This is a genomic window from Marinobacter sp. H13 (assembly GCF_059072335.1).
Genome location: NZ_JCACRU010000001.1, coordinates 2335988 through 2451330, shown reverse-complemented (window position 1 = coordinate 2451330; position 115343 = coordinate 2335988). Strand labels below are relative to the sequence as shown.

At 59.5% G+C, this 115343-nt stretch carries 103 protein-coding genes and 1 riboswitch (2 of these 104 running past the window's edge); of the genes, 46 read left to right on the top strand and 57 right to left on the bottom strand.

Going from position 1 to position 115343, the window contains the following annotated elements; genetic code table 11:
- The 9 genes from AC5JQH_RS11275 to AC5JQH_RS11235 all read left to right on the top strand — a co-directional run.
- Nucleotides 1-1179, top strand: the 3' portion of a protein-coding gene (locus AC5JQH_RS11275) for a DASH family cryptochrome (RefSeq protein WP_008177161.1). Its footprint begins 144 nt before the window's first position; 1179 of the gene's 1323 nt are visible here — the last part of the coding sequence; the start codon falls outside the window, past its left edge; it ends in the stop codon at nucleotides 1177-1179.
- A 16-nt stretch (nucleotides 1180-1195) separates the two neighbouring features.
- A complete protein-coding gene (locus AC5JQH_RS11270; protein ID WP_493805599.1) occupies nucleotides 1196-1702 on the top strand; it encodes a DUF6231 family protein in 507 nt (168 codons plus the stop codon).
- On the top strand, nucleotides 1693-3354 hold the full coding sequence (locus AC5JQH_RS11265; protein ID WP_493805598.1) for a phytoene desaturase family protein: 1662 nt from the start codon (nucleotides 1693-1695) through the stop codon (nucleotides 3352-3354). The genes AC5JQH_RS11270 and AC5JQH_RS11265 overlap by 10 nt, the downstream gene beginning before the upstream one ends.
- Before the next feature lie 6 nt (nucleotides 3355-3360).
- Entirely contained in the window at nucleotides 3361-3954 is a 594-nt protein-coding gene (locus AC5JQH_RS11260) for a tRNA-uridine aminocarboxypropyltransferase (protein ID WP_493805597.1), read from the top strand.
- A 70-nt stretch (nucleotides 3955-4024) separates the two neighbouring features.
- Nucleotides 4025-4282 (top strand): TIGR03643 family protein, encoded by a 258-nt coding sequence (locus AC5JQH_RS11255; protein WP_008177157.1) that lies wholly within the window; start codon nucleotides 4025-4027, stop codon nucleotides 4280-4282.
- A 78-nt stretch (nucleotides 4283-4360) separates the two neighbouring features.
- Nucleotides 4361-4783, top strand: coding sequence for a YkvA family protein (locus AC5JQH_RS11250; protein ID WP_008177156.1), 423 nt, complete (start codon nucleotides 4361-4363; stop codon nucleotides 4781-4783).
- A gap of 65 nt (nucleotides 4784-4848) precedes the next feature.
- The gene (gene pomA / locus AC5JQH_RS11245) at nucleotides 4849-5619 is read left to right on the top strand and encodes a flagellar motor protein PomA (RefSeq protein ID WP_008177154.1); all 771 of its coding nucleotides are present in this window, start codon (nucleotides 4849-4851) and stop codon (nucleotides 5617-5619) included.
- A gap of 2 nt (nucleotides 5620-5621) precedes the next feature.
- Nucleotides 5622-6545: a flagellar motor protein MotB gene (locus AC5JQH_RS11240; protein WP_008177152.1), complete on the top strand. Its 924-nt coding sequence runs from the start codon at nucleotides 5622-5624 to the stop codon at nucleotides 6543-6545.
- 222 nt (nucleotides 6546-6767) lie between these two features.
- Nucleotides 6768-7976, top strand: a complete 1209-nt coding sequence (locus AC5JQH_RS11235; protein ID WP_008177148.1) for an ammonium transporter — start codon at nucleotides 6768-6770, stop codon at nucleotides 7974-7976.
- A gap of 18 nt (nucleotides 7977-7994) precedes the next feature.
- Here the strand turns inward: AC5JQH_RS11235 and AC5JQH_RS11230 are convergent, their stop codons facing one another.
- Genes AC5JQH_RS11230 through AC5JQH_RS11210 form a run of 5 tightly spaced genes read right to left on the bottom strand, consistent with a single transcriptional unit; the run spans nucleotide 7995 to nucleotide 16439 of the window.
- Nucleotides 7995-9074, bottom strand: coding sequence for a lipocalin-like domain-containing protein (locus tag AC5JQH_RS11230; RefSeq protein WP_493805596.1), 1080 nt, complete (start codon nucleotides 9072-9074; stop codon nucleotides 7995-7997).
- Nucleotides 9071-11341 carry an FtsX-like permease family protein gene (locus AC5JQH_RS11225; RefSeq protein ID WP_493805595.1) on the bottom strand — a complete coding sequence of 757 codons (2271 nt, stop codon included), beginning with the start codon at nucleotides 11339-11341 and terminating at the stop codon, nucleotides 9071-9073. The genes AC5JQH_RS11230 and AC5JQH_RS11225 overlap by 4 nt, the downstream gene beginning before the upstream one ends.
- A gap of 7 nt (nucleotides 11342-11348) precedes the next feature.
- A complete protein-coding gene (locus AC5JQH_RS11220; protein ID WP_493805594.1) occupies nucleotides 11349-12032 on the bottom strand; it encodes an ABC transporter ATP-binding protein in 684 nt (227 codons plus the stop codon).
- Between the two features lie 10 nt (nucleotides 12033-12042).
- On the bottom strand, nucleotides 12043-15204 hold the full coding sequence (locus AC5JQH_RS11215) for an efflux RND transporter permease subunit (RefSeq protein WP_092031247.1): 3162 nt from the start codon (nucleotides 15202-15204) through the stop codon (nucleotides 12043-12045).
- The gene (locus tag AC5JQH_RS11210; RefSeq protein ID WP_493805593.1) at nucleotides 15201-16439 is read right to left on the bottom strand and encodes an efflux RND transporter periplasmic adaptor subunit; all 1239 of its coding nucleotides are present in this window, start codon (nucleotides 16437-16439) and stop codon (nucleotides 15201-15203) included. Before AC5JQH_RS11210 ends, AC5JQH_RS11215 begins: the two co-directional genes overlap by 4 nt.
- 154 nt (nucleotides 16440-16593) lie before the next feature.
- Between AC5JQH_RS11210 and AC5JQH_RS11205 the strand changes: the two genes are divergently transcribed.
- Together AC5JQH_RS11205 and AC5JQH_RS11200 are read left to right on the top strand one after the other, a co-directional pair.
- A complete protein-coding gene (locus AC5JQH_RS11205; RefSeq protein ID WP_104270473.1) occupies nucleotides 16594-17043 on the top strand; it encodes a potassium channel family protein in 450 nt (149 codons plus the stop codon).
- Nucleotides 17044-17162: 119 nt separating this feature from the next.
- Entirely contained in the window at nucleotides 17163-18218 is a 1056-nt protein-coding gene (locus AC5JQH_RS11200; protein ID WP_092031250.1) for a GGDEF domain-containing protein, read from the top strand.
- A gap of 10 nt (nucleotides 18219-18228) precedes the next feature.
- On the opposite strand, the gene AC5JQH_RS11195 is transcribed toward AC5JQH_RS11200, so the two are convergent.
- The 7 genes from AC5JQH_RS11195 to AC5JQH_RS11165 form a co-directional block, all read right to left on the bottom strand.
- Nucleotides 18229-21459, bottom strand: a complete 3231-nt coding sequence (locus AC5JQH_RS11195; protein WP_493805592.1) for an efflux RND transporter permease subunit — start codon at nucleotides 21457-21459, stop codon at nucleotides 18229-18231.
- Nucleotides 21456-22529 carry an efflux RND transporter periplasmic adaptor subunit gene (locus AC5JQH_RS11190; protein ID WP_082220559.1) on the bottom strand — a complete coding sequence of 358 codons (1074 nt, stop codon included), beginning with the start codon at nucleotides 22527-22529 and terminating at the stop codon, nucleotides 21456-21458. Before AC5JQH_RS11190 ends, AC5JQH_RS11195 begins: the two co-directional genes overlap by 4 nt.
- A gap of 82 nt (nucleotides 22530-22611) precedes the next feature.
- Nucleotides 22612-23520 carry a carbamate kinase gene (arcC, locus tag AC5JQH_RS11185; protein WP_493805591.1) on the bottom strand — a complete coding sequence of 303 codons (909 nt, stop codon included), beginning with the start codon at nucleotides 23518-23520 and terminating at the stop codon, nucleotides 22612-22614.
- 1 nt (nucleotide 23521) lies between these two features.
- Entirely contained in the window at nucleotides 23522-24523 is a 1002-nt protein-coding gene (locus AC5JQH_RS11180) for an ornithine carbamoyltransferase (protein WP_008177136.1), read from the bottom strand.
- Nucleotides 24524-24541: 18 nt separating this feature from the next.
- Nucleotides 24542-25771: an arginine deiminase gene (locus AC5JQH_RS11175; protein WP_493805590.1), complete on the bottom strand. Its 1230-nt coding sequence runs from the start codon at nucleotides 25769-25771 to the stop codon at nucleotides 24542-24544.
- A gap of 36 nt (nucleotides 25772-25807) precedes the next feature.
- Nucleotides 25808-27256 (bottom strand): YfcC family protein, encoded by a 1449-nt coding sequence (locus AC5JQH_RS11170; protein WP_008177132.1) that lies wholly within the window; start codon nucleotides 27254-27256, stop codon nucleotides 25808-25810.
- Nucleotides 27257-27515: 259 nt separating this feature from the next.
- On the bottom strand, nucleotides 27516-29525 hold the full coding sequence (locus AC5JQH_RS11165) for a TonB-dependent receptor domain-containing protein (protein WP_421867047.1): 2010 nt from the start codon (nucleotides 29523-29525) through the stop codon (nucleotides 27516-27518).
- 138 nt (nucleotides 29526-29663) lie between these two features.
- Between AC5JQH_RS11165 and AC5JQH_RS11160 the strand changes: the two genes are divergently transcribed.
- The 3 genes from AC5JQH_RS11160 (at nucleotide 29664) to AC5JQH_RS11150 (ending at nucleotide 33761) form a co-directional block, all read left to right on the top strand.
- Nucleotides 29664-30935, top strand: coding sequence for a sensor histidine kinase (locus tag AC5JQH_RS11160; RefSeq protein WP_108018085.1), 1272 nt, complete (start codon nucleotides 29664-29666; stop codon nucleotides 30933-30935).
- Entirely contained in the window at nucleotides 30932-31462 is a 531-nt protein-coding gene (locus tag AC5JQH_RS11155; protein WP_014579097.1) for a response regulator transcription factor, read from the top strand. Before AC5JQH_RS11160 ends, AC5JQH_RS11155 begins: the two co-directional genes overlap by 4 nt.
- A 166-nt stretch (nucleotides 31463-31628) precedes the next feature.
- A complete protein-coding gene (locus tag AC5JQH_RS11150; RefSeq protein WP_493805589.1) occupies nucleotides 31629-33761 on the top strand; it encodes a putative bifunctional diguanylate cyclase/phosphodiesterase in 2133 nt (710 codons plus the stop codon).
- An 11-nt stretch (nucleotides 33762-33772) separates the two neighbouring features.
- On the opposite strand, the gene AC5JQH_RS11145 is transcribed toward AC5JQH_RS11150, so the two are convergent.
- From AC5JQH_RS11145 to AC5JQH_RS11110, 8 genes are all read right to left on the bottom strand, one after another.
- Nucleotides 33773-34432: an energy-coupling factor ABC transporter permease gene (locus AC5JQH_RS11145; RefSeq protein ID WP_008177124.1), complete on the bottom strand. Its 660-nt coding sequence runs from the start codon at nucleotides 34430-34432 to the stop codon at nucleotides 33773-33775.
- A gap of 81 nt (nucleotides 34433-34513) precedes the next feature.
- Nucleotides 34514-36247 carry a SulP family inorganic anion transporter gene (locus AC5JQH_RS11140; protein ID WP_493805588.1) on the bottom strand — a complete coding sequence of 578 codons (1734 nt, stop codon included), beginning with the start codon at nucleotides 36245-36247 and terminating at the stop codon, nucleotides 34514-34516.
- A gap of 8 nt (nucleotides 36248-36255) precedes the next feature.
- Nucleotides 36256-37122, bottom strand: a complete 867-nt coding sequence (locus AC5JQH_RS11135) for an MBL fold metallo-hydrolase (RefSeq protein ID WP_008177122.1) — start codon at nucleotides 37120-37122, stop codon at nucleotides 36256-36258.
- A gap of 82 nt (nucleotides 37123-37204) precedes the next feature.
- On the bottom strand, nucleotides 37205-38572 hold the full coding sequence (locus AC5JQH_RS11130) for a sensor domain-containing diguanylate cyclase (RefSeq protein ID WP_493791237.1): 1368 nt from the start codon (nucleotides 38570-38572) through the stop codon (nucleotides 37205-37207).
- A 77-nt stretch (nucleotides 38573-38649) separates the two neighbouring features.
- Complete coding sequence (locus AC5JQH_RS11125; RefSeq protein ID WP_493791238.1) at nucleotides 38650-39270, bottom strand: tetratricopeptide repeat protein; 621 nt, start codon at nucleotides 39268-39270, stop codon at nucleotides 38650-38652.
- Entirely contained in the window at nucleotides 39267-40049 is a 783-nt protein-coding gene (locus AC5JQH_RS11120) for an SDR family oxidoreductase (protein WP_493791239.1), read from the bottom strand. The genes AC5JQH_RS11125 and AC5JQH_RS11120 overlap by 4 nt, the downstream gene beginning before the upstream one ends.
- A complete protein-coding gene (locus tag AC5JQH_RS11115; protein ID WP_493805587.1) occupies nucleotides 40036-42222 on the bottom strand; it encodes an AMP-binding protein in 2187 nt (728 codons plus the stop codon). The genes AC5JQH_RS11120 and AC5JQH_RS11115 overlap by 14 nt, the downstream gene beginning before the upstream one ends.
- Entirely contained in the window at nucleotides 42206-42916 is a 711-nt protein-coding gene (locus AC5JQH_RS11110; protein ID WP_493805586.1) for a thermostable hemolysin, read from the bottom strand. The genes AC5JQH_RS11115 and AC5JQH_RS11110 overlap by 17 nt, the downstream gene beginning before the upstream one ends.
- A gap of 138 nt (nucleotides 42917-43054) precedes the next feature.
- Here AC5JQH_RS11110 and AC5JQH_RS11105 point away from each other — a divergent pair, with 138 nt between their 5' ends.
- On the top strand, nucleotides 43055-43741 hold the full coding sequence (locus AC5JQH_RS11105) for a response regulator (protein ID WP_008177104.1): 687 nt from the start codon (nucleotides 43055-43057) through the stop codon (nucleotides 43739-43741).
- Complete coding sequence (locus AC5JQH_RS11100; RefSeq protein WP_493791241.1) at nucleotides 43732-45153, top strand: ATP-binding protein; 1422 nt, start codon at nucleotides 43732-43734, stop codon at nucleotides 45151-45153. Before AC5JQH_RS11105 ends, AC5JQH_RS11100 begins: the two co-directional genes overlap by 10 nt.
- Nucleotides 45154-45160: 7 nt before the next feature.
- Here AC5JQH_RS11100 and AC5JQH_RS11095 read toward each other — a convergent pair whose 3' ends face one another.
- Nucleotides 45161-46573, bottom strand: coding sequence for a sensor histidine kinase (locus AC5JQH_RS11095; RefSeq protein ID WP_493791242.1), 1413 nt, complete (start codon nucleotides 46571-46573; stop codon nucleotides 45161-45163).
- Nucleotides 46570-47295, bottom strand: a complete 726-nt coding sequence (locus AC5JQH_RS11090) for a response regulator (RefSeq protein WP_008177094.1) — start codon at nucleotides 47293-47295, stop codon at nucleotides 46570-46572. Before AC5JQH_RS11090 ends, AC5JQH_RS11095 begins: the two co-directional genes overlap by 4 nt.
- A gap of 218 nt (nucleotides 47296-47513) precedes the next feature.
- Here AC5JQH_RS11090 and AC5JQH_RS11085 point away from each other — a divergent pair, with 218 nt between their 5' ends.
- Together AC5JQH_RS11085 and AC5JQH_RS11080 are read left to right on the top strand one after the other, a co-directional pair.
- Nucleotides 47514-47867, top strand: a complete 354-nt coding sequence (locus AC5JQH_RS11085) for a hypothetical protein (protein ID WP_008177093.1) — start codon at nucleotides 47514-47516, stop codon at nucleotides 47865-47867.
- Nucleotides 47868-47930: 63 nt separating this feature from the next.
- Nucleotides 47931-48455 carry a cytochrome b gene (locus tag AC5JQH_RS11080; RefSeq protein ID WP_008177091.1) on the top strand — a complete coding sequence of 175 codons (525 nt, stop codon included), beginning with the start codon at nucleotides 47931-47933 and terminating at the stop codon, nucleotides 48453-48455.
- Between the two features lie 28 nt (nucleotides 48456-48483).
- Here AC5JQH_RS11080 and AC5JQH_RS11075 read toward each other — a convergent pair whose 3' ends face one another.
- The 6 genes from AC5JQH_RS11075 to AC5JQH_RS11050 form a co-directional block, all read right to left on the bottom strand.
- Complete coding sequence (locus tag AC5JQH_RS11075; protein WP_008177089.1) at nucleotides 48484-49332, bottom strand: sulfurtransferase; 849 nt, start codon at nucleotides 49330-49332, stop codon at nucleotides 48484-48486.
- A 76-nt stretch (nucleotides 49333-49408) separates the two neighbouring features.
- The gene (locus tag AC5JQH_RS11070) at nucleotides 49409-49759 is read right to left on the bottom strand and encodes a RidA family protein (protein ID WP_008177087.1); all 351 of its coding nucleotides are present in this window, start codon (nucleotides 49757-49759) and stop codon (nucleotides 49409-49411) included.
- 70 nt (nucleotides 49760-49829) lie between these two features.
- Nucleotides 49830-50594 carry an ABC transporter ATP-binding protein gene (locus AC5JQH_RS11065; RefSeq protein ID WP_493791243.1) on the bottom strand — a complete coding sequence of 255 codons (765 nt, stop codon included), beginning with the start codon at nucleotides 50592-50594 and terminating at the stop codon, nucleotides 49830-49832.
- Nucleotides 50594-51568 (bottom strand): FecCD family ABC transporter permease, encoded by a 975-nt coding sequence (locus AC5JQH_RS11060; RefSeq protein WP_092031308.1) that lies wholly within the window; start codon nucleotides 51566-51568, stop codon nucleotides 50594-50596. The genes AC5JQH_RS11065 and AC5JQH_RS11060 overlap by 1 nt, the downstream gene beginning before the upstream one ends.
- On the bottom strand, nucleotides 51555-52439 hold the full coding sequence (locus AC5JQH_RS11055) for a cobalamin-binding protein (RefSeq protein ID WP_288367871.1): 885 nt from the start codon (nucleotides 52437-52439) through the stop codon (nucleotides 51555-51557). Before AC5JQH_RS11055 ends, AC5JQH_RS11060 begins: the two co-directional genes overlap by 14 nt.
- Nucleotides 52440-52469: 30 nt before the next feature.
- Nucleotides 52470-54308: a TonB-dependent receptor plug domain-containing protein gene (locus AC5JQH_RS11050; RefSeq protein WP_053113671.1), complete on the bottom strand. Its 1839-nt coding sequence runs from the start codon at nucleotides 54306-54308 to the stop codon at nucleotides 52470-52472.
- Between the two features lie 135 nt (nucleotides 54309-54443).
- Nucleotides 54444-54666: riboswitch (cobalamin riboswitch) on the bottom strand.
- A 122-nt stretch (nucleotides 54667-54788) separates the two neighbouring features.
- On the opposite strand from AC5JQH_RS11050, the gene AC5JQH_RS11045 reads away from it, so the two are divergent.
- Together AC5JQH_RS11045 and AC5JQH_RS11040 are read left to right on the top strand one after the other, a co-directional pair.
- Nucleotides 54789-56663, top strand: a complete 1875-nt coding sequence (locus AC5JQH_RS11045) for a putative nucleotidyltransferase substrate binding domain-containing protein (RefSeq protein WP_493805975.1) — start codon at nucleotides 54789-54791, stop codon at nucleotides 56661-56663.
- Nucleotides 56656-57384 carry a 3'-5' exonuclease gene (locus tag AC5JQH_RS11040; protein ID WP_008177073.1) on the top strand — a complete coding sequence of 243 codons (729 nt, stop codon included), beginning with the start codon at nucleotides 56656-56658 and terminating at the stop codon, nucleotides 57382-57384. The genes AC5JQH_RS11045 and AC5JQH_RS11040 overlap by 8 nt, the downstream gene beginning before the upstream one ends.
- 1 nt (nucleotide 57385) lies before the next feature.
- Here the strand turns inward: AC5JQH_RS11040 and msrB are convergent, their stop codons facing one another.
- From msrB to AC5JQH_RS11025, 3 genes are all read right to left on the bottom strand, one after another.
- Entirely contained in the window at nucleotides 57386-58609 is a 1224-nt protein-coding gene (gene msrB / locus AC5JQH_RS11035; RefSeq protein WP_008177071.1) for a peptide-methionine (R)-S-oxide reductase MsrB, read from the bottom strand.
- A gap of 79 nt (nucleotides 58610-58688) precedes the next feature.
- On the bottom strand, nucleotides 58689-60188 hold the full coding sequence (locus AC5JQH_RS11030; RefSeq protein WP_092031316.1) for a sensor histidine kinase: 1500 nt from the start codon (nucleotides 60186-60188) through the stop codon (nucleotides 58689-58691).
- Nucleotides 60189-60190: 2 nt separating this feature from the next.
- The gene (locus tag AC5JQH_RS11025) at nucleotides 60191-60892 is read right to left on the bottom strand and encodes a response regulator transcription factor (protein ID WP_092031318.1); all 702 of its coding nucleotides are present in this window, start codon (nucleotides 60890-60892) and stop codon (nucleotides 60191-60193) included.
- A gap of 160 nt (nucleotides 60893-61052) precedes the next feature.
- Here AC5JQH_RS11025 and AC5JQH_RS11020 point away from each other — a divergent pair, with 160 nt between their 5' ends.
- The gene (locus AC5JQH_RS11020; protein ID WP_014579065.1) at nucleotides 61053-61634 is read left to right on the top strand and encodes a QsdR family transcriptional regulator; all 582 of its coding nucleotides are present in this window, start codon (nucleotides 61053-61055) and stop codon (nucleotides 61632-61634) included.
- Nucleotides 61635-61796: 162 nt separating this feature from the next.
- On the opposite strand, the gene AC5JQH_RS11015 is transcribed toward AC5JQH_RS11020, so the two are convergent.
- The 5 genes from AC5JQH_RS11015 to AC5JQH_RS10995 all read right to left on the bottom strand — a co-directional run bounded on the left by AC5JQH_RS11015 (nucleotide 61797) and on the right by AC5JQH_RS10995 (nucleotide 68956).
- Nucleotides 61797-63212 (bottom strand): aldehyde dehydrogenase family protein, encoded by a 1416-nt coding sequence (locus AC5JQH_RS11015; protein ID WP_008177061.1) that lies wholly within the window; start codon nucleotides 63210-63212, stop codon nucleotides 61797-61799.
- Between the two features lie 10 nt (nucleotides 63213-63222).
- Nucleotides 63223-64329, bottom strand: coding sequence for a zinc-binding dehydrogenase (locus AC5JQH_RS11010; protein ID WP_008177059.1), 1107 nt, complete (start codon nucleotides 64327-64329; stop codon nucleotides 63223-63225).
- A gap of 72 nt (nucleotides 64330-64401) precedes the next feature.
- On the bottom strand, nucleotides 64402-65586 hold the full coding sequence (locus tag AC5JQH_RS11005; protein ID WP_008177056.1) for an acetyl-CoA C-acyltransferase: 1185 nt from the start codon (nucleotides 65584-65586) through the stop codon (nucleotides 64402-64404).
- Nucleotides 65587-65750: 164 nt separating this feature from the next.
- Nucleotides 65751-67844 (bottom strand): 3-hydroxyacyl-CoA dehydrogenase NAD-binding domain-containing protein, encoded by a 2094-nt coding sequence (locus tag AC5JQH_RS11000; protein WP_493805585.1) that lies wholly within the window; start codon nucleotides 67842-67844, stop codon nucleotides 65751-65753.
- A 287-nt stretch (nucleotides 67845-68131) separates the two neighbouring features.
- Nucleotides 68132-68956, bottom strand: a complete 825-nt coding sequence (locus AC5JQH_RS10995; protein ID WP_053113655.1) for an IclR family transcriptional regulator — start codon at nucleotides 68954-68956, stop codon at nucleotides 68132-68134.
- 263 nt (nucleotides 68957-69219) lie between these two features.
- Here AC5JQH_RS10995 and AC5JQH_RS10990 point away from each other — a divergent pair, with 263 nt between their 5' ends.
- Complete coding sequence (locus tag AC5JQH_RS10990) at nucleotides 69220-70149, top strand: 2-hydroxyacid dehydrogenase (protein ID WP_493805584.1); 930 nt, start codon at nucleotides 69220-69222, stop codon at nucleotides 70147-70149.
- Here the strand turns inward: AC5JQH_RS10990 and AC5JQH_RS10985 are convergent.
- Nucleotides 70146-71492, bottom strand: coding sequence for a hypothetical protein (locus AC5JQH_RS10985; protein WP_459421361.1), 1347 nt, complete (start codon nucleotides 71490-71492; stop codon nucleotides 70146-70148). The two genes, AC5JQH_RS10990 and AC5JQH_RS10985, sit on opposite strands and share 4 nt — an antisense overlap.
- A gap of 192 nt (nucleotides 71493-71684) precedes the next feature.
- Between AC5JQH_RS10985 and AC5JQH_RS10980 the strand changes: the two genes are divergently transcribed.
- The 4 genes from AC5JQH_RS10980 (at nucleotide 71685) to AC5JQH_RS10965 (ending at nucleotide 76070) form a co-directional block, all read left to right on the top strand.
- Nucleotides 71685-72854: an acyl-CoA dehydrogenase gene (locus AC5JQH_RS10980; RefSeq protein ID WP_493805583.1), complete on the top strand. Its 1170-nt coding sequence runs from the start codon at nucleotides 71685-71687 to the stop codon at nucleotides 72852-72854.
- A gap of 31 nt (nucleotides 72855-72885) precedes the next feature.
- Nucleotides 72886-74082, top strand: coding sequence for an acyl-CoA dehydrogenase family protein (locus tag AC5JQH_RS10975; protein ID WP_008177045.1), 1197 nt, complete (start codon nucleotides 72886-72888; stop codon nucleotides 74080-74082).
- A 10-nt stretch (nucleotides 74083-74092) separates the two neighbouring features.
- Nucleotides 74093-75229, top strand: a complete 1137-nt coding sequence (locus AC5JQH_RS10970; protein WP_485526499.1) for an acyl-CoA dehydrogenase family protein — start codon at nucleotides 74093-74095, stop codon at nucleotides 75227-75229.
- Nucleotides 75230-75587: 358 nt separating this feature from the next.
- Nucleotides 75588-76070: a helix-turn-helix domain-containing protein gene (locus AC5JQH_RS10965; RefSeq protein ID WP_491713262.1), complete on the top strand. Its 483-nt coding sequence runs from the start codon at nucleotides 75588-75590 to the stop codon at nucleotides 76068-76070.
- 20 nt (nucleotides 76071-76090) lie between these two features.
- Here AC5JQH_RS10965 and AC5JQH_RS10960 read toward each other — a convergent pair whose 3' ends face one another.
- From AC5JQH_RS10960 to AC5JQH_RS10940, 5 genes are all read right to left on the bottom strand, one after another.
- Complete coding sequence (locus AC5JQH_RS10960; protein ID WP_459421356.1) at nucleotides 76091-77755, bottom strand: long-chain fatty acid--CoA ligase; 1665 nt, start codon at nucleotides 77753-77755, stop codon at nucleotides 76091-76093.
- A gap of 30 nt (nucleotides 77756-77785) precedes the next feature.
- Entirely contained in the window at nucleotides 77786-78850 is a 1065-nt protein-coding gene (locus tag AC5JQH_RS10955; protein ID WP_485526497.1) for a phosphotransferase, read from the bottom strand.
- A 117-nt stretch (nucleotides 78851-78967) separates the two neighbouring features.
- Nucleotides 78968-79735, bottom strand: a complete 768-nt coding sequence (locus AC5JQH_RS10950) for an SDR family NAD(P)-dependent oxidoreductase (protein WP_288944523.1) — start codon at nucleotides 79733-79735, stop codon at nucleotides 78968-78970.
- 37 nt (nucleotides 79736-79772) lie between these two features.
- Entirely contained in the window at nucleotides 79773-80975 is a 1203-nt protein-coding gene (locus AC5JQH_RS10945) for an acyl-CoA dehydrogenase family protein (RefSeq protein ID WP_288944525.1), read from the bottom strand.
- Between the two features lie 71 nt (nucleotides 80976-81046).
- A complete protein-coding gene (locus AC5JQH_RS10940; RefSeq protein WP_288944526.1) occupies nucleotides 81047-81487 on the bottom strand; it encodes a PaaI family thioesterase in 441 nt (146 codons plus the stop codon).
- Nucleotides 81488-81922: 435 nt separating this feature from the next.
- Here AC5JQH_RS10940 and dctP point away from each other — a divergent pair, with 435 nt between their 5' ends.
- The 4 genes from dctP to AC5JQH_RS10920 all read left to right on the top strand — a co-directional run bounded on the left by dctP (nucleotide 81923) and on the right by AC5JQH_RS10920 (nucleotide 85596).
- Nucleotides 81923-82969, top strand: coding sequence for a TRAP transporter substrate-binding protein DctP (gene dctP / locus AC5JQH_RS10935; RefSeq protein ID WP_491713260.1), 1047 nt, complete (start codon nucleotides 81923-81925; stop codon nucleotides 82967-82969).
- 85 nt (nucleotides 82970-83054) lie between these two features.
- The gene (locus AC5JQH_RS10930; RefSeq protein WP_491713259.1) at nucleotides 83055-83603 is read left to right on the top strand and encodes a TRAP transporter small permease subunit; all 549 of its coding nucleotides are present in this window, start codon (nucleotides 83055-83057) and stop codon (nucleotides 83601-83603) included.
- Complete coding sequence (locus AC5JQH_RS10925) at nucleotides 83600-84910, top strand: TRAP transporter large permease (protein ID WP_008177017.1); 1311 nt, start codon at nucleotides 83600-83602, stop codon at nucleotides 84908-84910. Before AC5JQH_RS10930 ends, AC5JQH_RS10925 begins: the two co-directional genes overlap by 4 nt.
- Nucleotides 84911-85011: 101 nt before the next feature.
- Nucleotides 85012-85596, top strand: coding sequence for a hypothetical protein (locus AC5JQH_RS10920; protein WP_491713258.1), 585 nt, complete (start codon nucleotides 85012-85014; stop codon nucleotides 85594-85596).
- A 90-nt stretch (nucleotides 85597-85686) separates the two neighbouring features.
- Here the strand turns inward: AC5JQH_RS10920 and AC5JQH_RS10915 are convergent, their stop codons facing one another.
- From AC5JQH_RS10915 to AC5JQH_RS10905, 3 genes are all read right to left on the bottom strand, one after another.
- A complete protein-coding gene (locus tag AC5JQH_RS10915) occupies nucleotides 85687-87084 on the bottom strand; it encodes a sodium-dependent transporter (RefSeq protein WP_273069125.1) in 1398 nt (465 codons plus the stop codon).
- Between the two features lie 166 nt (nucleotides 87085-87250).
- Nucleotides 87251-88825, bottom strand: coding sequence for a methyl-accepting chemotaxis protein (locus AC5JQH_RS10910; RefSeq protein ID WP_273069126.1), 1575 nt, complete (start codon nucleotides 88823-88825; stop codon nucleotides 87251-87253).
- 152 nt (nucleotides 88826-88977) lie between these two features.
- Nucleotides 88978-89850 (bottom strand): carboxylate/amino acid/amine transporter, encoded by an 873-nt coding sequence (locus AC5JQH_RS10905; RefSeq protein WP_273084605.1) that lies wholly within the window; start codon nucleotides 89848-89850, stop codon nucleotides 88978-88980.
- 85 nt (nucleotides 89851-89935) lie between these two features.
- Between AC5JQH_RS10905 and AC5JQH_RS10900 the strand changes: the two genes are divergently transcribed.
- A complete protein-coding gene (locus AC5JQH_RS10900; protein WP_493805582.1) occupies nucleotides 89936-91357 on the top strand; it encodes an MATE family efflux transporter in 1422 nt (473 codons plus the stop codon).
- On the opposite strand, the gene AC5JQH_RS10895 is transcribed toward AC5JQH_RS10900, so the two are convergent.
- Nucleotides 91321-92331: a GGDEF domain-containing protein gene (locus tag AC5JQH_RS10895; protein WP_493805581.1), complete on the bottom strand. Its 1011-nt coding sequence runs from the start codon at nucleotides 92329-92331 to the stop codon at nucleotides 91321-91323. The two genes, AC5JQH_RS10900 and AC5JQH_RS10895, sit on opposite strands and share 37 nt — an antisense overlap.
- A gap of 277 nt (nucleotides 92332-92608) precedes the next feature.
- Between AC5JQH_RS10895 and AC5JQH_RS10890 the strand changes: the two genes are divergently transcribed.
- On the top strand, nucleotides 92609-93733 hold the full coding sequence (locus AC5JQH_RS10890; protein WP_092033022.1) for an HD-GYP domain-containing protein: 1125 nt from the start codon (nucleotides 92609-92611) through the stop codon (nucleotides 93731-93733).
- A 14-nt stretch (nucleotides 93734-93747) separates the two neighbouring features.
- On the opposite strand, the gene fghA is transcribed toward AC5JQH_RS10890, so the two are convergent.
- Nucleotides 93748-94590, bottom strand: coding sequence for an S-formylglutathione hydrolase (fghA, locus tag AC5JQH_RS10885; RefSeq protein WP_008177000.1), 843 nt, complete (start codon nucleotides 94588-94590; stop codon nucleotides 93748-93750).
- 30 nt (nucleotides 94591-94620) lie between these two features.
- A complete protein-coding gene (locus AC5JQH_RS10880) occupies nucleotides 94621-95052 on the bottom strand; it encodes a CBS domain-containing protein (RefSeq protein WP_008176998.1) in 432 nt (143 codons plus the stop codon).
- 182 nt (nucleotides 95053-95234) lie between these two features.
- Here AC5JQH_RS10880 and AC5JQH_RS10875 point away from each other — a divergent pair, with 182 nt between their 5' ends.
- Complete coding sequence (locus AC5JQH_RS10875) at nucleotides 95235-96596, top strand: sodium:alanine symporter family protein (RefSeq protein ID WP_273045691.1); 1362 nt, start codon at nucleotides 95235-95237, stop codon at nucleotides 96594-96596.
- Nucleotides 96597-96718: 122 nt separating this feature from the next.
- Nucleotides 96719-97372, top strand: a complete 654-nt coding sequence (locus tag AC5JQH_RS10870; protein WP_062783364.1) for a peroxiredoxin — start codon at nucleotides 96719-96721, stop codon at nucleotides 97370-97372.
- A 78-nt stretch (nucleotides 97373-97450) separates the two neighbouring features.
- Here AC5JQH_RS10870 and AC5JQH_RS10865 read toward each other — a convergent pair whose 3' ends face one another.
- The 3 genes from AC5JQH_RS10865 to AC5JQH_RS10855 all read right to left on the bottom strand — a co-directional run bounded on the left by AC5JQH_RS10865 (nucleotide 97451) and on the right by AC5JQH_RS10855 (nucleotide 100090).
- The gene (locus AC5JQH_RS10865; RefSeq protein WP_491713255.1) at nucleotides 97451-98233 is read right to left on the bottom strand and encodes a MetQ/NlpA family ABC transporter substrate-binding protein; all 783 of its coding nucleotides are present in this window, start codon (nucleotides 98231-98233) and stop codon (nucleotides 97451-97453) included.
- Between the two features lie 184 nt (nucleotides 98234-98417).
- Nucleotides 98418-99083, bottom strand: coding sequence for a methionine ABC transporter permease (locus AC5JQH_RS10860; RefSeq protein WP_008176989.1), 666 nt, complete (start codon nucleotides 99081-99083; stop codon nucleotides 98418-98420).
- Entirely contained in the window at nucleotides 99083-100090 is a 1008-nt protein-coding gene (locus AC5JQH_RS10855) for a methionine ABC transporter ATP-binding protein (RefSeq protein ID WP_493805580.1), read from the bottom strand. The genes AC5JQH_RS10860 and AC5JQH_RS10855 overlap by 1 nt, the downstream gene beginning before the upstream one ends.
- Before the next feature lie 215 nt (nucleotides 100091-100305).
- Between AC5JQH_RS10855 and AC5JQH_RS10850 the strand changes: the two genes are divergently transcribed.
- Nucleotides 100306-101727 carry an HDOD domain-containing protein gene (locus AC5JQH_RS10850; protein WP_491713253.1) on the top strand — a complete coding sequence of 474 codons (1422 nt, stop codon included), beginning with the start codon at nucleotides 100306-100308 and terminating at the stop codon, nucleotides 101725-101727.
- Nucleotides 101728-101734: 7 nt separating this feature from the next.
- Here the strand turns inward: AC5JQH_RS10850 and AC5JQH_RS10845 are convergent, their stop codons facing one another.
- A complete protein-coding gene (locus AC5JQH_RS10845; protein ID WP_092033032.1) occupies nucleotides 101735-102436 on the bottom strand; it encodes an anti-sigma factor in 702 nt (233 codons plus the stop codon).
- On the bottom strand, nucleotides 102433-102990 hold the full coding sequence (locus AC5JQH_RS10840; protein ID WP_092033033.1) for a sigma-70 family RNA polymerase sigma factor: 558 nt from the start codon (nucleotides 102988-102990) through the stop codon (nucleotides 102433-102435). The genes AC5JQH_RS10845 and AC5JQH_RS10840 overlap by 4 nt, the downstream gene beginning before the upstream one ends.
- A gap of 156 nt (nucleotides 102991-103146) precedes the next feature.
- Between AC5JQH_RS10840 and AC5JQH_RS10835 the strand changes: the two genes are divergently transcribed.
- From AC5JQH_RS10835 to AC5JQH_RS10820, 4 genes are read left to right on the top strand one after another with little or no spacing between them, the layout of a single operon-like run.
- Entirely contained in the window at nucleotides 103147-104631 is a 1485-nt protein-coding gene (locus AC5JQH_RS10835) for a DUF4331 domain-containing protein (protein ID WP_493805579.1), read from the top strand.
- Nucleotides 104632-104644: 13 nt separating this feature from the next.
- Nucleotides 104645-104881 (top strand): hypothetical protein, encoded by a 237-nt coding sequence (locus tag AC5JQH_RS10830; RefSeq protein WP_338354776.1) that lies wholly within the window; start codon nucleotides 104645-104647, stop codon nucleotides 104879-104881.
- On the top strand, nucleotides 104838-106076 hold the full coding sequence (locus AC5JQH_RS10825) for a tetratricopeptide repeat protein (protein ID WP_493805578.1): 1239 nt from the start codon (nucleotides 104838-104840) through the stop codon (nucleotides 106074-106076). The genes AC5JQH_RS10830 and AC5JQH_RS10825 overlap by 44 nt, the downstream gene beginning before the upstream one ends.
- A complete protein-coding gene (locus AC5JQH_RS10820; protein ID WP_491713250.1) occupies nucleotides 106073-107203 on the top strand; it encodes a HupE/UreJ family protein in 1131 nt (376 codons plus the stop codon). The genes AC5JQH_RS10825 and AC5JQH_RS10820 overlap by 4 nt, the downstream gene beginning before the upstream one ends.
- Nucleotides 107204-107220: 17 nt before the next feature.
- Here the strand turns inward: AC5JQH_RS10820 and AC5JQH_RS10815 are convergent, their stop codons facing one another.
- On the bottom strand, nucleotides 107221-107838 hold the full coding sequence (locus AC5JQH_RS10815; RefSeq protein ID WP_493805577.1) for a hypothetical protein: 618 nt from the start codon (nucleotides 107836-107838) through the stop codon (nucleotides 107221-107223).
- Between the two features lie 130 nt (nucleotides 107839-107968).
- Entirely contained in the window at nucleotides 107969-109456 is a 1488-nt protein-coding gene (locus AC5JQH_RS10810) for an amidase (RefSeq protein WP_493805576.1), read from the bottom strand.
- A gap of 52 nt (nucleotides 109457-109508) precedes the next feature.
- On the opposite strand from AC5JQH_RS10810, the gene AC5JQH_RS10805 reads away from it, so the two are divergent.
- The gene (locus AC5JQH_RS10805) at nucleotides 109509-110648 is read left to right on the top strand and encodes a lysozyme family protein (RefSeq protein ID WP_493805575.1); all 1140 of its coding nucleotides are present in this window, start codon (nucleotides 109509-109511) and stop codon (nucleotides 110646-110648) included.
- Nucleotides 110627-111397 (top strand): sulfite exporter TauE/SafE family protein, encoded by a 771-nt coding sequence (locus AC5JQH_RS10800; protein ID WP_493805574.1) that lies wholly within the window; start codon nucleotides 110627-110629, stop codon nucleotides 111395-111397. The genes AC5JQH_RS10805 and AC5JQH_RS10800 overlap by 22 nt, the downstream gene beginning before the upstream one ends.
- On the opposite strand, the gene AC5JQH_RS10795 is transcribed toward AC5JQH_RS10800, so the two are convergent.
- On the bottom strand, nucleotides 111380-112243 hold the full coding sequence (locus tag AC5JQH_RS10795) for a GGDEF domain-containing protein (RefSeq protein WP_491713694.1): 864 nt from the start codon (nucleotides 112241-112243) through the stop codon (nucleotides 111380-111382). The two genes, AC5JQH_RS10800 and AC5JQH_RS10795, sit on opposite strands and share 18 nt — an antisense overlap.
- A 96-nt stretch (nucleotides 112244-112339) precedes the next feature.
- Nucleotides 112340-112462 (bottom strand): hypothetical protein, encoded by a 123-nt coding sequence (locus tag AC5JQH_RS10790; RefSeq protein WP_273086028.1) that lies wholly within the window; start codon nucleotides 112460-112462, stop codon nucleotides 112340-112342.
- A 184-nt stretch (nucleotides 112463-112646) separates the two neighbouring features.
- On the opposite strand from AC5JQH_RS10790, the gene AC5JQH_RS10785 reads away from it, so the two are divergent.
- The 5 genes from AC5JQH_RS10785 to AC5JQH_RS10765 form a co-directional block, all read left to right on the top strand.
- On the top strand, nucleotides 112647-113435 hold the full coding sequence (locus AC5JQH_RS10785) for a MotA/TolQ/ExbB proton channel family protein (RefSeq protein WP_273086026.1): 789 nt from the start codon (nucleotides 112647-112649) through the stop codon (nucleotides 113433-113435).
- Nucleotides 113422-113817, top strand: a complete 396-nt coding sequence (locus tag AC5JQH_RS10780) for a biopolymer transporter ExbD (RefSeq protein ID WP_273086024.1) — start codon at nucleotides 113422-113424, stop codon at nucleotides 113815-113817. The genes AC5JQH_RS10785 and AC5JQH_RS10780 overlap by 14 nt, the downstream gene beginning before the upstream one ends.
- Entirely contained in the window at nucleotides 113814-114224 is a 411-nt protein-coding gene (locus AC5JQH_RS10775) for a biopolymer transporter ExbD (protein ID WP_273086023.1), read from the top strand. Before AC5JQH_RS10780 ends, AC5JQH_RS10775 begins: the two co-directional genes overlap by 4 nt.
- Nucleotides 114221-114979 carry an energy transducer TonB gene (locus tag AC5JQH_RS10770; RefSeq protein WP_493805573.1) on the top strand — a complete coding sequence of 253 codons (759 nt, stop codon included), beginning with the start codon at nucleotides 114221-114223 and terminating at the stop codon, nucleotides 114977-114979. Before AC5JQH_RS10775 ends, AC5JQH_RS10770 begins: the two co-directional genes overlap by 4 nt.
- Before the next feature lie 81 nt (nucleotides 114980-115060).
- On the top strand, nucleotides 115061-115343 hold the 5' end (the start) of the coding sequence (locus AC5JQH_RS10765; RefSeq protein WP_493805572.1) for a formate/nitrite transporter family protein. The gene runs 611 nt beyond the window's last position; only the first 283 of its 894 coding nucleotides appear in the window; the start codon lies at nucleotides 115061-115063; its stop codon lies off the right edge, out of view.

Here is a 115343-nt window from a genome sequence, read left to right as displayed (position 1 = left end):
ATGGGGGATCATCGGTGGCGCTTTCTTTGGCAGAGCTTGATGGCGTTGGAACGCAGTCTTCGAACACTGGGCCAGCGGCTCCACATCGCCTTTGGGGAGCCGGAAACGGTCATTCCGCAACTTGCGCACGCTCACAGCATTGAACGGGTTGTACGCTCCCGGCTTCCGGGTACCCAGGAGGCCGGTCAGTGGCAAGCCATCAAGGACAGGCTGCCCAAGGCTGTATTCCAGCAATTCGAGACTCTCAGCCTGTTCACCGAGGGTTCCCTGCCGATGGCGCTCGGGGAGTTGCCGGATACCTTCTCCCAGTTCCGCAAGCAAGTTGAGAAAACCGGAGATCGCTGTTCAGAGCGCTTGCGAATCCGCACCCTGACAGCCCTGCCGCCACCGCCGGGATTCCCGGAGGACAATCGCGGCGACTGCCCGCCGATACCGGAACCGGTGCATCCGTTACAGTTTATGGGTGGTGAAGCCGCCGGCCTGGCGCGGCTGCAGGAGTTCCTTTACGACAACCACAGCATTGACCGCTACAAGGAAACCCGGAACGCCCTGGACACCTGGGACGCCTCCTCCAAGTTCTCACCCTGGCTGGCCAACGGCTGTCTCTCGGTCAGGGAAGTAGCAGAAACCATCACCGAATACGAAGCCAGCGAGACCAAAAACGAATCCACCTACTGGCTCTGGTTTGAGCTCCTCTGGCGCGAGTACTTCTACTGGTACGCCCTGAAACACGGCGCCAACCTGTTCCGCCGGGACGGCGTCCAGCGCAAACGTCGGCATGGCACCCTCTACGGCCATCGTTTCAAGGCCTGGTGCCAGGGCAACACCGAATATCCGATCGTGAACGCGGCCATGAACCAGCTGCGTGAAACCGGTTACATGAGCAACCGGGCCAGACAACTGGTCGCCAGTTGTTTCATCAACGAACTCGGGTTGGACTGGCGCTACGGAGCGGCATGGTTTGAGGAGCAGTTGATCGACTATGATGTAGGGAGCAACTACGGCAACTGGCAGTACCTGGCTGGCGTAGGGGCGGACCCGAGAGGCCTGCGGCAGTTCAACCTCGAAAAACAGACGCAGCAGTACGATCCCACCGGCACCTTTATTGACCGCTGGGGCGGGCATGCAGATCAGCCCGTAGGCTTACACACAGTGGATGCGGCAGACTGGCCCCTGTAGTAAAAGGCGAATCGCCATGGCGGAAATGACGGACAACAGCAACTCGGATGAAGCACGGGAGACACTGGCCCGCATCATCGAAACCAGCTCACCGGCAACCCTGGTGAGTTGCGGCAGCCTCGCAACCGAAATATCGCGGATGTGGCAAAACCACCAGGATGGCGTCGATGTTCGAACTCTCGACACCATCGACCCCAACGCCAGGCTGCACATCGACCGGGTTGCAGATCTGGCGCTGATAACCGGCACCCTGGAACACCTGCCTCATGATGAAGGCGCCTTGCTGCTGGGCCAGCTAAGAAACTATGGCACACATCAGATCGCGGTGCTGGTTGGCGAAGCGCCAGGCTGGGCCTTTACTGATTTCATCGGCCTTGGCTTCCGTCGCCATGCCGAACTGGAAAATGATAACGGCGCACTCACGCTGTACACCTACAATCTGAATACTTACAACCACAAACGGGCCTGGAACAATCCAGAGAACTGGGCCAATCCGGAAATGTGGGGCAAGGCATGGTGGTAAAAAGCACTGAAGTGAACAGTCCGTCTTCTCAGAAACTGAAGCCCAGTACGATCAGGATCGGTACCCGTTACCGGGCCAATCGCCTGAAAGGCCCCTACGACGCCATCGTAATTGGCTCAGGCATCGGCGGCCTGACCACCGCAGCCTGCCTGGCCAAGGCGGGCAAGAAAGTCCTCGTGCTTGAGCAGCATTACACGGCCGGCGGCTACACCCACAGTTACGCTCGCAACGGCTACGAATGGGACGTAGGCGTCCATTACATCGGCGACATGGGCTCTCCCCACACCCTGGGCCGCAGGCTGTTCGATTACATCACCGACGGCAAGCTGGAATGGGCCCCCATGGACGAGAACTACGACCGCTTCTTCCTGGGCGAAAAGGTCGTGAATCTGCGCGCCGGCAAGGAAGGGCTGCGTCTCTCCCTGCTCGATGCCTTTCCCGATGAACAAGAAGCCATCGACCAGTATGTAAAGCTGCTGGGCAAGGTGGCAGACGGCATGCAGTGGTACACACTCTCCAAGCTCGCCCCCGGCATATTGAGCCCGGTTATCAACAAAGGGCTGGATGTCGTCCTGCCTGACTGTTTCAACAAGACCACGTGGGAGGTGCTGAGCGAGCTCACCGACAACCAGGAACTGATCGGCGCTATCACCGGCCAGTGGGGCGACTGCGGCGTCACGCCCATGCAATCCAGCTTTATGGTCCATGCGCTGATTGCCAAACATTACCTCTACGGTGGCTTTTACCCCGTCGGCGGCGCGTCGGAAATTGCCAAAACCATTATTCCTGTTATCCAGCAGCCCGGCGGTGAAGTCTTTACCTACGCCGACGTCACCGACATTCTGGTGGAGAAAGGCAGGGCAACCGGCGTTCGCATGGCCGATGGCGAGGAAATCCGGGCACCGCTGGTCATCAGCAACGCCGGAGTTATCAACACTTTCGAAAAACTGCTGCCCGCCGAGTCCGCGGAGAAGATCGGCTACAAAAGCAAACGCCAGCACATCATTCCCTCAATGCCCCACATCGGCCTCTACATTGGCCTGAAGGGCACACCGGAGGCACTGGGCCTGCCGCGGACCAATTTCTGGATCTATCCCAGCGCGGACCACGATGGCAACGTGCAACAGTTTCTGGATGACCCGGACAACACCGAGTTCCCGGTGGTCTACATCTCCTTTCCGGCAGCCAAGGATCCGGATTACCAGAACCGCTGGCCAGGCACCTCCACCATCGAGATCGTCGCCCCGACGACCTGGGAGATGTTCGAGCCCTGGCAGGACACCATCTGGGGCAAGCGGGGCGACGACTATGAGGCCCTGAAGCAGAAAATCACCGACCAGTTGCTGGAAGTGATGTACGAGAAACTGCCCCAGCTGCGCGGAAAAGTGGATTACGTGGAAACCTCAACGCCGCTTTCCACCGCCTGGTTCTGCCGTTACGGCCGGGGCGAGCTCTACGGCCTTGACCACAACCCCGAGCGCTTCGAACAGGAGTGGCTGAAACCCAAGACCGACATCCCCGGGCTCTACCTTACCGGCCAGGATATCCTCACCTGCGGTGTCGTGGGCGCAATGATCGGTGGACTGGTCAGCACCCTGGCCATTCAGGGCTGGCGCGGGGCCGGTCTGGCGAAGCGTATTTTCGTGGGGTAACAGGGGTTGCCCAGACCGATTTGCGCCGATTGCGGCATGCATCCGAATATCTGTGTTTGCGAAGCGTGTGCCCCCGTGCGAAACCGCACGGGGGTGACGATACTGCAGCACCCGACCGAGGTCGGCCATGCCAAGGGTACCGTTCGTATCCTCACCCGGTGCCTCGCAAATCTCAGGCTCTTCACAGGCGAAATGCCGGGCGATTTCCATCAGGCCGGGTTTGAGTCCGTCGCCGGCAGTCATCACCCGGCCCTGCTGTTTCCGGGGCCCGGCAGTGAGGCGCTCGAAACCTCAGACGTACGCCAGTTCGATCACTGGATCATTCTCGACGGCACCTGGCGCAAGGCCGCCAAAATCCTTCACCAGAACCCGGAACTCTCTGCATTGCCGCGTTTCCATTTCGCCAATCCGCCGGCCTCCGCCTACGCCATCCGAAAGGCGCCCGGAGAACACCGCCTGGCCACGGCAGAGGCCGTTGCCTATCTGCTCAATGTGCTTGAGCCAGAGCTGGATACCCGGCCAATCGCCCACGCCATGCGCACACTGGTAGACAAACAGCTGGCCCAGATCCCGGCCCGGCTGCACAGGCACTACCAATAAACCAGCCGGGTGAGACGACTGGCCAGCTCAAACGTACTCTGGGAACACGTAAGTCAAACAGAGAAACCCCATGTCAGAGCAGTTTGAACCGGCGGACCTCTCCCGCATCATCGAGATGGCGTGGGAGGACCGCACACCCTTCGAGGCCATCGAAGCCCTCTATGGCCTTCGCGAAAAAGATGTTATTCGCCTGATGCGTCGTGAGCTCAAGCCCGGTAGCTTCCGGCTATGGCGCAAGCGGGTAACCGGGCGCAACACCAAACATCGCCAGCTACGACCCGAGGGTGTAGACCGCGGCTATTGTCCGACCCAGTACAAGCACCGATAAACGCCTTGTCATTGGCATTGACGGCGAAGCTGCGCGATCATGAGCACTCAGGCATCAAGCAAGTGAGGAACCCTCTCGATGGCATTGTTCAACCAGAAAAACGCCCGGAAACAACTGGACGCCGAGGCGGGCAAGGTGCATCGGGCGGATCTGGAAACGCTGCTCGACCGCCAGCGCAGTATTGAAGAGAAAGTAAAAGAAAGCGGCAAACTGTCTCGCTTCAGCGCCGACATCAAGCTGATGTTTTCGATGATCCGCGACTACTGGTACGGCAATTACCGGAGCGTGCCGTGGAAAACGATCGCAGCGGTGGCCGGCGCGCTGATCTATGTCATGAACCCCCTCGATGTTATTCCCGACCTGATTTTCGGATTCGGTCTGGTGGACGACGCCGGCGTTGTTGCGCTGTGCCTGAAGCTGGTGGAGTCCGATATTCACCGCTATGCTGCCTGGAAAGAGCAGCAGGAAGAATCTCAAACAGGGCCAGTGCGAATTGATTAATTTCTGAACTGGCGGTATTCTCCCGCCCCTGCTCTTGGGATACCTGAATCAAATCTGGAGTTGTCGTGGATCTAGCCACTCTCATCGGTCTTGCCGGCGCTACACTGCTGATCGCGTCTGCCGTTATTCTCGGTGTTTCACCTGCTGTATTTATCAATCCGGCCTCGCTGTTGATCGTTGTGGGCGGCACCATGTTCGTCGTGCTCGCCAAGTTCAGCGTTTCGCAATTTTTGGGGGCTTTCAAAGCGGCCGCCCGCGCCTTCAAATTCAAACTGCCGGAAACCCAGGCCAGCATTGAGGAGTTGGTGGACATCGCCAACGTAGCCCGGAAAGAGGGCGTGCTGGGCCTCGAAGGCAGGGAGATCAGCAGCCCTTTTTTGTCCCAGGGCATTCAGATGCTGGTGGACGGACAGGACAGCAAAACCATCAAGGAGCTTCTGAACAAGGAGCGTCTGATGACTCTCGACCACAATCGCTCTGGCGCCAAGGTCTTCACGGCCATGGCGGACGTGGCGCCGGCGATGGGCATGATCGGCACACTGATTGGTCTGGTTCAGATGCTGTCGAACATGGAAGATCCCAAATCCATCGGCCCGGCCATGGCGGTCGCCCTGCTGACCACGCTTTATGGCGCCATGATTGCAACCATGTTTGCAACCCCGATAGCCGACAAGCTTTCTCTGCGAATGACCGAGGAAGCACGCATGCAGTCCCTGTACATTGATGCACTGGTTGCCATCCAGGAAGGGACCAATCCCCGTATCATTGAGCAGATGCTTTCAAGCTACCTGCCACCCAAAGAACGTGAAAAAGTGGCCGAAGCAGAAGGCGCGTAACCATGGACGAGTTACCAGAAGAGGAAAAGCCGGGGATTCCGGCGTGGGTTGTCACCTTCGCCGATCTCATGTCCCTGCTGATGTGCTTCTTTGTTCTGCTGCTGTCCTTTTCCGAGATCGACGCCCAGAAGTTCAAGCAGATTGCCGGTGAGCTGTCCAAAGCCTTTGGCGTCCAGCGGGATGTGCCGGCCCTGGAGATCCCGAAGGGTACCAGCCCTATTTTTGACAAGTTTTCCCCTGCGCCGCCCGAGCCCACGGTGGTCAACGAAGTCAAACAGACCACCACGGACGAAGCGCCGGAGCTCCAGACCCTGAAGAGCCCCACCGACATGGCCGTTGAAGCCGCCATGGAGGAACAGATGCAGGAAACCATGGACGATATCCTGAAAGTCTTGGAGCCGGCGATCGCCGATGGGCGCATCAATGTGAGTGAGGATCAGCGGCGAATCGTGATTCGGGTTGAGGAAAAAGGTTCTTTCCCTTCCGGCTCGGCTCAGCTGACCTGGGAATTCGAGGGCCTGCTGCTGGATATGGCGGAGGTGATTGAAGGCATTCCCGGTGACCTGACGATCGAGGGGCACACCGACAACGTGCCTATCCGGACCGACCGTTTTTACAGTAACTGGGACCTCTCCGCCGCCCGTTCAGCCGCCGTTGCCAACGTTCTGGTTGCCCGGGACCAGGTGGAACCCACCCGTCTGTCCGTCACCGGTCTGGCGGATACCGAGCCGCGGGTACCCAACACCTCTGCAGAGAACCGCGCCAAGAACCGGCGCGTGGAAATCATCATTGATCTCTCCGGCCCGATGCAGGAACAGGAAGTACGCCTTCGGGAACTGATCCAGTCCGAATCGGATGATGCCGAATCCAGCCTCGGGATCGAATCCGAATCCGACAGCTCGACACCAAACGAAATCAGTTGGTAAGCGCACTCTATTTTGGTGCGCTACACGCTAAAACGCACAGTATTAGTGCACTATTAGAGTGAAAATAGTACCTCACATTTCTGAAAGCCCCCTCAACTGCCCTTCAGCTCTTGATATGCCTTGTTTTGGAACAGCTCTTGCTTCAGCTGCACCTCAACAATGCACAAGTCAACGTAAACGGTCCGATAGAGGCCGGACACACAACATCAGGAGCGAAAACCCGTGGACATCACGAGTGCAGTACATACCCTGACCGAAAGCGCCAACACGCTGTTCATCCTTATCGGCGCCATTATGGTGCTGGCCATGCATGCCGGCTTTGCCTTCCTGGAAGTGGGCACGGTACGCCACAAGAACCAGGTCAATGCCCTCGTCAAGATCATGACCGACTTCGGCATCTCCGCCGTGGCCTACTTCTTTATCGGCTATTACATCGCCTACGGCAGCCATTTCATGAGCGGCGCCGCCGAGCTCACTGCTGCCAACGGCTATGATCTGGTGAAGTTTTTCTTCCTGATGACGTTCGCCGCGGCCATTCCCGCCATCGTGTCCGGCGGTATTGCCGAACGCGCCAGGTTCTACCCGATGCTGATTGCCTCAGGCCTGATTGTCGCCTTTATCTATCCCTTCTTTGAGGGGCTGATCTGGAACGGCAACTATGGTTTCCAGGGCTGGCTGGAGAACCAGTTTGGTGCATCATTCCACGACTTTGCCGGCTCCGTTGTAGTGCACGCGGTGGGCGGCTGGATCGCCCTGGCGGCCGTACTGGTTCTGGGTGCACGAAATGGGCGCTACCGCAACGGCAAGGTGGTGGCCTTTGCCCCCTCCAATATCCCCTTCCTCGCCCTGGGCGCCTGGATTCTGACCGTTGGCTGGTTTGGCTTCAACGTCATGTCGGCCCAGACCCTGGACGGCATCAGCGGCCTGGTGGCCGTGAACAGCCTGATGGCCATGGTCGGCGGCATCCTCGTCTCCATGCTGCTGGGCCGTAAGGACCCGGGCTTTATCCACAACGGTCCGCTAGCGGGACTGGTGGCGGTATGTGCCGGCTCTGACCTGATGCATCCGGTGGGTGCTCTGGTGACTGGCGGCGTAGCAGGCGCCATCTTCGTTTACCTGTTTGAATGGGCGCAGGCCAAGATCGAACGGCTGGACGATGTTCTGGGTGTCTGGCCCCTGCACGGTGTCTGTGGTGTCTGGGGAGCGATTGCCTGCGGCATTTTCGGCCAGGAAGCGCTGGGAGGCCTTGGCGGCGTCAGCCTGATGTCGCAGATCATCGGCTCAGTGGCCGGCGTTGTGGTGGCCTTTGTCGGCGGTCTGATTGTCTATGGCGCAATCAACGCCATCTCCGGCCTGCGCCTGACCGAAGAGGAAGAGTTCAACGGGGCGGATCTGAGCATCCACCGGATTGGGGCGACCGCGGTCGAGTAACACCGGTCACGGTGCAGTTCACTCGCCGTATCCGGTCAGTTCCATGTAGCCCACGCCACCATGGCTGCCGGATACTGACACCGGGCTCTCCCAGTACGGGTAGAGCCCGGTGTTTCGATAGTCCCCCGCCGGCGCAGCCACCTCCAGGTTCAGGCCAAAGTCTGGCACTTCCAGACGCCATGCACGGGGATAACCGTCGCCCTGGGTTAATGGCTTGAGGTTGAGCTGATCGGCACCAAGAGCGGTGGGCTCGCCATCAGCCGGAATCCAGGTTCCGGCACGAAAGCCACCGTCTTCTTCCCTGAGCTGGAAAGCCATCAGTTTGTCGCCCGAATCCAGGTGCAACGCAAACCAGTCCCAGCCCTGCTGGCCGGATTTCAGAAACTGGCTGCTCCACTCCCGGTCAAACCAACCCTTCCCACTTACTTCCAACGTCTGATCGCCCAGGGTGACCGTGCCGTCGATCTGAAGGCCCACCAGACTAAAATACATGGAGCCCTCGCCATCGGCGGATTTGGCACTGAAGCCTTCATCGCCGTGGGCTACAGGCTTTCCGGCGATGCTCAGGGTCAAATCGTAGGACCAGCCATCCGCCGAGACCCGCAACCGCCAGGAATTCTTCCCGGCTCCAGCCTCAAGTTGCCAGTTGTCCAGCCACACAGCGATCGGCTCTGCCTGCGCACCGGCGTGGCCGACGTCGCCCCGGGCCAGCTTCTCTGCGAAGTAGTGCCGGGTATCAAAGCTTACTGCGGCATGGGCCATCCAGGCCGCTTCCAGGGGCCAATTATTTGCGTCCGGGGACTCAGCGTCTGCCGGCCTCGGCTTGATTGCCTGGCGGAACTGGGTCCATTGCAGGCCAAGGGGCTCGCCATCCTCCGTCTTCAAATTGGCGGTCAGGTACCACCATTCGATCCGGTGCTGCGGGTGGGGGCCATAATCCTCGGGAAACGACAGACGTTCTCCCGGCCCGGGCTGCAGAAAGGGCACACCGGATTCGTTATCCGTGATGCCGGCCAGTCCGGCAAAGCCTGACTCTTGCTGTGGCTCCGAACAGCCGGCCAGAACAGCGGCGAACCAGAGGAAGATCCAGCGTCTCATCGCTCACCTCCCGCCAGGGCATTGGCGTTTACAGGTGCGACCGTCGGCGATTTCAACTGGCGGCTCATCAGTAAGGCGATGCTGAGACCGATCAGCATGCTGAGCACACCAAGCTCCAGCCAGAAAACCGGGTAGACGGCCATGGGCAGGGACCAGCCAAACGCGATGGGATTGATCCGATGCACCAGCACCCAGGTCAACCAGACACCCAATGGCAGGGCCAGCAGGGCAATGGCACCGGTCAACGACACTGACAACCGGACCAGTTGGGCCGAGGCCTGCCTTCGTGACAGCCCCCACACCACAAGCAGCCGGAAATACCAGGCACGGGTCGAGAAAAAGACCCAGCCCATCATCAGAAGGGCGATAGCCGCCAGTATCAGGGTCAGGGTGGTCATGGCCCGGGTCAGCAGAAAGGTCTGGTCGAAAATGGCAGAGGCGAGCTCTTCAATCGCCCGGTTGTCCCGGACCGTCAGCGCCTCGACCTGCCATACCCCTTTTAATCCATCGGTCACTGCCTCAATGGAGAGATTGCCCGGCGAAACTGACAGGCTCTGGAAGCCGGTTTCGAACTCCGCTGGAAGAACCGACGGATGAATCAGGATCTCGCCGGCGGGGCGGCCATAATCCGGGTAGATGGCCAGTACAGGGAATTCGAACGACTGGCTTCCGAGGGTTACCTTCAGGGACTGGCCGACCTCTACATCTTGCCGGCGCGCCAGCTGTTCATTCACCATCACGCCCTGGCCCTGTTGCAGGCTCTGCCAGGGCTGCGGCGCCGACTCAAACAACTGCCAACCGGTCACCAGCGGACCAACCGGGCCGATGGCAAAGACGTCAACCCTGGCATCCCCCTCATCTTCGCCGCCCGACAGAATTGCCCGGCCCCGAATGACCCGGTGCCACAGCCCGGAAGCAGAGAGCCCCGGCTGTTCAGCGAGCCAGTCGAGAGCCAGGGCAGCATCTGCTGATTCCGGGACTTCGACGTAATAGTCCGCTTCCAGTCTCTGCGCCAGCCACCGGTCAAACGTACTTTCAAAAGTCGTAACCAGTGCCTGCACCGCCAGCACCATCGCCATGGCGAACTGTAGAGCTACCAATGGCAGTGCCAGGCGACGAGCCAGCACTGAAAGCTCCCGGTGGCGCCAACGTGCCTGCAGATCCCTGTCGTGGCCGGACCGCCAGTCTGCAAGCGAGGCAATCAACCTGGGCGCTAGAATACCCGCAGCCACGAATACCATGGCCACGGCAATAAAAAGCCAGAGCAGATCGGTGACCCAAACCGTCAAGGCGAGGCCTGCGATCAGAACCAACAACACCAGGCCGCCGTATCGGCGGTTGCCTCCCACAAGCCCCCGGAAAATTGGCCGGAGGAAATCCGCCAGACAAGCCACCAGAATCACGGCCATCATGGTGACAAGCGGCACCAGCCAGCTCCCGCCCTGGCCTGCATATAACGGCTGATCGAACAGCCCCTCAAGCGCCTGCCCGAAGCCGCTGCCCAGACCAGCCGCCAACCAGCGGCCAAGCCAGATTCCGGGCAGGACACAAACCGCAGCCAGCAAGATAATCTCGACAACCAGCAGGCGGTTCACCCGGCCCTGGGGAACGCCAAACCGATGCAACAGGGCAAAGCTGTCGCGACGTTGGGCCAGGCCGAGCAGGTAAACACTTCGCACCAGCAAAGCGGTAATGAGGAGAACCAGGATCCCGAGGGCATCCAGATTCAACAGGAAACTGTCACCCAGCTCACCCGTAGCCGGGCCAACGCTGAACGGCACCAGCTGATAGCCGGGTGGTAGATCGCCCTTGCTGTGGTCATCAGATACCAACAGCGACAATTCACTGCCCTGCTCACGGGCCAGCTCCGCCGCTTCACTGATATCGACAAAAGGCCAGCCATCCAGCTCACCGTCCCAGGGCGACTCCTGCCCGCCGGGGGCCTGGAAGCAGCCCGCTGCCAGAGGGTCGACACCCACGACTCGACCGCCTTCCGGCTCGGAGACCTCCAGCCAGGGCATGACACAAAGCCCGGCTCGACGCAGCTCCACGAAGTCGTTCACAGTTACGGGGCTACCATCTGTGCGAGCCACCTGCTGGCGCTCCGCCACCGCCGACTCGCTCTGGTCGAGACTGGCCCGGGCCTGGCTGGTGAGATGGTGGACGCCCGTCCAGAGCATGGTGGCAAGCACAATCATGGCGGCCAGGGCCAGCAACTGGAGAGGATGGCGACGGTAGTGGCTGAACAGCGCGGCCGGGAGAGTCATCGCGGGCTCAGGTTTGCGGCAGATGACCCAGATCCAGATGCTGGCTGCAGCGGGTAGCCAGTTCGGGATCGTGGGTAGCGAGGATCAGTCCGCAACCATGACGGGCCTGCAGCTCGAAAAGCTGGCCGATCACCGCCTCGGCGGTATGCCGATCAAGACTGCCGGTCGGTTCATCGGCAAGAATCAGGGCCGGCTTCATAGCAAAGACCATGGCAAGCGAGGCACGCTGGCGCTGCCCGCCCGACACCTGATCCGGAAAGCGGTCCGCAAGCTCGCCAATGCCCAGTCGCTCCAGCCAGTCCCGGCAATCGTCCTCGGATTGACCAGCAAGCCGGGCCCGAAAACGCACATTGTCCAGCAGCGACAGGGCGGGCATCAGATTGGCTTCCTGGAACACCACACCGATCTGTTGTCGGCGTAGACCGCCCCAGCGCGCGTCGGCCTTGCTTGCGGCCTCCGTTGACCGGGCATCAAATGTTTCTCCGAGCACCTGAACGGTACCTGAATCAGGCTTTTCCAGGCCACACAGGATGTTCAACAGGGTGCTTTTGCCAGACCCCGATCGGCCTGTCAGCGCCAGCGATTCACCCGCACCGAGTTGCAACGAGAAATCGGTAAGCACCGGCACCGGCTCATCGCCGCTGCGAAACTGCTTGTTCAGGCCTCGGGCCGATAGCAAAGAATCCACCATGCTTGTCCTGTCACTCGGGCGCCCCGATCGGCTCTGCCATCTCGCCATGCCGCCGTGCGCGCCATTCCCGGAATTGCTCCAGCCAAGAAAGCAAGGCAGGAACCACCAGCAACACCAGAAGGGTCGAAAGCCCCAGACCAAACGCGATGGACGTGGCCATGGGAATCAGGAACTGGGCCTGCAGGGACGTCTCGAACAACAGGGGCAGAAGACCACCGATCGTTGTCAGCGATGTCAGCATCACTGCCCGAACCCGCTGTACCGCCGCTTCGTTGAGCGCATCGGTGATGTCCAGCCCTTTTTTCCGCTGCTGGTTATAGAAGGCTACGAGGATGATCGCGTTATTGACCACAATCCCGGACAGACCGAACAGGCCAAACAGGGAGAGAATGGTCAGCTGCAGCCCCATCAGCCAGTGGCCCAACAATGCGCCCACCAGGGCAAAGGGAATGATGGCCATGACAATCAGCGGCAGGCTCCAGGACGCAAACACCCAGGCCAGCACCACGTACATAAGCGCCAGTCCGATAACCAGGCCGGTTTGCATATCACCCAGGGTTTCCCGCTGGTCGGCCGCCCGGCCCTCGAAGCTGTAACGCACGTTATAACGACTGGCGATGTCGGGGAGGGCCTCGGCCTCAAGGCTGGTGAGGATCTGATCGGTGGTGCTGACCCGGGTGTTCAGCCCAGACGTCACCTCAACAGCCAGTCGCCCTTCGGCGTGTCGCAGGGCCTGGAAACCCTGCCGGTGATCCAGGTTCATAACCTGGGTCAGGGGCACAAAACGACCGTCCGGAACCCGGATCGTGATACGAGACAGGGTCGAAAGCCGCTCGCGCTGATCTTGTGGCAGCTGTACACGAACTTCCACTTCATCCCGGCCATCCTGGTAGATCTGGGCAATGCGACCATCAAAGGCCGCCCGGAGCTGGCGACCCAGATCCGACGTGGTCAGCCCCAACGCCTCACCATAGGCACTCACCTGGTAAATCAGCTGCTCCCGCCCCCAGGGCATGTCATCTTCCACATCAAGTACGCCAGGCAGCGTCGACAGCGCCTGCCCCAGTTCGTCGGCGGCCTGCTTTAGGCGTTCAGCGTTCTCACCGGTCAGCCGCACGTTGACGTCGCGGCCAGGAGGCCCGGCCTGGCGCTCGGAAATCGTCAGGTTGTCCAGCCCGGCGGGGGTCTCCAGCCGGCTGCGCCACTCGGTGATGAATTCCGGGTTGCGCACCGAACGGCGGTCGGAAGGCACCAGTTCGATCATCATTGAGCCCAGTTCGTCACCACTTCGGGAGCTGCCCTCGGCGCCCTGGGTTGCACCCCGTGTCGTTACGGCGTGAAGGATGAAATCGCCACCCAGGGCTTCTTCCGTCTCATTGAGCGTCGTCTGCATCTGGGTCAGGAAATCATCCACCGTGCCGCGATCGGTCCCGGCCACAAAGCTTGCGTTGGCATAGAAGACCGAGGGCTCCGGGGTCGGGAAGAAGTTGAAACCCAGCCGACCGCCGGCCAGCAGGCCGATGGTCACGATGGCCAGGGCCAGGGCACTGGCGACCGTGGCGCCCCGATGCTGGAGACTGTATCGGGAGAAGCGCCGGAACCGGCCTTCCCGGAACCGGTCGAACCGCTGTTCAAAGCCCTGCCGGAAACGTTCAATCGGGCCCGGCTTTTTCGGCTCCGACGCCTGAGATTTTTTCTTGCGCCGGGGTACAAAGGCATGGCGCAGGTGCGCGGGCAACACGATAAAACACTCAAGCAGCGAAGCGACCAGAACACAGATCATCACCAGTGGTATATCACCCAGGATATTGCCGATGACTCCGCCCACCACCAAAAGAGGCATGAAGGCCGCAACGGTGGTCAACGACGAGGCCAGTACCGGCCAGACCATGCGTTTCGCTGCACCTTCCGAGGCATAGATGGACTCCTCTCCCATTCGGGCATGGGCATCGGCATCCTCGCCCACCACAATGGCATCGTCGACGATCACCCCCAGTGCCATGATCAGTGCAAACAGGGAAATCATGTTGATGGAACCACCGATCAGCCAGAGCACTGCCATGGCCGCCAGAAAGGCAGTGGGTATCCCGACGGCCACCCACAGGGCCACCCGACCCGGCAGAAACAGGTACAACAGACAGATCACCAGCACCAGACCGCCCAGACCGTTTTTCACCAGCAGGGAAATACGATCATCCAGCAGTTGCCAGGTCTCATCGTACACCTCCAGTTCCACCGTTGGCGGCAGCACCGGCCGAGTATCCGTCAGCCAGTTTTCCAGGACTTTGGCCGCTTCCAGAGAATTGCCGTTTTCCGATCGCTGCAACTGCAGCTCAACCGCCGGCTTGCCGTCCTTTTCCAGCGTTACCTGGCTCTCACGGGCCTCCTGACGAATGATGGCGACATCGCCAAGATGGAGCTGAACCCGCTCACCACTGAGCACCGGAATGTTCTCAAATTCCTGCGGGCTGCGTCGCTGCTCAACCGCGCGCAATTCCCGGGTGGCGTCCTGCTGCGCCATCATGCCCGCGGGCAGGTCGCGGGAAATGGCCGCCACACGTTCCGCTATCTGTTCCAGTGAAAGCCCCAGTGTCTCGAGCCGCTCCACCGGTACATCAATGCTGATCTGCTGTTCCGGCAGGCCGCGGATCGACACCCGGTCAATGCCGCGCTGGAGCAGTTCATCTTCAAACCGGTACGCCATCTGCCGCAACTCACTGCGATCGACATCCCCATAAACCAGCAACCGGGCCACCGGTTCATAACGTTCAATGCGGGTGACCTGGGGCTCCTCCGCCTCGGCCGGGAAGTTGGTGAACTCGTCCACCTGCTGGCGCACGTCATCCAGGGCCTGGATCGGGTTGGTGCCCTCCTCGAACTCAAGCGTGATGGACGAGACACTCTGGGCCGAGGTGGAGGTCATTTTCTTCAGACCATCGACGCTTCGCAGTCGCTGCTCAAGGGGGTTGGTGATGCCCTGCTCGACGTCCTCGGCGGAGGCCCCACTCCAGACCACGCGGACACTGACCACGTCCAGGGCAAAAGTCGGGAAAAACTGGATATTCATGCGGGTGAGTGCCAGTACGCCACCCAGCAGCATGACCAGCATCACCAGGTTGGCAGCGACCCGATGGTGAACAAAAAAACCGATGACGCCCTTTTTCCGCCTCATTGTGCCGAAGCTCCGGAATCCGCGACATCCACCTTGAGGCCGGTCACCGCATTGGGCAGGTGTGTGGTGATCAGTTGCGCGCCAGACACCAGGGCTTCGCCAGACACCAGAAGGCGACGCTCGCCATTGCTACCCCGGGCTTCGCCAATGCGCTCGATCCGGGCGCGCTCCATCCGGCCATCAGAGGACATCAGGTAGACGCTGTCGGCACCGTAGAGGGCGCTGAACGGTATCGACACGGTATTGCTGCGGGCGGCCCGCTCCAGGGTCACGGGCAACAGCCCCCCCGGCCGTATTCCACCGGCCTCGCCCTCAAGTTCAAGAATGGCTTCAGTACCGGAGGCATCGCTGGTGCCGGCGAAGCGGGTGAGCCGGAACCGGTGCTGATCCCCCTCGCTGGTGGCCGTCAGGGTTTCCCCGCGGGCCAGCGCATCCAGCAGCTCGCCACGGAACATTTCCGGGACCCGAGCTCTGAGTTCAAGACCATCCACGGGATAGAGCGACAGCAGCGGTTCGTTTCGGCTTACCTGATCTCCCTCGGCAACCCGGATATCGGTCACCATGCCGTCGAAAGGCGCAACCATACGGGCTCGTTCGGCATCCCGCCGCGTGCTGAGCAAGTTTGCCTCGGCCTGGGCCAATTTTGCTTCGAGGCTCTGCAGCCGAGCCGGGTGCTCTTCAATCGCGCGCTGCCGGGTATTCACTGTCAGCTCGGCTCGTGCGGCAGCATCGGTAGCCGCCTCCAGAGCTTCGCGGGAGGCCAGGTTCCGGCTAACCAGCGATCGGGTGCGCTCCAGTTGTCGGCGGGCATTCTCGCGAATCGCCTGCTCGCTGGCCAGCGCTGCCTGGTCATTCCGATAGCGCACCTGCTCCGATCGGATCTGGGCTTTCAGATCGTTTACCTGAGCCTCGGCCTGAGCCAGGGCGGGTTGGATATCGGCCTCATCCAGAGCCACCAGAAGCTCTCCCTCACTGACACGCTGCCCCTCCGTTACCGGTCTGGCACCGATACGGCCCGCCAGGGTAGCGGTTACCGTCAGTTGCTCAGGCGCAAGAACCTCTCCGTAAAGGGGCAAAACCGGCGTGTGGGTTCCCGGCTCAACCTGCTGAACCTGAACACGCCAACTCCGCTCGGTGGCACTGACCTCTGCAGGCTCCGGGCGTGTCATCTTGAGAATCATGAAACCGGCGATACCGACGGCGAGAATCAATACGGGAATGAGTCGTTTGGACATTACTTGCTGGCCAGCTAAGGTAAAAAAAGCCCGTCGGGCTGTTAGGTTCAGACTACTATACAATCAAGGCTCGTTTTTCGGATCGGACAAGCCTGGGTCCTGCGTCAATTTTACGCAGTGTATCCTCCATTCATGGCAACGGAGAGTATCTGTCTTGGCAGTAGAACATCATGTCAATCTCCTGAACGCAACGCTGATCAACGGGTTGATCGTTGCCGTCGTGGTCCTGATCCACCACGAAGTACTGATTAATTTGAGTGGACTCCTGTCGAAAATGCGGCAGAGCCATCGGTTCCGGTCGATTGCCGCCGTATTCGGCGTTCTCGCCGCACACACCCTGCAAGTCTGGATCTTTGCCGGTGCTTTTTATCTCATGCACCATGCCGAGGGCTGGGGCGAACTTGGCGGCAATTTCAGCGGCAGCATCCTGGACTGCGTCTACTTCTCCTTCACCACATTTACCACCGTCGGCTACGGGGATGTCGAACCCTTTGGCATCCTGCGTTTCCTCACCGGCATAGAAGCGCTCTCCGGGCTGGTTCTGATCACCTGGAGCGCCTCCTTCTTGTTCGTGGAAATGCAGCGTTACTGGCCCACCCGCTAGACTTTAGTCTAAGATCGACGGTTACTGTGCATGGATTCTGATCTAATACCCGGATCTTGCGGCATGTGCACTGTCTTTGTACATATCGCCCCAGAGCGCCGGACATTCAGACCAGACCCATGGAAAGCTACAGGGAATCACAGAAGCACCTTGCCCGTCCTTACCGCAAAGCGGTACTGAAGACGCTGCTGATCTTTACCGCCATCAGCGGCCTGCTGTTTTTTACCCTCAACGTCCAGAGAGAGAATTACCCCCTGGCCTTTGCCGAGCTTGGCATGGCCTGCTACTCGGTTTTCATCCTCTGGGCCATTGGCAACACGAGACACCTGGAACGCTGGATTCTCGCCTTTATCCTGCCGTTCTGCATCACCATGATGTTCGCACTCACATCACCCCGGGCAACCACCACGGTCTTCGCCTGGGTCCTGTTGATTCCCATCCTTTCCCACCTTCTGATGGGCCGGCGCCTGGGCCTGCTGGTATCTGCCGTGTTCATGGGCACGGCAGCCGTGATCTTCTTTTTCAAATACCAGGATGCTCCGGACATGATACAGCCCCTTCCAATTGCCAATATGGGGCTGATGTCACTGACCATCCTCGCGTTCTCTCACATTTACGAGATCACTCGGGAGCAATCCGAATCACGCCTGCTTAAAATGGCCCAAACTGACGCACTCACCGGCCTCGCCAACCGGGCGCGCCTCAGCGATGTGTTTGAACAGGAGCGCAAACGCAGCCTCCGTAACGGAACCCCACTATCCGTGCTGGTACTGGATCTGGACCATTTCAAACAGGTTAATGATCAGCATGGTCACGAGGCCGGAGACCTGGCGCTCAGGCATGTCGCCAGCACCCTGCGCGCTTCGCTCAGAGCAACCGATCTGGCTACCCGGCTGGGTGGCGAGGAGTTCGCCATTCTGCTCACCAACACCACCGCAGACCAGGCTCATCGGGTGGCAGACAAGATCCGGGGTGCGATTGAATCTCACCCCGTGCCCTATCAGGACCAATCCATTGGCCTGACTATCAGCGGCGGCATTGCCCAGTTTGGTCCGGACGGTGGCGATCTGCGCAGCCTGATCGGCCGGGCCGACCAGCACCTCTATCACGCCAAGGATTCCGGACGTAACCGCATCATCAGCTCCGACAGCGCCCTGATTCCCTGCCAGGCGTAATCAATTTAGCTCACACCCACTTGCAACGCGCCAGTGTGTAATAAAGCAATGGCACCACCAGAACGGTCAACAAGGTGGACATGGCCAGGCCAAATACCAGCGATATCGCCAGGCCGTTAAAAATCGGATCGTTCAGAATAAAGTAAGCACCCACCATCGCCGAGATCGCCGTCAACGCGATGGGTTTGATGCGCACCGCGCCCGCCAGGACCACCGCCTCATCAAGCTCGACACCCTCCTCAATCAGCTGCCGGATAAACACCACCAGCAGGATCGAGTTGCGCACGATGATCCCGGCCAAGGCAATCATGCCAATCATGCTGGTGGCCGTGAACTCGCGCCCCAGCAGCGCATGGCCGGGCATGATGCCGATCAGGGTCAGCGGGATGGGCGCCATGATCACCAGCGGCAGAATATAGGAACGGAACTGCGCCACCAGCAGAACAAAGATCATGAACACACCCACGCTGTAAGCCGCGCCCATGTCCCTGAAGGTTTCGTAGGTGATCTGCCATTCGCCGTCCCATTTGAGCGTGCCCTTTTCCGGCAATGGGGGCTGGTCGATGAAATACTGCTCCGGGGCCCCCGCTTGCTGGTTCAGGCGCTCGACCATGGCAAACATGCCGTACAGCGGCGAATCGATCTCCCCCGCCATGTCTGCCGTCACGTAGGTTACCGGTAGCAGATCCTTGTGGTAGATCGCCCCCATCCAGTCGGCTTCGCGTACGTCCGCAATGCTTGCCAGAGGAACCAGTGCGCCGCTGCGGCTCCGCACCTTCAGCGATAACAGCACCGATGGCTGGGCCTTGTCGCCTTCGCCGAGAATCACCCGGATAGGAACCGGGTACTTGGCATGATCATCATGCAGGAAACCGACATTGGTCCCGCCCAGGGCCGTCTGAAGGGCAGCAACCACCTGGGCCTGGGAAACACCAAGCCGTGCCGCACGGTCCCGATCCACCACCACTTCCCACTGCCGTGTGGGTGCCTCCAGGGTGGTGTCGATATCCACCAGGCCATCGACGCTGGTCATGCCTTCGGCCACCTGCCGGGCCAGTGCCGCCCGTCGGTCTTCATCCACCGCATAGATCTCCGCGACCACGGGTGAAAGCACCGGCGGCCCTGGTGGCACCTCGACAATCTTCACGCTGGCTCCGTACCGCTCACCGATCTCGGTCAACGGATCCCGAAGGGACTGGGCAATATCATGGGACTGCCGGTTCCGATTCTCCTCATGAATAAGGTTTACCTGGATATCGCCGTGATAGGGCTCGCCACGCAGGTAATACTGCCGCACCAGTCCGTTAAAATTGATCGGCGAGGCGGTGCCGGCGTAGGTCTGCCAGTTGGCCACTTCGTCCACCGTCTCCAGATAGCTGCCCATTTCCATCAGCACCCGCTGGGTCTGCTCCATGGGCGTGCGCTCGGGCATATCCACCACCACCTGCAGCTCGGACTTGTTGTCAAACGGCAGCATTTTCAGGATCACCGCCTGGAATACCGGCAGCGAAGTAGCAGCCAGGGTCAGCCCCACCACGCCCAGTGCCAGCAAACGACGCCGCCAGGGATGATCGCCCAGGAACGGACCGAGCACAGTCCGGAAAATTCGCAGGGACAAGGGGCTAACGCCATCCGCAGAGCTGGACGCCTCCTCGGCTTCGGCAGCCTGCTGCCCCTTCTTGTGTTTGAGAAGCCTGAAAGCCAGCCAGGGGGCCACCACGAAGGCGACAATCTGGGACAGCACCATACCCGCGGAGGCATTGATCGGAATCGGGCTCATGTAGGGGCCCATCAGGCCACTGACAAACGCCATCGGAATCAGCGCTGCCATGATGGTCAGGCTGGCCATGATGGTGGGTGTGCCCACCTCGTCCACGGCAACGGGAATAATGTCCTTCACCGCCCGCCGGGAGTTCTGGATCCGCCGGTTGATGTTCTCGGTGATCACGATGCCATCATCCACCAGAATACCGATGGAGAAGATCAGCGCAAACAGGGAGACGCGGTTCAGGGTGAAACCCCAGGCCCAGGAAAACACCAGGGTCAGCAGCAGGGTAATCAGAACCGCAATGCCGACGATCAAAGCCTGGCGCCAGCCCATGGCCGCCAGAACCAGCAGCACGACGCACAGGGTGGCAGAGATCAGATCGGTAATCAGTTTGCGGGCTTTCTGGGAGGCGGTCACGCCATAGTTCCGGGTCACCAGCACCTCCACGGATTCCGGCAAGGCCCGGTTACGCAACTGCGCCAGGCGTTCTTCAATAGCCGTGGTGATATTGATGGCGTTCTCGCCAGGCTTCTTGGCGATGGCCAGGGTAACCGCCGGGTAAACCTGGCCGGGCTGGCCAGCCTTGCCGTCCCCATGGGCCGGTCCGAATCCGGTCATCAAACTCTGATCCGCCACGGTGCCACCACGGCTGACATCCGTCACGTCCTCCAGGTAAACGGCAGCGCCGTTGTGCATACCCACCACCAGACGCCGGACATCCGCCACCGTTTCCAGAAGCGTTCCGGCCTGGACCGGTATCGACAGATTGTCCCGGGTAATCCGGGCCTCCTGGCTGCTGGTGTTGGCCGCGGCCAAGGCGTTACGAATATCCTCGATGGTCAGGTTGAAGCCAGCCAGCAACGCCGGATCGAAACGGATATCCACGCGATCCGGAATGCCGCCGGTGGTATAGACATCCCGGGTGCCCGGAACCCGCTTCAGGGCAACTTCCAGCATGTGCGCCAGGCGGGTCAGTTCCTCACCCGTGTGGCCGTTGACCGGATCGTAGAGGGTCAGGGTCATCACCGGAACATCATCGATGCCTCTGGGTTTGATCACCGGCTGGGTCGCACCCAGATTGGCCGGCAGCCAGTCCTGGTTCGAATACACCTGGTTGTAGAGCCGCACCAGGGCCTCCTGACGTGGAATGCCCACCTCAAACTGAACCGTGATAACCGCCTGGCCCTGGCGAGACACCGAGTAGACGTGTTCCACGCCCTGGATCTCGCTCATCACCTGTTCGGCTGGCGTGGCGATGGCACTTTCCACTTCGCGGGTGCTGGCGCCAGGGAACGCCACCATGATGTCGGCCATGGTGACGTCAATCTGGGGTTCTTCCTCTTTCGGGGTGACCACCATCGCCAGCACACCAAGAATGATCGCCAGAATGGCCAGCAACGGGGTGAGGTGGTTGTTCTGAAAAACCCGGGCAATGGCCCCGGATGGGCCAACGGGCGGCAAATCACGGCTCACGGATTCGACTCCTCGACCGCGCCTTCAGCCGGATTCAAACGATCGCTGCCCACCAGTTCGGAGGGGTTCGTGACCACACGCTCGCCTTCACTGAGGCCGGCCAGGATCTCGAGCCTGCCGTTATCCCGCACCCCCGTGCGTACCTGGCGCAACCGGGGCTGATCCTGCTGGTCCAGCACGAACACGGCTCTGAGCTCGCTGCGTTGAATCAGACTGCTGGCCGGCACCCACAGAGCCTCCCGGCTGTTAACCGGCACGCTGACTTTAACCAGCATGCCGGGAAACAGGGAGCCGTTGGGTTCACTCAGGCGCATCCGCAGACGGAAGGTGTGAGTTTGCGGATTTGCATAGGGGTAGAAGGTCATCTCACCGGTTTCCAGCACCCGGCCATCGGCCAGGGTAACCTGCGCCTGACGCTCCGTGCGGGCCAGTTTGGCGTATTTCTGGGGAAGGTCAACCACAACCCGAAGCTGTTCCAGGGATAACCCACTGAGCAACGGCTGACCGGGATTGACGGATTCGCCAACCTCGACATGGCGCTCGGTGAGAATGCCACCGTAAGGAGCCAGCACGCGGGTATAGGAGAGTTGCTCCTGCGCCTCGGAAACCGCACCTTTGGCTCGCTCCACCCTTGCCCGGGCGGCGGCGAGGTTGTTACGGGCCTGATCGAACTCTTGCCGGGACACCAGACCCCGTTCGTGCACCGCTTCAATACGCTCAAACCGCTGCCTCGCATCCGCCAATGCGGCTTCAGCCTCTTCCAACCCGGCCTGGGCCTGACGCAAACGGGATCGCTGCTCACTGTCCTCCAGCTGGACAATCAGATCACCGGCCGCAACGGAATCATCCACGTCGTAAGGCAGGCTCTGGACCGTGCCACTGGTCTGGGCCGAGACGGTACTCTGCTGTACGGCTTCAATGACGCCATCGAGGTGCACGGTCTCCTGCAGCTCGCTGAGCTCGACGACCGCTGTCGTCGCCGGTCGGGAAGGCGACGCCTGCTGTCCGAGCGCCGCCTGGGCCAGCAGGCCGAGAGTTACAAGCAATCCTGCGGCAGCCATTCGCCCCATAAGGCACCTCCGGAAAATTCTGGTTATTACCTAATAACAAAATATTATCAGAATCTGGACCCGGAAAACACGGAAGGAACAGCTAGCCGGCCGATACGCGGGTGCCCGCCGAGCCGTCAAGGATAGCCACGGCATCCTGCAACCGGCCGATGCCGCTTATCCCACCAGCCTCGGCAAAATCGCAGGCGGCCTGCAGTTTCGGGCCCATGGATCCGGCCGGCATCTCCAGGGCCCGGGCCTGAGCCACTGTCAGTTCGGCAAGCGGCGTCGAATGATCGGTTCCGAAATCCCGGTAGACAGCATCCACATCGGTTAACAGGAGCATCGCGTCCGCTCCAAGCTGGCTGGCCAGCAAGGCACTGGCGGCGTCCTTGTCGATAACCGCTTCAATACCTACCAAGCTGCCATCGTCCCTCCGCAGCACGGGTATTCCCCCACCCCCCGCACACACCACGACCACGCCCTGGTCGAGCAGTAACTTCAGTACGCGCATGTCCGGTATTTCCAGGGGTTTGGGCGAAGTCACTACCCGGCGCCACTTGTCGCCATCCGGCGCAATGCTCCAGCCCGCACCGGCGGCCCGGCGCTCGGCCTCTTCACGATCGTAGACCGGCCCGACAAACTTGGTCGGCTTTTCAAAAGCCGGGTCTCTGGGATCCACCACGACCTGGGTCAGCAAGGTTGCGACAGGCCGGTCATGTTCCAGGGCGTTCTCCAGTTCCTGTTCGATCATGTAGCCGATCATGCCCTCGGTTTCCGCTCCCAGGACATCCAGCGGGTAAGCCTCATCCGGTTTGTAGGAGGCGCCCTGTAAAGCCAGCAGCCCCACCTGGGGCCCGTTGCCATGGGTAACCACCAGGTCGTGGCCGGCCCGGACAACCGCGGCCAGCGATCGGGCCGCAATCTGCACATTGTTGCGCTGGACCCCTGCAGTCAGCGGCTCCCCGCGTTTCAGAAGGGCATTCCCCCCCAACGCTGCCACAACCAGCATGTCAGCCTCCCAGGGTCGCCACGAGGACGGCCTTGATGGTGTGCATGCGGTTCTCGGCCTGATCGAAAACAATCGAAGCGGGGCTTTCGAAAACCTCTTCAGTCACCTCCATGGCGTCGATGCCATAGGTCTCCTGAATCTCCTTCCCCACCACCGTCTCGGTGTTGTGAAAGGCCGGCAGACAGTGCATGAACCGAACCCGCGGATTGCCGGTTTTGGCCATCAGGGCCGCATTCACCTGGTAAGGCATCAGCAATTTGATCCGTTCGGCCCACTTTTCTTTCGGTTCGCCCATCGAGACCCAGACATCGGTATACACGAAATCGACGCCGGAAACGGCGGCGTCAACATCCTCCGTGATGGTAATGCGCGCTCCGGTTTCGGCCGCCAGCGCCCGGGCCTCCTCCTGAACGGTCTGGCCAGGCCAGCAGGCTTTTGGTGCGCACAAGCGCACGTCCATGCCCATCTTGGCGCCACCGATCAGCAGGCTGTCGCCCATATTGTTGGCGGCATCGCCGATGAACACGTAGGCCACATCCCGCAACGGCTTTTCCACATGCTCCTGCATGGTCAGAAAATCCGCCAGGATCTGGGTGGGGTGAAATTCATTGGTGAGCCCGTTGTAGACCGGCACGCCGGCGTACTGTGCCAGCTCTTCCACAACCGATTGTCCGAATCCCCGATACTCAATGGCATCGTAAACCCGGCCAAGAACCCGGGCAGTGTCTTTCACTGATTCCTTGTGGCCAATGTGGGTTCCGGTCGGCCCCAGGTAAGTTACCCGCGCCCCCTGGTCGAAGGCAGCAACTTCAAACCCGACCCGGGTCCGCGTGGAATTCTTCTCGAAGATCAGAGCGATATCCTTGCCTTCGAGCTTGGGCACTTCGGTGCCCGCGTACTTGGCCGTCTTCAGATCCGCAGACAGCTTCAGTAAAAAAGCGATTTCCCTGGGGCTGAAATGCCGCAGGGTAAGAAAATGTCGGTTCTTGAGATTGAATGCCATAACGTTTCTCCCTGGCTCTCAGATCGCGTCCCGGATGGTCGGGCAACTCATGCACCGACCCCCGCCCCGGCCACGTCCCAGCTCGGCACCGGGTATGGCCAGAACCTCGATACCCGCGGCAGAAAGCGCCGCGTTGGTATCGTCGTTGCGGTCGTAGCCGACAACCACACCAGGGCTCAGGGCCAGCACATTGTTGCCGTCGTTCCACTGTTCCCGCTCGCGTTCTTCCGGCGTGTCGCCGCCGGTTGCCACGACTTCCAGGGCCGGGTAGCCGAGAATTTCAGCAACCACCTCGAACAGATGCCGGGAATCCTGGTTGAAGGCCAGCGTCTTCGCTCCCTCACCGGGGCGCAGGTCGTAGCAGATCACGGCATCGGCCACCTCCTTGAAGGCAGTAACCACATTGCCGCCACAGAAGGTAAACACGGTATCCAGATGCATGGCCGAACGGGTTTTGGGCAACTGGCAGGCAATCACCCGGTCCACCATGCCGCCATCAAACAAGGCTTTCGACAGCTGACCGATGGCCTGGGGAGAGGATCGCTCGCCCATGCCTACCAGAACCGTTCTGTTCCCCAGCGGCATGATGTCCCCACCCTCCAGGGTGGCCAGGCCATGGTCTTCCAGTGGGTCGCCCCAGTGCACGTTCACCTTGCCGGCGAATTTCGGGTGGAATCGGTAGATAGCGGCCATCAGAAGGGTTTCAGGCTTACGGGCAACCCAGTACATGGGGTTAAGGGTGACCCCGCCATATACCCAGGCGCTGTTGTCACGGGTGAACAGGAAGTTGGGCAGTGGCGGCAGAACAAAGCCGAAACGCCCGAGGTGGTTGCCAAACAGACCGACGGGATCGAATGGCAGATCCCCCACCTCCAGGCCACCGATCAGGAATTCGGCGAGTGCCTTTTCGGGCAGTTCATCCATCCAGGCCCGCAGATCCGACACCATGCCCACGCCAATGTGGTTCCAGTTGATCCGATGGTCGAGAATCCAGGCCCGGCCCTCTGGAACCGCCAGGGTTTCCGCCAGCAACTCGTTAACATCCAGCACCTCGACACCCCGGCCCCGCATGATTTCGGCAAACACGTCATGATCTTTCTGGGCCTGCTTGACCCAGAACACATCATCGAACAACAGGGCATCGCAGTTGGACGGCGTCAACCGCCGGTGAGCCAGCCCCGGCCGGCAGATGATGACCTGGCGCAGGGTGCCGGTTTCCGAGTGTACTCCAAGTGTTTGTTCAGACATGACAAAACTCCTTTTGTCGCAGGGTCACAGCGGGGGTCACAAAAGTGTGCCGACGCTGATAACCACAGTGATAAACACGGTCAGAATAAGCAGCAAGGGCCAGATAAAGGCCAGCCAGCGATCGTAGGACACGCGCCCGATGGCAAGGCCGCCAACCACCACCGCGAAGGTGGGGTTGATCAGGTTCACCAGACCGTTGGCAGACTGATAGGCAGTTACCACCAGATCCCGCCCGACGTTGGCAAAATCCGCCAGCGGCGCGAGGATCGGCATGGACAGGACGGCCAGGCCAGAGGACGACGGCACGAAGAAACTCATGCCCACCTCGATCCAGAACATCAGGTTGATAAAGGCCAGTTCCGGCAGGCCACCCAGCGAGGTTTCGGCGCTGTGGAGGATGGTATCGGCAATCATGCCCTGCTCCATGATCACCACGATGCCGCGGGCAAGGCCGACCACCAGGGCAACCCCGAGCAGATCCCGGGCGCCATCGACAAAACTGCCGGTCAGTTTCTTTTCGCCCAGTCGTGCAATGATGCCGATCACAATGGCTGCACCAAAGAACAGAGAGCCCATCCGGGCCATCCACCAGCCCTGGGATGACACACCCCAGATCATCACGGCAAAGGTCAGGGCAAAGATAACCAGGGCAATAATCTGGGTGGTTGTCAGGGTGGCGCTGTGAATCTCCTGGTCACCTCCCTGCAGAAACAGTTTCTTGTGCGCTGCCCATTGCTTTGCCACCACCGAGCGCGAGGGGTCGGTTTTTACGCGATGGGCATATCGCATAACGTAGCCGATACAGATCAACAGGCCGCCGATCAGCAGAATAAAACGCAGCACGATGCCGTCGGTGAACGGTATTCCAGCAGCATTGGCTGCAATCACCGTGGCGAACGGGTTGATGGTTGAACCCAACACGCCGATCCCCGCTCCGATCAGGATGATGGCAACGCCTGTAACGGCGTCGTAGCCGGCCGCAAGTATCACGGGAATCAGAATGGCGTAAAAAGCCAGGGTCTCCTCTGCCATGCCGTAGGTGGTGCCACCGATGGCGAAGAGCACCATCAGTATCGGAATCATCCAGATCTCATGGCCTTTCAGATGCCGCATCGCGCTGCGAATGCCGGTATCAATAGCTCCGGTCGCATTCATCACACCGAGGAAACCACCCAGGAACAGTATAAACATGGCGACATCGATGGCATTGGCAACGTAACTGTCGGGGTCGTAGAACCCGGCTGTGGGTGCCATCAGGACATCAACGAACCCCTGGGGATTCGGATCAACGGTCTGGTAGGTGCCCGGAACTGCCACTTCCCGACCAACCTCTTCATTCATGGCGCGCTCGTACTGCCCGGCCGGAATAAGCCAGGTCAGCGCGGCCACCAGAATAATCAGGCCGAAAAGAATGGTGTAGGCGGTGGGGAATCGGGAAGCAAGGTCGGTTTCAGGGTTTTCTGGCAATTTTTCGTCTTCAGTCACGATGCGTCTCCTTTCGTGAATCGCATTGTGCAGACAGGTTCCTTCCGGGAACCTCAAGAAGCCAAACACAGCCTCAGCGGCTGATGGCCACTGGTTCAGATCTGCATCAGGCCAGCATAGTGCAGCCCGCCGCTTCCTGAATTGAGATAGCGCAATTTTTAATCAACCATAAAAAAGCCCCGGGTGGAGGAGTTGTTTCCACTCGGGGCAAGAATGTCACCCGCCGGCTATGAGAAGCGGGTAACCGCCATGCAAGGTCTTACCACCTGGCTGTCAGTGCGGCACGCAGGGTCCTGCCAGGCTCATTAACTCTTACGGCTTCGGGGTTGAATGGATCAGTATTGGCCCTGCTAACATGGGGCGCCCATGTATTGTCGAACAGGTTATCCACTGCCCAGCTGATGCTCAGATAGTCGGCGAGCGGGTGGCTCCCGGACAGGTTCAGCACGCCGTAGCCTGGCGAGGTGCCGGGATCCTGGCCGGATTCCAGGTCCACCCGGTCCTGTCGGCGGGCCAGCACCCACTCCAGTTCAACGCCATGGCCCATGTGCTGCCAGCCAAGGGTCTGAATAAACTGCACCGGCGGAATCTGCGGCAGGGGTTTGTTTTCGTCACGGTTTTCACCTCGTACCGAGGCCAGACTGCTGTTAGTGCTCCAGGTGCCGTTGCTCCACCCAAGCTGAGCCTCAACACCCATCAGCCGCGCATCGATATTGCGGTAGACGCTGACCTGATCCACATTGCGCGTGCGCAGGACGAAGTCATCCACCTGATCCACCCACACGGCCGGGCGCCAGTGCCAGCCGTTGCTCTGGCCAGGCATCGCCACTTCCACCTTGCGATGCGTCTCAGGGTCGAGAGAAGGGTTGCCTACCCAGCGTCTTGCCGGATCCATGTTGTTCCAGCTGGCAATGTAGCGTTCAGTCACGCCCGGGCTGCGGACGCTATGGCTTGCCGTAACCACCAGCGACTGGATGGGAGAAAACCGCCAATCGCTGCTTACAAAGCCACTGAAGTTGTCATCGCTCGCATCGGTGTTGGTAGTGCCGTAGATCGCCTCGTAGGCATCGGCGGCAGACATGGCCATCATGCCACTACCAAACACCTGATCGGCGGCCCCAGCGGACATTTCCACGCGATCGTAGCGCACGCCACCACCCAGTTTTAACGCCGGGGTTACCCGGTAGAAGCGCTCAGCGAAGAGGCCGAAACGGTCTCGATCCACGTCGGGCCAGAGTACCGACGTCAGCATATCCAGATTCGCGCCGCCAAACCGTTCGGCGTGCCAGTTATTGGTCTCGACATCCGCACCAATGGCCCAGTCTGTTCTGGCATCCGGACTCTGATCCAGGGTCAGACGGAGGCCCCGGGTTTCGGTCTCGGAATCGGTCAGCATTTTCATCATGGACTCACGGAGACTGAAATTATCCATGATGTGATCAACATCGGCCTGCCAGGCCAGCAGGTTCCAGTTGCCGTTGGCCACGGGCGAGCCCAGCTCCAGTCGCATGATGTCGGTATCGGTTTTCGGCGCATCCATGCCGGAGCCGGCGTATTTCACGTCCCGCTCCTCCTGACGGCTTACCAGGCCTTTGATATAGAACCCGTTATCCGCCTTCCACGCAGCATCGAGGCGGGCCTCAGAGTTCTTGTAGGCGCTGCGCACTTCGTTGCCATCGCCGTCCTCGTAATCGTCCGCCTCGTCGTAACCGCCTGCGAGCCGAAGCCAGGCACTGTCACTCCCCACTGCGGCACTGCCATTGACCAGTTTGCCATTGCCGTTGTCCGCGCCGCCCACCGTCAAATGACCTGTGGTGGCGGAATCATCGAAGACTGGCGCTGCTGTGGTGGCAATAATCTGGCCACCGGTGATCGGGCCCCAGCGAAGGGTCTGGTTACTGGTGCGCACCTCGAGCAAGGGTGCCAGTGCCGAACTCAGGCGACTGGTCGGCGGGTCCATGCGATTCGGGCAGGCCCCTTCAACGCGAATACCGTCCAGAAGCACATCCACCCGCTCCTGGCTTTGACCACGAATCACCGGTTCCAGGCCGCGACCTCCCATTCGGGAGAGCGACACTGACGGATCAGAGGACAAACGTTCAACGGGCTCTGAAGCCAACGTACTCGAGGCCTCTTCTATGCTCTGCCCCTCAGTAACATGAATGACCGGCAAGTCGGGAGAACTCTCCTGGGCCAACACTCCGGCGGGCAAGGAAACCAATCCCGCAGCACACAATCCGATGAAACGCGTTCCAATTACCGTCGCCATACAACCTCATCCTGACCAGCTCTGATAGTTGGCGCCAATCATAAACATCAGCCGGCGCCAGCGCCTGAGACCAAATGCCGCATCCCCTCGGAGGTATTACCGCGTATCCCGATGGAAAAAAACGCTAGAATGCCCGCTATGGAATGGCTGACCCACTCACAGACCGGATTTCAACAGACTGCCCGCTATCTGCTGGGCATGCGTCTGGCTATTGTTGCGCTGCAGCTTATTTCGATCGCCGTGGCGGAAACCATGGTAACCCTGGCCCATCGGGCTGAAGCGGTTATCCTGCCCCTAGCCTATGGGGTTATGGCAACCCTGGCCTGGCTCTGGTTTACCCGTCGCCCACCGCGCTCGACACAGGCCGTCAGCCTGGTGCTGATTGTCGATTTGCTTTTGATCGGAGTCTGGCTTTACCTGACGGGCGGCTATACCAACCCCCTGGTTTCTCTGTTGCTGCTGCCTATCGCCGTTGCCATTGTGCTGGTGCCACTGGGCCAGAGCATTGCCGTTACCGTCGCCGGCGTTGCGGTTTATACCTCCCTGGTGATCTGGCATACGCCGGTCACCCATGGACATCACAACGCCAACCTGGCCCAGTTACACCTGGTCGGCATGTGGGTGACCTTCGCCACAACCGCTGCCATCCTGCTGCTGGTTGTCGGTGCCCTGGCACGTCGCCTGCGCCAGCAACAGGCCCAGCTCGCACAGATACGGGAAACCCGGCTGCGAGATGAGCAGATCATCGCCCTCGGACTGTCGGCTGCTGCAGTGGCACATCGCCTGGGGACGCCGCTGAACACCATGACGCTGCTGGTGGAGGAAATGAAATCCGCTGCCCCGGTCGGCGACCCCATCGCCGACGACCTCGCACTGATGGAAAGTCAACTGGGCCTGTGCACGACCCACCTGCAACAGCTGTCTTCGGCGGCCGTGCAGGCCAAGACCGCGCAACTGGAAACCCTGCCAGCCCGGGACTGGGTGGCACGTCTTCGGGAATCCGCTACCCTGCTTTGGCCGGGTGCCGCCATTGAATGGCGTCAGCCTGTGCCGGACTGCCCGGTTGCCGTGGACGCCACCCTTGATCAGGCCGTTCTGAATGTGTTGGCCAACGCAGTAACAGCCAGCCCGTCCTGGGTCGCCGTTGCAGCCAGTGAGGGTGCCGATGGCCGGCTGGAGCTGGTTGTCGAGGACCATGGTGATGGCCTGGAATCCACCCCGGAAGGTACGCTCGGGGACAAGGTAGTCAGTTCGGAGAATGGGCTCGGAGTTGGCCTTTTCCTTTCCAACGCCACCATCCAGCGTCTTGGAGGCACACTGAAAGCCCGGGGTAGTGCGGACGGTACCACCATCATCATAGAGCTGCCGATAACGGCAGCGACCAACGGCCTAGCGGGAGAACAGGCGTGAGCAAACAACAGGCGTGGCTGCTTATTGATGACGATGACGCCTTTCTGCAGGTGCTTCAGCGCTCACTCGGACGCCAGGGCATCGAAGCGAAGCTTGCCCACGGGCATCAGGAAGCAAAAACCGCCCTGCTGGAGGGAACCTTTCACCGGTGCGTACTGGATCTGAACCTGGCAGGCGAAAGCGGCCTGCAGCTTCTGCCAGAGATTCTGGACATGCATCCGGATCTGGAAATCCTGGTGCTGACCGGTTACGGCAGTATCGCCACGGCGGTCGAAGCCATGCGCCGCGGCGCGGTGAACTATCTGTGCAAACCGGTAACGGTCAACCAGCTGCTGGCCGGATTCGAGCCGATTGATGCGCCGCCGGATCTCCGGGCGGAGCCGCCCTCGGTCGAGGAAATGGAGTGGGAGCACATCCAGCGGGTTCTCAACGAAAACGAGGGCAACGTCTCTGCCACCGCCCGCGCCCTGAACATGCATCGACGTACCCTGCAACGAAAGCTCCAGAAGCACTCGCGCTGGCGCTGACCGATACCCATAGGTATTTGGCGCAAAACTGACATTTATCAATTCACCTAGACCATTTACCCATGGTTTTTCAGAGCTATTCCGGTAGCATGCCCGACATTTGCGACAGGTCTCACGGGAGGAGAGTTCGTAAATTTACACACCGGAGTACACGTTACTGACTCTCATGCCCAGATCCCCCACGACGGTTACACCACCCTCAGACATCGACCCCAAGCGCCTGGCCATGGTTGCGGCGGTTACGCCCAATTTTCTGGTGATGCTGGATGATGCCGGCCGCATTGAATGGGTTAACCCCAGCTTTGAGGAACACACGGGGTATCAGCTTGACGAGGTGCGCGGATGCCTCCCAAAGGAAGTGCTTTACGGGCCGGACACCGACCCCGAAACCATCAAGCGCATTAACCAGAAGCTGCATCGGGCCGAAATCATTGAAGAAGACATTCTTCACTACACCAAAGCCGGACAGCCCTACTGGGTGCATACCTATTGCGTTCCGATAGGTACAGAGCAGGGCGTTGACCCTGGTTATATCGCCATTCAGAACAACATCTCCGACAGGAAGAACAGCGAGCGGGGCCTGCGGATCGCGGCCAGCGTGTTCGACCGCAGCCACGAAGCCATCCTGATCACCGACCAGTCGAACCGGATCCTGGATGTGAATCCTGCGTTTTCGCGGATTACCGGCTATAGCCGGCAGGAGGTTCTGGGCCTCAACCCGGCGATTCTCAGCTCCGGCCGACATTCCGGGGAATACTACCGGTCCATGTGGCGTACCATCGAGAAAACCGACCACTGGCGGGGCGAAATCTGGAACCGCCGGAAAAACGGTGAAGAGTTTGTGGAACTGCTATCCATCAGCCGCGTGCATCTGGAAGAACCCGGGCAGTATTACCATGTGGCGGCCTTCTCGGACATCACCGCACTCAAGAACCATGCGCGCGAACTCGACCGGGCGGCCAACTACGACGATCTGACCGGCCTGCCCAACCGCCAGTTGCTGGAAGAGCGACTGCGCACAGCCCGCAGCCACGCCGACCGGCAACATCGCAGCGTGTCGGTGTGCTATCTGGACCTCGACGGCTTCAAGGGTATCAATGACAAATGGGGGCAGTCGGCCGGTGACCAGACCCTGCGCACCCTGGCCGAGCGACTGACCCGTGCGCTGCGCAGCGGCGACACCGTTGCCCGGATCGGTGGCGACGAATTTGTCCTCCTGCTGCAGGGCGATGACAACCACGAAGCGGTTTATCAGCGCATTCTGGCCACCGTCGGCGATCCGGTAACGGTGGGCGATCAGAATGTTTCACTCACGGCCAGCCTCGGCATTACCCGCTACCCGGAAGATGGATCAGACGCCGAAGGTCTGATTCGGCATGCCGATCAGGCCATGTACTCCGCCAAGGAAAAAGGCCGCAATCAGTATCACTTGTTCGATCCCGGCCTGGACGAGCATCGCCGGAACCGGCGCAATCAGTTGATGGAAATCTCCAGGGCCCTGGAAAACGAGGAATTCGAGCTGTTTTTCCAGCCCCAGATCCGTGTCACGGATTGCGAGCTTTTCGGTTTTGAGGCGCTGATCCGCTGGAACCACCCCCAGAAAGGGCTGGTTTCACCGGGCGAATTTCTGCCGATTGTCGAGAACAGTCACCTTGAAGTACCACTGGGACAGTGGGTATTGAAAGAAGCCATTCACCAGATGAACGCCTGGAAGGAAGCGGGAGAGAATCTGGCGATCAGCATTAACATCAGCGCTCCGCACCTGATGGACCGCTCATTTGCCGACTACCTGGAGAGTTACCTGCACAGCCACCCGGAGGTGGCACCCGGCCATATCACGCTGGAGGTTCTTGAATCGACTGCACTGGAGGACACCCAGCGAGCCAGCAACGTTCTGGCGCGCTGCCAGAGCCTCGGCCTTCAGGTGGCGCTGGACGATTTTGGCACCGGTTTCTCATCCCTGACCTACCTGCGTACGCTTCCGGTGGACATCATCAAGATCGACCAGAGTTTTGTTCGCAACATGCTTGAGGATGCCGGCGACCGCGCCATCGTTGAGAGCGTGATCTTCCTGGCCCAGCGGTTCGCCCACCCGGTTCTGGCCGAAGGCGTTGAAACCATGGAACACGCCCGGACACTCAGGCAGATGGGATGCAATTTCGTGCAGGGCTACGGGATCGCCCGCCCCATGCCGGCAACCGAGGTGCTGGGCTGGGCAAGGAAATGGCAGCATAGGGCCCGTTCCGGCAAGGCCGGCGACCTGCTCAGCACCGCCGTCGCCAGTGGCAAGGGCCTCTGAGCCGGAAAGCTCTACCGGTAGCGTCTCTGGTCCAGCGTGGTCAACCGGTCCGGATGGAAGACCATGAGGCCAGTCACAAAAGTGCCGTTCACGAACCCTTCGGGAATCATGAACAACGGCAGGTAACGGATGTACTCATGCACCAGTTGGTCAAACGTGTAGACGCCACTGCTCCATAGCATGAGGCACATGACACCACCGGCGGCTGCCACGGAAATGCCGGCCCCGAAGAACCCGCAGAAGAAGATATAGGCGAAGAAATTCCGGAAATCCCGCCGGCGTTCCCAGAGCATGATTCCGTGGCTGACAATGGCAGGCACCATCACGGTAATCAGCCCGTTGGCCGCAAACATGATCAGGGGTTCTCGTCCGGTAATGACCGTGATCACCAGCGCCAGCAATCCCGCCAGCACCGCAAGCGCCCACCCCAGCATCAGCGTTATCACCGTGATCCCGAAAATGTGGATGGCCAGGCCGGGAGAAATGCCTGCCCTCAGCTGCCAGACGAATCCGAGCACCACGGCCGCGCCGAAGAACGAGTGCTGGAGCGCGTTGTCCTTGCGTAAGGCTGGCCAGTCAATGGAGCGCACCGCCCGGACAAGAATTACCAGAAAAAGCAGCAGCGTGATGATCCACTGGCTGGTGGATAGCAGATTTTCAGTCATGCCCATAGTGAACGTACCGCAGTAACGGGGTCGGGTATGACATCTTAGCGGCTCGCCCCACCCCCGGTGCAAGCGAGCCCAGATAGATCAGGCGACCTGTCTCTCTTGCTTGCCAAGGTCGGTGAGGCGCTGCCAGGCTTCAAAGGTGCTGAGGAAAACCTCGCCACCCAGGTGGGAAAGCAGTTCCGTGCCTTTCAGTTTGTCCATGACGGGGCCTTTCACTTCCGCCAGATGCAACCTCACTCCTGCATCCTTCATACGCTCGTTAATCGCCTCCAGACTTTCGAGGGCCGAGGCGTCCACCAGATTCACGGCCGGACACATCAGCACCAGGTCCTTAAGCTCCGGCTCCCGTATCATCAGGTCCATAACCGTTTCCTCAAGGAAGCGTGCGTTGGCGAAGTACAGGCTCTCGTCTACCCGCAGGAAGGTCACCTTCGGGCACAGCTCCACGTCATGGCGAAGCACGTTGCGGAAGTGCTCGGTTCCCGGTACCCGACCAACCACCGCGCTGTGGGGGCGGCTGGTTCGATACAGAAACAGGCCTATCGAAAGCGCCACCCCGGCGATAATGCCGGCCTCGACACTGTGCACCAGAGTCAGCACGATGGTGGCGAGCATGGCGCCAAAGTCCGTGCGGGAGTAGCGCCAGGTGCGACCCAGGGCCGGAAGGTCGATCAGCGTGGCCACGGCGACGATGATGGTCGCCGCCAGGGTCGCCTGGGGCAGATAGGCAATGGCTGGCGTCAGGAATAACGTTGCCATGGCGATACCCACAGCCGCATAGGCGCCGGCGGCGGGAGTCTCGGCCCCAGCGTCAAAGTTGACCACGGAACGGGAGAAGCCACCGGTGACCGGCATGCCGCCGGAAAAACCGGCGCCCAGGTTGGCAGTACCCAGGCCAATCAGCTCCTGGTCCGGATCAATACGCTGGCGACGTTTCGCGGCCAGGGTCTGGCCAACAGACACCGACTCCACGAAACCCACAACACTGATCAGCAACGCGCTGACCGCCAGCTGCTGCCACAAGCCCATGTCCAGGCTCGGCATGGTGAAATCGGGCAGTCCCCGGGGCACATCCCCGACCAAACGCACACCCTGGCCATCAAGCTGGAACTGCCAGGCCACCAGGGTGGTGACCAGAACCGCCAGAATCGGCGCGGTTTTGGTAAGAATATCCGCCATTCTCGGGGCCAACCCCATTGCCATCAAAAGCGGCTTCAGGCGTTTGCGGGCCAGCATCAGGAAAATCAGCGCTCCGGCACCGACCCCCAACGTTGCCAGGTTGGTGTCACCGATGGATCCCAACAGCGAGTGAGCAATCTCCAGAAGGTTGTGACCCGAGGCCTGGATTCCGAAGATATGCTTCAGCTGACTGGCAGCAATCACAATGCCGGAGGCCGTGATAAAGCCCGAAATCACCGGATGGCTGAGAAAATTGGCCAGGAAACCCAGCCTGAGGACACCCATCAGGGTCAGCATCAACCCAGACATGACCGCCAGCAAAACGGCACCAGCCACGTATTCCGGTGTACCGAACTCCGCAAGAGGCGCCAAGGCCGCTGCGGTCATCAGGGAAGCCACAGCAACCGGGCCCACCGACAGTGTTCGGCTGGTGCCGAAGACAGCGTAAATAACCAGGGGCAGGATACTGGCGTACAGACCCACCTGGGCAGGCAACCCGGCCAGCAAGGCGTAGGCCAGCGACTGGGGGATGAGCATGACGGTAACGATGATCGCGGCCACCAGATCACTGGTGGCCTGTTCCCGGCCATATTTTGGGGCCCAATCCAGCATGGGCAGATAGCGTTTAAGATTCATCGGGAATCTCAGAACAGGTTAACCGGTACTTTCAGGTAAACCTGACCATTGTCTTCAGCCGGAGGCATATGGCCTGCCCGCATGTTGACCTGGACCGAAGGCAGAATCAGCCGTGGCATATCCAGGGTCGCGTCCCGTTCGGTCCGCATCTTCACGAACTCTTCCTCGGAAACACCTTCGTGGACATGGATGTTCGCTTCCCGCTGCTCGGCCACCGTGGTCATATGCTGATACTCGTCACGGCCGGGCGCCTTGTAGTCGTGACACAGGAAGATACGGGTTTCTGCCGGCAGAGACAGTACCTTCTGGATAGACTGGTACAGGGTGCGGGCATCGCCACCCGGGAAATCACAGCGGGCGGTGCCGAAATCCGGCATAAACAGGGTGTCACCCACGAAGGCGGCATCGCCAACCACATAGGTCAGGCAGGCAGGGGTGTGCCCCGGGGTATGCAATACGCGCCCCTCAAGACCACCGATGGCGAATGTGTCGCCCTCTCTGAACAGCTGATCGAACTGGCTGCCGTCGCGCTGGAATTCGGTGCCGGCGTTAAACGCCTTGCCAAATATTTCCTGTACGTCTCGGATGTGCGCACCAATGCCGGTCTTGCCGCCCAACTTCTCATGCAGGTAAGGCGCGGCCGACAAGTGATCCGCGTGTACGTGGGTCTCCAGAATCCACTCGACCTTCAGATCGTTGCTGCGGATGTACTCGATAATCTCGTCTGCAGAACGCACGTCGGTGGTGCCAGCGGCGTAATCAAAATCCAGGACCGAATCGAGAATGGCACAGGCCTGGCTGTCCGGGTCGCGCACCACATAACTGAAGGTATTGGTGGGTTCATCAAAAAAATGCTGAACGATCGGGTTGCTCATGGCAGTCACCTCTGGAGTATCCGAATATCAAATTTAATATAAGCATATACTATTTCGTAATATGAGGTGAAATGATCTTTTTTTATATGCGCAATGTTCCTGATGCATCAACAAGGCAGTCCCGCCCTGCCTGCTTGGCCATATAGAGCCGATCATCTGCCCGGGCAATCAAGGCATCGGGAGTCGCTGGCTGGTCAACGAACTCTTCGATCCCCGCCACACCCGCACTGACGGTCACCGGAATGTCCGTGTCATTGAACACAAACCTTTCCTCATGCACAGCTTCGAGAATTCGCTGCACAAACTGCCTCACGTCCCCGTGTTCCACGGCGCTGAAAACAACAATGAACTCCTCGCCACCGAAACGGGCAACCACATCCATGGAGCGGGTCTGGCTCACCAGGATGTCAGCAAAGCGCTGGAGGATATAATCGCCCCCGAGGTGTCCGATGGAGTCGTTGATCGTCTTGAAGTGATCGATGTCGAAGATCGCCAGGGCGAAACGTTCTCCCCGACGGTTACTCCGGCCCAGCATTTCATCCAGCCTTGGCATCAGGTAGCGGCGATTATGCAGACCGGTCAGCGGATCACGAATGGACTGGTTCAGCAGCTCCTCTTCCAGCCGATTGCGCTCCAGGGCACCCGACAAGAGGCCAGACACGATAATCAACAGATCGGCCTGGTCCAGACGCCAGGTTCTTCGGCGAAGGGAGTCGACGCCAAAAAAACCCGTCACCCGTCCGCGCACCCGGATAGGCACGCAGAACATGGACGACACCCCTTGTTCCTGAAGCAGCGCCCGCTCGGGTGCAGCTTCCCGGTCCAGTCGGTCGACATCCTCAATAAACACCACCCGGCTGCCACTGACCATCCCCTCAATCTGTTCCTGCCACCAGTGAAAATCTTCGATCGACACCTGCTGCTGGGTATCGATCAGCGCCGGCACACCGTCCCTGCACCACTCATGGGTATTGGTCATCACGGAGTAGTCATCGGAAAAGCAATACAGATAGGCTCGGTCTACCTTGAAAAACATTCCGATGGATCTCAGAAGTTCATCAATGCACTGATCAATAGTGCCAAAACCAAGGTTGATGAATTCGGTGGATAGACGGGCAATCAGGCGCTGGAAACCGCCATTCTCCAGCCTGAGCCGGGCCCGATAGCTCCAGGTCCCCAACGTATCTGCCGAGGCCCGGATGCTCTCCGTAACGGCATCAACGTCCTCAGGATGGATCATGGCAAAAATCGGATCCGCGTTATCACTCAGATCCGAAGGATCAATGCCAAAAAGTGACTGCACATGTTCGCTGATGAAGGAACAGCGGTGGGAATCTCCTTCCAAACTCACCCAATAAACGAAAAGGACTCCAGGAACTCCTGAGGCCAGCTTCTGAAAAAAACGGGCAGACAACTCAGTTTGCTGCCCGTTACCGAACCTTGACGCCATGGACAACACGTCCTCCTGACGGACTCTTCACCCCTCTCCAGTTAAGAGTGTAGCCCAAGCTGACAGGAAACGAGGATTCAGAGTGAGTCCAGGCGGTTCCTGGCTTCTTCCCGCCGACCGGCATCAGCGACGTCGCGGCCCGCCCTGTCGGGTGCTTCGAGGACTTTCTGCAGATAGCTCCGGGCTCGTTCAGGCTCGCCCTGGTCCAGCAGAAAATCGCCAAAGAAGAAATTGGCATCCATACCATCAGGATTGATCGCCAATGCTTTCTGCAAATACTGACGGGCCTTGTCGTCATCACCGAAGCCCAGTGGCCAGCCAGGGACCTGGTAATAAAGGCTGCCAAGGGATGTGTAAGCCGAGCCATCCAGCGCATCGGGATCGATTGTCAGGGCCGCTTCCAGGGATTTCCGGGCGTCCTTGACCAGGCCCAGGGCACCCAGACCACCTTTGGCACCGGCGTAGGTGCTCAACACAATACCCTGCCAAATCAGCGGCTCTGCCCGGTCCGGATAATGGGCAACAAACTGTTCCGCCTCGCCAGCCAGGCCCTCGAAGGCTTTCTCTTTTTCGTCCTCCGGTACCTGGTACTGGATCTCGGCCCAGCGATGCTGGATGTCGGCCAGCTCGGTCTCAAGAGCAGCTGCCCAAAGCGGCTGGGCAGCCAGACACAGGACCATCAATAAAACACGTTTCATGACAACACTCCCGGATTCAGAAACCGCCGGATCACCGGCAGTTGCTTCAGCATCGCCTTGTCGACAATTTTGGGCAGGATGCCGTTGATGACCACGAACAACTTCTCGGGCCAGCCCAGGAAACGCCGGCGATCGTCATTTTCCATGGCCGCCAGAATCTGCGCCGCCACCGCTTCAGGTGCGTCCATGGCGTTGCCGAGTGCCCGGTTCAGCTCGTTCACGGCCTCCGGATTCATGTCCGTGGCAGTGGCGCGGGGGGCCACATAGATCACCTGAACCGGGGTATCGGCCAGTTCCCTGCGCAGGGCTTCGCTGAAACCGCGCAGACCAAACTTGCTGGCGCAGTATGCGGTGTAGCCGGGGAAACCGATGCTGCCAAAGGTGGACCCCACGAACACCAGCGCTCCCTGTTCGGCTTTTTCAAACCTTGGTGCAAAATGCCTGGCGACAATCATCGCTGACCGGAGATTGACGGCAATCTGGGCGTCCAGTTCATTGACTGTCATATTGCCCAGGCTGGCAAAGCAGTTCTGGCCGGCACAGTGGATAACGCCATCAAGATCCGGATAGGCATCGCCGAGCCGAACCAGCTGCTGGTCGAGGTCCGGCGCCGCAAGATCCAGATGTACGAGCGAGACACCTTCCCGATGTTCAAGCTTTTCCGGGTGCCGGGAAGCGATAATCACGCGAGCACCTGCCCTGACCAACGGCTCCACGAGCGCCTTTCCTATACCGCCGGTGCCCCCCAGAAGCAGGAACACCCGATCATGCAGCCTCATGGCGCCGCTCCTTGCGATTCTCGGGCACGGGAATGCTGTGCAGCATGTCGCCGTAAAGCCGGTAGACCATACGGGCCGCCTCGATAATGGCCTGCTGATCATCCGGATCGGTGATTTCGTTCATCAGGTTCCGGAAGAACTCGAAATGCTCCTGGTCCAGAGCACCATGGGAGTAGAGGTAGCTGAACGCTTCCTTGGGCAGGCCAAGCTGTTTCTGGATGGCTTCACCGAGCGGCGTCGCCAGCTCGATCGACGTTCCCTCAAGCACCTGAACCATGCCGAAAAAGGCGGCCGGGTTACCGCGGTTAATGCGGTCATAGAGGTAGGCGACCATCAGCTCGATAGAGGTATCCGGGCTGCCATGACGAATGGCGTCCTTGTCCTCTCCGCAGGCCGCAAGATCGTTGAGGATCCACTCATGGTGGCCATACTCCTCCTCGATGTATTCCACCAACGCCTTTCGCACAAATTCCAGACGCTCGGGTAAGCGGCCACCGCAGGCCATCATCAGGGGCACGGTGTGTTTCACGTGGTGATACGCCTGGGTGAGAAACCAGGTATAGCCATTCAGGTCAAACCGGCCCTCGCGGATGGCCTCAATAACAGGCGCACCGGTTACGTGGGCGCGGGCTTGTGCAGTTTCGGACTGCAGTCGATCGAAAAATGCCATGAAAGATCCTCCTGGCGGGTTTGAAAGTTCAGAATTGGATATCGAAAGATTCATGAAAATCGGAAATGCGCCGGCCAGCAGCGTTGGCAGATCCGCCTGAATCTGTTGGCGAACAGGCCGGCCGTTTGCAGTCAGGTAGCCCTCGGCCTGGCTCAATGGCTGACGGCGGATATAGACACCGGACAAACGAGCGTAGTCCGGCAAATTGTTGTTCAGAACGTCCAGCTGCGAGCGCAACGCATCGGGTGAGCGGCCATCCTGCACAACAACGAGGGCGGAAGGGCGGGGATCGCCATCACCAAACACCACCGCCTGGCGGGCACCTATCGCCTGGATGAGTTCACTCTCCAGCCATTCCGGGCTGATGTTGCGACCAAAGCTGGTAATCAGAAGGTTCTTCGCGCGACCGCTCACCGACAGGAAACCCCCGGCATCCCGGGAACCCAGGTCACCGGTATCCAGCCATTCATCCCCTGCCGGTTCATCCCCCAGGTAACCCAGGTGGGTGTTCCCGGCCACCAGAATGTGTCCGCGGTCATCCACCCGTACCCGAACATGGGAGAGCGGTTTACCCACCGCACCTTCGCGTTCGGTTCCAGGCACGTTCAATGCAACCACGGAACTGCACTCGGAAAGCCCATAACCCTCATAAAGCGGCAGGCCGACCGCGCGGCCCCTGGCAAGCAGGTCGGACGAAACCCGTCCGCCACCAACCGCCAGAAACCGGAAAGAATTACTGTCCAGCTGTTTCTGTTCGGCCGCAGACACCAGCGCCATAGCCAGTTCCGGCACCAGAATCAGGGACTGCGGCTGGTGTTCGTTGATGCCCTGCACCAGCCGGCCGATGTCCAGCCCACTGCTTCCGGTCATGCCCAGATCCTGCAAGGGTGCGACCATTACCGTACTGCCCATAAGCAATGGCAGATAAACCCCGGCAATGTTCTCCAGCAATGTGGCCAGTGGCAGGATGCACAGGTGCCGCTCAAGGTCGACGCCCTCAAGACGCTCCTGCAAGGCCAGCGTGGTGGCCGTCATCTGGGCCACCGACAGGCAGACGCCCTTTGGGTTGCCTGTACTGCCAGACGTAAAGGTTATCTTCGCGGTCTGCTCCGGCATCCAGGCGGCTGCCGCTGTTACCGGCAAATGCCTTAGCCAGACACCATGGCCAATGTGCTCACCCCCATTGCTTGCGCCCCCTGACAACAGGCAATCAAGGCCAGCTCGTTCAGTCAGGTGTTCCGTCTGGGTCCGTGAAAAAAACACCGGCACGGGGACACACACCACGCCAGCAAGCAAACAGGCCAGATCGGCAAGAATCCACGCCACGGAGTTGTCGCCACACAGGCCGGCCCGGCGCACACCAAGGCGGGTCAACTGGTCGGCGAGAGCCTCGGCCGCCTGCATCATCTGAGCGTAAGTGAAGGCCGACTCCGGCCCCTGGAGCGCCGTTTGCGAGGGTTGGTCGGCCGCCTGGCGTTGCAGAAGTTCAGGCAATGTGGCCATAGGAACCTCCTGCCATCGCTTCTTCCCCGGGGGCTTCGGACTCAACCGGCTGAATCAACCGGAGCAAACCGGCGCTCCGCAGTGCCGACATGCCATCGGCGACACGAATGGCCATCACCACCGGATGATGGTCGTAATAACGCCCCCAGCCGGAACCGCCATCGGGCAACGTGGCGGGATCGGCAGTCGCCAGGACCTGAGTGGCAATGCCCAGGCGATGAAAACTGTTGCGCAGCTGATCCGTGCCGGTGCACACCACCCAGTCATAACCGGCCCCATCCAGCCACACCGACAACGAGGCAAACAGAAAACGGCTGACGCCGGCTTCAACGCCCGCCAGATGGGCAATCTCAGCGATCCGATGTCGCTCGATGCCCGCAACCGGCATCACCGACTCCACCGGCACCGACAAGTAGTCTTCCAGAAACAGCTTTTCCAGCGCGGCGTTGCGAACACCGACCGCCGCCAGAAGGCTGCCTTGAGCCGTGGTCAGGGCCAGGAGCGCCGGTATGCGCAGAGAAGGCTCTGCGCCATAGGCATGCAGGAAGCGGCGGCGAATAAAACCCGCAACCGTCTCGGCCATTGCCGTGTCTGGACGGATCTCGTTAAACCAGCGACCGGCACAACGGATGACCGGAACCACCTCCTCGGAATCCGGGGGACAACATGTGGACATCATCAGCGGGTCTGTCATAAAAGGCCTCTCTTAAGGTACGCCTCCCAGACTAGAGCGCCAGCCTTAACCAAGGCTTAAGAACAGCCGGAAGTTTTCTTAAGCTGGCCTTAAGATTTCTGTGCCAGAATGATCACCAGACCGGTAACAGGACCTGCCATGCGGATATTGCTTGTAGAAGACGACCATCACCTGGCCAACACCATGCTGGGAATGTTGCGTGACGGACAGAACACGGTGGACTGGCTCGACGACGGCCAGCAGGCCCTGGGTGCACTCACCAGCGAGCACTTTGATCTGGCAATACTGGACCTGACTCTGCCCCGCGTTGATGGCCTGGACATCCTGAAGGCAGCCAGGAAACAGGGCGTGCAAACGCCGGTGATCATCCTGACTGCCCGTTCCGGTCTGGATGAAAAACTGACCGGCCTGGATGCCGGCGCCGATGACTACCTCACCAAACCCTTCGCCATGGCGGAGCTCAAGGCCAGAATCCGGGCAGTCACACGTCGGGGCTCCTCGGTGCCGCAGAACGGTCTGACGGTGGGCCAACTGGTGCTCAACCCGGACAACGGACAACTGACCAGCGGCGGCGAAACCACCACATTGCCCCGCAGTGAATTCCAGATTCTTCACTACCTGATGCGACACCCGGATCAGGTAGCCACACGACGACGGCTGGAAGAACAGCTTTACGGCTGGGACCACGGCGCGGAAAGCAACGCCCTGGAGGTGCACATCCACCACCTGCGTCGCAGGGTTGGCAAGGAAACCATTCGGACCCTACGCGGTGTCGGTTATCTGCTCGACAGCCAGGCTGCCGCCAGGGTGACCGAATGTCCCTGACCCGCACACTGACCCTGCTGGTTACCTCCACCGTTCTGCTGATTGCACTTGTTGCTGCGGCCTGGAGCTACATCGAAAGCAACCACGAGCTCGAGGAGCTGTTTGACGCCGAGCTGGCACAGAGCACGCGGATCGTCCAGGGACTGGTACAGCACCTGGCCGACACCCAGTCTGTCGAGCAACTGCCAAAAACCCTGAGCGAAACCCTGGAACTGCCCCGGCCCGACACGCCAGGAGTCGATTTCGAAGCCGACAATAACGAAATCTTGCCGGGCGGCACCGGGCATAAATATGAAAAGAAGCTGGCGTTCGAGGTCTGGACCCCGGAACGCGAACCGCTGCTGGATACGCTCAAAGCCGACGACACCGAAGGCCTGACACCCGGTTACTCCTGGGCAGAGTCCAGCGGCTTTCGCTGGCGCGTATTCACGCTTCAGGACCCGAGTACGGGTTTCTGGATACGGACGGCACAGCGTGAGGATATTCGTGAAGAGCTCAGCGAGGAGCTGGCCCTGGGGAACATTCTGCCCCTGTTGATTGCCCTGCCCCTGCTGCTGCTTGCCGCCAGTGCCGCCATCCAGCTCGGCTTCAGGCCGCTTTTAAAGCTTGAGCGCCCAATCCGCAACATGGCGCCGGAGAACATCCACCCCCTGGACGACCGCCAGGCACCGAAGGAAGTCGCGGGATTGGTGCAGGCGGTGAACGGCCTGCTCAGACGCCTGAACCAGGCCCTTGAACGGGAAAGGCGGTTCTCTGCCGATGCCGCCCATGAGCTGCGGACGCCGCTGACGGCTCTGCGACTGAACCTGGAAAAAGTCTACGAGAAGGATCCGGAACAGTACGGTGACCTGATCCAGTCTGTCGACCGCATGGTGCACCTGGTTGAGCAGATGCTGCTGTTGAACCGGGTCGACTCCGGTGCCGATTTCACCCCGGAATACCACAACCTGTCCGCGATTGTGGAACAGAGCATCGCCGATGTGGCACCGCTGGCCCTGAAAAAGGACATCGACCCTGTGCTGCGGGACGATGCCGGCCAGGCTCTGGTGTGCTGTCACAGCGCGCTGATCAACACCCTCATGCGCTCCCTGCTGGCGAACGCCATCCAGTACAGCCCTGAACACACAATCATCGAGACACACCTGACGCCTTCCGGCGAGGGATACCACATCACCGTGTGCGACCAGGGCCCTGGCATACCCGCCGAGGAACGAGAACGGGCCCTGAGCCGCTTTGTCCGCCTGGACCAGCGTCTCGGCGGCGGCGCCGGTCTTGGCCTGGCCATTGCCCGGCGCATCGCGGAACTTCATGGCGGCCAGCTCACCCTCAGTGACCGGCCGGATGGCAACGCCGGCCTGTGCGTCAGCATCTGGCTGCCGGCCCGTCCGGCCCCGCGAAGCGGGCAGGCATAAGATTGGATCACAACGGCAAAGTGACTGACACCACGAGGCCATGGCCGTCCGGGCCGGCGCCAAGACGGATATCTCCGCCCATCCCCCGAATCAGGGTGCGGGCGATGGCCAGGCCAAGGCCCGCGCCACCGGTTTCACGGTTGCGCGAGTGCTCCAGCCGGTAAAACGGTTCGAAAACACGCTCCCGTTCCGGTTCAGGAATCCCCGGCCCCTGGTCAACAATCGTGACAACAGCTTCTGTGCCTGTGGTTGCCAGTGTTACTTCCGCCTGCTCGCCATAATTCACCGCGTTCTCAATCAGATTACGCAGGGCACGTTTGACGGCTTCGGGTTGCCCCTGTAGCACACATCTCGGACTGTCCTGGCAATGAACCGCCAGACCCATTTCCTGGAGATCACCGCAAAGGCTGTCCAGCAGGGTGGCCAGATCATAACGGCGATGCTGTTCCGTGGTGCTACCCCGGATGAAATCGAGGGTAGCTTCGGCCAGATGCTGCATTTCCCTGAGGGAATCGAGAAGACGATCCCTGTCCTCGCCTTCCGGCAGCATTTCCACCCGCAGCCGCATGGAGGTGATGGGTGTCCTGAGGTCATGGGCCAGGGCCGCCAGCAGCCTTGCCCGGTCTTCCTGGGCGCGGCCGACCTGATCCTGCATCTGGTTGAAGGCGCGGGTAACCTCACGAACATCCTCCGGTCCCTTTTCAGGAACCCGGACTTTCTCTCCCCGCCCGAACGCGTGGGCTGCCAGGCTCAACTCGTTCATTGGCCGCAGGATTCGACGTACCGCCAGCAACAGGGTCAGCGTGAGCAGCACAGCGGTAATCCCTACGCTGGTGAGCGTAGCCTTCAACCACAACCAGGAGGGCGCTGGTGGTCGGGCCCGAGCGTTGAACCATTGGCCGGAGGACAAGGCCAGGGAAACCCCCAGGACCGGGGGGCATTCGTGCCGGTCATCCCGATGGTCGTCCTCGTCACGGTGTTCTTCATACTCGTGGTGCTCATCATCTTCATCGTCATGCCGTTCACGGTCCCGATGTTCATCGCGATCCGGCATGCAATCGTCTTCGTCAGCCTCCATGGCTGTCCGAACCTGCTCCACCGGCAGTTCCAATTCCTTGGCCAGCCGGCGCGTCATGCCGGAGACCCGGTCCTCGGTCAGATAGGGCGCAGGATCGATCGAAAGCCGCAGGGTCGGGCTGGAGAGTGCCCGGAGGATGCGCTCCTGCCGTTCCGGATCGGTAGTATCGGCCAGGGTATAGCCATCGGCCACCCGCTGGAGGACGTGTTCCAGACTGGCACTGCGCAACGCTCCCTGGCGCTCACCCGCCAGAATAACGATGGTGATAACCTGGGCCACCAGCAGCACCAGAATCAATAACAGCGCCAGCTGCCCACCGGCGCGCCGTGGCCACAGTCTCATTGTTCAGCCCCTTCGACCGCAGCAATCCACTGGTAGCCACCGCCCCAGATGGTCTTGATCAGCCTGGGGCTGCGGGCATCCGGGTCGATCTTTCGGCGCAGGCGGCTGACATGATTATCAATGCTGCGATCGAAAGCATCCGCCTCTCTGCCGAGGGTCAGGTCCATCAGCTGATCACGGGACAACACGCGGCCGGCGTGCTCAAGGAAGGCGAGCAGAAGCTTGTACTCGGCGGTACTCAACGACACCTCGACACCTTCCGGATCGATGAGTTGATGGCGGTCGACGTCCAGCGTCCAGCCCTCGAACGTCAGGGACTGCCCGGCCATGGGGCTGCGTTGCGGTGGCAGCGCTGTGGTACGGCGCAGAACTGCTTTTATGCGGGCCAACAACTCCCGGGGGTTAAAGGGTTTGGTGAGGTAATCGTCGGCGCCCATTTCGAGGCCGACAATGCGATCGGTTTCCTCGCTCATGGCTGTAAGCAGAATAACAGGCAACTCGGTGTGCTCACGAAGGTAACGGCAGAGCGTGAGGCCATCGTCCCCGGGCATCATGATGTCCAGCACAACCAGGTCGATGGAGTGCTGTCGCAACTGGCGCTTCAAGGCATCGCCGCCATCCGCCAGCAGCACGCGCAGGCCATGCTCCTGCAAATAGCGGCCGACCAGATCTCGAATGTCCCGGTGGTCATCGACCACCAGGATTGTGGGAGAGTCGCTCACTCGTTACTCCGTTGAATTACCGTCTGCCCTGATTATAGGGGAGTCGACTTCCCGCTTGGGCGCGATCTTGTCAAAAACCGTCGCAAATCCCTGCCTTGCGACAAGTTGCGACAAAGTCGGTGGGTCACCGAGACAATTCTGCGACGTTTCCTTGATGGAATAACTCCCGACCAACAATGACATTCCGTCATGGGTTTAACCAACCAAGGAGTTCGACCATGAAGAAAACGACCACCATTGCTGCTCTCTCCATCGCCGCGATACTCGGCGCCACGCCACTGCTTGCGTCTGCCGATGACGACTACGGGCGAGGTGACTGTGACGATCGTTACGAGAATCGCCACCACGGCAAATCCATGGGTTCCGATCTGAAGCAATACAGCACCGACGAAATGCGCATCATGGCTTACGGCCAGGCGCTAAGACGCTTCGGCCCGGGCGTGGATGTGTCCGTTGAGGAAACGTCGGATGGCACATACCGGGTCCAACTGCGAGATGCCGAGCAGAATCTGATCCGGGAGCAGGAGTTCAACCAGTACGGTGCCCCGGTTCGCGGCGGACACCGGAGCTGATTACCAACAGCCAGCGCGGGGCCCGAGAGGTGCCCCGCCAGCCTTTGATCAAGGAGAATCGCGATGACACTGATGGACGCTGACAACCGCTATGGTGCCGTTTCCCGGGCTGTGCACTGGATAATGGCGGTTTTGTTGCTGGTAATGCTTGCCAGCGAAGTCTGGTTTGAAGCCCTGGAGCACACACTCTCTGATGCGTCGCTTATGGCCTGGCACCAGACCCTGGGCCTGACCATTTTCGGGCTGGTTATCTTTCGCGGTCTCTGGCGCTGGCTTAACCGCGCACGTATAACACCACCGGCTCAATGGGCGACCATGGCCAAGCTCGGGCACATTGCGCTCTATGCCCTGATGATCCTGATGCCGCTGTCAGGGCTCGCATCCTCCCTCGGTGAAGGCGATCCTGTTACCTTTTTCGGCTGGACAGTCTTTGGCTACGGCCCGGAAATCGAGTGGCTGGAAGACAGCGGGGAAGAGGTTCATGAAGTGCTGGCCAACGTGTTGTGGCTCATGATTGGCGTACACGTAGCAGCTGCCCTGGCGCATCAGTACCTGCTGGGAGACCGGATCATGAAGCGCATGGCCTGACGGCCAAGATACAGGAAAACCCTCGGGCTCAAGCCACCGGCAGCGAATCGTCGCTGCCCCAGTCCGCCCAGGAACCATCGTAAAGAGAGAGCTGGTCATACCCGGCCAGCTCGGCCGCCAGCAGAATGATGCAGGCGGTGATGCCGGAACCGCAGGAAAACACCAGTTGATGCCCGTCTCCGGGCTGAAGGTTCGTACCGAGATGCCTGAACTTTGCCTCCAGCTCACTGACCGGCTTAAACCGGTAACCATCCAGCACCTCGGTAAACGGAAGACTGAGTGAGTTCGGAATATGGCCGCCGCGCACTCCCGGGCGGGGTTCCGGGGCCTGAGCCAGGAACCGCGCCCGGGATCTCGCATCAATCACCGAAACTCGCTCGTCGTCCAGATGCTGTAGCACGAAGGCGGAATCCCGAACCCGTCCGCGGTCCAGACGGCCCGCCACGTTCCCGGCGGAAGCCGCACTATTAATCGGGGCCGACACCGTCTCACGCCCCTCTGCCAACCACTGTGGCAGGCCACCATCGAGCACGAAAACCTGTTCGAGGCCCATCGACCGCAGAATCCACCAGGCCCGGGGAGCGGAATAGATTCCCTGGTTGTCGTAAAGCACCACCAGTCTTTCAGGCGTTATGCCCAGCCTGCGAACTTCCTGAGTGAACTGTTCCTCGGTAGGAAACGCATGGAGCTGGGACGATTCCGTATTGCAGAGCGTTCCCTCCAGATCAATCTGGAAGCTCCCCGGTATCCACACCGGGTGATCATAAACGATCGGCTCCTTGCCAATAACCGTGGCCATACTCGCGTCGATAAGAACCAACCGTTCGTTATCGAGGTTTTCCTGCAACCAGTCGGTGGTTACGAGTGGGGACGCCATGGTGTGCTCCTGTTCCTACCAGAAATAAACGGCCGACTTCTCAGGCCGACAAATCGCCAGACCTTCCCGGCTGCCGTCAGGACGTTGCGGCAATCACCGAGATTTCCACCAGCAACTCCGGCGACGCCATCTGAGCCTGAACGCAGGCCCGGGCCGGCGCCGTACCTTCAGGCACCCAGTTGTCCCACACCTCGTTCAGGGCTTTGAAATCGGCCATGTCTGCCAGGTAAATGGTTGCCGAAAGGATTCGATCGCGGCTGGAGCCGGCGGTCTCGAGCAGCTCGTCCACTTTCTCCAGCATCCCGGTTACCTGGGTATGAATATCGGCGTTACGGTCCTTGGCAACCTGACCGCAAAGGTAAGCAGTGCCGTTGTGTTTTACGATCTTGCTCATTCGGCTGTTGGTGGAAATACGTTCAATGGTCATGGTGATGGCCTTGTTGGGGATTTGAGTGACTATATAACCAATAACGGGCTCGAGGATAAAGCCTCACACTTCAGCCCGGCACAAACACCGGAAAACCATCCAGTTCGGCAGATAGCAAACGCTGGCCAAACAGGCTTTCGAGTGCAGAAGTCACCAGAATGTCGCGGGCCGGTCCCCAGCAGGCCTGACCGTCGGGGTACAGAAGGAGGATCTGGTCGCACCATCGCGCAGCCAGGTTGAGGTCGTGGAGGCACATGAACACGCCCCGGTCGCACGCTGCCTGCTGGCGCAGCAGCTTCATAACGGCGGTCTGGTGCTGTAAATCCAGGTGATTGGTGGGTTCGTCCAGGAGCCAGATTTCGGGGCTTTGGGTCATGAGGGTAGCAATGGCTACCCGCTGGCGTTCACCGCCGGAGAGGGTGTTTACCAGGCGATCTTTCAGGTGGATCACGTCCAGCTCTATTAGAGCCCTTTCAGCAATCGCGAGGTCATCACCACTCTCCATCTGCCAAGGCGATAACCAGGGGTGGCGGCCGATCAGGGCGGTTTCCAGTGCCGTTGCCGGGAATCCATCCTGCCGGTCCTGAAATACCAGGCCCATGCGTTGCGATACGGTCTTGCGGCGGATGCCGTCCAACGGCGTTCCATCAAGCAGCAGCTTTCCGCTTCTGGGCTCCCGCAATCCTGCGAGAGTATGGAGCAAGGTGGTTTTACCCACACCGTTAGGGCCCAGCACGCCCCAGACCTGTCCCGGTTCGATGGCCAGATTCAGGGGAACGCCTGAGCTGCGGCCCGGAATGTCGATAATCAGCGCTTCGGTTGCCAGGCGTGTCATCATCGGCTCCTATACAGCAGGTACAGGAAGGTCGGGACGCCGATCAGCGCGGTGATCACCCCAACCGGCAACTGCTCCGGCGCAATCACCACCCGCGCCAGGGTATCCGCCAGCACCAGCAGCGTACCGCCCGCCAGTGCGCAGGCCGGCAGAATCAGGCGCTGGTCGTTGCCCAGCACCAGCCGCAACATGTGCGGTACCACCAGGCCAACGAAACCAACCGAACCGGCCATGGTGACGGCGGCTGCGGTCAGCAGGCTGGCCATCAGGTAGATCGACCATTCCAGTGGCCGCACCGAAACGCCCAGCGCCGCCGCCTGCAGGGAGCCCCGTGCCAGCACGTTCAGGGCCCGGCCGAGCGGAAACACCATCAGGCATACGAGCACAAGAATGATCAGTCCCGGCCACGGAGTGGCGGCGTGGGAAAGATCGCCCATCAACCAATACAGCATGCCCGGCAATCGGCTGGCCGGGGTCATCGAGAGGATCAGGGTAATCATGGCGCCCCAGCCGGCGGCGACCACCACACCGGTAAGCAACAGCCGCGATGGGGTCCAGCTGCCACTGCCGTGAGCCAGACCAAACACCAGCAGGGTGGCCAGCATGGCACCTGCAAACGCGGAGCCGGATATCAGAAAACCGGCAGCGCCGGCCAGCATGGCCAATAACGCACCCACTGCCGCGCCACCAGAAAGCCCCAACACATAAGGATCGGCCAGGGGATTTCGCAACAATACCTGCATCAGTGCCCCGGCCACGGCCAGCAATCCGCCAGTTGCGAACGCGCTCAGGGTGCGAGGCAGGCGCAGCTCCAGAATCAGCGTTTGCTGCAACTCGGTGCCACTGCCGGTGATCACCCTCAGAGTGTCACCAAAACCGATGGACGTACTGCCAATGCTGACGGAGAGCAGTGCCGCCAGAAAGCCCGCCAGCAGCAGAATGAGGAGAGGTTTGTAAGGGCTAGAGATAGGCACGGGCCTGCTCCAGGGTCTGGCACAGGTGCCTGGCGCCGTCTGCCATACGTAGCGTGGGGCGCGCCAGAAGGTCCGGCGGTTCGAGGAAGAGGTTGCCGGCGGCTACCGCTGCCAGGCCCGGAAACTCGCGCCAGGCTTCCAGCCACTGCCTGTCGTCCGACGACCCGGCGGTAATAATGACTTCAGGGTTGGCTTCGAGAACCGCCTCCCGGCTGATCCGGGGCACCAGCCGTGGCAGCCCGCCAAACACATTCACTCCGCCGCACAGGGTTATGGCCTTGCTGATCAGCTCGTCCCGGTTCACGGTCATCAGTGGCTGGTCCCATATCTGGTAGAACACCTTAACCGGTCTGGCATCGGCATACTGAGCTTTAAGTTTGACTATTTCTGCACGAAACGCTTCGGCCCGCTCATTGCCGAGATCCGGTGAACCCGTCAGCAACGCCAGATCCGATACCGCCGCGGCAATGTCGTCAAACGTTCGCGGGGCTAGCCAGAATACGGAAATACCAAGGTCAGACAGCCGTTCCAATTGGCTGCGGGAATTGCCATCCACCCAGGCCACCACCAGGTCCGGTGCCAGCGAAACAATGGCTTCCAGGTCCAGGCGATTGCTGTCGCCCACCTGCGGTAAGTTCTCCGCCTCTGGCGGGTAGTCGCTCCAGGCACTCACCGCAACGACCTTTTCGCCGGCACCGGCGGAGAACAACAGCTCAGTGGCACCCGGTGACAAAGAAACAATACGCTGCGCTGGCTCGGCCAGGCATACCTTCTGGTTCAGTGCATCGCGTACGCAGGGTCCCTGGGCCTGCGCCAACGAGGGCGCAAGCAGAGACAGTACACACAGTGCAGCGAGCCATAGGTGCCTCATAGAGGGCGGGAGCCTCTCAGATCAATGAATTTACTGTTGGAAATCATAGCGCACCGAGGCCATGAAGGTTCGTCCGGCGGCCAGATAATCAAAGGGCGCGAAGGTCGCACTGTCATATCCGATGCTGGTGGCATACCGACGATCCAGCATGTTATCGACCTTGAATGAGGCCGACCAGCCAGGCTGGAAATTCCAGGCCGCTCTCAGGTCTACCGTGCCATAGCCCGGCAGCAGACTGGTATTTGCCGCATCGTTATAGCGGTCACTCTCGGCAATAAAGCTGGCGCCCACCGACCACTGGGAGAACAGGCGATCAATATCCAGACGCACGTTTTTTTCCGCGCGGCGTGGTAAACGGGCGCCGGTATCGCGATTCTCGGTATCCGCGTAGGTTACTGCTGCCGCCAGATTCCAGTCAGCCGTCTCGATACCGGAAGAAACCTCAACGCCACGGATTCTGGCCGTCTCGACGTTTTCCATGGTGCCCTCAAAGGTCACCGGGTCCGACACGTAGGTAATCAGGTCTTTCACGTCGTTCTGATAAAGCGCAATGTCCCAGTACCACCGGTCATATCGCCCGGAGAAACCGGCTTCGACCATCTGCCCCTCTTCCGCATCGAGGTCAGGATTACCGGTGTAGAACGGCACCGTCAGGTAAAGGTCATTAAAGGTGGGTGCCCGGAACGATGTCGCATAGCTGAGGCGAAAGCGATGGGCGCGGTCCAGCTGGTGACCGAAGGCCACACCGCCAGTCTCCTCTTTGCCATAGGCCTCGTTGTCATCCAGACGCAGACTGAGCATCAGATCGGTGGCATCAAAGTTCAAACGGCCCTGACCGAAAACCGCGCTGTTGGTCCGGCTGTCTTCTGTGAAATTGCTGGTGCCATCCACTTCGTCAAGCATGACCTCCGTACCCAGAACCAGCTCATGAACACCGGCCGTCAGGGTGTTTTCCCAGCGCGCGGAGCGAGACAGGGTGTCGAACGTGCTGGGATTGGCTCCGAAGGTATCCTGTTCGTCGCGAGCTTCCGAGAACTGGATACGTGTACGCCAGTAGTCACTGGCAACCGCTTCCAGATGCAGCCCCATGGCACGAATCAGGAAATCGGTATCACCGCCTTCAAACTCGGTATTACCTTCAGACTGGAAAACCGTCAGTCCTGCGCCGCCGCCCTGGTCAAAACTGTGGCTCAGTTTGGCCAGGCCACCAGCGTTCCGGAATCCTTTGTCCTCGCCGCCAGCACGCAGGTTCGTGCCATCGGTATCCGAATAAACGCCACCGGCCAGGAACGACGAACGGCCTTCCCGGCCAGCCAGCCCGGCCGTTGCCTCACGGGTTTCATGGGAACCGCCTTTCAGCTCGCCCCAACCCTGGCGCCCGGCCTCCGGTTCCAGGGTGAACGCCTGGATGACACCACCCACCGCATCGGCACCGTAGAGGGAACTCTTCGCACCTCGCACCAGCTCAACCCGTTCCATCAATTCGGGAGGCAAAAACTGCCAGGGTGGGATACCCGCAGAGGCCGAGCGCAGGCGGATACCATCGAGAAGCAGCACGGTACCTGAGCTGCCAGCGCCACGCAGGAATACGCTGGTAGTCTTGCCGTAACTGCCGTCCGACACCACGTTGATCCCCGGCTGGGCGCGCAGCAGGTCGCGGAATTCCGCGGGCTGTTGCCGATCAATATCCTCCTTCTCGATGACCGTAACCGAAGACAGGCTCTCCCCAACGGTCTTCGGCCCCAGTGTCGCGGTAACCACGATGGGATCCAGGGCATCGGATTCAGGGGCAGACTGGGCCGAAACGGCCAGAGGCAGGGCGGCCATGGCAACGCCGGCCAGTAAAACAGGGCTTTGAATTCTGAACATGAAACTTGCTCCGCACTCCGCGCGCACCCGCACGGGAATCTGGGTTTTGTTGCGGAACAGGGAATGGGGGCAGGCGGTAGACTGGTGTCAGGAATGCGGAACCGGCATATCACCCACCCAGGTTGCCCACCGCAACATCGGGTGTTTTTCCAGGCCGGTCTCCGGGCTGGCAGGCGGAACTCTGGGTTCCCGGGCAATCACCTTCCCATGTCTTGGCGACACAGTGGCGCACAGATTGCCGTTGTCCTGCTTACCGTTGCGGGGGCAGCATCGGACTTGCACTGGCGTGACCAGGCTCACCGATTTCCCGTTTCACCCGTCGCGCTTTGCGACGGGCACCTGAAAAAAGTGTGGCAAGGCTAGCAACACCGGGGTAAGCGGTCAATGAAATCCATCAAAGGTCGACATGGTCGCAGGCCTCTGCCACTGCTATATTCCATGACTGACAATCATTTTTTCTTCGCCAAAACAGGGAGTTTTATGCAGGCCGAGCTGGTCGACATCCGCAATCACATGGCTCAATACTCGCCGTTTGACGAGATGACCGAGGAGCTGCTCGACAGGGTGGTGGGCGGTATTGAGGTAGTCTACTTCAAGGCCGGCAGCCAGATCCTGGAATTCGGCGAGCCCAGTAACTGGCTTTATTACGTGCGCAGTGGCGCGGTAGAAATCTATCGGCGTTCGGGCGAGCTGTATAACCGCATCAGCGAAGGCGAAATATTCGGCCAGTTTGGCCTCCTGATGAACCGGAAAGTGCGATTTCCGGCAAAAGCCCTGGAAGACACACTGGTCTACAAGATTCCGGGAGAAATCTTCCAGTACCTGTGGGAAAATGACGACAACTTCGCCGATTTCGTCGAGATTGAAGACCGCAGTCGCCTGCGCTCTGCCGTTTCCCGTCGGGAAAAGTCCAACCAACTGATGACATCCAAGGTTACCCGGTTGATTGCCCGGGAGCCGGTATCAGCGCCCCACACCGTTCGCCTGCAGGAAGCGGCGCGGATCATGACCGAAAACGGCGTCTCCGCACTGCTGCTGATGGACGAGGAAGGTGAAAAGCCCCTGCTCAAGGGCATCATTACCGACCGGGACCTGCGCACCCGGGCCCTTAGCGAAGCCCTGGCCTCGGAAACTCCGATCAGCGAGATCATGTCGGAGGATCTGATCACCATCCGCTCGAACATGTTCATATACGAGGCCATGCTCACCATGCTGCACAACAATGTGCACCATCTTCCGGTGATGGATCGGGATGAGGTTCGCGGGGTGATTGCGCTGTCTGACATCGTAAAGTACGAGAGTCAGAGCAGCCTATACCTGGTCAGCAACATCTACCATCAGCAGGATGTAAAAGGGCTGAAGAAGATCAGCCTGGATGTGCGGGACAGCTTTGTTCGCATGGTGAACGAAGATGCCAACTCCCACATGATTGGCAGTGCCATGGCCGGCATCGGGCGCAGCTTTACACAACGTCTGCTGGCGCTGGGCGAGGAGAAACTCGGCCCCCCACCCGTGCCCTACTGCTTTTTGGCCCTCGGCTCCATGGCGCGGGACGAGCAGCTGGTGGTCACGGACCAGGATAACGCCATGATCCTGGACGACAGCTTTGTGCCGGAAGAACACGACGAATACTTCCTGGCGCTGGCGAAATTTGTCAGCGATGGCCTTGCGGAGTGCGGCTATACCTACTGCACCGGCGACATCATGGCCACCAACCAGAAATGGCGGCAGCCACTGCGCGTCTGGAAGGACTACTTCACCGACTGGATTGATAATCCGAAAGCCGAGGCTCTGTTAAACAGCAATATTTTCTTTGATCTGGATGGCATCTACGGCGAGACCGACTTTGCCGAACAGCTCAAGACACTGGTGGCGGACAAAGCCAGCAACAGCCAGCGGTTCCTGGCAATGCTGGCGCGCAACGCCCTGAACCGCACGCCGCCGATCGGCTTTTTCCGGACTTTCGTGCTGGAAGAGGATGGCAAGCACCAGAAGACCTTCAACCTGAAACGTCGCGGAACAGCGCCCCTGTCGGATCTGATCCGGGTTCATGCCCTGGCCTGCGGCTCCCGTGCACAGAACTCGTTCGAACGACTGAAAGCCATTGGCAACACCAAGCTCCTGCTGGACGACGATCTGGGCAACCTGAGGGATGCGCTTGAGTTTATCTCCATCGTTCGTATCCGACACCAGGCCCTGGCAATCGAGGCTGACCGGCAGCCGGACAACAACGTACGGCCCGAAGACCTTTCACCGTTTGAGCGCAGCCATCTCAAGGATGCGTTCCAGGTAGTCAGCGGTGCCCAGAAGTTCCTGAAATTCCGGTATCACGCCGGGGTGGCCCGTAATGTCTAGTGAGGAGCAGGCCGAGAATTCTGTTACACGCCTGCCATGGCCCGAGCAATTCAAGGCCCTGGCGGAGCAGAGCAAGTCCCCGATTCTTAAAGCCTATTACGAGAGTGGGTGTGTGTCGCCGGAGACGCCCTTATCCGAGGTGCCCTTTGTCGCGCTCGATTTCGAGACCACCGGGTTGGACGCCAATCAACATTCGATTGTCAGTATCGGTCTGGTGCCGTTTACGCTCGACGGCATCCAGCTGGGCAAAGCCCGCCACTGGATCGTGCGGCCCAAGCTCCCGCTACACCAGACCTCGATTACTATCCACGGCATTACCCACAGTGATATCGACCAGGCCCCGGATTTGAACGATATCCTGAAGGATCTGTTTGCCAGCCTGAATGGGCGTATCCCCGTGGTTCACTACCGCAACATCGAGAGATCGTTCTTCGACGTTGCCCTGCAATGGCGCTTGGGGGAAGGAATCCGGTTTCCGTTGATCGATACCATGGCCATTGAGGCTCACCTGCACCCGGACCGAAACCCGTCACGCTGGCAACAACTGCTGGGGAAGAAGCCCGTGTCGATTCGCTTGGCTGATAGCCGGCTGCGTTATGGGCTGCCTCACTATGCCGCCCACAACGCCCTGATTGATGCGGTTGCCACGGCTGAACTCCTGCAGGCCCAGGTGTTGCACCATTTCAGCCGGGACACCCGGGTGGCGGATTTGTGGTTGTGAGTCAGGCGTCGCTCTCTGGTCTGACGTCATCAACCCATTTGCCATAACCTGCCTCTTCCATCTTCTCCAGCGGGATAAAGTCCATAGACGCGGAGTTCATGCAGTAGCGTAGTCCGGTTGGCGCAGGGCCATCGTTGAAGACATGGCCAAGGTGGGAATCCGCGTGGCTGCTGCGGATTTCCGTACGGGTCATGAAGAACGAGTTGTCCTCACGTTCCACCACCGCGTCTGGTGTGATCGGCCGGGTAAAGCTGGGCCAGCCGGTACCGGATTTGTACTTGTCCCGTGAAGAAAACAGCGGCTCGCCGGAGACAATATCCACGTAGAGTCCTGGCTTCTTGTTGTCCCAGTATTTGTTGTTAAACGCCGGCTCGGTGCCGTCTTCCTGGGTCACCTCGTACTGCATATCCGTCAGGCGCTGCTTCAGGACATCCTGAGCCGGCTTTTCAAAGCTTGCCGGATCGAAGCCAACGCCCATCTGGCCGGGCTCTGTGCTGGCGCTTTCATCGCCCACCAGATCGTCACTGGCGTCCACTGTGGCATTCTCCTGGAACCGGGTGTAATCGAGCTCGTAATCTTCGCCATACACCTTCTCGATAAACTGATAGCGTCCAGAGTTGAAGGTGTAGAAGTTGTAGCGCACCGGGTTTTTGTCGTAATAATCCTGGTGGTATTCCTCCGCCGGGTAAAATTTCTCAAACGGCACGATTTCGATCACCACGGGTTTCTCGTAAACTCCGGATGCCTCCAATTCTGCAACGGCCGCCTCGGCCAGGCGCTTCTGCTCAGCGTTATGGTAGAAAATAGCAGGACGATACTGCTGGCCGCGGTCCACAAACTGACCCTGATTATCGGTCGGGTCCATCATCCGCCAGAGCGCCTGCAACAAGCCCTCGTATGTCATTTCGTTGGGGTCGTAATAGACCTGTACCGCTTCGGTATGGCCAGTCTGCCCCGAGGCAACCTGCTTGTAGGAGGGGCTTGCCTCTTTCCCACCAGAATAGCCCGAGACTACTTCCACCACGCCCGGCACCCGCTTTTCGTACCCGGCCTCAACACACCAGAAACAACCGCCAGCAAAGGTCGCCACGGCCAGACCCGGTTGATCCGGTGCGTATTTGCTCATCTGCGACTCCGACTTTTCGGCAACCGCGTAGGTGGTGAACAGACCAACTGCAGAGACAAATGCCACTGCGGAAAACAGACCCATAATCTTGCGTTTCATCAGATATCTCCTTCACGTGATTCCATACCTACAGCGTAGGGCGGTGGATTCACGAAAACGTTCACCAGGCATTACGAATTCATAACGCTGTGGATTTTTCGCCGCCCGCGACCGAGCTGTCGCGGGCCAGGGGCAGCCAGACACTGAAAACGGCGCCATCGGCATTGCGTACCGAGAGTTTTCCCTGCTGCAGCGTCACCATTCGCTGGGCAATCGCGAGCCCCAGACCGGCATGGCCCGTCCTGGACGCACCTGCGGCCTGATAAAAGGGTTCGAAGACGTGCTCCAGGTCCTCATCATCGATACCGGGGCCAGCGTCGGCGACGGTAATTTGCGCACCCCCGGCCTGTTCGACAACGCCCAGTGTGATCTCCGTATCTTTCGGCGAATGGCTGAGGGCGTTGCTGATCAGGTTATCCAATACCCGCTCGGTCATGGCGATATCCGCCAGCACCTGGACCGGAGCGACGGAAACAATCGACAGGGCAACGCCTGCGCGCTCCGCCTCGGGTTGGTGCTTCTGCACCACGTCATGCAGCAGTTCGGCAACCACAAACGGTTCCGTCTTCGGCTGTTTCTCCCGGGCATCCAGTGCGGCAAGTTCAAACAGTTCCTCCACAAGACGACCAAGCCGGTGGCTTTCGGTCAGGGCCACATCCAGGAAACGTGCCCGCTCCTCGGCGGCGAGCGTGTCCTGTTTCATGCGCAATGCTTCGATATAACCCTGGATGGATGCCAGTGGCGTTCTAAGGTCGTGGGAGACCTGGGCAACCAGCTGCCGGCGCTGGGCATCCTTGTGTTTCAGAAGGTCCAGCTGGGCAACAATTCGCTGGGCCATCTGATCGAACCGGGCGGCCAGGTAATCAATGTCATCGCCTTTGCCCGCCACCGCGGCGGCGCGCTCCGGAGACATGCCGCGCTCGAAGGATTCCACCCGCTCGGTCAGCCGCGAAAGCCGACGCGTCAGCAACCGGAAGAACACCAGCCCGGCCAGCAAGCCGACGAACAGGCTCACCGCCAGCGCGCCCGCGCCTAACTGGAGGAGCCGGTTACTGTGCACCATGCTCTCGGCCAGGTCGTACTCCTCGCCGCGCAGAACCACGTACAGATAACCCGTTGGATCCGCAGCCGAAGGCACCGGCGTTACCGAGAAGACCTTCCGCCGGTCATGACTGCGCGGATCATCGCCGGGCAGTGGGTAAGCGCCCGGGTTTTCAAGCAGCGTGCGTACCGGTTCCAGGGATACCCGGTTGCGCTTGATCTTGTTCGGGTCGGCGGAGTAGGAAAGGATATTACCTTCGGTATCCAGCAGGTAGATTTCGATACTGGGGTTGATGGTCATGTACAGCTCGAAGAGCTGCTTCAGGGCATCGCGGTTGAGCTTGCCATCGGTTACCAGGTTGCGGTCAGACACCAGGTTACGGGCGAGGTCGCGGTTCAGCTGCTGGTTGACCGCAGCCGAGTATTCCCTCACCGAAGCCAGACTCAGAAAGGTAAAGAGCCCACCCACCACGAGCAGCAGCAGGAACAGACCGATCGCCAGCCGGGCATAAAGGGTGCGGAAGACAGACAGGGCCATCGCTAATCCATGAACCGATAGCCAACACCCCAGACCGTCTGGACGTATCGTGGGTCGGCGGGATCGGCTTCAATCTTGTTGCGCAGGCGGTTGATGTGGGTGTTCACGGTATGCTCGTAGCCCTCATGGTTGTAACCCCACACAGAATCGAGCAATTGCGCCCGGCTGAACACCCGGCCCCGATGGGAGGCAAAGTGCCAGAGCAGGTCGAACTCGCGGGCGGTCAGGTCCACTTCCCGATCATCCACAAACACTCGCCGGCGAACCGGATCAATCCGAAGCCCGTCCACCTCAATCTCATCAGCCTGACCGCCGGCAGGCGCTGCCTGAGAGAGTGCGTCTACCCGTCGGAAAAGCGCTTTGACGCGCGCTGCCAGCTCCGCCACGCTGAACGGCTTCGTCAGGTAATCGTCCGCGCCCATCTCCAGGCCCAGGACCCGATCCAGCTCTGTGCTCTTTGCCGTCAACATCAGAACCGGCACATAGCCCGGGCAGGCACGAATCTCGCGGCACACCGCCAAACCATCCAGGCCAGGCAACATCAGATCCAGAATAACCAGATCGACGCCGCCCTCACGGAACCTTTCCAGGCCGGTGTCCCCCCGGTCCACGAGCACGGGCTTCATTCCCAGATCTGAAACCTGCATACGGACCAGCTCACCGATGCCGGGGTTGTCTTCAATAATCAGTACCGTTCGCGTCATGGTGATGGGCTTCGCTGAATTTGCCGGAGGCTTTCGATGCTTTCATGGCAGAGTGTAGGCGGAAAAGTTCACAAAACCATCACAAGCCGTCAGAACCGCGCGCATAGCCGGCTCCGGGTTTAGCCGTTAAAATGAATCCAAATTCGGGCATGAGGTTTCAGTGGCAGACAAAACCGTAACCAGGGCAACACCGGCCGAGGCGTTCAAGCGAGCACGTCGCATGTGGCTCAAGGGTGAGCGCATTCACTTGGCGCCGCTGGCTGATGAGCTCGGAATTGGCCGCGCCACCCTGTTTCGCTGGGTCGGCAACAAGGATCTGCTGATCGGCGAGATTCTCTGGTCCCTGTACGAACCCCTTTGGCGACAGGCCATGGCCGAAACGCCCGGCACTGGCGTGGACTACATTGTCGGCGTGTACCGCCGCACCAACTCCGCGATCCTGCACTTCGAGCCGCTGCGGCGATTCATCAACCAGGACCCGGAATATGCCCTGAAGATCCTCACCTCGTCCCAGTCGATCCTGCACACTCGCACGGTCGAAACCAACACGCGGATGCTGAAAGACCAGGTAGCGGCCGGGCATATCAAGCCACCAATGAACATCTTCAGCCTGTCTTACTTCATGATTAGACTGGCAGAGTCCTGCCTTTACAGCGACATCATCGCCGGACGCGAACCCAGGGAAGCAGAATTGGAGGATGCCTGTACGGCCGTGCGGATTTTGCTTGGGGGGAAGGCCTAGGGCTTACAGGCTTTGGGGGCTGGCCCCGAGGCGAGGGTGTCTTTTCTGCCGGGAAAAACAACTCGCTTCGCTCAGACATTTTTTCCCGGCAGAAAAGACACCCCCACCCCGTGGCCGATCTAACTCTCAGGGCCACCGATCGGCAGCCCAGCCTATCGGCATTTACAGCTGCAAAGACCGGATTTCCAGAAACTCCTCCAGTCCCCACTTGCCAAATTCGCGGCCGATACCGGAATGGCCGAAGCCGCCAAACGGTGCCATCGGGTTAAACGCACCACCGTTCACGAATACCTGGCCAGTGCGCAGCTTGCTGGCAATTTTCTTGGCCTTGGCGTCGTCGCCGGACCAGACTGCACCGGAAAGGCCGTACTGGGTGCCGTTGGCGATTTTCACCGCTTCTGCTTCGTCGTTGTACGGGATCACGCACAGCACCGGCCCGAAAATTTCCTCCTGGGCGATGCGGCTGTCCGGTTTTACGTTGCCGAAGACGGTCGCCTTGACGAAGTAACCTTTCTCGCATCCCTCGGGCGCTTCCGGCCCACCGGCGATGAGCTTGGCACCTTCCTGGATACCCAGTTTGATGTAGTCGATCACCTTGTCACGCTGCTGGGCAGACGACAGCGGGCCCAACCGTGTGGTTTCTTCCAGCGGGTTACCCGGGGTCATTTTAGCCACGGCAGCGGCGGCCAGTTCACAGGCCTCGTCGTGCTTGTCGGCCGGAACCAGCATGCGGGTGAGTGCGGTGCAGGTCTGGCCGGAGTTCAGCAGGCAGTTGTTGATGGTACCTTTAACAGCAGCCGCCAGGTCGGCGTCCGGGAGGATCACGGAGGCGGATTTGCCGCCCATCTCCAGAGCAAAGCGTTTGAAGTCATCGGCTGCGGCGTGGGCGATCAGGTTGCCGGTGCGGGTGGAGCCGGTGAAGGACACCATGCGCACATCCGGATGCTTGATCAGGGTATCACCCACGGTATGACCATAGCCGCACACCATGTTGAACACGCCCTTGGGCAGGTCTGTGCCATCGAGGATCTCGGCAAGGATAAACGCCGTCTGGGGGGCGATCTCCGAAGGCTTGAGCACCACGGTGCAACCGGCCGCAATCGCCGGAACGATTTTCAGGATCACCTGGTGCAACGGGTAGTTCCAGGGGGTAATGCAACCAACCACACCGACCGGCGCATATTGCACCTCGGAGTTGCCGGACTGTTCGGTAAACGGGAAGTCGGGCAGCAGTTTCAGGTAGCTCTTGGTCACGGCTGCCGGCATACCAGCCTGGATCGGCGTGGCCAGCTTGATGGGCATGCCCACTTCCCGGCAGACGGTCTCGGCGATTTCCGGCGCGCGCTCTTTCAGGCCCGCGTGCAGCTGTTCCAGCACCTTGATCCGTTCTTCCAGGGTGCTTTCCGACCAGCTTTCAAACGCCGCATCGGCGGCGGCAATGGCCTGTTCCATTTCATCCGCGCCGGCGGCGGGAACGCGGGCAATCACGTCACCGGTGCCAGCTTCGTGAACGTCGATCATGTCACCGGCCCAGCTAACCCATTGGCCGTTGATGTAGTTCCTGTTCAGCTCGTTCATGCTTCCCCCTTCATTCAAATACGATAACGCCACGGGCGTTCTTGCCTGCCACCATATCATCGAACGCCTGTGCGGCTTCTTCTATGGTGTAGGTACGGGTAACCAGTTCATCCAGTTTGAGTTTACCAGCCTTGTAAAGACCCAGGATCCTGGGGAAATCGTGCTGCGGCCTTGCCGAACCCAGCCAGCTGCCTTTCAAGGTTCGCTCGTCCGCCGGCAGGGTGAGGGTGGTCAGCGAGGTCTTGTCCTTCGGATCTGCCACACCCACGACCACGGCGGTACCGCCACGGCCCAGACTCTTGTAGGCCTGTTCCACCACCGGCCCGGCACCGACGCATTCGAAGGCGTAGTCAACGCCGCCGGTCATTTTCTTCACAGCCTTGGCGGCGTCCTCCACCTCGTTGATATTCACGGTGTGGGTGGCACCAAACTCTTTCGCCATCGCCAGCTTGGCGGGGTTGCTGTCCACCGCCACGATCATCTCGGCGCCGGCGGTCACGCAGCCCTGGATCGCGTTGAGGCCAACGCCACCGATGCCAAACACGGCGGCTCGGGAGCCGGGCTCCAGCTTTGCCGTATTGAAGACAGCGCCGACACCGGTCATCACAGCGCAACCCACCAGGGCGGCGTTCTGCATCGGCACGGTTTCGTCCACTTTCACGCAGTTGTCCACGTGCATGGTGGCGAACTCGGCCATCACGCCGCAGGCGCCGAAGACGTTCAGGGGCTCGCCGTCCGCGCCTTTGGTTCTGACCGTGCCATCCGGCAGGTTGAACATGGCCTTGCGGGCGTTCTCACAGAGCACCGGGCGGCCACGAACACACTGGCTGCATTTGCCGCACATGGATATGAAGGTACTCACCACATGGTCGCCTTCCTTGAAGGCCGTGACGCCCTCACCGACTTCGACAACCACGCCTGCGGCTTCGTGCCCCAATACAAGGGGAGGCGGGTAGGGAATCTTACCCGTGGTGGCGGACAGATCGCTGTGGCAAACGCCGCAGGCCGCGATCTTGATGGTGATTTCATCCCGCTTGGGACCTTCCACCGTGATGGTTTCCACCTGAACAGGCTGCCCCCATTCCCGGCAGACGACGGCTTTTGCTTGTCTGTCCATGCATTTCCCCTTTTGGTCAACAAGGGGTCGAAAGAAAGCATTCTTCTGACCCCGATCTCATACAGGCCGGCTTCAAACCACCTCGAACAGGCCAGCAGCACCCTGGCCACCGCCGATGCACATGGTGATCACCACGTATTTCGCCCCACGGCGCTTGCCTTCGATCAGGGCGTGGCCTGTCTGGCGGGCGCCGGTAACACCAAAGGGGTGGCCGATGGAAATTGAGCCGCCGTTTACATTCAGCTTCTCCATGGGAATGCCCAGGCGGTCACGACAGTAAATCACCTGCGACGCGAAGGCTTCGTTCAGTTCCCACAGATCAATGTCATCCATGGTCAGACCATTGCGCTCAAGCAGGCGCGGAATCGCATACACCGGGCCGATGCCCATCTCATCCGGCTCACAACCCGCCACAGCGAAGCCACGGAAAATACCCATGGGTTCAATGTTGTGCTTCTCGGCATAGGTGCTGTTCATCACCGTGCAAACGGAGGCGCCGTCCGACAGCTGGCTGGCGTTGCCCGCCGTGATGAACTGCTCCGGACCACGCACCGGCTCCAGACCCGCCAGGCCCTCAAGGGTCGTATTCGGGCGATTACACTCGTCACCTTTCAGGGTCACCTGCTTTTCACTGACCTCACCGGTTTCCTTGTCCTTGACCAGCATGGTGGCATCGAAAGGCACGATCTCATCGTCAAACTTGCTAGCCTGCTGGGCCGCCGCCGTGCGCTGCTGGGAGATCAGCGAATACTCATCCTGGGCTTCACGGCTGACGTTGTAGCGCTTGGCGACAATATCCGCCGTCTCAATCATCGAAAGGTACAGCTCGGGCTTGTTCTTCATCAGCCACTCGTTGGTGGCGTGGAAGCTATTGATCTTCTCGTTCTGCACCAGGGAAATGGACTCAACGCCCCCGGCCACCATGGCGGGTACTTTCTCGGACACCACCCGCTGTGCCGCCAGGGCAATGGACTGCAACCCCGAGCTGCAGAACCGGTTAATGGAGAACCCGGCAGTGGTCACCGGAAGACCGGCGCGGATGGCCGCCAGACGGGCAATATTCCGGCCCTGGGCGCCCTCCTGGTAGGCCGCGCCCATGATCACATCCTCAACAATAGACGGATCAATACCTGCGCGCTCAACAGCATGCTTGATAACGTGACCTGCCATATCCACGCTGTGCGTGTTGTTCAAAAAGCCCCGGTAGGATTTCGCAAGGCCGGTGCGCGCGGTGGAGACGATTACTGCATCAGACATAACAATGCCCTCAATTTTTGAAACATGTAGGTCGGGTTAGCCTAAACACTCAGCTAAGCCGGTCGTGGGGCGGGGTGTCTTTTCCGCCGGGAAAAGATGTCTGAGCAAAGCGAGTTGCTTTTCCCAAAGGAAAAGACACCCCGCCCCGCGACCCGCCCGCCAAGTTACAGGTCAGCGAACTTACGGCCTTCAGCAACCAGCTTCTCGAGCAGAGCCGCCGGCTCCCACTGCTCGCCACCAACGGTATCCTGGTACTTCTTAACCGCTGAGAGAATGGTGTCCAGACCTTCCTGATCGGCCCAGAACATGGGGCCACCGCGATAGGCCGGGAAGCCATAGCCGTAGATCCAGACAATGTCGATATCCAGCGGACGATCGGCGATGCCTTCCTCCAGGATCTTCGCGCCCTCATTGATCATCACATACACGCAGCGCTCGAGGATTTCCTGGTCGGAAATCTCCCGGGGCGTGATCCCCTGCTCCTTGCGGAACTGCTCGATCAGCTGCTCCACTTCCGGATCAGGAATCGGCTTGCGGCTGCCTTCCTCATACTTGTATACACCTGCCTGGGTCTTCTGGCCAAGGCGACCCTGCTCCGCAAGCTTGTCCATCCAGCTGGCCGGGATGTCTTCACCGGCCTTGCGCCGTTCTTCCCGGATGCGATAGCCGACATCGATCCCTGCAAGATCAGACATCGCAAACTGCCCCATGGGGAAACCAAGATCGGTCAGCACCTTGTCGACCTGCTGCGGGGTAGCCCCCTCATCCACCAGGGACATGGCTGCGGTGCCGCGCTTGTGGAGCATCCGATTGCCGACGAAGCCGTAGCAGTTGCCCACCATGACGCCCACTTTCTTGATCTTCTTGGCAACCGCCATCACCGTGGCCTTGACCTCGTCGGAGGTCTTGCTGCCACGCACGTTCTCCAGCAGCTTCATCACGTTAGCCGGGCTGAAGAAGTGCATACCAACCACGTCTTCCGGGCGCTTGGTGGCAGACGCAATCTCGTCGATATCGAGGGTTGAGGTATTGGACGCCAGAATCGCACCCGGCTTGCAGACCTCATCGAGCTTGGCAAAGATTTCTTTCTTGATGGCCATGTTCTCGAACACCGCCTCGATGACCAGGTCAACGTCCCGGAAATCGTCGTAGGTGAGGCTCGTGGTGATCAGCGCCATCCGGTGCTCCACCTGCTCCTGGGTCAGTTTGCCCTTCTTGGCGGAGTTCTCGTAGTTGCGGCGGATAATGGCCAGGCCCTTGTCCAGAGCGTCCTGTTTTACTTCGACGATGGTCACCGGAATACCCACGTTGACGAAGTTCATGGCAATACCGCCACCCATGGTGCCGGCGCCGATAATGCCAACGCTCTTCACGTCACGAACAGGCGTATCCTTGGGCAGTCCCTTGACCTTGGAGACTTCACGCTCCCCAAAGAACGAATGGATCAGACCGGCGCGCTGGGGCGATTCCATGCATTCCATGAACAGTTCCCGCTCGCGCTTCATGCCTTCGTCAAAAGGCAGATTAAACGCCGCTTCCACAGCGTCGACACACTTGAACGGGGAGAAAAGACCCCGGGCCCGTTTCTTCAGCTCGTCACGAAACTGGTCGAAGACATCGCTGCCCTTGTCCGCCTCGATTTTGTCGGTGATATCCCGAACACGACGTACCGGCTTGCCTTCGTCGACTACTTTCTGCGCATAGGCCATGCCCACTGCGCGGATATCGTCGCCTTCTTCGACGGCATCGAGAATGCCCAGCGCCAGGGCATCCTTGGCGCCGACAAATTCACCGGTGGTGATCATTTCCAGGGCTTTGCGGGCGCCGGTCAGGCGCGGCAGCCGCTGGGTGCCGCCAGCACCCGGCAGAAGGCCCAACTTCACTTCCGGCAGGCCTACCTTGGCGCTGCTAATCGCAACCCGGTAATGACAGCTCAAAGCGGTTTCCAGGCCACCACCCAAGGCGGTGCCATGGATCGCGGCAACCAGCGGCTTGTCGCTGTTTTCAAACGTGTTGACCAGTGTCGGCAGCGTGGGCTCCTGCATGGGTTTGCCGAATTCACGGATGTCGGCACCGGCAATAAAGGTGCGTCCTTCACAAACCAGCAGGAGCGCCCTGGCCTCGGCATCTTTCTGGCCCTGCTCCAGGGCTGCGAGCAGACCGGAACGAACAGCCTGGCCGAGGGCGTTTACCGGCGGGTAGTTCACGGTAATAACGCCGATGTTGCCTTCCCGGTTATAGCTAACGACCTCAGACATGATTTCTCCTCGCGTTCTTTCTGAAATATGATTTTAACTAGCGAAACATGCGTACGATTTAATACAAGTTCGTTGGTGGTTTCAACCACCCATTAAACTACAGGCACAAAAAAACCGCAGGGGTTCCTCTGCGGTTTCTTGTTTTGGAGTTTGTCGGGAGGTGGCGAGCAGGCCCTACAGAAACACGCTGTGAATACATCCTTGTACGCTCGGCTCCGCCATCCATGGCTCCGCACGGTTTCTGTAGGGCCTGCTCGCCACCTCCCTTCGTTACTTCACGGCTGTTATCAAACACCCAGCGATTCGATATCGCCTGCCAGCATTGCGAGCTGGTGCGCTATGGAACCGCGAAGTTTTTCGGCCGGCACCAGGTAAGACGGTGCGGCACAGGTCAGAGCCATGATAGTGCCATCCTGCAGATGGATGGGCACGCCGGCGGAGTTGATGTTGCGGTCCCACTCGCCGATGGACAGGCAGAAGCCGTGTTCCTTGTAATCCTTCATGGCCTGATCCAGGCCTGCCTTTTTCTCTGGCCAGTCGTCACCGTATTTGGCGGCCATGGCGTCGTCGATTACCAGGCGGGCCTTGTCGCTGATGGCGCAGTAGTAGGCGCGGCCGGCAGAGGTGGTGGCCATGGGCAGTTTCAGGCCGATGTCCATGCGCAACAGGGACGCCTCCGGTGGCAGGCGGTTTTCCACGTAAATCATGTGCAGCCGGTCCCGGCAGGTAAGGCCAACCGACATGTTGGTCTGGCGGGCGAATTCGTCCATGTAGGGCTTGGCCAGTTGGCGAACCTTGAGGTTGGACACGTAGGCATAACCCAGTGCAAGCACCCCGGAACTCAACTGATACTTTTCCAGTTGGGTGTTGTAGCTGAGGTAACCCAGCTTGGTCAGGGTGTAGGTCATCCGCGACACGGTCGGCTTGGGCAGCCCGGTGATGCGGGCAATGTCCTGGTTCCCCAGGATGACAGGCCCCTGGCTGAAGGCGCGGAGCACGTCCAGGCCGCGGGACAGGGCCTCGACAAACTTGCGGTCTTTTTCCGGCTTCACGGGCTCACCGTCAGTGGATGCCACTTTCAGTTCGGGTGAGATCTGCTTTTTTCCTGCCATAATGGGACGTCCTCCAACCGCGTCGCCCGCCCGTAAATCAGGCCTGTCTTCAAAAGTGCGCTATTTTAATCGCTGCAGAAATCAAGTACCAGAAAGTCTTTTCAAAATCCGTACCAAATATGAAAGACTTATTAGTAATGTTTCAAATCGCGAATCGCATGGCGGTATCCGATACCAGCTTTAATCTAGTTAACCGACATCTTATTCTGCATTGCAAAACAAATTAACAGCCAACGTCCCCTGTGGCGACCCCCGGAGGCAAAATGAAGATTCTTTTTGTGGCAGGCGACCCGAAACCGGAACGCTGGACAGTGCCTATCCAGGAGCAGTTACCGGATGCAGAGATTTTCGTCTGGGATCCGGAGGGGCCCGCTGTTGACGCCGATTACGCGATCGTGTGGCAACCACCTGAGGCGCTGTTCGAGCGGGAAACGCACCTGAAGGCGGTGTTCAACCTGGGTGCCGGCATTGACGGACTGCTCAAGGTTGCCAATCTGCCGAAATACCTCACGATTGTGCGCCTGGAAGACGCGGGCATGTCGGTACAGATGGCGGAGTACGTGCTGCATCAGCTGCTGGAAGCCAGCCGCGGAATGGAAACCTATCGGGAGCAGCAGCGCCAGGGCGTCTGGAAGATTCATCGCCCGATCAAGCGCAGCGAATGGCCGGTGGGTGTTATGGGGCTGGGTCATATCGGTAAACGGGTCGCCCGCACCTTGGCCGATCTGGATTATCAGGTGAGTGGCTGGGCCCGCGGAAAGCACAGCGTGGAGGGTGTCAGCACCTACGCCGGTCCGGACCAGCTGGGCGACTTTCTGCAATCCACCCGTGTTCTGGTGAACACACTGCCCCTGACCGACGAAACCCGGGGCATCATCAACTATGATCTGCTGAGCCAGCTCCAGCCGGGTGCCGTGCTGATCAACGTTGGCCGGGGTGAGCATCTGGTTGAGGATGACCTGCTTCGGGCGCTGGACGAGGGCAAACTGCTGCGTGCCTCGCTCGACGTGTTCCGCAAGGAACCCCTGCCGGAGGGGCACCCATTCTGGCAACGGAAGGAGGTCACGATCACTCCTCACATCTCGGCCCGGACCCTTCGGGATGCCACCATTGAGCAGATTACCGGCAAGATCCGGGACCATGCCGCCGGGCGCGCTATTTCAGGGATTGTGGATACCGACCGGGGCTACTAACCCGGCGCCAGCCAGGCCACCAGCGCTGTCAGCACCAAAAGTACTGGCAGCGTTATTAGCGCAAACAGACCATTCCATCGAAACGCCACAACCCAACGGGGAATCTGCCCGAACCGGGACAACAACATAACCGAAGGGCCAAAAGGCGACAGCATCATGGCCAGGGAAAAGCCAATCACCAGGGCCACCGCAACCGGAAGCAGCTCCATCCCCTCGGCCACCAATTGGGGCAACAAACCGGCCTGAACACTCAGAACCGTGATGGGAATGATGCCGATCATGGAGAACATGGGCAGCATCAGCATGCCAACAACTGCAACCAGGAAAACGCCTCCGCCAGTGGCGACAAGACCCGCAAGCGCATCTGCCGGGATGACCGCAGACAGGGCAACACCAAGAATGGCCGAGGCGGCGAAAATGGCCATTTCATTCTGCATACCCCATACCTGGCCAGCACCTTCCTTGAGAACCGGCATCAGCCCCCGTTCCTGCCACAGCATGTAAACCAGTGTCACGGTCGGCACCGACAGCATGGCTGCCACCGACACCTTAAAGCCGGTCGTCGCCACCAGGCCCGCCATAACCGTGAATACCAGCAAGATAAGGAACAGCAGACGCCCGGTGCCCGGGAGCCAGCCTTCTACGGCGATGCGTTCACTGCTGACCTTGCGGAACCGTCGCTGTTCCAGCACCCAGCCAATCAGCACCATCAGAAGGGCCGCAACCACTCCGAACGGCAGCAGCTGAGACCAGCTCAACTGGGGCAGCTCCCGGGTAAGAATTGCTACAGCGACACTGGTGGGCGCCACCAGAGGCACCAGGGCAAACCCTCTCAGGGCGCTGATCAGAACACTGCGCAACCACTGGAGACGGGACTCGCCGGTAATCCCGCGCTCACGCAGGGTTTCGGAGAGACTTCCACACAGAAGGTTCATCATGCCAAAGCTCAGAACCGTGGCAACACCACAACTGACCAGGGCGTACTTGGGATAGAGCAGAATGGGCTTGCCGCCCAGCAACACATCGTGAATCCGCCGCAAGACTTCGAACCGTCGCACCAGGCACTGCATCATGCCCAGGCTGCCCAAAAACGCGGAATAGAAAGCCGCGTCGGACGCAGCCTTCAGAAGCTGCCCGTTGCCCAGAGAACCAAGCCAGGCGAGGCCCGCCAGCACCACAAGGGCGACAACCAGGAGCATTCGGGCATACCCCTGCAGGCGCCCGGCACCCACCAGAAAGGCGGTAACGAACATCAGGCCCGCCAGCGCACTCAGTTGCCGGTGTTCCAGGCAGATGGCCACCAGCTCTGTAACGACGGCCAGGGAGACCAGCCACTGCAGCATGCCGCTCACAACAGGGTCGCCTGGTCAGGTTTGAACACTGCTTGCATTTCCACAACACCCGGATTAGTCTTTCAGTAGCAAATTACAAAACTGTGTTTCGCTTAATGAAACACAGTTAGCACAAAGATAGCACAGATTGGTCCGGCAGCCCTAGAACCGGACTTTCGATATTCGCTTTCAGGAGAGTACAAAATGGCTTCCGCACCCTGGAATGATCTGCTCGGTTTCGATTCCCAACTGGATGAAACCGAGCGTCAGGTTCGAGACAGCATCCGCAGCTTCTGTGATGAGCAACTGATGCCTGGCATCACCGAGGCCAACCGCCATGAAACGTTCGATCGCACCATCTTTAACCAGATGGGTGAACTCGGCATGCTGGGCGCGACCCTACCGGAAGAATACGGTGGGCCCGGGCTGAACCATGTCTGCTACGGCCTGATTGCCCGGGAAGTGGAGAGGGTGGACTCGGCCTACCGCTCGGCCCTGAGCGTTCAGTCTTCCCTGGTCATGTACCCGATCTATTCCTACGGTAAGGAAGCGATGAAAAAACGCATCCTGCCCAAGCTGGCCTCCGGCGAGTACGTTGGCTGCTTTGGTCTGACCGAACCCAATCACGGGTCCGACCCCAGCGGCATGGAAACCCGAGCCAAAAAGGTCGACGGCGGGTACCTGCTGAGCGGTTCAAAAACCTGGATCACCAACTCTCCGATTGCAGATGTCTGCGTGGTCTGGGCCAAACTGGACGGAAAGGTGAACGGCTTTGTGATTGAGCGCGAGGGCGCCAAAGGTCTGGACACGCCAAAGATCGAGGGCAAATTCTCCCTGCGGGCGTCGGAGACCGGCTCCATCTTCATGGATGAGGTGTTCGTTCCGGAAGAGAATCGTCTGGACGTAGAGGGCCTGAAAGGCCCCTTCAGCTGTCTGAACAAGGCCCGTTTTGGCATTAGCTGGGGTTCGCTCGGTGCTGCCGAGTTCTGCTGGCATGCCGCCCGCAATTACACCCTGGAGCGCATACAGTTCGGCAAGCCCCTGGCTGCCAACCAGCTGGTCCAGAAAAAGCTGGTGGACATGCAGACAGAGATCACTATCGGCCTGCAGGCGGTTCTCCAGCTGGGCCGGATGATGGATGCCGGCACGGTAACACCGGACGCCATTTCACTGCTCAAGCGCAACAATTGTGGCAAAGCCCTGGACATCGCCCGGGTTGCCCGGGACATGCACGGCGGTAACGGCATTTCCGACGAGTACCATGTGATTCGCCACGTGATGAACCTCGAGGCGGTGAACACCTACGAGGGTACCCACGACGTCCACGCCCTGATTCTGGGTCGCGGACAGACCGGCATCCAGGCTTTCAGCTGATAGACAGATCAACGCGAACGAGGTTTTCCCCATGAACTTGAACTACACCGCCGAGGAACTCGCTTTCCGTGACGAAGTCCGCGCATTCCTGGATGAGAAACTGCCTGCGGATATCGCCGCCAAGGTAAAGGGGTTCCGCCGGCTATCCAAAGAAGACCATCAGCGCTGGCAAAAGATCCTCAATGAACAGGGCTGGTACGCCACCCATTGGCCGGAAGAATACGGCGGTGTGAACTGGAGTCCTGTTCAGAAGCACATCTGGGACGAAGAGTCGTCCCGCTATGGCGCACCGCGCTCTGTACCCTTCGGCGTAAACATGGTGGCGCCAGTGATTATCAAGTTTGGCACCGAAGAGCAGAAACAGAGATACCTGCCACGCATTCTCACTGGCGAAGACTGGTGGTGCCAGGGCTATTCCGAGCCGGGCGCGGGCTCGGACCTGGCCTCTCTCAAGACCCGGGCAGTGCGCGACGGCGACCATTACATTGTGAATGGCCAGAAAACCTGGACCACCCTGGGCCAGCACGCCAACATGATTTTCTGCTTGGTTCGCACCAATACCGAGGTGAAAGCGCAGGAAGGCATTTCCTTCCTGCTGATGGACATGGACACCCCAGGCATTACCGTGCGCCCTATCATCACTCTTGATGGCGAGCACGAAGTTAACGAAGTGTTCTTCGAGGATGTGAAAGTTCCCGTGGAGAATCTCGTGGGCGAGGAAGACAAGGGCTGGACCTACGCCAAGTACCTGCTGACCTACGAACGCACCGGTCTGGCCGGCATCGGCATTTCCAAAGCCGCATTGCAGCACCTGAAGGAGCTGGCGACCCGCCGGACCAAGAACGGTCGCCCGCTAATAGAGGATGCGTCGTTCAGCCAGCGCATTGCCAAGGTTGAGATTGACCTGATGGCGGCGTCAATCAGCAACCTGCGCATTATCGCCTCGGTGGAAGGCGGCGGCATGCCGGGTGCGGAAAGCTCCATGCTGAAAGTACGCGGTACCGAAATCCGTCAGACCATCAACGACCTGGCCCGCCGAGCCATTGGTCCCTATGCCATCCCGTTTGTGGAAGAGGAAATGGACCTGGATTACGACGGCGATTTCCTCTCGGACGAGAACGCCGCACCGGTAACTCCCCAGTACTTCAACAACCGCAAGCTGTCGATTTTCGGCGGATCCAACGAGATCCAGAAGAATATCGTGTCGAAAATGATTCTCGGGCTTTAAGGAGGCGACCATGGATTTCCGACTCAACGAAGAGCAGCAGATGCTGCAGGACACCGTGGCCCGCCTGGTGCGCGGTGAATACAGCTTTGAGAAGCGCCTGGAATACAGCGAATCGGAGCTGGGTTTCAGCGCCGACTTCTGGAAACAGCTGGGTGAGCTTGGCCTTACCGCGGTGCCCTTCGCGGAAGAACTGGGTGGTTTTGGCGGCAGTGGCGTTGAAGTGCAGAGCGTGATGACCGAACTCGGTCGCGGCCTGTGCATTGAGCCCTACCTGCAATCCGTTGTTCTGGGCGGCGGGCTGATCAGCCAGGCCGGCAACAGCGAGCAGCAGGAACAGTGGCTTGGCGGTATCGCAAGCGGCGAGATTCGTGCAGCTGTTGGACTTCAGGAACCCCAGAGTTTCTACAACCTGAACGATGTGGAAACCCGCGCGGAGAAGTCCGGTGAGGGCTATACCCTGAACGGACGAAAGGCTGTGGTGATCGGTGGCCATTGCGCCGATGTCATGGTGGTGTCGGCCCGCACCTCTGGCGACAGCCGCGATGCCCAAGGCATCAGCCTGTTCCTGGTACCCGCAGACACGGAAGGCCTTGAACGCCGGACATACCCGACCGTGGATGGCTCCAAGGGCTGTGACCTCTTCCTGAACAACCTCCAACTAGGCTCCGACGCCCTGCTCGGCGAGGAAGGCAAGGCTGCAGAAATCATTGAATACCAGACCGGACGCGCCATCTCCGCACTGTGCGGTGAGGCGGTAGGCGCCATGGAAGTGGCCTGTGACCTGACTCTGGAATACCTGAAACAACGCAAGCAGTTCGGCGTGCCCATCGGCAAATTCCAGGTGCTCCAGCACCGGATGGTGGACATGATGTCTGAGCTCGAACAGGCCCGCTCCATGGCGATCCTGGCGGCGAGCGTCGCCGACGAGCCCCAGAGCGACGAGCGCCGGCGAATCCTGGCAGCCGCCAAGAATGTCGTCGGCCGCAGTGGCCAGTTCATTTCCGAGCAGGGTATCCAGTCCCACGGCGGCATTGGCATGACCTGGGAATACAACTTTGCCCACTACGCCAAGCGCCTGGTGATGATCAATCATCAGTTCGGCGATGACGACTTCCATCTGGAGCAATACGCAGAGTTGTTGCAGTAAAAGCGGATCCGGCCGCTATACAAGAATCCAGAGGCCCAAAATAACAATAACCGGATGCTCGAATGGGCCCCTGAATAGAAAGCAGAATGGAATCTTCCTACCGAAATCCCTGCCTGACCCATCGTCGGGCAGGGCTTCTACTTCTCCCGCCCGCTGCCTGTAACCGATGTACCTGCCTTGTTGACCAGACAGAAGAAGGCGAACCGTCGATCTTCCTGAGCCACTACTTCCTGAACCCCTGAGAGACGAGGAAAACAGGTTACAACCTGGGGCGATAGGAATAGGATAATAAATGACCACTCATTGAAACTGAGCAGGCCCGAATTAATGCCTAGAAAGCTTAATTTGAAGCTATTTTATGTGCATTTTGAAACTTTGTCTGTTGGGAATTTTGTTTGTAATATCATCGTCTTGGAAACCGGGGCACGCGATGAGTTTAGGTCAGGCAATCAGGCGTTTAAGAAAAGAACGGGGAATGACGCTCGCAGATCTGGCAGAACGTTGCGATTCTCATGTTGGCAACCTTTCCCGCATCGAACGGGACCAGGCAAGACCAAGCCTTGAGTTGCTCTATCGCCTTGCACAAGCGTTAAGCCTCTCACTAACCGACATTTTCTCAGTCGCCGAGAAGAAACAACTGGATTCAGAGCAAGTCGCCCTGAATGCAACCTTCATTTCGCTGCTGGAGCAGGATCGGCAGCTGCTGCTGGAGTTTGCGCAACTGCTTCAGCGCCGGGCTTCTCATCCTATTGGCTCGGTGTATGTTAACCGGGACCCTTTGCCGGCCGATAACGACGGCTCCGATGCAACTGAAAGTGATGAGAAGCAACCCTCAAGCTGACTGGGTTACGACCATAACAGTCAGTTCTTGCCCCTCCACTCTTCCTCCTGCAGCGCCCGCCACATCAGTTTGCCCGTGGGCGACTTCGGCAATTGATCCACGAACTCAACAATGGTCGGCACCTTGTAGGTAGCCATCTGCTCCTTGCACCAGGCGACGATGTCTTCGGCCGTGGTCTGGCCCTCGGCCTCCGGTGTCAGCACAATGCAGGCCTTGACCGTCTCACCGCGCTTGGGGTCCGGCGCCGAAATAATACAGACCTCGTGTATCGCCGGGTGTCGGTACATCAGCCCCTCGACTTCTGATGGCCAGACCTTGTAGCCGGAGGCGTTGATCATCCGCTTGACGCGATCAACCATGAAGAAATAGCCGTCCTCGTCGTAATAGCCCAGATCCCCGGTCCGGAAAAACTGTTTGCCGTCGATCTCCACAAACGCCGCCTCGGTTTCTGCCGGCCGATTCCAGTACCCCTGGGTAACCTGGGGCCCACACGAAACAATCTCCCCGGTCTCGCCCGGACCTTTCTCCTCCAGCGTATCGACATCAATGATCCGGCTGTCGACATCGAATACCGGAATGCCCAGACACTGGGACTTGGGATGGGCGTTCGGGTTGATGTGAGTGGCCGCCATAGTTTCCGAAAGGCCGTAGCCCTCGATGTAGTCCAGCCCGGTCATCCGCTTGAGCTTTTCAGCCACGGCAGAGGGCATGGTCGCACCGCCGCCGCCAATCATGTTGAGGCTGCTCAGGTCGTACTTGCCGATATCCGGGTTGGACAGAAAATCCACCGCCATGGTGACGATGTTGGTCCAGCCAGTGACTTTGTAGCGCTCAATCAGTCTTGAGGCGGTGGTCCGGTCCCAGCGAGTCATGATCACCGAGGCCGCGCCTGCCGCGATGGGGCCATTCATCGAACCTGTCATTCCGGTTACATGGAAGAACGGCAGTGTCGACAGCTGCACGCTGTCTGGCGTGGTCAGGTTCCAGAATATCCGGTGGATGGCCGTAGCCATTACCGACCGATGGGTGTGCATGCAGCCCTTCGGTGCACCGGTGGTGCCGGAACTGTAGGGAATCACCGCCAGATCATCCGGGGTGGCCGTGTGCGGTGCCGGCGTATGTCCGGCTGCCATGGCTGCCTCCCAGCTAACCACCCCCGGCATTTCCTGTGACCAGGCCGGTGCCGCCACTTCAGCGGGCAGGTCCAGATCCGTCTCGGGATCGATGTAGGTGCTGTAGGAAGCCACCACCACCTGTTCAAGATTGCTGTCGCCAATCATCGGTGCAATAAAACCCGCCAGTTCCTGGCCGGCCAGGCAAACCGAAGCACCGGTATCGGCAATGAAATGCTCCAGCTCCGCAGACCGGTTCATCGGATTAACCGGAATCACGACCGCATCGGCCCGCAGGATGGCGTAATAGGAAATCACGTACTGGGGTGAGTTCTGCATATACAGCAGTACCCGATCTCCCTTCTTCACGCCTTGCGCCTGCAGGTAGCCGGCCATCGTTTCCACCTCTTCGTTGAGGCGCCGGTAGGAAATGGGCGCGTCGTAGAAGATAACGGCGGTGTGGTCCGGGTAGCGCCGCGCCGAAATCTCCAGGTTGGTGTAAACGCTGGTTTTCGGCAGGGTCATGGTTTTCGGCAGTTCTTTGGGCCAGACCTTGTAGTGACGATCAAACATCTTGTTATTCTCCACGGTAAATCTGATATCTCAGGGCTTCGCACCTTCGCAGGCAATCTTCCAGCCAGTGTCGGCCAGCAGGCTTGCCCGCTTGCCCACCTCGAGGGCGTTCGCATTGGCGGCATTGCCATCCAGGGCCCGCTTGTAGACCCCCTGCAGGATGGCCGCGAGCCGGAACAACGAGAACGCCAGGAACACATGCCAGTCCTCGATGCCTTCCCGGCCCGTCTTCTCGCAGTACCGGCGGATAATAGCCTGCTCGTCCGGAAGACCCAGCGCCTCAAGGTTTTCACCCTGTAATCCGCGCATGCCCTCCATATCGGCAGGCAAGTAGAAGGGCAGACAGAAATAGGCCAGGTCCGCCAGCGGATGGCCCAGAGTGGACAGCTCCCAGTCCAGAATGGCGATTACGTCCGGTCGGTCCGGCGCCAGCATCAGGTTGCCGAAGCGGTAGTCGCCGTGGGCAATAGCGGTTTCATCCTTCGCTGGCAGATGTTCCGGCAACCAGGCCATCAGTTTGTCCATGGCGGGCAGGTCATCGGTTTTTGAGGCCAGGTACTGTTTGCTCCAGCGTGCTACCTGACGCGCCACGTAGCCTTCCGGACGTCCGTAATCTCCCAGGCCGACGGCATTAACATCGACCGAATGCAGCGCTGCGAGGGTATCGATGGCCGAATGATACGCGGGCAGCCGGTCGTCACGGCTCAGGTCCCGAAGCGCCGAGTGAGTGATGATCCGCCCGGCCATAAAATCCATCACGTAAAACGGCGTACCAATCACGTCGGCGTCTTCACACAGCACCCTGACGTTGGGCACCGGTACGTCTGTATGTTCACCCAGTGCCCGCATGACCTTGTATTCCCGCTCGACCATGTGAGCTGACGGCAAGGTTTTCCCTGGCGGCTTTTTGCGCAGCACGTATTGACCGCTGTCGGCCAGCAGCAAAAAAGTAGGATTCGACTGCCCACCCTGGAATTGCTTTACGTTCAGCGTTGTACCGAAACCCGGTATAGCTTCCCGAAGCCAGTTCAAGAGGCCGGCTTCATCAAATTTGTGCGCTGGCAGAACATCCACCAATTCTGGGGTCATGCTCATTTTTATTTTAAACCTTCAGTCATCTCTGAAATTCGCTGGCCGACGGGTGGGGGTGCTTTTGTGCAGGGAACAAAGGCACCCCCACCTGTCGTGCCTCCCCATTGCGTATGGCAATCCTCAGCAAATGGTCTCCCCGCCGTCAGCGACGATAACCTGTCCGGTGATGTATGCACTGGCTTTGGTAGACAGAAACACGGCCAGACCAGCGATATCCACCGGATCACCGATTCTGCGCAGCGGGGTTTTGTCTTCCGCCTGCTTGGCACGAACCGGATCGTCCCAGAGTGCTTTCGCAAAGTCGGTTTTGATCAAGCCAGGGGCAATGCTATTAATCCGGATACCTTTAGGGCCCCATTCAACGGCCAGGTTTCTGGCCAGGGCGGCTTCGGCGGCCTTGGATACGCCGTAGGTGCCGATCACGGTGTTGCCTCGCAGGCCTGCAATGCTGGAGAGCAGGACCACAGCACCCTCGCCTTTCTCGGCCATCTGGGGCAGCACCATGTTTGTGAGCCAGAAGGTGCCCTTGACGTTGGTGTCCATGATCTTGTCCCAGGCGTCGTCTGTCATTTCTTCCGTGGGTCCGTAGACCGGGTTGGTGGCGGCGTTGCACACGAGTACGTCGATGCTGCCCCAGGCTTCGTTGGTTTTATCCACCAGATTCAGCAGGTCTGCTTTCTTGCCAACGTGACAGGGAACGGCCATGGCCTCGAAGCCCTGCGCTTTGAGTTCCGCAGCCACCTGTTCACAGGCCTCGGCCTTGCGGCTGGAGATCACCACTTTTGCACCACACCTGGCCATTTCTTCGGCAATAGAGCGGCCGATTCCTTTGGTGGAGCCGGTAATCACTGCAACCTTGCCAGTCATATCAAACAGTGGATTGTTCATCGTCAGGTCCTCGCGCACTGTTTCAGAGGTTCTCGATTCAGCGATACTGCCGAAGCTCCATCTTGGCAATGGAATCCATGTGCACTTCATCCGGCCCGTCGGCCAGGCGAAGTGTCCGCACCTTGGCCCAGGCCTCGGCCAGGAAGGTGTCCTGGGAAACGCCTGCACCACCGTGCACCTGGATAGCCCGATCAATCACCTTCAGGGCCATACTCGGGGCAATCACCTTGATCATGGCAATTTCCTGGCGGGCCACCTTGTTGCCGACGGTGTCCATCATGTGCGCCGCTTTCAGGGTCATCAGGCGGGCCTGCTCGATCTCCATACGGCTGCGGGCGATGTCCTTGCGGATGGAGTCGAACTCCGAGAGCTTCCGGCCAAAGGCCTCCCGGGCGTTGGCGCGCTTGCACATGAGCTCCAGCGCCCGTTCCGCCACGCCAATGGTGCGCATGCAGTGGTGGATTCGGCCTGGCCCGAGGCGGCCCTGAGCAATCTCGAAACCACGGCCTTCCCCCAGCAGCATATTGCTGGCTGGCACCCGTACATTGTCGTAATGGATTTCGGCATGGCCGTGAGGGGCATGGTCGTAGCCAAACACGTGCAGCGGGCGGATCATCTTCACGCCGGGAGCGTCCAGGGGCACCAGGATCATGGATTGCTGCTTGTGTTTCTCGGCGTCCGGATCGGTCTTGCCCATGACAATGGCGATTTTCGAGTTCCGGGTCATGGCGCCGGAGGACCACCACTTGCGACCGTTAATCACATACTCATCGCCCTCGCGGCGAATCTCGCAGGCAATGTTGGTGGCGTCGGAAGAGGCCACGTCCGGCTCGGTCATGGAGAAGCAGGAGCGGATCTCGCCATCCAGGAGCGGCTTCAGCCATTGTTCCTGCTGCTGCTCATTGCCATAGCGGGCAATGGTTTCCATGTTGCCGGTATCCGGTGCCGAGCAGTTGAATACCTCGGGGGCCATGGCGGAGCGGCCCATGATTTCGCAGAGGTGGGCGTACTCGAAGTTGCTGAGGCCTGCGCCGAATTCGCTGTCAGGCAGAAACAGGTTCCACAGGCCGGCGGCTCTGGCCTTCTGCTTCAGTTCTTCAATAATGGGCACCGGCGCCCAGCGGTCCTCGGCGTCTTCGATCTGGCGATGATGGGTCTCTTCGTTCGGATAGATGTAGGCAGCCATGAAATCGTTTAACTCAGACTGCAGCTGTTTCGCCCGGTCAGACAGCTCGAACATTGCCGTTTCCTCTTGTTGTTTTGTGTCGTGACCGCCCTCAGACCGGCAATCACCTGTTCAGATCACACCACTCAGATTGGCACGCCCTCCGGCTTTTCGCTGCCGGAGCGAATACGGAACGTGGCCTCGGCAATGGCCAGAAGATTGCCCTGATCATCATGCACCTCGCCCGTGCTGTTGAAGATCCGGCTTCCACCGGCGCGTTTGCGTCCGGTTACCCGGATCACACCGTCGGAACACTGGCCGGTAAACGTGGTGGTGAGAGACAGGGTGATGGCCTTGCGCATCCGGCCCGGATACGGGCAGTAAGTGCCCGCTTGCGCCATGGCAATGTCCAGCAGGGACGTCAGTACGCCGCCATGGATAACGCCACCCAGATTCAGATGCCCGGGCCGAAGCTCAAGCTCGATGACCGCTTCGTTTTCTTCCCAGGACGCCTGGCGGTAGCCAAGCAGGCTGTGGAAGCCGGGCAGATCCTGCCCATGAATAATGTGGCGGTTTTCCTCACTCATCAGACATGCGTTCCAGGTGGGCCGGGGCCTCGTGTTGTCTTTGTGGTCCTGTTGTTTTCGTAATTTGTCACGCCTTCCGGTTTTGAGTCAACATATTTGAAAGACGGTTTCATCTAGTAAAATATAAGCAGTGAAGAATTGAAAAAAATGAAAAATGCAACGAATGGCTGGCCGCGCAGCTGCCGACTACCTGTGCTTCGGCAACGTTGGATGGACAGGTAGCGGGCGCTGACGGCGGTTTTCCGCCCGAAAGGTGGGAACCTGCTCAATGGGCTACTCTTGCAAGAGACCCGATTGCAAATCTGAACGACAAACATCCTGTTGCAAAGCCACGATGTTGTGATAGATTCAGAGAATAAAATTCACCCTGCAGTTATGAGTTCTGCACAGTGAAACACAAAGCAAAGCCACTACAACAATGAACGAGGCACGCTCATGAAACTCTTTGCTACTGCTCGCAAGACTCTGACGGTGTATGCGTCAGCCCTTACCCTTGGTATTACCGCAGCGCTGTCCGCAGCGCCCGCCGCTGCTCAGGACAGCTTCACCTGGAAGGTGCAGTCCCACTGGCCCGGTTCCAGCAGCTCCTACACAGACAGCCTTGGCCGGATCAAACGGGTTCTGGAAGAGCGCACTGATGGCCGTCTGAAGCTGCAGCTTTACGAGGCTGGCTCGCTGTTCAAGGCCACGGACACCTTCAACGCGGTAAGCCGTGGCATCCTGGAAATGGGCACTATTTCCCCGGCCTATGCCCAGGACAAGATCTCCCTCGCCGGCATTGCCTCTGGCCTGCCGTTTGCCTTTCGCAACGTCTGGGAGGCCGCCTACTTCCACCAGAATCTGGGATTCGAACAGATGCTCCGGGACGAAGCGGCAGAGCATGACGTTTACTGGGCCACAGACAAAGTCTACCCCACCGAAATGGTGGTCAAGGAGCCGATTGAAAGCGTGGAGGACTTCAACAGCCTGAAGATCCGCTCCTCCGGCGCCCTGCAAACTTTCCTGACCGAAGCCGGAGCCGCCGCCTCCTATATTCCGGGCAGTGAACTCTACTCAGCCCTGGATTCCGGCATCGTGGACGGCGCCCACTGGGGTGCGGCCCAGGGTGCCTACAGCATGGGCCTGTATGAAGTGGCCAAATACCATGTGCAGCCTGCCCTGAACATTGCCGGCACTGATGTCATCATCGTCAGCCAGAAAGCTCTGAACAAGCTGCCGGAAGACATGCAGAAGATCGTCAAGGATGCCCTCAACGAGCAGTTCTGGATCCGCACCAACGAGTACCAGTACAAGGAGCGCATCACCCTGGCCAAGGCCATCGAGGAACAGGGCGTGCAAGTGAATGTTCTCCCGGATGAAGTCCAGAACAAACTGGTCGCCACCGCCCAGGCCATGTGGGATGAGGAAGGCAAGCGCAGCGAGAATGCCAAGAAAGCGCTCGATATGCTGAAAGGTTACCTGGCCGACCTCGGCTATCTCTGATCAGCGATTGCTCTGACCGGGGCCGGGGTCTTCGACTCCGGCCTTTCTTTCCCCGAACCAAACCAGCATCCCGTGGGAGAACGCCATGAGTGTGATGATTGCCGCATTCATGAGGGGGGTTACCCGTCTCAACGATTTGATCGGACGGTGGGTTGCCCTCCTGATTTTCGCAATGTTCGTGTTCCTGCTTCTTGAAGTGGGGTTTCGCTATCTGCTCAATTCTCCCACGGTCTGGACCAACGAACTGACCCAGATGCTTTTCGGCATCTACGCAATAATGTCCGGTGGCTACATCATGGCCCATCGCGGCCACGTCAACGTGGACCTGTTGCATTCGCACCTGAAGCCACGTAAACGCGCGGCCCTGGACATTGTTACTTCCGTGGTCTTTTTCATTTTCACGCTCGCCCTGCTTTGGTTCGGGATCGACATGGCCCAGGAATCCATGTCCAGCTGGGAGACTTCCTACTCGGCCTGGAATCCGCCTATCTGGCCGGTGAAGCTGGCCATTCCCATCGGCACCGGGCTGCTGGTTCTGCAAGGGTTGGTCAAACTGCTTGAAGACATCGCCGTGGCCTTCAACCTGGATTACTACACCCCTCAAGAGCCCAAATCTGAAGGAGATCAGTTGTGAGCATTGAAGCCCTGACTCTCCTGTTCTTCGGTTCGCTGCTGTTTTTCCTGCTGCTGGGCCTGCCGCTGGCGTTTGTGCTTGGTGGCGTCTCGGTGGTGTTCCTGTATTTCACCTGGGGCTTTGATTCCTTCTACATGGTGGCCTCCCAGATCTGGGGCACCATGGAGAGCTTCACCCTGGTCGCCATCCCTCTGTTCGTGTTCATGGCCATGATTCTGGAACGCACCGGGGTGGCCCGGGATCTTTACCGGATGATGCACCTGTGGTGCGGCGGCCTCAGAGGCGGCCTTGCCCTCGGCACCCTTGGCATCTGTGCGGTGTTTGCCGCCATGGTCGGCATCAGTGGCGCTGCAGTGGTTGCCATGGGAACCATCGCCCTGCCGTCGATGCTGGAACGGGGTTACGATAAGAGCATGGCCCTGGGCGTAATCAATACCGGCGGTGGCTGGGGCATCCTGATTCCTCCCAGCATCCTTATGATTCTCTACGCCCTGATCACTGGTGTTTCCGTTGGCAAGATGTTCGCCGCCGGTATCATGCCGGGCGTGCTTCTGATGGTGCTGACCGCTATCTACATCATCGTGCGCTGCCATCTGCAACCGGAACTGGCCCCGGCGCTGCCAAAAGAAGACCGGGGCACCTGGCCGGAAAAATTCCGGGCTCTGCGAGCCGTGCTCCTGCCGATTGGCGTGGTGGTCATGGTGCTGGGTTCCATCATCGGCGGCATCACTACCCCGACGGAAGCTGCTGCCATGGGTGTTCTCGGCGCCCTGATTTCCGCCGCCGTGTACCGGCAGTTCAAGTGGAGCATTCTGAAGGAAGCTGCGATCCGCACCTTCAAGCTAACCGGCATGATCATGTGGATCCTGTTCGCCGCCCACGCGTTCAGCGCTGCGTACCAGAGCATGGGTGCCCAGGAGCTGATCGAGGGCCTGATGAACATGGTGCCCGGCGGCCCCTGGGGCATCATCATCGCCATGATGGTGATCGTGTTCCTGCTGGCCATGGTGCTGGATCCGGTGGGTATCATGCTGATCACCCTGCCGGTGTTCATGCCCATCGTGGAATCCCTGGGTTTCGATCCGATCTGGTTCGGCATCCTGTTCGTGATCAATATGGAAATCGGCTACATGACGCCACCCTTCGGCTTCAACCTGTTCTACCTGAAGGGCATCGTGCCGCCGTCGATCACCATGAAGGATATCTACAAGTCGATCATTCCCTTCGTGATTGTGGAGATCATCGGCATCATCCTGATCATGATCTTCCCGGAAATTGCCACCTGGCTGCCGGACCTGTTTTTCTGAGCCTGGGCCCAGCAAAAATTTGGCAGTGAATCCGTGAAAGCGCTACTCTCATAGGGCTCCCGGCATAAGGAATCCGGGGCCCAACACAAGGAGAGACGCTTATGCGCGGCCCATTATCTGCATCAATCCACACTGCAGTCATCACCACCCTGTTTACCCTGCTCGCATTGTTCTCCGCGGGCACCCAGGCCCAGGGCCTGTCCGACCAGACCATCTCATCGTTTATCGACAGCCTGAAGGCTGCCGAACAGCTGGAGCCTGAGTTTGAGGACCTGAGTGAAGACATGGACAGCCAGAACGATGGCACCATGCCCGACTTCTCACACATTTTCTCCGATTCGCTGAAGGAGCTGGAAGGTCACCAGGCCTATGGTCAGCTCGAGGATCTGGTTCAGGACCACGGCTTCGGTAGCCTTGAAGAGTGGGCGGCAACCGGCGACCGGATCTTCCAGGCCTGGATGGCCATCGAGATGGAGCAGCAGAGCCCGGCAGCCCAGCAAGAAATGAACGCGGCCATGGCCGAGATTGAAAACAATCCCAATATGACCGCCCAGCAAAAAGCTCAGATGCGGGCGATGATGGAGGGCGCCATGGGCGCGATGCAGAGCGCCAGCAATGCGCCTCCGGCAGACATAAAAGCGGTTCGCCCCCATGTTGATGCCCTCCGAGAAGCTGGCAACTACTGATACTCGAGTGCCGAAAAACAAAAAGCCCGACGGTTTAACCCGCCGGGCTTTTTTTGTGCGCGAGCAGCCATCAGGCCGCTCAGGCAGGCATCACGACATCAGGTTATAAACAAACACAATGGCAACTGCGATGGGAGTCACGAACCGGATCAGGTTGTACCAGAGGGTAAAGGCTCCTCCCTGAAGGGCCAGATCGGATTTCAGCGACTCTTTGGCCACGAACCAGCCGACAAATACTGCCGTCAGCAAACCGGAGAGCGGCAGCAGTACGTTGGCTGTGAAGAAGTCCAGAAGGTCAAAGATGGTCTTGCCTTCGAAGCGCTCAAACATAGCGAGCGGCGCGACGTCGGCCCAGACATTCAGCGACAGAATCGAAGCAATGCCCAGCGCCCAGCAGAGCACACCGACAAGGATGGAACTGCCTGTACGGGCCAGGCTGGTTTTTTCCTCAACCCACTCAACTACCGGCTCCAGCAGGGAAATACCGGAGGTCCAGGCGGCGAACAACAGCAGGATAAAGAACAGGGTGCCAAACAGGCCGCCCATGGGCATATTGCCAAAGGCCAGCGGCAGGGTCTGGAAAATCAGTCCGGGACCGGCACCGGCTTCCAGACCGTTGGCAAACACTACCGGGAAAATGGCCAGGCCGGCCAGGAGTGCGACGACGGTATCCATGATGGCCACGCTGACAGCGGTGCGACCAATGGACACATCCCGACCCAGATAGGAACCGTAGGCCATCATGATGGCCATACCGAGGCTTAAGGTAAAGAAGGCGTGGCCAAGGGCGATCAGAACCCCGTTGATGGTCAGGGCACCAAAGTCCGGCGTAAACAGGAAGCTGACGGCCTCACCAAAATGGCCTGTTGTGGTGGCATAACCTACCGCCACCAGCAGCAACAGAAACAGGGCCGGCATCAGGATGGTAACGGCCCGTTCCAGGCCTCCTTTCAGTCCCTGGGACACCACCAGAATAACCAGCGCCATGAAGATCGTGTGCCAGAGCAGCAGCTGCCCGGGGCTGGCCAGCAGGCCGCCGAACAACTCACCGATGGAGTCTGCGGTGCCACCGGTAAAGTCGCCCATGGCGGCATGTCCCACATAGGACGCCGCCCAGCCGCCGATCACCGAGTAGAAAGAGAGGATCACAAAGGCCGCGATCATGCCGATGATGGCCGAGATCCGCCAGCCCGGCGCGCTGAGGTTGCGCTCTGCCACCAGCCGCATGCTGGTGATGGGGTTATGTCGACCATTCCGGCCGATAAACACTTCCGCCATCATGATGGGGATACCGATCACTGCGATACACAGCAGATAAACCAGCACGAAGGCGCCACCACCGTTTTCGCCGGTAACGTAGGGGAACTTCCAGATATTACCGAGACCGACGGCCGAACCGGTTGCCGCCAGAATAAACGCCAACCGGGAAGACCAGAGACCACGAGCGGCCCCTGAACCGTTGCCCGAAACCGAGTTGGACTGAGTCATGTTGTGTTCCTGTGCTTTTGGCTGAGGAATGTCTTCAAAAAGGGATAGCCACGGCGTTGCCGGGGCAATTGGGGCGGGATTCTGCCAGCACTGGCGCGTCGATGCCAGTGCTGGCGCCCTCCCGGTCCGGATTGGTCCGGCGGGAGGAAAAGGAAGCTAAAGCTAACTAGCCGTTTTTGCTGATAAACCTGGCTATCAGGTCTTTCAGGCCACGGGACATGGCGCTGAGCCGGTCACTGCTCTGCTTGGCGGAGTCGGCCTGGGCATCACTATGATCGGCCAGCTCGGCAATATTGGTAATCTGGCGATTGATCTCGTCGGACACCTGGCTCTGCTCCTCAAAGGCCGCAGACATACTGATAAAGCTGTCGGAAATGGTCTGGATCGAGGTCACGATATCGCGCAGCGAGTTCTCGGCCTCCCGCACCTTTTCAAGGCCCTGACCGGCAACAGCCTCACCGTCCCGGGTTGCCTGGACCGCCGAGTCCACCTGCTGACGGAAATCATCGATCACGTTCTGGATCCGCACGGTGGATTCCCGAGTCCGGCGGGCCAGTGAGCGCACCTCATCCGCTACCACTGCAAAACCCCGGCCCTGCTCACCGGCACGCGCCGCTTCGATAGCCGCGTTCAATGCCAGAAGGTTGGTTTGCTCGGCAATATCGGAAATCAGGTTGGCGGCTTCACCGATGCTGTTGGTGGACTCACCCAGCTTGCTGATCGTCGAACCAATACCATTTACGCGGGTTACCAGCTCTTCAATCGCAACCAGCGCTTCGGCGCTCCGGTCGCTGCCCACACCCGCAAGACGATTGGCCTCCTCGGCTTCACGGGCGTTACTGGTCACCGACTCGGCCACTTCCTGGATTGAGGCGGTCATTTCATTGATGGCCGAGGCAGTCTGATCGGTTTCCGCCCGCTGCCGGGCGATTGCCGCCGCGCCATCGCTGATATAGCCGTGGGAGGCCCGCGCCTGCTCATAGAGCAGTTCTGCCTGGTCATCAATCCGCGCCAGGGCCGTCCGAACACGGGCCTCTTCACTGACCAGCAACAGCGACAGCTGCGAGAACAGTCCGCGTTCGTCGCTGTAGGTACGGGCAACAATGGGATCCCGGAAGGCATCTGGGCGAAGGTCCAGCAGCTTGCGCAAGCGAGCGGCCAGGGAGTTGAACACGAGGCCAAACCCCAGGGCGTGACCCACAACAATCAGGCCTGCTGCCAACCAAGGTTGGTTGATCTTGAGGGCACCAAGGCTGAGTACCAGCGACACCAGGAATGGCCAGCCGGAACGGAGCATCGACAAGGCACGATTGCTGAAGGATGAGGTCATCTTCCCGGCAGAGATCTTGGAATACAGCCGCTCGGCCCTGGCGATCTGCTCGCGGGTCGGCTCGACCCGAACCGACTCGAAGCCAACCATCTGGCCGTTCTCACGGATCGGCGTAACGTACGCACTGACCCAGTAATGGTCGCCGCTCTTCGCCCGGTTCTTCACCACACCCATCCAGGCCTTGCCGGCCTTCAGGTAATCCCACATATCCTTGAATACGGCCTGGGGCATGTCCGGATGGCGGATGATGTTGTGAGCCTGGCCAACCAGTTCTTCCCGGGAGAAACCGCTGATTTCCACAAACTCTTCGTTGCAGTAGGTGATCACCCCTTTCAGGTCCGTGGTGGTAATCAACCGACCGCCTTTCCGCATTTTTACTTCACGCTGGGTTACCGGGAGATTCTTGCGCATAAACGGACCTTCTGACTCGGGGCTGACCACGGGGATAAATATGGGCAAACAAGGGTAAGCCCCGATGAATATCATTGATATTCATCAAAGGTTACCTTGCGTATGTGGAGTGTAACGGCAGAGGTGAGCGGAACCTTAGTGCGTGCAGGTACTTATGTCGTAACCGCCAGCCGGGCCCGGGGATGGAAGCGGGCGTTTACCCAGAGGGAGAAGGCAATCACGCCACCGCCAATCGCCAGCCTCAGCAAATCGGCGTCTCGATTCCAGATCAGCAGGTTGACGATCAGGCCTGCAGGCACCAACGCATTGTTCATGATAGCCAGGGTGCCGGCGTCAACCACACAGGCACCGCGATTCCACAGGAACAGACCCAGGCCGGAGGCAGCAAGCCCCAGCCATGCCAGGATGCCCCACTGTACCGGTGTGGTCGGCAGCTTCTCGGCATTGCCGAATATCAGGAAGGATGGCAGCGCAATGATCAGGGCACCGAAGAAGAAATAGCCGAAGGTGCGGTAGGCAGGCAAGTCGGTGCCGTAGTGTTGCATCACGTGCTTGTAACCTACCTGGCCGGCTGCAAAGGTAAAATTCGCCACCTGCAGCAAAAGGAAGCCGGTAATGAAGTCCTCACTGAGCCCATCGTAGCGTATGATACCCGCCCCGACAGTTGCGATGGCTGCAGCCAGGAGCGCCACCGGTGAAAACCGGCGAAACAGGGCGTCATCCAGCAGGGTCACATACAGCGGAGTGAAAATCGTGAACAGCAGGACTTCCGGGACGGTCAGGTAGCTAAAGGACCGGTACAGACAGAGGTAGGTAATCCCGAACTGCAGCATGCCGGTAACCAGGATGCCCAGTTTCTGTCCGGAAGCCACGCCGCGCCAGCGGGTGAACGGCAGAAACACCAGAGCACCGAGCAGCACACGGCTGAGCACCGCAAAATCGCTGTCCACCTGGCCGGCCAGAAATTCGCCGATCAGACTGAATGAAAACGCCCACAGAACGGTAACAAAAACCAGAAGTCCCATCGCCACTGCCATCTATTGTGATCAAGGCGCGTACTTTAACGGTTTTGGGAGAAACTTGCAGTGCAGAAACACCGGACAGCAACCCATGGATGAAACCCACCAGCCATTACCGGAACCCCGCCAGCCGCTGGTCACCAGAACACTGACAGAGTGGCGAACCCTCTCCATTCTGGGCGGGCCGATCCTGATCGCCCAACTGGCCCAGATGGCCAACGGCGTGATCGATACCATTATGGCCGGCCACGCGAGTGCCGAGGATCTTGCGGCAGTGGGTATTGGCAGCAGCCTGTGGATGCCCCTGTTCCTGTTTTTCATGGGCATGCTGGGGGCACTGCAGCCCATTATTTCCGGCTACAACGGTGCCCGGGAGGTTGGGAAAATCATGCCCGCCACCTGGCAGGGCCTGTATCTTGCCGCCTTCGGGTCCGTCATCATGATCCTGCTGCTGACCCATGTGCATCCGGTACTGGCGCTTCTGAACCTGGAGGCCAACACCGCCCGCATTACCCAGGGTTATCTGGACGCCTTTGCCTGGGGCATACCGGCTCTGCTGCTACTTACAGCGCTGCGCGGCCTGACCGATGGCCTCGGGCATACTCGCGTGATCATGGCGTTCTCTGTGCTCAGCACGCTGATCAACCTGCCCATGAACTACATCTTCATCTACGGCAAGCTGGGACTGCCAGCGATGGGCGGGGTCGGCTGTGGCTGGGCCACGTCCATTTCCAACGGCGTCGCGGCAGCGGCATTGCTGGTATACCTGAACCGCAGCCGGGTTTACCGTCAGTTCCACCTGATTTCCGATTGGGTAAAGCCGGATCTGGCAGGCATTCGCTACATCCTCGGCATCGGCGTGCCCATCGGCTTCACCATCTTTGTCGAGGCCAGCCTGTTCTCGGTCATTGCTCTGTTTCTGGCACCCCTTGGCCCGGTGGTGGTGGCCGGGCACCAGATTGCCCTGAACGTGGTATCTCTACTGTTCATGCTGCCGTTGAGCATCGGTATGGCGCTGACTCTCCGGGTCAGCTTCCTTATCGGTGCCCGGGCGCCCGCCACCGCACGCCTCATCTCCCGAAGTTCACTGATTCTGGCGGCTGCTACGGCGCTGGTTTTTGCAATACTGCTGTTTGTATTCTCCCGGGAGATCGCAGCGCTCTATACCAGTGATACCGAGGTACAGGCGGTCACCGTGAGGCTTCTGATGTTTGCGGCCCTGTTCCAGATTGCCGATGTTATCCAGGTAACCTGCATCAGCGCCTTGCGGGGTTACAAGGACACCCGCATTCCCATGTTCATCATGCTGTTTTCATTCTGGGGCGTTGGTATGCCACTTGGGTATGTGCTGACGTTCATGGACTGGCTGGTGCCGGCCATGGGGGCTGCCGGCTTCTGGGTAGGCCTCACGGGTGGCCTGGCATCTGCCAGCATTCTGTTGGGGTGCAGACTCTTTCTGTTTGCTCCCAATAGCGATCAGGCCGTTTCGGCTGCAAGCTCCGGCGTGCGCTGAGCATCGGCAAATACAACACGATCCCGGCCAGCTTCCTTGGCCTCATAGAGTGCCGCATCCGCCCGGGCAAGCCAGCTATCAACGCTTTCGCCATGCTCGAGCAGTGCCACGCCGAACGACGCCGTCACCGAACCGCCGGGGTGCTTCATGTATTTGCGCAGCACCTGTTGCAGGTTGTTCATCACTGCCTTGAGGCCAATGCCATCGACACCCGGCAGGAGCAGTACGAATTCTTCGCCACCGTACCGGAACAGCTGGTCTGACTTGCGGGTGTTCTGTTTCAGCAGCGCCAACAGATCGGTCAAGACACCATCGCCCACGCCATGGCCATGCTCATCGTTGATCTTCTTGAAATGATCGATATCCAGCATGACCAAGGCATAGGGCAAACCGGTACGCTCGGCATTCGCTGCCGCCAGATCCAGCTCCTGATCCATTGAGCGCCGGTTCTTGATGCCGGTCAGCGGATCGATCGTTGCCAGATGCTCCAGACGCTCCCGCTGATCATGGTTCCTGTGGGCAAAGACATAGGCGCAGGCACTGACCACAAAGGCCGTTGAAGCAAACGACCACATCTGGACATCAGAGCGGAAAGCCCCACCATGAACCATCAGGGCAATGACCGAGGCAATGTTCAAGGCTACCGCAATCCTGGGATTAACAAGAAAGAAGGTAGTGACAAGACACGGGTATAACCAGAACAGTCCCGGCTCGCCTACCACAATGCCCACGACGACCGCGCCGCCACAAGCAACACTGGCGACAACCACGCCACTTCGTCGCGTGTCCCCGGTTACCCATGCATAGACCAGCGCAGAGCAGATACCGAGAAGAATCGTCGTATCCACCAGTCCGGCCAATAGATTTCCCTGCAGGTAGCGCATCACGGCAAATGGAGTAATCCCCAGGAACGCGCTCACCCCCAGAAGGGTGATGATCGATAATCGGAAATCGGTCTTAAGGCGATGGAGCATTTAGCGTTTTCGTCCGACAAAAGTACTATCCAGAATCCCAGAATAGCTCAACCAATTTGAATGATCGTTAAAGGACAACGATTCTTTACATATTCTCTATCAAAAAAGACAAAGTGTGAACGCTTGCTCATTTTTTCTTCCTCCCGAAACAGGGGCAGCGGTAAAATCAGGTAAAACCACACTGCTTCCTGGCCAGAGCCAGCCCGCGCCAGTGGAGCCCCAGCCGCATTCGGGGTTACACTGGCGACACAATTAACCTGTACCAGAGACAGCTGATTTGACCGAACTTGTCCGAATTGCGCCCGGGGCGCTGACCATCGGCCGGCCCCTGCCCTGGGACGTCTACGATGCAGACGGTAATATCCTTCTGCGCCAGGGCTATGTGATTCAGACAGATTCCCAGCTGGAGCAATTGTTCGAGCGCGGCCGATTCAAACCTCGCAAGATCGAACGCCCTCAGGAAGAAGTGTTCGAGGATAACCGGGACAGGAACCCGTTTGCCGATTACCCGGACCTGCTCCACTCCCTTGAAGCTACCCTGAAAGCCATTACCGATTCTGATCCTTCGGCCCAAAAACGGCTCCTCGGTCTGGCCCGGATGATCGAGCGCACATGCACGGAATCACCCGATGCAACCCTGGCACTGGTTCACCTCTACTCAATCGGCCCGGTCATTCACGAACAGATCCTGTTTTACGCCATTCTTTGCCAGTTTATTGGCCGGCAATTCGGCCTGGAGGAGAAGCGAGTTGCAGTACTGACTGCTGCCGCCCTTACTGCCAATCTTGCCCTCGTGCCCATCGCCGACAAGCTGAATGCGTCCAATACAGTGCTGAACGATGAACAGCGCGGCGTCATTCGCAAACACCCCGAACGCAGCATCCAGGCCCTGCAGGCCGCCGGTATCGACAACAAGCTGCTGCTGACCATCATTGCGCAACACCACGAGCAGGCCGACGGAAGCGGCTATCCGAAAGGTCTGAGTGGCACCGAAATACGGCCGGAAGCGGAGATCCTGGCGCTGGCAGAGCGTTACGTGGCCATGATCACCAAACGGGCCTACCGGCAGCGCATGAATGTGGCCGACGCCCGGAAGCTGATTGCCAACCTGGCCGACGGCAAGTTCCGACCGGCCATCCCCAAGGCCCTGCTGCAGATTCTCGGGGAGTATCCGCCCGGCATTCTGGTTCGTCTGGAAAACAACGAAGTGGGCGTGGTTACCCGCCGGCCAGTCAGAGCCCGGGGACCTTTCGTCAAAGCCATTTTCGGTCCCCGTGGCAACCGTTACACCGGCACCTTCGAGCGGGACACCAGCGAGCCGGATTTCGGCATCCAGTCCCTGGAAGAGCCGGAAGTCATGCCTTCCATGGACTTCAGCCTGGTCTGGGGCTTCCGCTCCTGACCAATGTCACCATGCTATAAACCCAGTGCTTTTGCATGATGATCAAGGTGATCATCAATGAATGAGGCAATGAAGAAATAGCTGTGATCATAGCCCCGGTGCATGCGCAGGTTGATGTGATGGTGGAACTTCTCACAGGCGTCCGCCAGCGCATCCGGGTTCAGCTGGCTGTCCAGAAACTCGTCCGCCGTGCCCTGGTCCACCAGTAGCGGCAACCGCTCCCGAGCGGTGGGAATGAGCAATGTGGCATCCCATTCTTCCCAACTTCGCGGATCGTCTCCAAGATAGCCCTTGAAGGCTTTCTGGCCCCAGGGGCACTCGGTTGGGTTGGCGATGGGCGCAAACGCCGACACCGAGGCGTAGCGGCCCGGATTCTTCAGGGCGCAGATCAGAGCGCCGTGGCCGCCCATGGAGTGGCCGCTGACGGAGCGCTTGTCTGTTACCGGCAATTCATTCTCGATCAACTGCGGCAATTCCTTCACCACGTAGTCGTACATCCGGTAATGGGGTGCCCAGGGTTGCTCTGTGGCGTTGATGTAGAAGCCGGCGCCGGAGCCAAAGTCATAACTGTCATCCTCGCCCGGCAGGTTCACTCCACGGGGGCTGGTGTCAGGACAAACGATGGCCATCCCCAGCTGAGCGGCCCGTTTCTGGGCACCCGCCTTTTGCATGAAATTCTGGTCGGTGCAGGTCAGCCCTGATAGCCAGTAGAGAACCGGCACCTTCTTCGGGTTGGAGCCCACAGCCACGGGCGGCAGGTACACCGCAAACTCCATGTCGCATTCGAGGGTAGCGGAAGTATGCCGGTAGCGGCGGTGCTCGCCTTCGAAACAGACGTTCGTGGATAGGAGTTCCATAGTGTCCTCAATTCAGAAAATAAGTGTGTTTCAGTCCAGGGCACTGGCGTGCTTTGGCGGCTCCAGACCGAAACCGGTGCGCGCCAACTCGGCCAGGATAGCAGTACGGGTGACAATACCAATCAGTTTGCCGTGATCCACAACCGGGTACACCTTTGGCTTGCCCGCACCGAGGTTCTGGGCAAGATCCACAACGGCCATCTCTGCCGAAATCGTCACCGGTTTCCGGAACATGACGTCGTCAACAAGTGGATCGCCCTCACGGTGATAGCCGCTGACCAGCAGGGCATGGATACAGTCCTGCTCGGAGATGAATCCGATAACATGGCGCTGGTCATCAACAACCGGAAGACCGGTTACGTGGTTGTGGAGCAGCGTCTTTACCACCTTGGTGAGCTGCGTGCCACAGCGGACCGGCTCGATGTGGTTCCACATGACATCTGAAACTTTGAGTGAACGCATGGGCAGAATCTCTCTCCTCGGTGGATGGTCGCCATTGTAATGAGCATAGGCAATCACCCCTGAATCCACCACTTTTACCGGGCCATCGGTTTACATGGGAAAATTTCTGACTAAACTCAGCCGGTTATACCCAATCCGGGTCAAAAATCCAAACCAATCCATGGCAGACAGAGGGAGATCCCATGGAAGCTATTTCTGAATTCGTAGGGCAGATAAACGGGCTGGTCTGGGGCCCACCCATGCTGGTTCTGATTCTGGGCGTCGGGCTATTCCTCAGCCTGGGCCTGAAGCTGATGCCGGTGCTGAAGCTGGGCGCCGGTTTCCGGTTGATGTGGAAAGGCCGCTCCGCCGCGGGATCTGAATCCGAGGGTGAAATCCCGCCGTTCCAGGCGTTGATGACAGCGCTCTCAGCCACCGTTGGCACAGGCAACATTGCCGGGGTTGCCACAGCCGTGTTCCTTGGGGGCCCCGGCGCGCTTTTCTGGATGTGGCTTACGGCCCTTGTGGGCATGGCCACCAAGTACTCCGAGGCGGTCCTGGCGGTGCGTTTCCGCGAAGTCGACGAACGCGGTGCCCACGTGGGCGGCCCGATGTATTACATCCGCAACGGCCTGGGTCGCAAGTGGGCCTGGCTTGGCGTCCTGTTTGCCGTCTTTGCCGCCATCGCCGGTTTCGGCATCGGGAATACTGTGCAGGCAAATTCGGTTGCCGATGTCATGGAGACCAACTTTGGGCTGCCGCACTGGGTGACCGGCCTCGTTCTTATGGCTCTGGTGGGTATGGTTCTGATCGGCGGTATCCGCAGGATCGGCCATGTCGCCAGCGCCCTGGTGCCGTTGATGGCAGTTTCCTATCTGCTCGCCGGGCTTGTGGTGCTGGCTATCAACGCAGCGGATATTCCTGCCGCTTTTGCCCTGGTGATCAAACATGCCTTCAGCCCCATCGCCGCCGAGGGTGGGTTTGCCGGTGCGGCAGTCTGGGCAGCCATCCGCTTCGGGGTGGCCCGTGGCATCTTCTCCAATGAAGCCGGCCTGGGCTCCGCGCCCATTGCCCACGCCGCCGCACAAACCCGAAACCCGATCAATCAGGGCATGGTGGCCATGCTCGGCACCTTCATCGATACCATTATCATCTGCACGATTACCGGACTGGTGATTATCACCTCCGGCACCTGGACCTCCGGGGAATCCGGGGCGGCACTGACCTCCATGGCATTCCAGGAGGCGCTGCCCGGCGTTGGCAACTATCTTGTAGCCATTGCCCTCGCGGTTTTTGCGTTCACAACCATTCTGGGCTGGTCGTTCTATGGTGAGCGCTGCATTGAGTTCCTGTTCGGCGTAAAGGCCATCGTGCCGTACCGCATTGCATGGATTCTGGCTATCCCGGTGGGTGCCACCCTGAACCTGGGCTTTGTCTGGCTGGTGGCAGACACCCTGAATGCCATGATGGCATTGCCGAACCTGATTGCCCTGCTGATGCTGAGCCCGATTGTGTTCAAGCTCACCCGTGAGCATTTTGAGAAGGAGAAAGCGCTGGGGGTCTGAGCCCCTTGTAATTGCTTCATCTGGCACCAAGGTTTGTCGTATACACTCAGAACACAACCCGGCCGTTTCAGGGCCGGAATAACAAACGAAATTGTCACTAACATGATCAAAGGAGAGTACACATGACTTTACGTCTCGGAGATACCGCCCCTGATTTTGAACAGGACTCCAGTGAAGGGAAGATTTCGTTTTACGACTGGCTGGGCGACAGCTGGGGCGTGCTGTTCTCGCACCCGGCGGATTTCACCCCGGTCTGCACGACCGAGCTGGGCCTGACCGCCAAACTGAAGGACGAGTTCGCCAAGCGCGGCGTCAAGGCCATCGCACTGAGCGTTGATCCGGTCGATTCCCACCACGAGTGGATCAAGGACATCAATGAAACCCAGGGCTGCGCGGTAAACTTCCCGATCATTGCAGACCATGATCGCAAGGTGTCCCAGCTGTACGACATGATTCACCCGAATGCCGACAGCAGCCTTACCGTGCGCTCGCTGTTCGTGATCGACCCGAACAAGAAGGTTCGCTTGATGATTACCTACCCGGCCAGCACCGGTCGTAACTTCAACGAAGTTCTGCGGGTGATCGATTCGCTGCAGCTGACCGACGAACACAAGGTCGCGACCCCGGGCAACTGGGAGCGTGGTGGCGATGTCGTTATCGTTCCGTCCCTTCAGGACGAGGAAGAAATCAAGCAACGCTTCCCGAAAGGCTACAAGGCTGTCAAATCCTACCTGCGGATGACACCAGACCCTAAAGCCAACTGGAGCGGTGACTGATCACTAGCCTCTTAAGCCTATAAAAAAGGCCGGGCAGCATTCGCTGTCCGGCCTTTTTCATGGTCGTGGGTCAGGCAATCAGAATGCCGGAACCACTGCACCCTCATACTTTTCCATGATGAAGTCGCGAACCGCATCAGACTTCAGAGCCGCAGCCAGTTTCTGCATAGCCTCGCTGTCCTTGTTGTCCGGACGGGCCACCAGGATGTTCACATAAGGTGACTCGGAGCCCTCAATCACCAGCGCGTCTTCAGAGGGGTTCAGGCCGGCTTCCAGGGCATAGTTGGTGTTGATCAGCGCCAGGTCCACCTGGTTCAGGATACGGGGCAGGGTGGCTGCTTCCAGTTCCTTGAAGTCCAGGTCTTTCGGGTTATCGGCAATATCACGGGGTGTCGCTGTGATCTTGCTCTCGTCCTTCAGGGTGATCAGACCCGCCTTCTGGAGCAGCAGCAGGGCACGACCTCCGTTGGTGGGGTCGTTAGGGATGGCGACAACCGCACCGTCTTCAAGTGCGTCCAGCGATTCAATTTTGCTGGAGTAGGCCCCGAACGGCTCCACGTGGACACCGGCTACGGTTACAAGGTCAGTACCACGGCCATCGTTAAACTCGTCCAGGTACGGCTGGTGCTGGAAGAAGTTGGCGTCCATCCGCTTCTGGTCCACCTGAATGTTCGGCTGGATGTAATCAGTGAAAACCTTCACGTCCAGCTCTACACCCTGCTCGGCGAGCTGTGGCTTCACGAATTCCAGGATCTCGGCATGGGGAACCGGGGTTGCGGCTACGGAGAGCTCTTCGGCAGCAACGGCGCCGGAGAAAGTGGCTGCGGCAGCCAGTGCTGCGAGTGTTTTCTTCAAATTCATAGATCGATTCTCCTGTTGAGCATCTTGAACGAGTGAGTTCGGGTTGGGAGTACGGCTGTCGGTCGGAGTACCCTTCCGAAAAACGCCCGTGAATACGTCCGTGTAGGGCTCGGTCGCGCCATCCCTGGCGCTCCACGTTTTCGGAAGGGTACTCCGACCGCCCAACGGCCTATATCCAGCTTTTCTACTTTCTGCTGAAGTACAGAACCAGACGGTCGCCGACCATCTGCAGCACCTGTACGAAAATAACCAGTAGCGCGACTGTAATGACCATTACGTCGGTCTGGAATCGTTGATAGCCGAAGCGGATGGCGAGGTCGCCCAAGCCACCGCCACCAATAACGCCGGACATGGCCGCGTAGGAAACCAGAGTGATCGCAGTAACGGTGATACCGGCAATGATGCCTGGCAGCGCTTCCGGTAACAGAGCACCGAAGATGATCTGTTTAACGCTGGCGCCCATGGCCTGGGTGGCCTCGATGATGCCGCGATCCACTTCTCGCAGGGAGGTTTCCACCAACCGTGCGAAGAACGGCGCACCGCCCGCCACCAGCGGCGGAATCGCTCCGGCGACGCCCAGCGACGTGCCGATCAGCATTACGGTGAAGGGGATCATTACGATCAGCAGGATGATGAATGGCACCGAACGGAGCACGTTCACCACGAACGACAGCACCGCATAGGCCACCGGCTGTTCCAGCAGCTGGCGTTTGCCGAACAGGAACAGAAGAACGCCGATGGGTAGGCCGATCAGGACGCTGAACAGCAGGGACATACCCACCATCACCAGGGTATCCCAGCTGGCCCAGCCAATTTCGGTCCAGTCTACATTGCTTAACAGGTCTTCCATCAGCGCAGCACCTCCACGTGAACGTCGGCAGCCTTGAGCGCCTGCATGGCCACCTCGAGATCACCGCCCACCAGTGACAGGGTCAGCTGGCCGTAGGGTGTGTCCTTGATGTGGTCGATTCGGCCGGAAAGAATGCTGAAATCCACGCCGGACTCCCGGGCAACGCTGCCCAGCAGCGGTTTATAGGTGGATTCGCCCTTGAAGGTCAGGCGGAGGATCCGGCCGCTGGCCTTGCTCAGGTCCTCCTGGAGTTCGTCCCGGCCAATGCTTTCGCTCTCGAAGACAAAGTCTCGTGTGGTCGGGTGCTTCGGGTGCAGGAACACCTCGCTGACCGGGCCCATTTCGACCACTTCACCAGCGTCCATCACTGCCACGCGATCGCAGACCCGGCGCACCACGTCCATTTCATGGGTGATCAGTACGATGGTCAGGCCCAGTTCCCGGTTGATGTCGGCCAGCAGCTTCAGCACCGACTGGGTCGTTTGCGGGTCAAGAGCGCTGGTGGCTTCGTCGCACAGCAGGATCGTGGGCCGGCAGGCCAGGGCGCGGGCAATGCCCACTCGCTGTTTCTGCCCGCCGGAGAGCTGCGATGGGTATTTGTTGGCGTGGTCGGTGAGGCTGACCCGGGCCAGCAGTTCCTCAACCCGGTCACGGATCTCGGTCTTCGAGTAGATGCCCGCCAGCTTCATCGGGAAGGCAATGTTGTCCGCCACGGTTTTCGACGACAGCAGGTTGAAGTGCTGGAAGATCATTCCCACCTTGCGGCGAAAGGCACGGAGTTCGGCAGCGTCGTAGTCGGTAATGTTCTCGTCGTCGATCAGAATACGACCGCCGGTGGGTGGTTCCAGCAGGTTGATCAGACGCACCAGCGTCGATTTACCGGCGCCGGAATGGCCAACGATGCCGAATACCTCGCCGGTTTCAATGGTCATATCGGTGGGATGAAGCGCGGGGATCGCCCGGCCGCCTACCTGATACGACTTCTGTACCTGGTCAAATACAATCACGGTCAGCGCCTTGTGGGTGCAGCGTTAAAAACCGGCGATTATAGCCCATTCGGTTGGCAAACCCGAATTCCGGAATGATTCTCAGTGTGGGTAGATGTCCCTACACAAACGGTTACCTGACACCGCACAGCCCGGTGAACTAAACTTGGATAACAAAAGAACCTTACATTTCCCCGGAGCTCTTTCAGAGACGCGCTGCCCAGAGACTCACCAACGTGACCAACGAAAAACAACCAACGCCCTCAAGGATGAACTCCACCCAGGCATGGGTAACCTATCTCAGCAAGGTCGAGCTACCGGTACTGGCCAATACGCTTCGACGCATTAATGAGCTGACCGATAGCCAGAACAGCACAGTCAACGAGCTGGCCAACGTGATTCTCAACGATGCCCAGCTCACCTCCCAGGTTCTGCGGCTGTCCAATACCGTGTTCTACAACCAGACCCGAACCCAGGTCAGCACCGTTAGCCGGGCTATCACCCTGATCGGCTTCGACGCGGTGAAGTCCATGGCGATTTCCTCACTGATCGTCGACACCCTGCTGAAACGGAACGACCGTCCCCACCTTTTGCGCTGCCTGGCCCGGGCGATCCATGCCGCTGTCCAGGCCCGGTGTCTGATGCCGAAACGCAACGAGACCGCGCTAGAAGAGGTGTTTATCGGGGCATTGCTGATGAACATTGGCGAGCTGGCCTTCTGGTCCTGCGAAACCGACCAGGCCACGGAACTGGAGGAACGCCTGCGCCTTGAAGAGCCCCCGGTTGAGGCGCAGAAGGCCGTGCTGCACTCAACCTTTACCGAAATCACCCGGGGCCTTGTTGATGCCTGGTCCCTGGGACCCTTTATCAAGGATGTTGTCTCACCGGGACAGGCAAATTCCATGGCCTCAAGCCTGGTACGGAATTCCGTAGATATGGCCCGGTTGTCCGAACAGGGCTGGAGCGGTCCGGACATGGATAAGCTACTCGAACGCCTGGGCAAGGACATTGGCGAGAGCCCGGCCGTGGTTCGCGACCGGCTCAAGGTAAACGCCTCGGAGGCGACTCGGGTGGCAGTCTCCCTCGGCATCCCCCAGGTAACCGCCATGATGCCGGGCGCCGAAGGCAAGGCCGGCGACAGCGGGGCGACGGCTCCGGAAATGGACCCGGAACTTCAGCTGGAAATTCTGCGTGAATTGAGCCATTGCCTGGCGGAGAAACCGGACATCAACGAAGTATGCCAGTTGATCATTGAGGGCATCCACAGGGCTGTCGGTATGCAGCGAGTCGCTCTGCTGATGAGTGACCGAACCGGCAACGAACTGGTGCCCCGAAAGCTCGGAGGCCGCGGCACCGAAGAATGGCGACAGCATTTTGTAATCCGTAAGGATGGCAGCGGGCCACTGGGCTCGCTTCTGCCCCATGCCCATTGCAGCATCTACGAACCCAAACGGAACTCGGAAGGCGTACCTTACGATCAGTGGCTTGGCAAAGTGCCGGCGCTTATCGGGCCGATCAAGGCGAATGGTCGTCTGATCGGCCTGTTTTACGCGGACAATGCAGCCGGCGCTTACCTACCCTCAAAAGAGCAGTTATCAGCGTTTGGCCACTTTATCCAGAATGCGCAGCTCTGCCTGAACCTGATCTCTACACATTAACGCTCGTTCACAGCTCGTAGAGCTTGGTGACGTGCAGAATCGGCCCGGTTGGAGCCCCAGTCGGTGATCCACCTTCGGGTTCGAGACTGATCGCAAGGGTCCGGCTGCCGCTCAATGAGCTCTGAGCTTCATCCGACAGCCCCACCTGGTGAGTTTCACTCGCCGGCAGGACCCCTAGCGAAAGAGGCCGCCCCTCCTCTGGTACAACCCAGAGCTCATAATCCTTACCGGACTCCGCGGAGCCTGCGGCAACAGCGCGCAATTTCAGCAGGTTGCCACGATCCGTCTCACTTAACAGCCACAGCGGGTCGCCAAGTTCGGCCTCGATGATCGCCCCGGCTAACATGGGCCTTTCTGGAACGGGAGACGGCTGTAAAACTAACAGAACGGCGAAAAAGACCGCCGCTGCGGTTGCCGTCAATCCCCAGCCTGGCCAAAACCATCCGGCTCTTGAGGAAACCGGGGCTTTCGGTTTGGAGTGTTCGGGCCACAACCGTTGCTGGATGCCCGACCAGATGCTTGGCGGGGGCGTCTCCGGGATGGCGATCGTCGACAGGGCGCCGAGCTGCTGCTCCCAGAACCAGACTTCCTGACGAACCCGACCGGATTCCATCATCCATCCCTCGAAGCGGAGGCGAGCAGGGCCTTTCAAAGAACCCAGAACATATTCCGCCGCAAGAATCTCTACGCGCTCGGGTGTTTTTTTCATCGCTCAAGACACCTCTTCAATGCCATAAGCCCCCTTCGAATCCAGCTTTTCACCGTCCCAACGGGTGAGCTCAGGGTTTTCGACAGCTCATCGTGAGTAAAACCCCGGTAGTAGGCGAGCAGAATGCTGTCACGCTGAACATCACTGAGCTCTTCAAGGCACCCCGTGAGCTGGGCCGACCCGGAGATCCGCAAGGAGTCATCCAGAGGTCCACCACGGTTGTCCTCAACCTTGTCAAGGTGCTCATCTCCGGTCGTCTGCCGTACTTTGCGGGCTCGCATCAGGTCCAGGGTCCGGTAGCGCGCAATGGTCATCATCCAACCGAGCGGCGCACCCCTGTCCCGATGGTACTCGCCCGCGTGATGCCAGATCTGAATAAAGCTCTCCTGCATTGCTTCCTCGGCCAGCTCACGATGGTTTGCCAGCTTGATGCAAAGGCCGAACATCCTCGCCGCGACCTTGCTATAGAGTTCTTGAAACGCTTTCCGGTCCTTCCTTGCCACTGACCGCAGCAAGCGCATCAACTCGTCCTGATTCACCTCGGCATAAGCCATAAACACCCTCATTTTTCTGGTAACTGCAAAAGGTACGAGCGCGGGAACGCGGAAGTTGCGTGTCTACCAAGAAAGTTTTTTTGCAACAGCTGCAACTTTTGACGTCCACCACCCGTTCCTTCCCCCGACGCACCCAAACACAGAGAGGAAAACAACATGAAAACAATTCTGAAGCGGTCCAGCCTCGCTATCGCCGTGGCCGGAACCTGCCTCGCCACCGGCCTGGCCCAGGCTTCGAGCCACCGCGAAGCGCCCTTCATCACCGAAATCCCGAAAGTCGACGGCACCGACTTCTACATGTTTCGGAGCTACGAGTCCGGCAGAGCGGATTTCGTGACCCTTATTGCCAATTACCTGCCTCTGCAGGACGCCTATGGCGGTCCCAATTATTTCGATCTGGACGACGATGCCATCTATGAGATTCACGTCGACAACGACGGCGATGCCGTTGAGGATCTGACGTTCCGGTTCCAGCTGGAAGACAACCTGAACGATATTCAGTTGCCGGTCGGGCCAGATGGCGACCAGCGGATGGTGTCTGTGCCCCTTAAGAACATCGGCGACGCAAGTGACGCCGGCAACGTTCAGTTGCGACAAACCTACACGGTGGATGTTATTTCCGGCGATCGCCGCACGGGCGCCGTGCAGGCCGCCACCAACGTGAACACGGGCACTGAAACTTTCGATAAACCGGTGGACAACATCGGTGCAAAGTCCTTTGGTGATTACGCCGGCTACGCCAGCCAACACGTGTTTGATATCGCCATTCCCGGTTGCGCCACCAACGGCCGGGTATTTGTCGGCCAGCGCCAGGAGGCGTTTGCAGTAAACCTGGGTGAAATTTTCGACCTGGTAAACACCAACCCCCTGGGCGCCCGGGATGGAGAAGGCCCCGGCGATCTGGCCGACAAGAACGTAACCTCCTTTGCCCTGGATGTACCCACCGAGTGCCTGACTGGCACCGCCATGAACTCCAACGGCCAGCCGGTGATCGGTGCCTGGACAACAGCGAGCGTTCGTCAGGCACGCATCATCAACCCTGCCCCCAGCACCGAAAGCCGGGGCGCAACCGTTGAAGGCGGAGCCTACACCCAGGTTTCCCGCCTGGGCATGCCGCTGGTTAACGAGGTGGTTATCGGCCTCAAGGACAAAGACCGTTTCAACGCCAGCGAACCCAAGGATGATGGGCAGTTCGCCACCTATGTGACACACCCGACACTGCCGGAGCTTCTGGAAGTTTTGTTCCCCGTGACTGCACCGAACAACTTTCCGCGCAACGATCTTGTCACGGCATTCCTCACCGGCGTACCGGGAGTCAACATGCCTGAAGGCGTAACTGCCTCCGAAATGTTGCGACTGACGCCCGCCGTTGCCCCAACGCCGCTGGACAGTCAGAACGATCTTGGTGTTCTGGCGGGTGACAATGCTGGCTTCCCGAATGGCCGCCGGCCCTACGATGACACCGTCGACATCGCACTTCGAGTCGCCATGGGTGTACTGGCAGACCCTGCCGATGCGCCCGATGGCAGCCTCGAGTACACCGACGGCGTCCAGTTGGCAGCAGATCCTGCCAGCCTGCCTGCGGACTACGAGTCGTTCCCTTACCTGGCGACACCAATCGCCGGTTCACCCAACGAATAACCGGGAGATGGCTATGAAATTATTCACAAAGCTCACGGCGATCTGCGCAATGGCGCTCTTCATGGCCGGCTGCTTCGATGGGTCGAACAGCCGGGAGGAGGCGCCGGCTCCGACCGTCGATTTCACGGAGTTTGTTAAAACCCAATTCGCTCGGACAAGCGACGACGCCGAGCCGGCGAACGTTAACGGGATTGACCTGAGTTTCAATGACCAGACTAACCCGCAGGCCTACGATGACCTGCTTCAATAAAACTCCACGTGACCGGTTTTCCCGTTTTCCGGGGCCGGCTTTTACCTTGCCTGCCCTTCGGGGCAGGATTTTTTGGCTGGTCGCCGCTTTCGCGCCCTTTCAGGCGCAGGCAGCGCCTGATCCAATTATCACCAACTTCGGGGATGATCCGGTGCTGACCGAATTACCCAGCTCTGCTGCCGCGGTCTTACGGGAGACGGAATCGCCCGAGAAGGCCGGGGACCGGCTGCAAATGCTGATCACGCAGGGGAGAGCCAGTGGCGACCCGAGATACCTTGGGTACGCCCAGACACTGGTCAATCGCTGGCCGGAAGAACAGATGACTGACCGTCTGCGGGTCCTCCGGGCGACTTTGCACCAGAGCCTGCATCAATTCGATTCGGCACGCACCGATCTTGAACGGGTAATCTCCAGCTCTTCGGACAGGCAACAACGTATCCAGGCTCGCCTGACCCTGGCCAACCTTGAGCTGGTTCAAGGTCGTTACAAGGAGGCTGAGCGGCATTGCCAGGCACTTAAGTCGGCCTACCCCGGTTTGATAGCCCAGAGCTGCCTGGCTTCCGTGCAGGCCAGGACCGCCGACCCTGAAACAGCCTATCGGAATCTTGCGTCACAACTCGCCGACTCGATAAACCGCCAGCCTGCGGATTCCACCAGTCGACTCTGGACCGAGGGCACTCTCGGTGACATCGCGGCCCAGGCGGGATTGCCTGAGGCCAAAGTGCATTGGCAAAGAGTAGTGAAGGCAACACCGGACGACCTTTATGTCCGGGCCCAGCTCGCGGACTGGCATCTTGGGAAAGGCCATTTCGAGCAGGTTTTGACGCTTACCCGAGGGTTCGAGGCCGTTGACACACTCGCCGTAATTCGGGCCATCGCCATGGAGCGCGTGGGCCACCCCGGCAGTAGCGAACTGAACAGTCGTTTACGGCAACGGTTTGAAGAGGCCCGCTGGCGAGGTGCTTTATTGCATGCCAGGGATGTGGCCCGATTCGAGCTGGATATAGAAAACCAGCCGCAAGAGGCGCTGAGACTGGCCATTGAAAACTGGGAAAGTCAGAGGGAGCCGCTGGACGCACGACTGTTACTGAGATCGGCCCTCGCCGCAGACAACAAAGTCCAATACCAGCGTGTCAGGGACTGGCTCAAAGCGCAGGGGCAGAGCGATGCCCGCTATCCGGAGTTCAAACAATGACGGTCACACGAAGAATCTGGCTCGCTTTGCTTACGGTGCGGCTGTTAACAGCCAGTGGGATGGCTGCGGGCCACAAGGCAAGCGACAGTTTTCTTTACCTGGACAACGGCCCGACCGAGCTTCGAATCGATGTTGCACTACGTGACCTCGCGCTGCTGACGGGCATTGATAGCAACGGCAATCGTCAGATCTCGGGTCAGGAATTGCGACAGGCAAGACCCGAGATCACGCGAACCGTGGAATCTGCCCTGAGCTTTTCGAACAGCAGTGGCAACTGCGATCTGGCCGGCAGAAAATGGGGCATCAGCGAGCACAGTGACGGATTCTATTCCGCCGCCCGTTACGCTATCCAGTGCCCCGATGGTGAGCCGCCGAGAGCGCTTGAGTACAACCTGCTGTTTGAACAGGATGCACTGCATCGGGGCCTGGTGAGCCTTGACGATGATGGGCAGAAACGTCTGACCGTACTGGGGCCCGATTCCCGAACGCTGGATCTGACAGGAACGGACACCCCGGGCTATTTCGGTGTGTTTACCACCTTCGTTTACGAGGGCGTTATCCACCTACTTATCGGCCTGGACCACATCCTGTTTCTGCTGGTTCTGGTCATTCCGGCAACGCTGTCCACTGCCAAAAACCAGGCATCCAGCGGCCAGTCACGAGCCTTGCGGGGCCGTCTACTTGAACTGGCCGGCATTATCACGGCCTTTACCTTGGCGCACTCCATCACGCTGGCGCTGGCCGCCCTCGATATCGTTTCACTCCCCATCGCATGGGTGGAAACGGTTATCGCGCTTTCCATCGGCTTGGCAGCATTGAACGTGGCCTGGCCGATTCTCGGGCACAAAACCTGGAAGCTCGCGTTCGGATTCGGTCTGGTGCACGGTTTTGGCTTCGCCAGTGTTCTGGGCGATCTCACCAGTGGCGTATCCGGGTTGGCGGTGGCGCTGGCAGGTTTCAACCTCGGTGTGGAACTCGGTCAGCTGGCGCTGCTGGCGGTGGGATTCCCGGCACTGTATTACCTGGGTAAAAATCGGATGTATCAAAAGGGCGCCGTGCCAGTGATGCTGGCAGGCATAGGTGCTATCAGCCTGTTCTGGGTTGTCCAGCGCGCGCCCCTGTTCTGAGCGCGCACCGGATAACCTTAGTGCAGAGCCCGCATCTGACGCGGATAGAGCGCTGCGCTGACTTCCGGCTCTTCCAGCAGGTCGGCCAGTTCGCGATCCACGGTGGTCTCTTCACCTTCTTCCGGAAGCGGCTCGAACAGGGTGCTCAGCCAGGAGGCAACCGAAGGCGCTTCGTCCCGCGTGTAATCGGTGGACAGCGCCTTGATCCGGCGAAAGCCGATGATGCGCTGGTGTTTGGGATCCCGAATCTGTTCAAAACCCCGCCAGTAGACGTGATCCCTGGTGTGCAGTTGCACGAACAGGGTGTCGATGGGGCCGTCTGAATCGTCGGCACCCTCGGCTTCTTCCTCAATGGCTTCCGGGGCCGCTTCGGCTTCCACTTCGGGTTTCTTGTGACGGATGGTGGTCCAGGCCGGGTACAGCACGGCCACGGCATCCGCTTCAACATGCTCGCGGGCGGCGCGGAGGATCAACCCCCAGCGGGCCTTGTCGGCATCGGTTTCAAGGGAATTGATGGGCAAGTCATAGCTTTGTTCGCTGGACAGGACGATGGCCATCATGGGGGCGTCTAACTCCCCCATGGCCTCGGCCTGTGCTACTGATACCAGTTCGTCGATTGCCATCGGTTGGTTCATAATACGCTCGCCTCCTCGATGCCATCAGGATCTATCAGGAAGAAGGGGTCTTCCTGACTAACAGCATAGCCTGTTCCGGCTACAAAGATAAACGTGGAGTTTCCCCAGCCGGATCACAACCCCGGCTAACTCAAAACGCGTCCTCAAGTTTTTCATAGTTGCTGAACCACGGGTTAGCCTCCTCCAGTTGGCCCGCCAACTGAAGCAGGGTCGCTTCGGCGCCGTGGGGCCCGCCGAACTGGACACCCACCGGCAAACCTTCGGCAGTCCAGTGCATTGGCACAGACATGGCTGGCGTCCCGGTGAGGTTGGCCAACTGGGTAAAGGGTGTTCGCGCCAGGCTTTCCAGAGCCATCTGATCCACCTGTCCAGAGCGGTGCACCAGCTTACCGGCCTTGAACTTCAGCATCAGGCGGGCAGCAAATTTCAGATGGGCCGGCGTTTCCAGTTCTCCAATCGCTGCAGGTAACTGCCCGGTGGTGGGGCTGAGGTATAAATCGTAACTCCCGAAGAACGCGCCCAGCGCCCTGGCAAATTCGTTCCACTGCTGGCGGCGGCGGACATAATCGGAGAGCGGCATGGTCTCTCCAAGCATGCCGATCAGCCGGGTATCCAGCTCGAAATCGCTGTCGGTGGCGCCGAACTGCTCTTTCGCCTTCGCCATCAGCGCCGACACTTCGCCGAAATACAGGCCCAGATAGCAACGGGCCAGGGCCATGCCGTCAAACTCCGGCGCTGCGTATTCAACCTTGTGTCCGAGATTCTCAAGAACCCGTGCGGTTTCCTCGACGGCAGCAATGCACTCAGGGGCCACCTCAGTGCTGTAAGGCGAGGAGGTAAACACACCGATTCTGAGGCTGCCCGGAGACCGCTGCATCAGCTCTGCGTAGGCGGCAGACGGCGCAGGGATTTCGAACGGATCGCCTGGCGCCGGCCCGTTGAGCACATCCAGCATCGCCGCGCTGTCCCTGACCGTTCGGGTCACCACATGGTCGGTAGAGGCCCCGGTCCAGGCCTCGCCCATGAAGGGCCCTGAGGAAATGCGACCGCGGGACGGTTTCAGACCGAACAGACCATTGTAAGCCGCCGGAATGCGGATGGAGCCGCCGCCGTCGTTAGCGCCCGCCATGGGCACGATACCAGCCGCGACCGCCGCACCGGAGCCACCGCTGGACCCCCCCGGTGTAAGCTCTGTATTCCAGGGGTTACGGGTTGGCCCCCAGAGCTCGGACTCGGTCACCGCTTTCAGACCAAACTCCGGCGTGGCGGTTCGCCCCAGGAAAACCAGACCGCCGTCCCGGGCCCGTCGGACAAATTCCGAGTCCTGGGGCGCAATATTCTTTGTCATGCCGCGACTGCCATAGGTGCACGGATGCCCCGCCTGTTCCTGGGCGAGGTCCTTGAGCAACAGAGGAACGCCGGCAAAAACAGCCTGCTCGGGAAAGCGCTGCGCTGGCGCTTCGGAAAACTGCGGATAGCAGATCGCATTAAGCGCGCCGTTCACGCGGGTTGCCCGTTCCACGGCCGCCTCGCATACTTCCCTTGAAGTGACCTCGCCCCGACGGACAAGATCAGCAAGGGCAGTAGCATCGTAACGAAGGTATTCAGATTGCTTCATGGCAGGTTCCATTTGTTATTCTGTTCTGAGGAAAGTCACGGGGCTAACGTCTATGATCAGATTTCTCAAGAGCTTACGCCAGCTTGCCGTGATTTTCATCCTGGCAGCGCCGGTTGTGGTATCCGCCCAGGAGACCCAGACGGCAACCAGTGACGACAGCGACTGGACCCGCATTGTCCGCACATCGCCCTATTGGGTCAGCCAGGGGGTGTTTGAAAACATTCTCACCATCCGGCGCTGGGTGTTGAAGGAATCCGGCTATTGCGCCAGTGCTGATCGCCACGTTCTGTACGACATGCGTGGCCGGTTTCTGGCCTGGATCAGTGACGGTGACGACCGTGAAGCCACCCAGCGACTGCTGAACGCAACCCGAAAATCATTGTATGAGAATGGCAAGGTGGAAGACTGGGTTGCCGGAGAGACCGGCCAGACAGGCTACCCGTTCGCCCTTTCCTGCGACCAGCCCCATGTAAACGTTGATGAAGCCGTTGCCCGTTATCTTGGCACCCTGCCGGCAGACCGGATCTGGGGCGCCTGGGACGACCTCAACTTTGCCGACAGTAGTGCGCCGGAAAGCCTGCATGACGCGCTGATCTACGTATACGAACACCGCAGCAACCAGAACCGCCTGACCCTGCCCCAGGCCTTGCCCCGATATCTGGCCGGCCAGATCCTGATTGAAAGTGGAGCGCGGGCAAGAGCCCATTCCCGGGCCAACGCCAGGGGCATCCTGCAGCTGTCACCCGCCGCACTCTCTGACTGCGAGATTGCCCCCGACAATTTCTGGCACCGACTGGCACAGATCGACTGCGCCCTGCGCCTGATGAATCAGAATGCCCGCAATCTGGCACCGGTTTTCCAGCAACGGTTCGGCCATCTGCCGGATGCCAAAAGGGACCGCTTGTTCACCCTGCTGCTGGTTCAGGCGTATCATGGCGGCGCAGGACGGGTCCAGGCGCTGCTGGAGGATCCAGTGCTGGCACAGCCAGCGGAATATTTTGCCGCCAACCATGAACGCTTCACCGCCGGTGATATTGCCTTCGGCCTGATTTTTCACAACCTTGGGCGGGACCGGCTCGGCCTTGCCTCGCTCTACTATGTGGCCGACGTTCAACTGGCAACCGAGGCCCTGTGCCGCACGGCCAAACTGAAATCAACGGAATTCTGTGAATGGAAGTACTCAACCAACTGATACCCGAAAGCCTGAGCCTTCCAGTCGCCGTTTTCCTGCTTGCCAGCTCCACCATCACCTCGATGATCACCGCCAGCCTCGGCGCCGGTGGCGGCGTTCTGCTGCTGGTGTTGATGGCCAGCTGGATGCCGCCGGCAGCCATTATCCCGGTTCACGGCATGATCCAGTTGGGTTCCAATGTTGGCCGGGCGGCACTGACCTGGCGGCATGTGGACTGGCGGGTGATCGCAGCGTTTCTGCCCGGCGTGATTGCAGGGGCGGCGCTGGGGGCCTGGTTACTGGTGAATCTCCCGGCCCATATCTGGCAGCTGACCATCGCGCTTTTCGTTCTCTACCTGTGCTGGGGACCGGCGTTGCCCAAGGGTGCATTCGGCGCCGCCGGCGTGTTTCTGGCATCGGCACTGACCAGTTTTATCAGTCTGTTCGTGGGCGCCACCGGGCCGCTGGTTGCCGCATTCATCAAGCGGATTCACACCGACCGGTTCAAAACCGTGGCCACCTTTGCCACCGCCATGACGCTCCAGCATGCACCCAAGGCTCTGGTGTTCGGAGCGGCCGGGTTCATGTTCTTTGAGTGGCTGCCGTTCATCCTTGCCATGATTGGCTGTGGCTTTGCCGGCACCTGGCTGGGCCTCCATGTGCTTAGCTCCCTGAGCAACCGGAAGTTCACACTGATCTTCAATATCGTGCTGACCGCGCTTGCGATTCGCCTGCTATGGCAGGCCAGTCTCTCAGCCGGCTGGTGGTGAAGGAACCACAACAACCGTATTGCGACCCCGGGACTTGGCGATATAGCTACCCTCATCCGCCCGGGCCATAACCTCTCTGGGGCCGCTGTCCTGCGGTGTCAGTTCTGTCAGGCCAATACTCGTGGTTACACCGAATGAGCGGCCGTCATGTTCAATGCGAAGCGCCTCAACATCGGCGCGGATCCGCTCCGCCAGCGCCTGGGCCCTTTTTATGCCGCAGGCAGGCAGAATAATGCCGAACTCATCACCGCCCAGCCTGGCCACCGTATCGGACTGACGAACCGAGTCCTTGAACAGATCCGCCAGCCGTTTGAGCAGGTCGTCGCCAAGCAGGTGACCGCCTTCATCGTTTACCGGTTTGAAATAGTCGAGATCGATGAGCAACAGTACCGAACGGACTTCCTGGCGACCGGCCTCTCCCAGGCACCGGACCAGCGACGCATTGAACGCCCGACGATTCAGCAACTGGGTCAAGCTGTCGTGGGTCGCTTCCCAGGACAGCCGTTCCTCCTCCCGGTCCGCCTCGTGTATGCGGTTGGCCAGGTAATTGAAAGTGAGCTCTTCCGCCGGTCTGTCGACGATCGACTCAAAGGCCGGATTGGCGAATTCGATACGGCCCAGAATGTCGGTCTGGACGATACCGATAGGCGCACTTTGGGTGAGGGAGCGGAAAAACGCCTCTCTTTCGGCCAGAGATATCAGTACCTCGTCCCGCTCATCGGTCACCGTATTAAAGATCTCCGCGACCCGGCGGATTTCCTTGCCTCCGGAGACATCCACCGGATCGGAACGCATACCCAGATGGCGCTCACGAATCTGGATACCCAATGTTTTGAGAGGCGCCACCAATCACACCAATGAAACGCTGGCGGTGGTCGAAGATCGGTGCAGCCACCATTATGGCCGGCTTGTCCTGATAGTTGGAAATGTAGGGCTCGCTGATTACGGGCGTGAGCGTGGAGGAAATCCGGCGACGGTTACCAGCAGGGCTGTCAGGATGATCGCGACAACCACCAGAGCAACGGCCCGATTCGCCAGACTGCCCAACCATCGCTTGATCAGCATGGCATCCAGACTCCGCAGCGGGTTCGACAACCAGTAATGACCTAACCTCCGTTTTCACGCTTTTTTGTGGCTCTTATATCTGGCTTAAGTCTGACGGAGGGGGCCGAAGTCAGATTAAAGGCTTGCAAATTCAATGATAATCGTTATTATTTGGTTCCATTTTTACATTATGAGATCGCCTCTCATGACGGACCTCAATCTGCCCCTGAACACCGGCCCGCTCGCCCAACTTATTGATATGGGTGGCCCTGTGATGGTGGTGCTCGTAGCGCTGGCGATATTCGGCATCGTTACCTTCGTGTACCTGATGCTCCTCGGGACCCTCTATGCACCACGTTTGTCTGGCCGGCTTAAAAAAACCGTAATGAACTGGCAGAAGGATCCGGCGGCGGTGCGACCGTCCGACGTCCGTCATCAGGCAGGTCGCTGGGGACGAATGAATCCGCTGCAGCATCTGGTCACTGACACGATTGAGGCCATCCAGAACGGTCAGGACGACCGGCAGATCCGTGAAACCGCCGCCCGGGATGCGCAACATTCCCTGGAGCCCTTCGAGGCACCGTTGAAGATCATCGAAGTTATCGCAGCCCTGGCACCGCTTCTCGGCCTGCTGGGAACCGTACTGGGCATGATGGAGGCCTTCAGCGCCATGGCGGCTACCGAAGGCCGCGCCAACGCCACCCAGCTCAGTGGCGGTATTTACGAAGCCCTGACTACCACAGCCGCGGGTCTGGTAGTGGCCATACCGTTTGCTGCCCTGGCTGCCTGGATCGAGTTCCGACTGCGACGCATCCACAAGACCATCAACAGCACACTGGTTTCGATTCTGCATATCGTGCCGGAGCAGACTCTGGACGCCGTTGAAGCAGATTACCAATCGCCGGAAAGCCAGCGTAACGCCGAGACCGCCGTCGACGAGCCCGACCGTTATTCAACCGCCCGGGGTCAGCGATTCGCCCATGCAACTGGTTGAGCCGAGGCCAAACCGTCCGATTCCAATCAGGATCACGCCCCTGATCGATGTGGTCTTCATTCTGCTGGTGTTCTTTATGCTGACCACCCGGTTATTGCCCGTGGACTACCTGGAGTTGGCCAATAACACATCGAGCCGCAGCCCGGTCACCGGAGAGCCGCTGCCGGAACTGACGGTCACGGCAAACGGCGACGTAAGGTGGCAGGGCCAGACGTTCCCCCTGGAGCGGCTGGTCAGCGAACTGTCAGAAGCCGGTGTCACCGAAGTGAGTCTGTCGACAACAGGCGACGCCCCTCTTGGCGCTTTCACCACGGTTCTGAGCGGCTTGACTGACAGAGGTATCGATACCCACTGGAAGCGGACAAACGCAACGACACCATGAGCGATCTGGTTCCACCTCCGTTTACCTCCGGCAAAACCCTGATGGAACGCGTGGAAGATGCACTTCTGCCGTTGATCAACCTGGTGTTCCTGCTGCTGATGTTTTTCATCGTTGCCGGCCAGCTTGCCGATGACCCACTGCCAGAATTGCCCGCCACCCGGCAGGCAGAGGACCGGCAGTCGCCCCATGCGGACATGATTGTAAGCGCCGACGGAGAATGGAAAGTTGACGGTGAGCTGCTCAGTAAAGAATACCTGGTTGCCCGGCTGCCGGAGCCTGATGGCCAGCAGCCCCTGAAAATCGCCGCTGCCGAGAGCATCACCATGGCAGATCTGGAAACACTCTTCCGTTTGCTGGAAAAGGCCGGGTATCAGGATATTCTGCTGTTGACGGAGCCTGGCCAATGATGCCGCAAAAGCCGCCCTTCCGTTGGGCACTTCTGCTGCTCGCAACGGTAGTGACCTTTGTCGCCCTGGCGATCGCCTCTCCCGAAGAGACGGTGGAGCTCAACACCCTGGGCGAATCCGCGGTCAACACAGCGCCGGCCATCCGAATCAAGCTGGCTGGCGAACCCGCGCCGAAACCCGACGCTGCGCCAAAGCCAGAGCCAAAGCCTGAACCTGAACCTGAACCCGAACCTGAACCCGAACCTGAACCCGAGCCAGAACCTGAGCCCGAACCTGAGCCCGAACCTGAGCCAGAACCGGAACCTGAGCCAGAACCGGAACCCGAGCCGGTAACGGAACCAACGCCCGAGCCAGAGGTTGCCGAAGAGGTCATGGAAGCGGAAACACCGAGCGGTGATCCGGCAGAGACTGCAACTGAGGAGCAATCACAGGCAACCGTTCCACTGCAGAACGCTGGCGTTAAATCAGAAGTGGATAATTACCTGTCCAAACTCAGTCGCCATCTTGCCCGATATTATGAATATCCGCGCAGGGCGAGGCGCCTTGGCCAGGAGGGCACACCCGTGATTGTGTTCGAGTTTCAAAGGGACGGGTCCCTGGTGGCCCACAGCCTGAGAACCAGCTCCGGACATCAGCTTCTGGACGAGTCAGCGCTGGCCATGCTCGAACAGGCGGCGCCTCTGCCATCAGTGCCGGAAGCGATTGCAGGACAGAAATTCCGCTACGCCTTGCCCGTGCGGTTCAGCCTTCGCTGAGCCGCGGCCCCGCTGCGCCAGGTTGCAGCAGCGTTGAATGGTGACGCACCGATCGGGTGCGTGAGAGCGGAGGTCGCCTCTATGGTCGACGCCGGCGAATCCAAGATCTACATGTCTACCCGGGACACCCTGATCCGGGCTTTTATGGCCGGCGCCATTCTGGCGCTGGCTGCAGCGTTTGCCATCACTGTAGCGGTCGAGACCGGAGTCTTTCTGATCGGCGCTATCCTGTTCCCTATCGGGTTTTGCATGCTCTACCTGATGGGCTTTGACCTGCTAACCGAGGTGTTCATGCTCACGCCCCTGGCATTGCTCGATAAGCGCCCTGGCGTAACCCCGGCTGCCATACTGCGCAACCGGGGCT

Bases quoted from the DNA above. Each gene is read 5' to 3' on its own strand.
- AC5JQH_RS11270 (WP_493805599.1), top strand. From the start codon at position 1,196: ATGGCGGAAATGACGGACAACAGCAACTCGGATGAAGCACGGGAGACA.
- AC5JQH_RS11265 (WP_493805598.1), top strand. From the start codon at position 1,693: ATGGTGGTAAAAAGCACTGAAGTGAACAGTCCGTCTTCTCAGAAACTG.
- AC5JQH_RS11255 (WP_008177157.1), top strand. From the start codon at position 4,025: ATGTCAGAGCAGTTTGAACCGGCGGACCTCTCCCGCATCATCGAGATG.
- AC5JQH_RS11250 (WP_008177156.1), top strand. From the start codon at position 4,361: ATGGCATTGTTCAACCAGAAAAACGCCCGGAAACAACTGGACGCCGAG.
- AC5JQH_RS11240 (WP_008177152.1), top strand. From the start codon at position 5,622: ATGGACGAGTTACCAGAAGAGGAAAAGCCGGGGATTCCGGCGTGGGTT.
- AC5JQH_RS11230 (WP_493805596.1), bottom strand. From the start codon at position 9,074: ATGAGACGCTGGATCTTCCTCTGGTTCGCCGCTGTTCTGGCCGGCTGT.
- AC5JQH_RS11225 (WP_493805595.1), bottom strand. From the start codon at position 11,341: ATGACTCTCCCGGCCGCGCTGTTCAGCCACTACCGTCGCCATCCTCTC.
- AC5JQH_RS11220 (WP_493805594.1), bottom strand. From the start codon at position 12,032: ATGGTGGATTCTTTGCTATCGGCCCGAGGCCTGAACAAGCAGTTTCGC.
- AC5JQH_RS11215 (WP_092031247.1), bottom strand. From the start codon at position 15,204: ATGAGGCGGAAAAAGGGCGTCATCGGTTTTTTTGTTCACCATCGGGTC.
- AC5JQH_RS11210 (WP_493805593.1), bottom strand. From the start codon at position 16,439: ATGTCCAAACGACTCATTCCCGTATTGATTCTCGCCGTCGGTATCGCC.
- AC5JQH_RS11200 (WP_092031250.1), top strand. From the start codon at position 17,163: ATGGAAAGCTACAGGGAATCACAGAAGCACCTTGCCCGTCCTTACCGC.
- AC5JQH_RS11190 (WP_082220559.1), bottom strand. From the start codon at position 22,529: ATGGGGCGAATGGCTGCCGCAGGATTGCTTGTAACTCTCGGCCTGCTG.
- arcC (WP_493805591.1), bottom strand. From the start codon at position 23,520: ATGCTGGTTGTGGCAGCGTTGGGGGGGAATGCCCTTCTGAAACGCGGG.
- AC5JQH_RS11180 (WP_008177136.1), bottom strand. From the start codon at position 24,523: ATGGCATTCAATCTCAAGAACCGACATTTTCTTACCCTGCGGCATTTC.
- AC5JQH_RS11175 (WP_493805590.1), bottom strand. From the start codon at position 25,771: ATGTCTGAACAAACACTTGGAGTACACTCGGAAACCGGCACCCTGCGC.
- AC5JQH_RS11165 (WP_421867047.1), bottom strand. From the start codon at position 29,525: ATGGCGACGGTAATTGGAACGCGTTTCATCGGATTGTGTGCTGCGGGA.
- AC5JQH_RS11160 (WP_108018085.1), top strand. From the start codon at position 29,664: ATGGAATGGCTGACCCACTCACAGACCGGATTTCAACAGACTGCCCGC.
- AC5JQH_RS11150 (WP_493805589.1), top strand. From the start codon at position 31,629: ATGCCCAGATCCCCCACGACGGTTACACCACCCTCAGACATCGACCCC.
- AC5JQH_RS11145 (WP_008177124.1), bottom strand. From the start codon at position 34,432: ATGGGCATGACTGAAAATCTGCTATCCACCAGCCAGTGGATCATCACG.
- AC5JQH_RS11140 (WP_493805588.1), bottom strand. From the start codon at position 36,247: ATGAATCTTAAACGCTATCTGCCCATGCTGGATTGGGCCCCAAAATAT.
- AC5JQH_RS11135 (WP_008177122.1), bottom strand. From the start codon at position 37,122: ATGAGCAACCCGATCGTTCAGCATTTTTTTGATGAACCCACCAATACC.
- AC5JQH_RS11130 (WP_493791237.1), bottom strand. From the start codon at position 38,572: ATGGCGTCAAGGTTCGGTAACGGGCAGCAAACTGAGTTGTCTGCCCGT.
- AC5JQH_RS11125 (WP_493791238.1), bottom strand. From the start codon at position 39,270: ATGAAACGTGTTTTATTGATGGTCCTGTGTCTGGCTGCCCAGCCGCTT.
- AC5JQH_RS11120 (WP_493791239.1), bottom strand. From the start codon at position 40,049: ATGAGGCTGCATGATCGGGTGTTCCTGCTTCTGGGGGGCACCGGCGGT.
- AC5JQH_RS11115 (WP_493805587.1), bottom strand. From the start codon at position 42,222: ATGGCCACATTGCCTGAACTTCTGCAACGCCAGGCGGCCGACCAACCC.
- AC5JQH_RS11110 (WP_493805586.1), bottom strand. From the start codon at position 42,916: ATGACAGACCCGCTGATGATGTCCACATGTTGTCCCCCGGATTCCGAG.
- AC5JQH_RS11105 (WP_008177104.1), top strand. From the start codon at position 43,055: ATGCGGATATTGCTTGTAGAAGACGACCATCACCTGGCCAACACCATG.
- AC5JQH_RS11100 (WP_493791241.1), top strand. From the start codon at position 43,732: ATGTCCCTGACCCGCACACTGACCCTGCTGGTTACCTCCACCGTTCTG.
- AC5JQH_RS11095 (WP_493791242.1), bottom strand. From the start codon at position 46,573: ATGAGACTGTGGCCACGGCGCGCCGGTGGGCAGCTGGCGCTGTTATTG.
- AC5JQH_RS11085 (WP_008177093.1), top strand. From the start codon at position 47,514: ATGAAGAAAACGACCACCATTGCTGCTCTCTCCATCGCCGCGATACTC.
- AC5JQH_RS11080 (WP_008177091.1), top strand. From the start codon at position 47,931: ATGACACTGATGGACGCTGACAACCGCTATGGTGCCGTTTCCCGGGCT.
- AC5JQH_RS11075 (WP_008177089.1), bottom strand. From the start codon at position 49,332: ATGGCGTCCCCACTCGTAACCACCGACTGGTTGCAGGAAAACCTCGAT.
- AC5JQH_RS11070 (WP_008177087.1), bottom strand. From the start codon at position 49,759: ATGACCATTGAACGTATTTCCACCAACAGCCGAATGAGCAAGATCGTA.
- AC5JQH_RS11065 (WP_493791243.1), bottom strand. From the start codon at position 50,594: ATGACACGCCTGGCAACCGAAGCGCTGATTATCGACATTCCGGGCCGC.
- AC5JQH_RS11055 (WP_288367871.1), bottom strand. From the start codon at position 52,439: ATGAGGCACCTATGGCTCGCTGCACTGTGTGTACTGTCTCTGCTTGCG.
- AC5JQH_RS11050 (WP_053113671.1), bottom strand. From the start codon at position 54,308: ATGTTCAGAATTCAAAGCCCTGTTTTACTGGCCGGCGTTGCCATGGCC.
- AC5JQH_RS11045 (WP_493805975.1), top strand. From the start codon at position 54,789: ATGCAGGCCGAGCTGGTCGACATCCGCAATCACATGGCTCAATACTCG.
- AC5JQH_RS11040 (WP_008177073.1), top strand. From the start codon at position 56,656: ATGTCTAGTGAGGAGCAGGCCGAGAATTCTGTTACACGCCTGCCATGG.
- msrB (WP_008177071.1), bottom strand. From the start codon at position 58,609: ATGAAACGCAAGATTATGGGTCTGTTTTCCGCAGTGGCATTTGTCTCT.
- AC5JQH_RS11030 (WP_092031316.1), bottom strand. From the start codon at position 60,188: ATGGCCCTGTCTGTCTTCCGCACCCTTTATGCCCGGCTGGCGATCGGT.
- AC5JQH_RS11025 (WP_092031318.1), bottom strand. From the start codon at position 60,892: ATGACGCGAACGGTACTGATTATTGAAGACAACCCCGGCATCGGTGAG.
- AC5JQH_RS11015 (WP_008177061.1), bottom strand. From the start codon at position 63,212: ATGAACGAGCTGAACAGGAACTACATCAACGGCCAATGGGTTAGCTGG.
- AC5JQH_RS11010 (WP_008177059.1), bottom strand. From the start codon at position 64,329: ATGGACAGACAAGCAAAAGCCGTCGTCTGCCGGGAATGGGGGCAGCCT.
- AC5JQH_RS11005 (WP_008177056.1), bottom strand. From the start codon at position 65,586: ATGTCTGATGCAGTAATCGTCTCCACCGCGCGCACCGGCCTTGCGAAA.
- AC5JQH_RS11000 (WP_493805585.1), bottom strand. From the start codon at position 67,844: ATGTCTGAGGTCGTTAGCTATAACCGGGAAGGCAACATCGGCGTTATT.
- AC5JQH_RS10995 (WP_053113655.1), bottom strand. From the start codon at position 68,956: ATGGCAGGAAAAAAGCAGATCTCACCCGAACTGAAAGTGGCATCCACT.
- AC5JQH_RS10990 (WP_493805584.1), top strand. From the start codon at position 69,220: ATGAAGATTCTTTTTGTGGCAGGCGACCCGAAACCGGAACGCTGGACA.
- AC5JQH_RS10985 (WP_459421361.1), bottom strand. From the start codon at position 71,492: ATGCTGCAGTGGCTGGTCTCCCTGGCCGTCGTTACAGAGCTGGTGGCC.
- AC5JQH_RS10980 (WP_493805583.1), top strand. From the start codon at position 71,685: ATGGCTTCCGCACCCTGGAATGATCTGCTCGGTTTCGATTCCCAACTG.
- AC5JQH_RS10975 (WP_008177045.1), top strand. From the start codon at position 72,886: ATGAACTTGAACTACACCGCCGAGGAACTCGCTTTCCGTGACGAAGTC.
- AC5JQH_RS10970 (WP_485526499.1), top strand. From the start codon at position 74,093: ATGGATTTCCGACTCAACGAAGAGCAGCAGATGCTGCAGGACACCGTG.
- AC5JQH_RS10965 (WP_491713262.1), top strand. From the start codon at position 75,588: ATGTGCATTTTGAAACTTTGTCTGTTGGGAATTTTGTTTGTAATATCA.
- AC5JQH_RS10960 (WP_459421356.1), bottom strand. From the start codon at position 77,755: ATGTTTGATCGTCACTACAAGGTCTGGCCCAAAGAACTGCCGAAAACC.
- AC5JQH_RS10955 (WP_485526497.1), bottom strand. From the start codon at position 78,850: ATGAGCATGACCCCAGAATTGGTGGATGTTCTGCCAGCGCACAAATTT.
- AC5JQH_RS10950 (WP_288944523.1), bottom strand. From the start codon at position 79,735: ATGAACAATCCACTGTTTGATATGACTGGCAAGGTTGCAGTGATTACC.
- AC5JQH_RS10945 (WP_288944525.1), bottom strand. From the start codon at position 80,975: ATGTTCGAGCTGTCTGACCGGGCGAAACAGCTGCAGTCTGAGTTAAAC.
- AC5JQH_RS10940 (WP_288944526.1), bottom strand. From the start codon at position 81,487: ATGAGTGAGGAAAACCGCCACATTATTCATGGGCAGGATCTGCCCGGC.
- dctP (WP_491713260.1), top strand. From the start codon at position 81,923: ATGAAACTCTTTGCTACTGCTCGCAAGACTCTGACGGTGTATGCGTCA.
- AC5JQH_RS10930 (WP_491713259.1), top strand. From the start codon at position 83,055: ATGAGTGTGATGATTGCCGCATTCATGAGGGGGGTTACCCGTCTCAAC.
- AC5JQH_RS10920 (WP_491713258.1), top strand. From the start codon at position 85,012: ATGCGCGGCCCATTATCTGCATCAATCCACACTGCAGTCATCACCACC.
- AC5JQH_RS10915 (WP_273069125.1), bottom strand. From the start codon at position 87,084: ATGACTCAGTCCAACTCGGTTTCGGGCAACGGTTCAGGGGCCGCTCGT.
- AC5JQH_RS10910 (WP_273069126.1), bottom strand. From the start codon at position 88,825: ATGCGCAAGAATCTCCCGGTAACCCAGCGTGAAGTAAAAATGCGGAAA.
- AC5JQH_RS10905 (WP_273084605.1), bottom strand. From the start codon at position 89,850: ATGGGACTTCTGGTTTTTGTTACCGTTCTGTGGGCGTTTTCATTCAGT.
- AC5JQH_RS10900 (WP_493805582.1), top strand. From the start codon at position 89,936: ATGGATGAAACCCACCAGCCATTACCGGAACCCCGCCAGCCGCTGGTC.
- AC5JQH_RS10895 (WP_493805581.1), bottom strand. From the start codon at position 92,331: ATGCTCCATCGCCTTAAGACCGATTTCCGATTATCGATCATCACCCTT.
- fghA (WP_008177000.1), bottom strand. From the start codon at position 94,590: ATGGAACTCCTATCCACGAACGTCTGTTTCGAAGGCGAGCACCGCCGC.
- AC5JQH_RS10880 (WP_008176998.1), bottom strand. From the start codon at position 95,052: ATGCGTTCACTCAAAGTTTCAGATGTCATGTGGAACCACATCGAGCCG.
- AC5JQH_RS10875 (WP_273045691.1), top strand. From the start codon at position 95,235: ATGGAAGCTATTTCTGAATTCGTAGGGCAGATAAACGGGCTGGTCTGG.
- AC5JQH_RS10870 (WP_062783364.1), top strand. From the start codon at position 96,719: ATGACTTTACGTCTCGGAGATACCGCCCCTGATTTTGAACAGGACTCC.
- AC5JQH_RS10865 (WP_491713255.1), bottom strand. From the start codon at position 98,233: ATGAATTTGAAGAAAACACTCGCAGCACTGGCTGCCGCAGCCACTTTC.
- AC5JQH_RS10860 (WP_008176989.1), bottom strand. From the start codon at position 99,083: ATGGAAGACCTGTTAAGCAATGTAGACTGGACCGAAATTGGCTGGGCC.
- AC5JQH_RS10845 (WP_092033032.1), bottom strand. From the start codon at position 102,436: ATGAAAAAAACACCCGAGCGCGTAGAGATTCTTGCGGCGGAATATGTT.
- AC5JQH_RS10840 (WP_092033033.1), bottom strand. From the start codon at position 102,990: ATGGCTTATGCCGAGGTGAATCAGGACGAGTTGATGCGCTTGCTGCGG.
- AC5JQH_RS10835 (WP_493805579.1), top strand. From the start codon at position 103,147: ATGAAAACAATTCTGAAGCGGTCCAGCCTCGCTATCGCCGTGGCCGGA.
- AC5JQH_RS10830 (WP_338354776.1), top strand. From the start codon at position 104,645: ATGAAATTATTCACAAAGCTCACGGCGATCTGCGCAATGGCGCTCTTC.
- AC5JQH_RS10825 (WP_493805578.1), top strand. From the start codon at position 104,838: ATGACCAGACTAACCCGCAGGCCTACGATGACCTGCTTCAATAAAACT.
- AC5JQH_RS10820 (WP_491713250.1), top strand. From the start codon at position 106,073: ATGACGGTCACACGAAGAATCTGGCTCGCTTTGCTTACGGTGCGGCTG.
- AC5JQH_RS10815 (WP_493805577.1), bottom strand. From the start codon at position 107,838: ATGAACCAACCGATGGCAATCGACGAACTGGTATCAGTAGCACAGGCC.
- AC5JQH_RS10810 (WP_493805576.1), bottom strand. From the start codon at position 109,456: ATGAAGCAATCTGAATACCTTCGTTACGATGCTACTGCCCTTGCTGAT.
- AC5JQH_RS10805 (WP_493805575.1), top strand. From the start codon at position 109,509: ATGATCAGATTTCTCAAGAGCTTACGCCAGCTTGCCGTGATTTTCATC.
- AC5JQH_RS10800 (WP_493805574.1), top strand. From the start codon at position 110,627: ATGGAAGTACTCAACCAACTGATACCCGAAAGCCTGAGCCTTCCAGTC.
- AC5JQH_RS10790 (WP_273086028.1), bottom strand. From the start codon at position 112,462: ATGCTGATCAAGCGATGGTTGGGCAGTCTGGCGAATCGGGCCGTTGCT.
- AC5JQH_RS10785 (WP_273086026.1), top strand. From the start codon at position 112,647: ATGACGGACCTCAATCTGCCCCTGAACACCGGCCCGCTCGCCCAACTT.
- AC5JQH_RS10780 (WP_273086024.1), top strand. From the start codon at position 113,422: ATGCAACTGGTTGAGCCGAGGCCAAACCGTCCGATTCCAATCAGGATC.
- AC5JQH_RS10775 (WP_273086023.1), top strand. From the start codon at position 113,814: ATGAGCGATCTGGTTCCACCTCCGTTTACCTCCGGCAAAACCCTGATG.
- AC5JQH_RS10770 (WP_493805573.1), top strand. From the start codon at position 114,221: ATGATGCCGCAAAAGCCGCCCTTCCGTTGGGCACTTCTGCTGCTCGCA.